General features: G+C 43.1%; 80 protein-coding genes, 3 tRNA genes and 2 pseudogenes (1 of these 85 cut by a window edge). 44 read left to right on the top strand and 41 right to left on the bottom strand.

From position 1 onward, the window contains the following. On the bottom strand, positions 1-2,194 hold the 5' portion of the coding sequence (locus DW173_RS13290) for a TonB-dependent receptor domain-containing protein (RefSeq protein WP_004311593.1). Its footprint begins 1,052 nt before the window's first position; 2,194 of the gene's 3,246 nt are visible here — the first part of the coding sequence; the start codon lies at positions 2,192-2,194; its stop codon lies beyond the left edge, outside the window. Positions 2,195-2,410: 216 nt separating this feature from the next. Then, positions 2,411-4,102 carry an energy-dependent translational throttle protein EttA gene (gene ettA / locus DW173_RS13285; protein WP_004311592.1) on the bottom strand — a complete coding sequence of 564 codons (1,692 nt, stop codon included), beginning with the start codon at positions 4,100-4,102 and terminating at the stop codon, positions 2,411-2,413. A gap of 121 nt (positions 4,103-4,223) precedes the next feature. On the opposite strand from ettA, the gene DW173_RS13280 reads away from it, so the two are divergent. Next, positions 4,224-4,296, top strand: a tRNA-Lys gene (locus DW173_RS13280). Between the two features lie 73 nt (positions 4,297-4,369). Here DW173_RS13280 and DW173_RS13275 read toward each other — a convergent pair. Then, a complete protein-coding gene (locus DW173_RS13275) occupies positions 4,370-6,241 on the bottom strand; it encodes a PAS domain-containing sensor histidine kinase (RefSeq protein WP_120144555.1) in 1,872 nt (623 codons plus the stop codon). Positions 6,242-6,433: 192 nt separating this feature from the next. Continuing rightward, positions 6,434-7,819, bottom strand: a complete 1,386-nt coding sequence (locus DW173_RS13270) for a GDSL-type esterase/lipase family protein (RefSeq protein ID WP_004315933.1) — start codon at positions 7,817-7,819, stop codon at positions 6,434-6,436. A gap of 91 nt (positions 7,820-7,910) precedes the next feature. Here DW173_RS13270 and DW173_RS13265 point away from each other — a divergent pair, with 91 nt between their 5' ends. From DW173_RS13265 to mtgA, 3 genes are all read left to right on the top strand, one after another. Further along, positions 7,911-9,263 (top strand): MATE family efflux transporter, encoded by a 1,353-nt coding sequence (locus tag DW173_RS13265; RefSeq protein ID WP_087321895.1) that lies wholly within the window; start codon positions 7,911-7,913, stop codon positions 9,261-9,263. 162 nt (positions 9,264-9,425) lie between these two features. Further along, on the top strand, positions 9,426-10,142 hold the full coding sequence (locus tag DW173_RS13260) for an OmpA family protein (RefSeq protein ID WP_004306354.1): 717 nt from the start codon (positions 9,426-9,428) through the stop codon (positions 10,140-10,142). Next, positions 10,120-10,863, top strand: a complete 744-nt coding sequence (gene mtgA / locus DW173_RS13255) for a monofunctional biosynthetic peptidoglycan transglycosylase (RefSeq protein ID WP_004326929.1) — start codon at positions 10,120-10,122, stop codon at positions 10,861-10,863. Before DW173_RS13260 ends, mtgA begins: the two co-directional genes overlap by 23 nt. Positions 10,864-11,005: 142 nt before the next feature. Here mtgA and DW173_RS13250 read toward each other — a convergent pair whose 3' ends face one another. Further along, positions 11,006-11,509, bottom strand: a complete 504-nt coding sequence (locus DW173_RS13250; RefSeq protein WP_004300346.1) for an RNA polymerase sigma factor — start codon at positions 11,507-11,509, stop codon at positions 11,006-11,008. Positions 11,510-11,748: 239 nt separating this feature from the next. Here DW173_RS13250 and DW173_RS13245 point away from each other — a divergent pair, with 239 nt between their 5' ends. From DW173_RS13245 to DW173_RS13235, 3 genes are all read left to right on the top strand, one after another. Continuing rightward, entirely contained in the window at positions 11,749-12,309 is a 561-nt protein-coding gene (locus tag DW173_RS13245; protein WP_120144554.1) for a LemA family protein, read from the top strand. Between the two features lie 45 nt (positions 12,310-12,354). After that, positions 12,355-13,317, top strand: coding sequence for a M48 family metallopeptidase (locus tag DW173_RS13240; protein WP_008643886.1), 963 nt, complete (start codon positions 12,355-12,357; stop codon positions 13,315-13,317). Positions 13,318-13,499: 182 nt separating this feature from the next. Next, a complete protein-coding gene (locus DW173_RS13235; RefSeq protein WP_120144553.1) occupies positions 13,500-13,997 on the top strand; it encodes a DUF4251 domain-containing protein in 498 nt (165 codons plus the stop codon). A gap of 207 nt (positions 13,998-14,204) precedes the next feature. Here the strand turns inward: DW173_RS13235 and DW173_RS13230 are convergent, their stop codons facing one another. Next, positions 14,205-14,828, bottom strand: a complete 624-nt coding sequence (locus DW173_RS13230; protein ID WP_004311582.1) for a trimeric intracellular cation channel family protein — start codon at positions 14,826-14,828, stop codon at positions 14,205-14,207. Positions 14,829-14,920: 92 nt separating this feature from the next. On the opposite strand from DW173_RS13230, the gene wecB reads away from it, so the two are divergent. The 4 genes from wecB (at position 14,921) to DW173_RS13205 (ending at position 21,323) form a co-directional block, all read left to right on the top strand. Continuing rightward, positions 14,921-16,006, top strand: a complete 1,086-nt coding sequence (gene wecB / locus DW173_RS13225) for a non-hydrolyzing UDP-N-acetylglucosamine 2-epimerase (protein WP_004311581.1) — start codon at positions 14,921-14,923, stop codon at positions 16,004-16,006. Between the two features lie 366 nt (positions 16,007-16,372). Next, on the top strand, positions 16,373-18,949 hold the full coding sequence (locus tag DW173_RS13215; protein WP_120144551.1) for a DUF5686 and carboxypeptidase-like regulatory domain-containing protein: 2,577 nt from the start codon (positions 16,373-16,375) through the stop codon (positions 18,947-18,949). 6 nt (positions 18,950-18,955) lie between these two features. After that, positions 18,956-20,227: a replication-associated recombination protein A gene (locus tag DW173_RS13210; protein WP_004316871.1), complete on the top strand. Its 1,272-nt coding sequence runs from the start codon at positions 18,956-18,958 to the stop codon at positions 20,225-20,227. A gap of 139 nt (positions 20,228-20,366) precedes the next feature. Beyond that, complete coding sequence (locus DW173_RS13205; RefSeq protein ID WP_008022092.1) at positions 20,367-21,323, top strand: D-2-hydroxyacid dehydrogenase; 957 nt, start codon at positions 20,367-20,369, stop codon at positions 21,321-21,323. Positions 21,324-21,571: 248 nt separating this feature from the next. On the opposite strand, the gene cydB is transcribed toward DW173_RS13205, so the two are convergent. The 3 genes from cydB to DW173_RS13190 are packed head-to-tail and all read right to left on the bottom strand — an operon-like array spanning position 21,572 to position 24,552. Further along, on the bottom strand, positions 21,572-22,714 hold the full coding sequence (gene cydB / locus DW173_RS13200; protein ID WP_087318342.1) for a cytochrome d ubiquinol oxidase subunit II: 1,143 nt from the start codon (positions 22,712-22,714) through the stop codon (positions 21,572-21,574). 33 nt (positions 22,715-22,747) lie between these two features. After that, positions 22,748-24,295 (bottom strand): cytochrome ubiquinol oxidase subunit I, encoded by a 1,548-nt coding sequence (locus DW173_RS13195; RefSeq protein ID WP_004313358.1) that lies wholly within the window; start codon positions 24,293-24,295, stop codon positions 22,748-22,750. 20 nt (positions 24,296-24,315) lie between these two features. Beyond that, complete coding sequence (locus DW173_RS13190; RefSeq protein WP_004313359.1) at positions 24,316-24,552, bottom strand: DUF4492 domain-containing protein; 237 nt, start codon at positions 24,550-24,552, stop codon at positions 24,316-24,318. A gap of 218 nt (positions 24,553-24,770) precedes the next feature. Here DW173_RS13190 and DW173_RS13185 point away from each other — a divergent pair, with 218 nt between their 5' ends. From DW173_RS13185 to DW173_RS13155, 7 genes are all read left to right on the top strand, one after another. Next, positions 24,771-26,168 carry a TolC family protein gene (locus tag DW173_RS13185; protein WP_199722841.1) on the top strand — a complete coding sequence of 466 codons (1,398 nt, stop codon included), beginning with the start codon at positions 24,771-24,773 and terminating at the stop codon, positions 26,166-26,168. 46 nt (positions 26,169-26,214) lie between these two features. Beyond that, positions 26,215-27,435 (top strand): efflux RND transporter periplasmic adaptor subunit, encoded by a 1,221-nt coding sequence (locus tag DW173_RS13180; RefSeq protein ID WP_120144550.1) that lies wholly within the window; start codon positions 26,215-26,217, stop codon positions 27,433-27,435. A 48-nt stretch (positions 27,436-27,483) separates the two neighbouring features. Beyond that, complete coding sequence (locus DW173_RS13175; protein ID WP_004313363.1) at positions 27,484-28,227, top strand: ABC transporter ATP-binding protein; 744 nt, start codon at positions 27,484-27,486, stop codon at positions 28,225-28,227. A gap of 177 nt (positions 28,228-28,404) precedes the next feature. Next, the gene (locus DW173_RS13170) at positions 28,405-29,625 is read left to right on the top strand and encodes an ABC transporter permease (protein ID WP_015531250.1); all 1,221 of its coding nucleotides are present in this window, start codon (positions 28,405-28,407) and stop codon (positions 29,623-29,625) included. Positions 29,626-29,663: 38 nt separating this feature from the next. After that, the gene (locus DW173_RS13165) at positions 29,664-30,725 is read left to right on the top strand and encodes a sensor histidine kinase (RefSeq protein WP_008643898.1); all 1,062 of its coding nucleotides are present in this window, start codon (positions 29,664-29,666) and stop codon (positions 30,723-30,725) included. A gap of 96 nt (positions 30,726-30,821) precedes the next feature. Beyond that, positions 30,822-31,520, top strand: a complete 699-nt coding sequence (locus tag DW173_RS13160) for a LytR/AlgR family response regulator transcription factor (protein WP_004313366.1) — start codon at positions 30,822-30,824, stop codon at positions 31,518-31,520. A gap of 263 nt (positions 31,521-31,783) precedes the next feature. Further along, positions 31,784-31,996 (top strand): hypothetical protein, encoded by a 213-nt coding sequence (locus DW173_RS13155; RefSeq protein WP_004314093.1) that lies wholly within the window; start codon positions 31,784-31,786, stop codon positions 31,994-31,996. Between the two features lie 35 nt (positions 31,997-32,031). On the opposite strand, the gene DW173_RS13150 is transcribed toward DW173_RS13155, so the two are convergent. The 4 genes from DW173_RS13150 to gnd all read right to left on the bottom strand — a co-directional run bounded on the left by DW173_RS13150 (position 32,032) and on the right by gnd (position 37,072). Beyond that, entirely contained in the window at positions 32,032-32,982 is a 951-nt protein-coding gene (locus tag DW173_RS13150; protein ID WP_008022078.1) for a Dyp-type peroxidase, read from the bottom strand. Positions 32,983-33,022: 40 nt separating this feature from the next. Next, positions 33,023-33,754: a 6-phosphogluconolactonase gene (gene pgl, locus DW173_RS13145; RefSeq protein ID WP_004314091.1), complete on the bottom strand. Its 732-nt coding sequence runs from the start codon at positions 33,752-33,754 to the stop codon at positions 33,023-33,025. Next, on the bottom strand, positions 33,751-35,247 hold the full coding sequence (gene zwf / locus DW173_RS13140) for a glucose-6-phosphate dehydrogenase (protein ID WP_004314090.1): 1,497 nt from the start codon (positions 35,245-35,247) through the stop codon (positions 33,751-33,753). Before zwf ends, pgl begins: the two co-directional genes overlap by 4 nt. A gap of 349 nt (positions 35,248-35,596) precedes the next feature. Beyond that, entirely contained in the window at positions 35,597-37,072 is a 1,476-nt protein-coding gene (gene gnd, locus DW173_RS13135) for a decarboxylating NADP(+)-dependent phosphogluconate dehydrogenase (protein ID WP_120144549.1), read from the bottom strand. Positions 37,073-37,181: 109 nt separating this feature from the next. Here gnd and DW173_RS13130 point away from each other — a divergent pair, with 109 nt between their 5' ends. The 5 genes from DW173_RS13130 to DW173_RS13110 all read left to right on the top strand — a co-directional run bounded on the left by DW173_RS13130 (position 37,182) and on the right by DW173_RS13110 (position 43,843). Further along, the gene (locus DW173_RS13130) at positions 37,182-38,351 is read left to right on the top strand and encodes a dicarboxylate/amino acid:cation symporter (RefSeq protein ID WP_004316342.1); all 1,170 of its coding nucleotides are present in this window, start codon (positions 37,182-37,184) and stop codon (positions 38,349-38,351) included. 93 nt (positions 38,352-38,444) lie between these two features. Beyond that, positions 38,445-39,515 (top strand): GDP-mannose 4,6-dehydratase, encoded by a 1,071-nt coding sequence (gmd, locus tag DW173_RS13125; protein ID WP_004316341.1) that lies wholly within the window; start codon positions 38,445-38,447, stop codon positions 39,513-39,515. Between the two features lie 101 nt (positions 39,516-39,616). Beyond that, positions 39,617-40,687, top strand: coding sequence for a GDP-L-fucose synthase family protein (locus DW173_RS13120; protein WP_004316340.1), 1,071 nt, complete (start codon positions 39,617-39,619; stop codon positions 40,685-40,687). A 294-nt stretch (positions 40,688-40,981) separates the two neighbouring features. Further along, positions 40,982-42,640 carry an AMP-binding protein gene (locus DW173_RS13115; RefSeq protein WP_008022073.1) on the top strand — a complete coding sequence of 553 codons (1,659 nt, stop codon included), beginning with the start codon at positions 40,982-40,984 and terminating at the stop codon, positions 42,638-42,640. A gap of 54 nt (positions 42,641-42,694) precedes the next feature. Continuing rightward, complete coding sequence (locus DW173_RS13110) at positions 42,695-43,843, top strand: LA_2272 family surface repeat-containing protein (RefSeq protein WP_120144548.1); 1,149 nt, start codon at positions 42,695-42,697, stop codon at positions 43,841-43,843. A 195-nt stretch (positions 43,844-44,038) separates the two neighbouring features. Here the strand turns inward: DW173_RS13110 and DW173_RS13105 are convergent, their stop codons facing one another. The 3 genes from DW173_RS13105 to DW173_RS13095 form a co-directional block, all read right to left on the bottom strand. After that, on the bottom strand, positions 44,039-46,033 hold the full coding sequence (locus DW173_RS13105; protein WP_004316337.1) for a fructose-bisphosphatase class III: 1,995 nt from the start codon (positions 46,031-46,033) through the stop codon (positions 44,039-44,041). Positions 46,034-46,098: 65 nt separating this feature from the next. Next, positions 46,099-47,763, bottom strand: a complete 1,665-nt coding sequence (locus DW173_RS13100; protein ID WP_008019318.1) for a putative transporter — start codon at positions 47,761-47,763, stop codon at positions 46,099-46,101. A 371-nt stretch (positions 47,764-48,134) separates the two neighbouring features. Then, positions 48,135-48,581, bottom strand: coding sequence for a hypothetical protein (locus DW173_RS13095; RefSeq protein WP_008644218.1), 447 nt, complete (start codon positions 48,579-48,581; stop codon positions 48,135-48,137). Positions 48,582-48,794: 213 nt separating this feature from the next. Here DW173_RS13095 and DW173_RS13090 point away from each other — a divergent pair, with 213 nt between their 5' ends. The 4 genes from DW173_RS13090 to DW173_RS13075 all read left to right on the top strand — a co-directional run bounded on the left by DW173_RS13090 (position 48,795) and on the right by DW173_RS13075 (position 52,426). Beyond that, on the top strand, positions 48,795-50,369 hold the full coding sequence (locus DW173_RS13090) for an AAA family ATPase (protein WP_032842191.1): 1,575 nt from the start codon (positions 48,795-48,797) through the stop codon (positions 50,367-50,369). Beyond that, complete coding sequence (locus DW173_RS13085; RefSeq protein WP_199722840.1) at positions 50,344-51,771, top strand: hypothetical protein; 1,428 nt, start codon at positions 50,344-50,346, stop codon at positions 51,769-51,771. The genes DW173_RS13090 and DW173_RS13085 overlap by 26 nt, the downstream gene beginning before the upstream one ends. Positions 51,772-52,200: 429 nt before the next feature. Then, positions 52,201-52,287 (top strand) — tRNA-Ser (locus DW173_RS13080). A gap of 67 nt (positions 52,288-52,354) precedes the next feature. Next, positions 52,355-52,426, top strand: a tRNA-Glu gene (locus DW173_RS13075). 27 nt (positions 52,427-52,453) lie between these two features. On the opposite strand, the gene DW173_RS13070 is transcribed toward DW173_RS13075, so the two are convergent. After that, positions 52,454-53,275: a DUF3845 domain-containing protein gene (locus tag DW173_RS13070; RefSeq protein ID WP_120144546.1), complete on the bottom strand. Its 822-nt coding sequence runs from the start codon at positions 53,273-53,275 to the stop codon at positions 52,454-52,456. A 15-nt stretch (positions 53,276-53,290) separates the two neighbouring features. Here DW173_RS13070 and DW173_RS13065 point away from each other — a divergent pair, with 15 nt between their 5' ends. Next, positions 53,291-53,875, top strand: coding sequence for a Crp/Fnr family transcriptional regulator (locus DW173_RS13065; protein WP_004316331.1), 585 nt, complete (start codon positions 53,291-53,293; stop codon positions 53,873-53,875). Between the two features lie 2 nt (positions 53,876-53,877). On the opposite strand, the gene DW173_RS13060 is transcribed toward DW173_RS13065, so the two are convergent. The 3 genes from DW173_RS13060 to DW173_RS13050 all read right to left on the bottom strand — a co-directional run bounded on the left by DW173_RS13060 (position 53,878) and on the right by DW173_RS13050 (position 58,549). Continuing rightward, positions 53,878-54,780, bottom strand: a complete 903-nt coding sequence (locus DW173_RS13060) for a helix-turn-helix domain-containing protein (protein ID WP_008022062.1) — start codon at positions 54,778-54,780, stop codon at positions 53,878-53,880. 95 nt (positions 54,781-54,875) lie between these two features. After that, positions 54,876-56,618, bottom strand: coding sequence for a bifunctional metallophosphatase/5'-nucleotidase (locus tag DW173_RS13055; protein ID WP_120144545.1), 1,743 nt, complete (start codon positions 56,616-56,618; stop codon positions 54,876-54,878). Further along, on the bottom strand, positions 56,615-58,549 hold the full coding sequence (locus tag DW173_RS13050; protein WP_049702968.1) for a sensor histidine kinase: 1,935 nt from the start codon (positions 58,547-58,549) through the stop codon (positions 56,615-56,617). Before DW173_RS13050 ends, DW173_RS13055 begins: the two co-directional genes overlap by 4 nt. 118 nt (positions 58,550-58,667) lie before the next feature. Here DW173_RS13050 and DW173_RS13045 point away from each other — a divergent pair, with 118 nt between their 5' ends. Beyond that, entirely contained in the window at positions 58,668-60,800 is a 2,133-nt protein-coding gene (locus DW173_RS13045; RefSeq protein ID WP_074909822.1) for a Tex family protein, read from the top strand. Here DW173_RS13045 and DW173_RS13040 read toward each other — a convergent pair. Further along, the gene (locus DW173_RS13040; RefSeq protein ID WP_008022056.1) at positions 60,772-61,668 is read right to left on the bottom strand and encodes a CPBP family intramembrane glutamic endopeptidase; all 897 of its coding nucleotides are present in this window, start codon (positions 61,666-61,668) and stop codon (positions 60,772-60,774) included. The genes DW173_RS13045 and DW173_RS13040 overlap by 29 nt on opposite strands. Before the next feature lie 103 nt (positions 61,669-61,771). Here DW173_RS13040 and DW173_RS13035 point away from each other — a divergent pair, with 103 nt between their 5' ends. Then, positions 61,772-62,821, top strand: a complete 1,050-nt coding sequence (locus DW173_RS13035) for a leucine-rich repeat domain-containing protein (protein WP_008770942.1) — start codon at positions 61,772-61,774, stop codon at positions 62,819-62,821. A gap of 89 nt (positions 62,822-62,910) precedes the next feature. Here DW173_RS13035 and DW173_RS23830 read toward each other — a convergent pair whose 3' ends face one another. The 3 genes from DW173_RS23830 to DW173_RS13020 all read right to left on the bottom strand — a co-directional run bounded on the left by DW173_RS23830 (position 62,911) and on the right by DW173_RS13020 (position 64,206). Then, on the bottom strand, positions 62,911-63,012 hold the full coding sequence (locus DW173_RS23830) for a smalltalk protein (protein WP_151433306.1): 102 nt from the start codon (positions 63,010-63,012) through the stop codon (positions 62,911-62,913). A gap of 187 nt (positions 63,013-63,199) precedes the next feature. Continuing rightward, entirely contained in the window at positions 63,200-63,643 is a 444-nt protein-coding gene (locus tag DW173_RS13025) for an N-acetylmuramoyl-L-alanine amidase (RefSeq protein WP_120144544.1), read from the bottom strand. A gap of 50 nt (positions 63,644-63,693) precedes the next feature. Continuing rightward, the gene (locus DW173_RS13020) at positions 63,694-64,206 is read right to left on the bottom strand and encodes an HU family DNA-binding protein (protein WP_008022053.1); all 513 of its coding nucleotides are present in this window, start codon (positions 64,204-64,206) and stop codon (positions 63,694-63,696) included. A 295-nt stretch (positions 64,207-64,501) separates the two neighbouring features. Between DW173_RS13020 and DW173_RS13015 the strand changes: the two genes are divergently transcribed. Continuing rightward, positions 64,502-64,747: a DUF4248 domain-containing protein gene (locus DW173_RS13015; RefSeq protein WP_004297879.1), complete on the top strand. Its 246-nt coding sequence runs from the start codon at positions 64,502-64,504 to the stop codon at positions 64,745-64,747. Positions 64,748-65,232: 485 nt separating this feature from the next. On the opposite strand, the gene DW173_RS13005 is transcribed toward DW173_RS13015, so the two are convergent. Beyond that, the gene (locus tag DW173_RS13005) at positions 65,233-65,457 is read right to left on the bottom strand and encodes a hypothetical protein (RefSeq protein ID WP_120068281.1); all 225 of its coding nucleotides are present in this window, start codon (positions 65,455-65,457) and stop codon (positions 65,233-65,235) included. 283 nt (positions 65,458-65,740) lie between these two features. Between DW173_RS13005 and DW173_RS13000 the strand changes: the two genes are divergently transcribed. After that, a complete protein-coding gene (locus tag DW173_RS13000) occupies positions 65,741-67,933 on the top strand; it encodes a VapE domain-containing protein (RefSeq protein ID WP_120144543.1) in 2,193 nt (730 codons plus the stop codon). Between the two features lie 189 nt (positions 67,934-68,122). After that, positions 68,123-69,874, top strand: a complete 1,752-nt coding sequence (locus DW173_RS12995) for an ATP-binding protein (protein WP_118196557.1) — start codon at positions 68,123-68,125, stop codon at positions 69,872-69,874. Positions 69,875-70,096: 222 nt separating this feature from the next. On the opposite strand, the gene DW173_RS12990 is transcribed toward DW173_RS12995, so the two are convergent. Further along, complete coding sequence (locus DW173_RS12990; protein WP_004315798.1) at positions 70,097-71,716, bottom strand: ABC-F family ATP-binding cassette domain-containing protein; 1,620 nt, start codon at positions 71,714-71,716, stop codon at positions 70,097-70,099. Positions 71,717-72,069: 353 nt separating this feature from the next. Here DW173_RS12990 and DW173_RS12985 point away from each other — a divergent pair, with 353 nt between their 5' ends. From DW173_RS12985 to DW173_RS12975, 3 genes are all read left to right on the top strand, one after another. Next, the gene (locus DW173_RS12985; RefSeq protein ID WP_120144542.1) at positions 72,070-72,651 is read left to right on the top strand and encodes a nucleotide exchange factor GrpE; all 582 of its coding nucleotides are present in this window, start codon (positions 72,070-72,072) and stop codon (positions 72,649-72,651) included. Between the two features lie 129 nt (positions 72,652-72,780). Beyond that, positions 72,781-73,968, top strand: a complete 1,188-nt coding sequence (gene dnaJ, locus DW173_RS12980) for a molecular chaperone DnaJ (protein ID WP_074909866.1) — start codon at positions 72,781-72,783, stop codon at positions 73,966-73,968. 312 nt (positions 73,969-74,280) lie between these two features. Then, positions 74,281-75,420 (top strand): DNA alkylation repair protein, encoded by a 1,140-nt coding sequence (locus tag DW173_RS12975; RefSeq protein WP_118408704.1) that lies wholly within the window; start codon positions 74,281-74,283, stop codon positions 75,418-75,420. 9 nt (positions 75,421-75,429) lie between these two features. On the opposite strand, the gene DW173_RS12970 is transcribed toward DW173_RS12975, so the two are convergent. From DW173_RS12970 to DW173_RS12945, 6 genes are all read right to left on the bottom strand, one after another. Then, entirely contained in the window at positions 75,430-77,247 is a 1,818-nt protein-coding gene (locus tag DW173_RS12970) for a RagB/SusD family nutrient uptake outer membrane protein (protein WP_120144541.1), read from the bottom strand. After that, entirely contained in the window at positions 77,247-79,991 is a 2,745-nt protein-coding gene (locus DW173_RS12965) for a SusC/RagA family TonB-linked outer membrane protein (RefSeq protein ID WP_008022044.1), read from the bottom strand. Before DW173_RS12965 ends, DW173_RS12970 begins: the two co-directional genes overlap by 1 nt. Positions 79,992-80,186: 195 nt before the next feature. Next, complete coding sequence (locus tag DW173_RS12960) at positions 80,187-82,262, bottom strand: family 20 glycosylhydrolase (protein ID WP_120144540.1); 2,076 nt, start codon at positions 82,260-82,262, stop codon at positions 80,187-80,189. Further along, positions 82,262-84,586: a glycoside hydrolase family 20 protein gene (locus tag DW173_RS12955; RefSeq protein WP_120144539.1), complete on the bottom strand. Its 2,325-nt coding sequence runs from the start codon at positions 84,584-84,586 to the stop codon at positions 82,262-82,264. Before DW173_RS12955 ends, DW173_RS12960 begins: the two co-directional genes overlap by 1 nt. A 34-nt stretch (positions 84,587-84,620) precedes the next feature. After that, complete coding sequence (locus DW173_RS12950) at positions 84,621-87,233, bottom strand: beta-mannosidase (RefSeq protein WP_120144538.1); 2,613 nt, start codon at positions 87,231-87,233, stop codon at positions 84,621-84,623. 288 nt (positions 87,234-87,521) lie between these two features. Next, positions 87,522-89,153: a sialidase family protein gene (locus DW173_RS12945; protein ID WP_120144537.1), complete on the bottom strand. Its 1,632-nt coding sequence runs from the start codon at positions 89,151-89,153 to the stop codon at positions 87,522-87,524. A gap of 80 nt (positions 89,154-89,233) precedes the next feature. Here DW173_RS12945 and DW173_RS12940 point away from each other — a divergent pair. From DW173_RS12940 to DW173_RS12905, 8 genes and pseudogenes are all read left to right on the top strand, one after another. Continuing rightward, a pseudogene (locus DW173_RS12940) lies at positions 89,234-89,731 on the top strand (MFS transporter); the annotation flags it as partial. A gap of 140 nt (positions 89,732-89,871) precedes the next feature. Next, complete coding sequence (locus tag DW173_RS12935) at positions 89,872-91,047, top strand: AGE family epimerase/isomerase (RefSeq protein WP_049702978.1); 1,176 nt, start codon at positions 89,872-89,874, stop codon at positions 91,045-91,047. 19 nt (positions 91,048-91,066) lie between these two features. Further along, complete coding sequence (locus DW173_RS12930) at positions 91,067-92,461, top strand: DUF4434 domain-containing protein (RefSeq protein ID WP_053095317.1); 1,395 nt, start codon at positions 91,067-91,069, stop codon at positions 92,459-92,461. Positions 92,462-92,487: 26 nt separating this feature from the next. After that, positions 92,488-93,675, top strand: a complete 1,188-nt coding sequence (locus tag DW173_RS12925) for a discoidin domain-containing protein (RefSeq protein WP_049702980.1) — start codon at positions 92,488-92,490, stop codon at positions 93,673-93,675. Positions 93,676-93,693: 18 nt separating this feature from the next. Next, on the top strand, positions 93,694-94,878 hold the full coding sequence (locus DW173_RS12920; protein WP_232313617.1) for a hypothetical protein: 1,185 nt from the start codon (positions 93,694-93,696) through the stop codon (positions 94,876-94,878). A 74-nt stretch (positions 94,879-94,952) separates the two neighbouring features. Further along, positions 94,953-98,051, top strand: a complete 3,099-nt coding sequence (locus DW173_RS12915) for a SusC/RagA family TonB-linked outer membrane protein (RefSeq protein ID WP_233562164.1) — start codon at positions 94,953-94,955, stop codon at positions 98,049-98,051. A gap of 96 nt (positions 98,052-98,147) precedes the next feature. Further along, the gene (locus tag DW173_RS12910) at positions 98,148-99,650 is read left to right on the top strand and encodes a RagB/SusD family nutrient uptake outer membrane protein (RefSeq protein WP_232313626.1); all 1,503 of its coding nucleotides are present in this window, start codon (positions 98,148-98,150) and stop codon (positions 99,648-99,650) included. A 191-nt stretch (positions 99,651-99,841) separates the two neighbouring features. After that, a pseudogene (locus DW173_RS12905) lies at positions 99,842-100,350 on the top strand (SGNH/GDSL hydrolase family protein); the annotation flags it as partial. A 770-nt stretch (positions 100,351-101,120) separates the two neighbouring features. On the opposite strand, the gene DW173_RS12900 reads toward DW173_RS12905, so the two are convergent. The 9 genes from DW173_RS12900 to DW173_RS24150 form a co-directional block, all read right to left on the bottom strand. Beyond that, a complete protein-coding gene (locus DW173_RS12900) occupies positions 101,121-103,784 on the bottom strand; it encodes an alpha-L-rhamnosidase (protein WP_118408887.1) in 2,664 nt (887 codons plus the stop codon). Between the two features lie 3 nt (positions 103,785-103,787). Further along, entirely contained in the window at positions 103,788-104,912 is a 1,125-nt protein-coding gene (locus DW173_RS12895; protein WP_147396447.1) for a DUF4434 domain-containing protein, read from the bottom strand. A gap of 102 nt (positions 104,913-105,014) precedes the next feature. Continuing rightward, entirely contained in the window at positions 105,015-105,956 is a 942-nt protein-coding gene (locus tag DW173_RS12890; protein ID WP_118408883.1) for a fimbrillin family protein, read from the bottom strand. Between the two features lie 65 nt (positions 105,957-106,021). Continuing rightward, positions 106,022-107,575 (bottom strand): fimbrillin family protein, encoded by a 1,554-nt coding sequence (locus DW173_RS12885; protein WP_118408881.1) that lies wholly within the window; start codon positions 107,573-107,575, stop codon positions 106,022-106,024. 14 nt (positions 107,576-107,589) lie between these two features. Continuing rightward, the gene (locus tag DW173_RS12880) at positions 107,590-108,711 is read right to left on the bottom strand and encodes a DUF4434 domain-containing protein (protein ID WP_118408879.1); all 1,122 of its coding nucleotides are present in this window, start codon (positions 108,709-108,711) and stop codon (positions 107,590-107,592) included. Between the two features lie 52 nt (positions 108,712-108,763). After that, positions 108,764-110,653 (bottom strand): RagB/SusD family nutrient uptake outer membrane protein, encoded by a 1,890-nt coding sequence (locus tag DW173_RS12875; RefSeq protein ID WP_118408877.1) that lies wholly within the window; start codon positions 110,651-110,653, stop codon positions 108,764-108,766. A gap of 17 nt (positions 110,654-110,670) precedes the next feature. Beyond that, complete coding sequence (locus DW173_RS12870; protein WP_233562161.1) at positions 110,671-113,754, bottom strand: SusC/RagA family TonB-linked outer membrane protein; 3,084 nt, start codon at positions 113,752-113,754, stop codon at positions 110,671-110,673. 8 nt (positions 113,755-113,762) lie between these two features. Next, positions 113,763-115,001 (bottom strand): AGE family epimerase/isomerase, encoded by a 1,239-nt coding sequence (locus DW173_RS12865; RefSeq protein WP_233562159.1) that lies wholly within the window; start codon positions 114,999-115,001, stop codon positions 113,763-113,765. Between the two features lie 132 nt (positions 115,002-115,133). Then, the coding region (locus DW173_RS24150; RefSeq protein WP_231940540.1) for an MFS transporter at positions 115,134-115,343 on the bottom strand (210 nt) is incomplete at its 5' end.

Below are 115,343 nucleotides of genomic sequence, written 5' to 3'. Positions count from 1 at the left end.
CATTTACATTACTACGCCAAACTTGAGGCATTTTAAAATTCGGATCCACATAAGCTATAGCACCGGGGACCTCATTTCCCGGAGTTGATGGAAACATATCCGGATTTTGGGTAAGAGTTTCTTTATAATTTGGATTAAAAGCAAAGTTTGCCGGTAATTCCGAAGTCTCAAATTCGACCATATTTTGCATCTGACCTGCATTTGTCGGTTGGTTAGTGAACCATACAAATGGTAATAACCCTGTAAACAAGCCTGTACCTCCAGTCAAAACAATAGAACGGTCACCTTTTATATCCCAATTAAATCCTAAACGAGGAGATATTAACAATTTACTTTTCGGCCATTCGGATACGTCAACATTCGTTCCATTAAATGACTGTTCTTTGATAGCCGCATTCCCTAACAAATCATCAAAATATAACGGTAAATCAAAGCGTAATCCATATGTCAATTTTAAATTAGGTGTAATAGAATATTCATCTTGTGCATAAGCTCCCAACATACCAAATGTCAGTTCAGCTCCCGGAGCGTCTTTTCCATTATATCCATAAGTAATGCCATACAGCATCGGTTTTTCTCCCGTCATAAAATCGTCCATTGAAGCATAACGATAATATCCATAAGGAGCACGTAAATATGAATTCATGAAATACTGTCTTTCAAATGTTGCACCGGCAGTTATCAAATGGTTTCCTTTATTAATAGTTACATTGTCAGTAACACTAAATACATTATTCTCGACATCATTAAAAGGAGTAAACAATTCTGTACCCAATGTCATATACTGCTTACCGTCCTTGTAAATATCAACCATTGGAAACGCATCTCCCTTAGTTGTACGAGAATCTCGGATATGGGTATAAGTCACTAATAATTTGTTTTGTACTGAAGAAGAAAAATTGCTATTCAACTCACCGGAAAGAGACGTTACAATATTTCTAAAACCATAGTTGGAATTTCCAAATGCAAATGCATCAACCCCATAACGGTTTGAATTAGCTTTAGTGATTACCGAAGAAGTTGAACTAATACTAGCATCATTTTCTGATTTCACTGTGTTAAAACGTAATGACAGTTTATGACTTTTATTAATATTCCAATCCAAACGAGCCATAAGCTTCCAATTTTTACTCTCGAAATCATCAAATTTATCATAACTTCCCGGATCATATCCATATTTATCCTTTACAAAATCACTTATTGTCTTCAAATCCTTTATCCAAGTTCTAGAAATATGATTTTGATTATCCCCACTTCCACCTTCTTCTTGACTAGGAGTCCACAAAATACCAGGGCTAGTACTATTTTCTAATTCTCCATTTACAAAAAAGAATAGTTTATTTTTTATTATCGGAGCTCCTAATGTAAAGCCATACAAACTGGATTTATAACTTTCCACATTAGGAACGTCAACATCGTTAATAGATTTTCCTATAAAATTCTTTGGTTTCTGATATGTATAAACTGTTCCCTTTAATTCGTTTGTACCACTCTTGGTTACAGCATTAATAGAAGCTCCCGTAAAATTGGAATACGTAACACTATAAGGAGAAACATTAACGCTAATTTCATCAATTGCATCAAGTGAAATAGGCTGCGCATCTCCACCCGGCAAATTATTAGTACTCAAACCAAAATTATTGTTCAAAGCTGCACCATCCACAGTTATTGTATTATAACGTCCATCACGTCCGGCAAAAGAATTACTGCCACCCGCATAAGGAGAAAGTTTAGTAAAGTCAGTAATACTACGATTAATAGTAGGCAATGTCGTTAACTGACGCTCACTCACATTCGTTACAGTCCCCATCTTCTCTACTGTTTTCTGTGCTGTTACTATAACTTCATCCAATAATTCAGAACTTTCCTTTAAAACTACATTTAAAGTGTATACTTCTCCTAACGATAAATTTACACCTTTATAAATAGCAGTCTGATAACCAACATAAGAAACTTCAACTTTGTAAGGACCACCGGTACGCATACCTTGCAAATTAAATTGACCACTGATATTAGTCACTGTACCATAACGTGTACCTGACGGCTCGTGGATTGCAACCACAGTCGCTCCAATGATAGGTTCATCTTGTGCTGTAACCTTACCACTCATACTAGAAGTGGTAACCTGCGCACTAACGGTAGCAATGACCATGAGCATCGCCGCTACTAAAAAAGATCGCATTCTCTTTAACATAAATGTAGTTGATTAGTTAATATAAATTGTTTGCTTTTAAAAACTGTGCACAAATATAATTAATAATATTTAGAACTACATTACGATTATACTACAATTTTTTAAGAGAGATAAACGTTTTCCCTTGTTATAAAACGATAAAGGCTCTACAATATTTGCAGAGCCTTTTATTTTGAAACAGAAAGCATTATAAATGCTTCAATCTATTACTTTATACTAGTCAGTCATTAACTTTCTATAACGAACGCGTTTTGGTTCTTCATTTCCCAAACGTTTCATTTTGTTTTCTTCATATTCTGAATATGAACCTTCGAAGTAGAATACATTGGAGTCTCCTTCAAAAGCAAGGATATGTGTACAGATACGGTCGAGGAACCAACGGTCGTGCGAGATAACTACTGCACAGCCGGCGAAATCTTCCAAACCTTCTTCCAAAGCACGCAGAGTGTTTACGTCGATATCATTGGTAGGCTCATCGAGCAACAGTACATTACCTTCTTCTTTCAAAGCCATCGCCAAGTGTAAACGGTTTCTTTCACCACCGGACAGTACGCCGCAGAGTTTTTCCTGATCGCCTCCGGAGAAATTGAAACGGGAAAGATATGCACGCGCATTCACGTCACGTCCACCCATGCGGATCAACTCATTACCACCGGAAATTACCTGATATACGCTCTTATTCGGATCAATATCTCTGTGTTGCTGGTCTACATACGCCACCTTTACAGTCTCTCCTACTTCAAATTCTCCTTTATCCACTGTTTCCAATCCCATAATCAGGCGGAACAATGTCGTCTTTCCCGCACCATTAGGACCAATCACACCGACAATACCATTAGGAGGAAGCATAAAGTTCAAATCGTCAAACAACAATTTATCACCGTATGCTTTAGCCACATGTTTGGCTTCAATGACCTTATTACCCAGACGGGGACCATTCGGAATAAAGATTTCAAGTTTCTCTTCTTTCTCCTTCACGTCCTCATTCAGCAATTTGTCATAAGAGTTAAGACGTGCCTTACCTTTCGCCTGACGGGCTTTCGGAGCCATGCGTACCCATTCCAACTCACGTTCCAGTGTTTTACGACGTTTGCTGGCGGTCTTTTCTTCCATTTCCATACGTTTGGTCTTCTGTTCCAGCCAGGAAGAGTAGTTACCTTTCCAGGGGATACCTTCACCACGATCCAATTCAAGAATCCATCCGGCAACGTGATCGAGGAAGTAACGGTCGTGCGTCACAGCAATAACCGTACCTTCATATTGTTGTAGATGTTGTTCCAACCAGTCGATAGACTCTGCATCCAAGTGGTTGGTAGGTTCGTCCAGCAAAAGCACATCCGGTTTCTGCAGCAACAAACGGCAAAGAGCTACCCGGCGACGTTCACCTCCGGAGAGATTTTCTACCGGCTGATCTTCAGGCGGACAACGGAGAGCATCCATCGCACGCTCCAACTTGCTATCCAGATTCCATGCATCAGTTGCATCAATGATATCTTGCAATTCACCCTGGCGAGCGAAAAGAGCATCCATCTTATCCTGATCCTCATAATACTCCGGCAAACCGAATTTCTGATTGATTTCTTCGTATTCTGTCAGTGCGTCAACAATGGGTTGCACACCTTCCATCACTACTTCTTTTACTGTCTTTGTGTTGTCTAAATAAGGTTCCTGTGCCAAATACCCCACGGAATATCCCGGAGAAAACACGACTTCTCCCTGAAAGGATTTCTCCAAACCGGCGATGATCTTCAATAACGTTGATTTACCAGAACCGTTCAAACCGATAATACCGATTTTCGCTCCATAGAAAAACGACAGGTAAATGTCTTTCAGCACATTCTTATTAGGAGTGAATGCTTTGCTCACTCCTACCATTGAGAAGATAATTTTTTTATCGTCAGCAGCCATAATGTATGATTATATATTGTTGATAATGGCACAAAGATAAGAAAAATGTTTGAATTATTTTGGAGTTATAAAAAAATGTTCTACCTTTGCACCCGCATTCGAAAGAAAGCACTGTAGGACTGATTCGCTAGCTCAGCAGGTAGAGCACAACACTTTTAATGTTGGGGTCCTGGGTTCGAGCCCCAGGCGGATCACAAAACACAAAATTAATCCCTTGATAATCAGTCGTTATCAAGGGATTTTTCTTTTAATAGTCTTCGCATATACTTATTCAACAAGCATAGAGCGACACGGCAATTCGATTATAAAAGTAGTACCTATCCCCAGTTGGGAATCGACTAATATCCACCCGTTCATCTTCTCGACGATCAGTTTGCAGATAGGTAAGCCCAGACCGGCCCCTTGAGCAAAGGAATCCAATTTCTCAAACCTTTCGAATATCTTTTCAAGCATATTCTGCGGGATGCCCCGACCGGTATCTTTAACACCGATTCTGACAGATTGGTGGTCTACCTCATAGAAGACTTCCACATGTCCGGTGGTAGTGTTCTTTAAGGCATTCGAAAGGAAATTACTCAAGATCTGTTTGATACGCAATTTGTCCAGTTCTACCAGAGAATCATGTGCCGGATAGTTAGTCAGAAGTTCAACGCCGGATGGTACTTGATGAACATACTCCGCTACACTCTCGTCAAGAAGCTCGGTAAGGTTAACCCAGTCCGGACGCAATTCCAGATAACCGGATTCTATTTTAGAAAGATCAATTACATCATTAATCAGATTTAATAATAGTTTGTTGTTATGTCCAATCAGAGAATTATATAGTTCCTTTTCCGCTGCATTTTCCGTACTAGTCAACAGGCTTGAAAAGCCGACAATAGCATTTAAAGGAGTACGGATTTCATGACTCATATTAGCCAGGAAAGCAGACTTTAACCGATCGGACGCTTCAGCTTTATCACGTGCCTTGACAAGCATTTCTTCTGTCCTTTTCAGTTCTGTGATATCATAATTGATGCTGATAATTTCGATAATCCGGTCCTGCGGGGCATATTTCTTTACTAACAGATTGACATGCGTCCATGTGTATGTGCCATCCTCCCTAAGAACACGCATCTCTTTGCTAAGTTTGGTAGTAAGTCCCTTTCGTGCGTCGTCCAAAAACCGAATCAACAAGGCACGGTCATCAGGGTGGAAATGCCGGTATGTGCCAAAGATGTCGGACAACGGAGTTTCATCCGCTTCACCCACATTTCTGTACCAGCTTTTTTGGGCATAGCCGTGTCCACTCAAAATATTGAAATGAGCATAACCGACCTTGGCATAATCACCGACCAATTCAAAAAACTCCTCAAACTCCTGAATCTTATTATAGGCTACCGTTGTTTCTGTCTTATCCGCATTAATCAATAGATAGTTTATTGGCTGATGCTCACTATTATATAATGTAGTCACTTTAGTCATCAGATCAATCGTACCCTGTTTTTGGGTATTCTGATAATACGATCCGACCTTCGAGAAGTCATAACGGAAAGTAAAGTCGGCGTCTTCATTTTTCTTCAGCCGTTCTTTCATTTCTTTCGGAAAAATAGGATTATCAAAAATATTGATACCCAATACGTCTTCTTTCTTCTCTATATGAAACATTTCTAATTCCTTATCGTTCAGATCCACCAATACCCCATCCATATCGTATAATTCGATACCAATAGGCAAATACTTGAAAATGTTAGATAAGAGACGCTCACTGTATTGCAAAGCTTGGTAAGCAGATGCCATATCAGGACCATCTTGCACTTCAGATATACCATAGACGATTTCGTTTCCGTCTTCATCCGTTTCTTGAAAGCATACCTTGCTACGTACCCAAACAGATCCTTTCACCGTATCAAGCAAATACACCACCTCCGGCCGTTGATACACACCATAAGAATGAACAGTTGTAGAAAGTTGTTCCTCTTTCTGAATACGTTTATTGAAATCTTCAAAACTAATAACTCCGGTCTGATCCAGACCTAATAACTCTACTATAAAGTCAGAACATTCATAATTCGCAGTTGATAAATTGGCTTTCCACCATCCCATATTAGCGTTAGCCATCAACTGCGAGAAAAAGGTAAAATCTTGTAGTCTATTCATAACGCTATTTATCATTTTATTATTTTTCGGGCGCAAAAATATAGATTAGCGACAAATCTAACTTTCAGAAAGACACTTTTTTAGCATATTATAAGAAGATTATTTGTGATTAAACTAAAAAATTTCCGGTTGAAACTTTCTCTAAAAGAGATTATTTCAACCGGAAATTTTACAATCGTCAAGTTCCTTATTTTACTTTTTCAAGGACTGATAAACAGCTTTTGCCATCACTTTAGCCCCTTCTTCATTCGGATGGATCTTATCCGGAAACAATTGGGGCATTCCGTCCATTGCTGCGTGAAGATCGATGACAGACAAGTTATTTTTCTTGGCAACCTTCTTTATCATCGGAATGATTTGTTTAGAGATGATATCATCGTTGATATTATCACCGGTCTGATAGGCTTTAGAAGGATAACAAAGATAAATCTTCGGTTGAGCTGGCAGCGCTTTGAAAGCATCGACCATTGTTTGCAGATCTTTCGTGAAGTCGGCCTTATATTTCCAGTTGAATGATTTACTGTCATTCGTACCCAACTTGATAACAACGATATTAGGATTGAAAGCCAGCGCATCCTGATAAGCTTTTTCATTCATATAAGGATGATCGCCCTTGTTCAGCAGAGTGCGGGCACTGACTCCGAAATTCTTTACCCAATAAGCCTCTCCCAACATACGGCTCAACACGGCCGGATAACTGTCACGATCACGATTCTTGATACGTGCTCCATACGTAATACTATTTCCAATGCAAGCTACACGGATAGCATCTTTATGAGGAACTTTGAAACTACGGAGCCAAGACGTCAGTTCGTCCAACATTTCATTCTTATAGAGGAAACCCTCGCGAATTCCCCATCCATGTCCGCCGGAAGGGTAAATATGAAGTACCGAAGGAACATTGTTCTTGTTCAGCGCCAAATAATAATTAACTCCGTTAGCAGGCGGAACGACTTTATCATCATCACTATATACGATAAAAGCACGCGGTGTATCTTTCGTCACTTGCTTTTCATTAGAATATTCAAGTTCCAATTCAGCAGAAGCATCTTTTCCCAAAAGGTTGTCGTGAGAGCCCCTATGGGTATAAGATTTATCCATCGTAATCACAGGATAAAAAAGAATCTGAAAGTTCGGACGAAGTTCGGGCTTAGCATGAGTGGCAATGGTAGAAGCCAGATGTCCACCGGCAGAAGAGCCCATGATACCAATGTCATTCGGGTTCAAATTCCAGACATTGGCACTGTCACGCACCAATTTCATTGCTGCTTCAGCATCCGAAATGGGTAATGTACGATCACCGTTCGGCATCCGGTATTTTAGCACAATCAATGCAATACCTTGTTTATTGAAATAGGGCGCCCAATCACAGCCTTCGTGTTCGAATGCCAAATGTGAATATCCACCTCCCGGACACGCAACCACAGCACGTCCTGTAGCCAGTTCCGGCGCAGGAAGAAATACGCGAAGTGAAGGTTGTTCAATATCAAAAGGTTTCGGAGCATTTTGCGCTACCACTCGTGAACCAGCAAAAAAGAGAAGCAGCAAGATAAAAATAGTAGAGAATTTCTGTTTCATAGTATCTATGTACTTTGATTAATGAATAATTAGATGCGCGAAGATAGTAATTTTGCGTATCTTTGCAGCTCATTTTGATTAGAAAAATTATATGCAAGGAATAAAGAATCTGACACAAGGTCCTATCAATCGTCAACTATTTAATCTGGCAATGCCGATCATGGCAACGTCGTTTATCCAAATGGCATATAGCCTCACTGATATGGCGTGGGTAGGAAGACTGGGAAGTGAAGCCGTAGCCGCCATCGGTTCTGTCGGAATCCTGACCTGGATGTCCGGTTCTATCTCCTTATTAAATAAGGTGGGATCTGAAGTGAGTGTCGGACAATCCATCGGTGCGCAAAGCCAGGAAGATGCCCGCAGTTTCGCGTCTCATAACATCACGATTGCTTTGATTATTTCCATCTGTTGGGGCACACTCCTTTTTATATTTGCAGAACCTATCATACGCATCTATGAACTCGAGGATCATATTACGGCCAATGCCATCCAATATCTGCGGATTGTTTCTACCGGATTACCTTTTGTCTTCCTCTCCGCCGCCTTCACCGGAATTTATAATGCGGCAGGGCGCAGTAAAGTCCCGTTCTTTATCAGCGGCACAGGATTGATACTGAACATCATTCTGGACCCACTCTTCATTTTCGGTTTCGGGCTGGGAACCAATGGTGCGGCATACGCTACCTGGATTGCGGAAGCAAGTGTTTTCCTGATTTTCGTCTATCAGTTGCGTTGCCGGGATGCCCTACTTGGCGGCTTCCCTTTCTTCACGCAGCTAAAGAAAAAATATACACGGAGAATCTTTAAACTGGGATTGCCCGTGGCTACTTTGAATACGCTATTTGCTTTCGTCAATATGTTCCTTTGCCGCACCGCCTCGGAACAGGGAGGACACATCGGACTAATGACTTTCACCACCGGAGGGCAAATTGAAGCAATCACCTGGAATACCTCACAGGGATTCTCCACCGCACTAAGTGCCTTCATCGCCCAAAACTACGCCGCCGGACGAGTGGAACGGGTACTTAGAGCCTGGTATACGACTTTATGGATGACGGGAATCTTCGGAACATTCTGTACATTGCTATTCGTGTTCTTCGGGAATGAAGTTTTTGCCATATTCGTCCCCGAACAGGCGGCCTACGAAGCCGGAGGTGTGTTCCTCCGTATCGACGGATATTCGCAGCTTTTTATGATGCTCGAAATCACCATGCAGGGAGTATTCTACGGCATCGGACGCACCATCCCTCCTGCCATTATCAGCATCAGTTGCAACTATATGCGTATTCCGCTTGCCATCCTGTTTGTACGGATGGGCATGGGAGTGGAAGGAATCTGGTGGGCAGTCTGCATCACTACGGTTGCCAAAGGGTTAATTCTTTTGAGTTGGTTCATTATTATTAAAAAGAAGTGTTTGAGTATTCCTTCAACGATAAAAGGATAATTATCATTTCCCTTTATTAACAAACAAAGGGGCTCTTCCGAGTTATTTTAACTTAAAAAGTACACGCTTGCCAAATAATATGTATCTTTGCATTGTTATTAATAATGCGAAGTGATTCGTATAAAAACATTTTTTATAAACCAATTAAAAAACATCAACATTATGAACAAGATGAAATTTATGGTTCTCTTCATGAGTATTGCCATGATATTTGGTAGCTGTGGAAGTATGAACAACACTGGTAAAGGTGCTGCTATCGGTGGTGGTTCGGGTGCTGCACTAGGTGCGATCCTGGGAGGTGTTATCGGTAAAGGTAAAGGTGCTGCTATCGGTGCTGCTATTGGTACGGCAGTAGGTGCAGGTACAGGTGCTCTTATCGGTAAGAAGATGGACAAAGCAGCAGCAGAAGCAAAACAAATTGAAGGCGCACAAGTAGAACAGATAACAGACAACAACGGATTGCAAGCCGTGAAAGTAACATTCGACTCGGGTATTCTTTTCACTACCGGTAATGCAAATCTAAGTGCTGCTGCTAAATCTGCTTTAAGCAAGTTTGCCAACAATGTGCTCAACCAGAACCGGGATATGGACGTGTCTATCTACGGATATACCGACAACCAGGGCTGGAAGAACAGTACTGCTGCACAAAGCCAGCAAAAGAACCTGAACTTATCACAAGAACGTGCACAGAGTGTATCCAGTTACTTGTTGAGTTGCGGTGTTTCCACCAATCAGATCAAGAGTGTACAGGGAATGGGTGAAAGCGATCCCGTTGCAAGCAATGACACTGCTGCCGGTCGCGAACAAAACCGTCGTGTAGAAGTATACATGTACGCAAGTGAGCAAATGATTAAAGATGCACAAGCAGCCGCTAATTAAAAAATTACTGCGCTATACGCGCAACCTGCTGATTTTCTTCTTTGCATCAACACTACTGGCAGTGATTATTTATCGTTTTATGCCGGTTTATGTAACTCCGTTGATGGTTATCCGAAGCGTTCAGCAAGTTTTTTCAGGAGATAAACCCACGTGGAAGCACACGTGGGTTTCTTTTGATAAGATATCTCCCAACCTGCCGATGGCGGTCATAGCCTCCGAAGACAACCGTTTTGCCGAACACAACGGGTTCGACCTCGTAGAAATCAAGAAAGCGATGAAAGAAAACGAAACACGCAAACGGAAACGGGGAGCAAGCACCATCAGTCAGCAGACAGCCAAGAATGTGTTCTTATGGCCGCAATCGTCGTGGGTACGCAAAGGGCTCGAAGTCTACTTTACGTTTCTCATCGAACTCTTCTGGTCGAAAGAGCGAATCATGGAAGTCTATCTCAACTCTATAGAAATGGGAAATGGCATCTACGGCGCACAAGCAACCGCAAAAAATAAGTTCGGAACAACAGCCGACAAACTGACCCGGGGACAATGTGCACTCATCGCCGCCACCCTCCCCAACCCGATACGATTTAACTCGGCGAAACCTTCGTCATACATACTAAAACGACAAAGTCAGATATTACGGCTAATGAATCTAGTTCCTAAATTCCCACCGGAAGAGAAGGCCGTTGAAAAGAAAAAAAGCAAAAAAAAGAAAAGCAAATAACAAGAAAGAATTTATAACCTAGTTTAATTTACGATTAGACGAATAGGTGATTTACGATTAAGTTATAAAAAAGGAAGGAGCAATGAGAATCTATCTTTTTGCTCCTTCTGCTAATAAGCTTGTTTGTATGCGTTATCCTCATTTATACAAAATCTTTCAATTCCTGTTGTAAACGTTGACGTGTGAAGAATATGCGGCTCTTCACTGTGCCTAATGGTAATCCTAGTTTCTCTGCGATTTCGCGGTATTTAAAACCAGATACGTGCATAGAGAAAGGAATCTTATACTCCCGGGGGAGTGCGTTGACGATGCGGTGCATTTCTTTCAGGTCGTAAGCACCTTCCGTACTTTCAAATCCTGAATCTTGTGGCAGATTTAAGTGATAATAATTATCGGTTGTGTCAACAAAAGTTTGATCGCGTACTATTTTACGGTAGTTATTTATAAAGATGTTACGCATGATAGTGTACATCCATCCTTTGAAATTTGTATCCGGAACATATTTCTCCTCATTGTCTAATGCTTTTAAAGATGTTTCCTGCAATAAGTCATTTGCTTCTTCACGGTTGGCCGTCAATTTATAAGCAAAACGAAGCAACTCTTCCTGTACTCCAATTAAATCTTTTCTGAAACTTAAACTTTTCATACTTTAATGGTTTTATGGTTAATATTCGTTTTTCTCGATGTTTGCAAGTTTAAAGGTATTTTGCTTATCAAGCAGGGTAGAATCCGTTATTTTTTAGGGGGACATTCTATCAAATGACAGATTTCAGGTGCTTTCTGATAGTTTTTAGGTGGTATTTGCGAAATTTATCCCCTACTGCTTGGTTAAAAGAACCAAATAGATTACTTTTGATTTTATATTATTAAATAAAACAAAAAGCTATGACCATACTTATTATTGTAGGGATTATTGTATTGCTGGGCATCATTTTTGCTTCCATGTACAACTCATTAGTGAAATTGAGAAACAATCGTGAAAACGCGTTCGCCGACATCGATGTACAATTGAAACAACGCCATGATCTCATTCCCCAACTGGTAGACACCGTGAAAGGATATGCCGCACACGAAAAGGAAACGCTCGAACGGGTGATTCAGGCACGTAACGGTGCAGTGGGCGCAAAAACGATTGATGATAAGATAGCTGCCGAAAACCAGTTAAGCTCTGCTCTTGCAGGATTGAAAATCACTCTCGAGGCTTATCCCGATTTGAAAGCTAATCAGAATTTCCTGCAATTACAGGAAGAAATTGCTGATGTAGAGAATAAACTGGCTGCTGTCCGCCGTTACTTCAACTCGGCAACTAAAGAATATAATAACGCCGTACAGACATTCCCATCGAATATAGTAGCAGGAATGACCGGATTCCAAAGAGAAATCATGTTCGACCTGGGGAAGAATGAACGTGCGAATCTGGATCAGGCACCTAAAATAAGTTTCTAAACTCTTTATTCACACCGTCCACTCAATTACAAAAGTTGAACACGCATGCAATACGTCGGAATCCAAACACAGCAGAGCCGGAATAATCTGCGCTCTGCGTTTCTACTGTTCCTGTTTCCCTGTCTCGTGGCAGCACTCCTCTATTTATCCTGCTATCTGTTGGTTCTTTTTGGATACGGAAAGAGTATGGAAATAGAAATAATGCCAATGGTCAATCATTTCTTTCTCTCTTCGTTGCCATACACCATGGGAATCGTAATCATCTGGTTTCTGATTGCCTACTGGGCCAACACAAGCATTATCAATTCTGCCACCGGTTCCAAACCGCTGGATCGTATAGAGAATAAGCGCGTTTACAACCTGGTAGAAAACCTATGCATGTCGCAAGGCATGAAGATGCCGAAAATCAATATCATCTATGACAGTTCTCTGAATGCATTTGCAAGCGGCATCAATGAACGTACATACACTGTTACCCTCTCGGAAGGTATCATCAAAAAACTGAATGATGAAGAACTGGAAGCAGTGATTGCGCATGAGCTAAGTCATATCCGCAACCGTGACGTGCGCTTGCTGATAATATCCATCGTCTTTGTCGGTATCTTCTCCATGCTGACAGAAATCACATTATATACCATCACGCACATACGTGTACGCAGCAACAGCAAAGGTAGTGGCGGTATTTTTCTTTTCATTCTACTCGCTTTAGTGATAGCCGCCATCGGTTATCTTTTCTCAAGTCTGATGCGTTTTGCCATTTCACGCAAACGCGAATACATGGCAGACGCGGGATCGGCAGAAATGACAAAGAATCCGTTGGCACTGGCCAGCGCTCTCCGCAAAATATCGGCAGATCCTGCCATCGAGGCAGTAGAAAGGAAAGACGTGGCGCAATTATTTATACAGAATCCTAAAAAGAAATCGAAAAGTATATTCAGCGGAATCAACGGATTGTTTGCCACTCATCCTCCCATTGAAAAACGAATTGAAATACTGGAACAGTTCTAAAAGCCTGTTCTAATTTTCTTCCCAAGCGTTTTTATTCAAAAGTTGATTATGCCCTTAATTGGTCTAAACTTATAAATAACAGGGATTTCTGTTTAATTTTCATTAAAGGAAACAGAACTATCCCTGTCTTTTTCTTATATTTGGTTGTTATACATATATACATCAACCTAAATACAACTGATATGAGAACGAAGAAACAAATCTTTATGCTATTACTAGCTTTGCTAGTGGGCATCCCTACCCTTTCGGCTCAAAGTAAAAAGGAAAAGAAAGAACAGAAGAAAGAAGCCGTAAAGAAGCTGGTTGAATCTGAAAACTACAAGATAGATGTCAACACCGCCATGCCAATGCGCGGACGCTCCATCCCTTTGACATCTTCCTACTCACTGGAAATCAGAAACGATTCGGTCATTTCTTATCTGCCTTATTATGGACGGGCTTACAGCATCCCCTATGGCGGAGGCGACGGGCTAAATTTTAAAGCTGTGCTCAAAGAATACAGTATGGAAATGGATAAGAAAGGAAATGCCGTCATCGAGTTTATCGCACGCAATCCCGAAGACAGGTATGAATACAGAGTCAAAGTATTCCCCAATGGTTCGGCAAGCATTGATGTCAATATGCAAAACCGTCAGTCCATTAGTTTTCAGGGGGAGCTGTATATAAAGGAAGAGAAGTAAGAAACAAAAACAAGTAAGAGAAACGGGCTAAATAATTTTGTATTATTAGGCGTGGATTGCACGGATTACACGGTTGTTAGAATGATGATTACCATACAGCGACCGTGTAATCCGTGCCTAATTTTATAATATAAACTATTAAGATAATATACTTATTAGCTATCCGATAGAAACAAGATGAATACATTCACTCGGGCAGTATCTTTTTTATTCTTCCGGCTCTTCCCCACCTTTTAATATAGGCAGGCAAATGTGATATTTTACAGCTAAGATGCGAGTCAGAAATACGGCTGATCCGCCAATCAACTGACAAGCGTAGGACTCCATACCTGCGAGATCGCAAATCCAATATGCAATACCGCCTACGACGCAAGCCATTGCGTAAATCTCCTTTCGGAAGATAAGAGGTATTTCATTGATAAATACGTCACGAATCACCCCACCGGCTGCTCCCGTAATGCTACCCATGATAATCGCCACCCAAAAAGGATACCCCAGAGCAATGCTCTTGCCTACACCTACCACGGTAAACAGTGCCAGACCGATGGTATCAAAAATGAAGAAAGTATTATTGAGCCGGATGAGCCAGCGTCCGAAACAGATGACCCATAACAAAGCCAGTCCTGTACAAATCAGATAGATAGGGTCAGTCATCCATCCCGGTGTCACGTCGAGCAGTACATCACGGATGGTACCGCCGCCGATAGCCGTAGCAAGTCCTACCACATAAGCGCCGAACCAGTCGAAACGTTTCGCCGAAGCTAGTCGGATACCACTAATAGCAAAGGCAAATGTGCCTATAAAATCAAGAATTTGAACGAATGTGGGCATATATTTGTTATTTTGTATGCAAAGTAACGAATAAATTCCGTAAGAAAATGTACTTTTGCTTCACGAATTAAACCGAATTAGGTAGAAACAATATGAAAATAACAATTGTTGCGGGGGCACGCCCCAATTTTATGAAGATAGCTCCCATTACACGCGCTATTGAAGCCGCACGGGCGCTGGGTAAAAGTATCTCTTACCGACTGGTTTATACCGGGAGGAAAGACGATACGAGTCTGGATGCTTCTCTCTTTTCGGATCTCGACATGAAAGCTCCTGATGTATATCTGGGAGTGGAAAGCAGTAATCCAACGAGTTTGACAGCCGGAATCATGGTAGCCTTTGAACAAGAACTGACGGAGAATCCGGCACACGTAGTCCTTGTGGTAGACGACTTGACCGCAACCATGAGTTGTGCCATCGTTGCCAAGAAACAAGGTATCAAGGTAGCACATCTCGTAGCCGGAACCCGTTCTTTCGATATGAAAATGCCGAAAGAAGTCAACCGTATGATTACAGACGGACTATCCGACTATCTGTTCACAGCCGGCATGGTTGCCAACCGCAACCTGAACCAGACGGGAACGGAAAGCGAAAACGTATACTATGTAGGTAACATTCTGATTGATGCCATCCGCTATAACCGGAACCGCTTGCTCAAACCGATATGGTTCTCCGTCTTGGGACTGCAAGAAGGAAATTATCTCCTATTTACTCTCAACCGTCGTGTATTACTCGGCAATAAGGAGAATCTGCGTCAGTTGATGAAAACAATCATCGACAAGTCCGCCGGTATGCCTATCGTTGCACCGCTACATACCTACGTACGTAATGCCATTAAAGAGTTGGACATCGAAGCTCCGAATCTCCATATCATGCCGCCGCAAAACTACCTGTTCTTCGGTTATCTGATAAACAAGGCGAAAGGAATCATAACAGATTCGGGAAACGTAGCCGAAGAAGCGACCTTCCTGGGTATTCCTTGTATCACACTCAACACGTATGCCGAACATCCGGAAACGTGGCGCATGGGAACCAACGAACTTGTCGGAGAAGATCCTGCCCTGCTTGCCAAAACCATGGATACACTGATGCACGGTGAATGGAAACGTGGCGAACTTCCCGAACGTTGGGACGGACGTACCGCAGAGCGTATTGTACAGATACTTACGAGCAAATAACATTTACCCGGCATGTTCCATTCCGTTTCCCGGCATGGGACTGTTAGTTTCACGCCTTGAAACTAATAGTTTCACACCGAGAAACAAAGTGTTTCACACCGAGAAACCAACAGTTTCATGCCGGGAAACAAAAAGTTTCAAGGGTCGAAACAAAAAGTACCCTACAACGGGAGCAAAGGTTTCAAATACCGAAACCGGGAGAACGAAATGCGGAAACGGCCTTATCAAAAGGATTAACAGCGGGATGTTCCTTGAATTATCGGACGATATATGCTTGTAAACAACAAAAAACGATGGGTAAAAAAAGTTATATATTCTGTTATCCTTAGAGTTATTTGTTAACTTTGCAGCCCTACTACGAACGTTATGATACAACGATATAACAAAATACTTATACTGTTCTTACTCGTATTGGTAGCTTCCAATGCTTTTGCGCAGCAAATTAAAGGGGTAGTCACTGATTCGATTACCCACGAGCCATTGATGTATATCTCTGTTTACTACCAGGAAAAGAGAGATATGGGTACCATCACCAATATTGACGGAGAATACAGTCTTGAAACCCGCAGAAACGGAGGAACACTGGTGTTCTCCGCTGTAGGTTATATCAGTAAAACGGTTCGGGTTGGTTCCAACAATCAGACAGTGAACGTTAAGTTAGCTCCGGATAATGTGCTCCTGAACGAGGTTGTCGTGAAACCTCAAAAGGAGAAATATTCCCGCAAAAACAATCCGGCAGTGGAATTCATGAAGAAGGTAATCGAACACAAAAAGGCACAAGTCCTCGAAGTGAACGAGTACTATCAGTACGACAAGTACGAGAAGATGAAAATGTCTATCAACGACCTCACACCGGAAAAACTTGAAAAAGGTATCTACAAAAAATATTCATTCTTAAGAGACCAAGTGGAAGTGTCGGAAACAACCAATAAGTTGATTCTCCCTATTTCCGTACAGGAAACGTCCTCGCAAACCATCTACCGCAAAAATCCCGAAAACAAGAAAACGATTATCAAAGGAAAGAACTCCAATGGTATAGAAGAATTTTTCTCTACGGGAGATATGCTCGGCACCGTACTGAAAGACGTATTTGCCGACATCAATATCTACGATGATGATATCCGGTTGCTTCAGCAGCGTTTCGTCAGTCCGATCGGTAACAATGCCATCTCATTTTATAAATATTATCTGATGGACACATTGATGGTAAACAAACGCGAATGTGTCCACCTCACTTTTGTTCCGCAAAACTCACAGGACTTCGGATTCACCGGCCATCTGTATGTATTGAATGATTCTACATACGCCGTTCAGAAATGCACGATGAACCTGCCTAAAAAAACCGGAGTCAACTTTGTCAACCGCATGGACATCACGCAACAGTATGAGCAACTGCCCAACGGCAACTGGGTGTTGGCGGATGATGACATGACCGTAGACCTTTCCTGGAATTCCAATAAAACAGCAGGTGGGTTGCAGGTGGAACGAACCACGAAATATAGTAACTATAAATTCGATCCTATTGAACAACGACTGTTCCGGTTGAAAGGCAGCGTAATAAAAGAAGCGGATATGCTCTCGAAAAGCGATGAGTACTGGGCGAGTGTCCGTCAAGTACCATTGACAAAGAAAGAAAGTTCGATGGACGTATTCGTCAACCGTCTCGAACAGATTCCGGGATTCAAATACATCATCTTCGGAGCGAAAGCACTGATTGAGAACTTTGTAGAGACAGGAAGCAAAGAGCATCCGAGCAAAGTGGACATCGGCCCTATCAACACCATGATTTCGAGCAATTACATTGATGGTACCCGTTTCCGGTTGAGCGGTATGACTACGGCTCATTTCGACAAGCACTGGTTCTTGAGCGGATACGGAGCGTACGGTCTGAAAGACGAACGCTGGAAATATAGCGGAACGGTGACTTATTCATTCAACAAACGCGATTATGTGGTTTGGGAGTTCCCGAAACATTATCTTTCGGCAACGTACAGTTATGATGTAATGTCTCCGATGGACAAATTCCTGTTTACGGATAAAGATAATATCTTCTTGTCAGTCAAGACAACGACAGTAGACCAAATGTCGTATATGCGCGACGCCACCATTAATTATGAACTCGAAACGCTGACCGGATTCGGAGTGAAAGCCATGTTGCGCCACCGTAACGACGAGCCTACCGGCAAACTGGAATACCTGCGTAATGATGCCGCACAAACCCGTGTGCACGATGTCACGACTTCCGAAGCAAGTCTGACGCTGCGCTATGCGCCGGGCGAATCATTTGTCAATTCCAAGCAACGCCGCGTGCCTGTGTCGCTGGACGCTCCTATCTTTACGCTCACTCATGCCATGGGTTTCAAAGGCGTATTGGGTGGGGATTACAACTTTAACCGTACGGAAGCAAGTGTGTGGAAACGTTTCTGGCTCCCGGCTTCCTGGGGAAAGATTGATTGCAGCGTGAAAGCAGGTGCAGAATGGAACACAGTTCCTTTCCCGTTGTTAATCCTGCCGGAAGCCAACTTGTCCTACATCACCCAGCGCGAAACGTTCAACTTGATTAATAACATGGAATTCCTGAACGACCGTTATGCTTCCATGTCATTATCCTACGACATGAATGGAAAACTCTTCAACCGTATTCCTCTTATCAAGAACCTGAAATGGAGGGAAATGTTCCGTGTACGTGCTTTGTGGGGAACATTGACGGACAAGAACAATCCATTCAAGAGCAACAATCCCGATTTGTTCCGTTTCCCGACACGCGACGGTAAGTTCACCAGTTTCGTGATGGACCCGAAAGTGCCGTATGTCGAAGCAAGTGTAGGTATCTACAACATTTTCAAGTTGCTGCACGTTGAGTATGTACATCGTTTCACTTATCGTGATAATCCGGGTATCAACAAAAACGGTATCCGCTTCATGGTATTAATGGTATTCTAAAAAATTATGCAACCACTAGCAGAACGGTTACGGCCAAAGACTTTGGATGATTATATCGGTCAGAAACATTTAGTTGGACCGGGGGCTATCTTGCGGAAAATGATTGACGCAGGACGCATCTCTTCGTTTATTCTCTGGGGACCTCCCGGAGTGGGTAAAACAACCCTTGCGCAAATCATTGCCAACAAACTGGAAACACCTTTCTATACGTTAAGTGCCGTGACTTCCGGTGTGAAGGATGTGCGCGAAGTGATAGAACGTGCCAAGAGCAACCGCTTCTTTTCACAGTCCAGCCCGATTCTGTTTATCGATGAAATCCATCGGTTCAGCAAGTCGCAGCAGGATTCTCTGTTGGGAGCGGTAGAGAACGGAACAGTCACGCTGATTGGCGCAACAACGGAGAATCCGTCGTTTGAGGTCATCCGCCCTCTCCTGTCCCGCTGCCAGCTTTATGTGCTCAAATCTTTGGAGAAAGAAGATTTATTGGAACTTCTGCAACGTGCCATCACCACGGATGCCGTATTGAAAGAGCGCAAAATTGAATTGAAAGAAACAACCGCCATGTTGCGTTTTTCCGGTGGAGACGCCCGCAAGCTGCTTAATATATTGGAACTCGTTGTGCAATCGGAAACGGAAGAGACTGTCGTCATCACCGATGAAATGGTGACCGAACGGTTGCAACAAAATCCGCTGGCATACGACAAGGATGGGGAAATGCATTATGACATTATCTCCGCTTTCATCAAGTCTATTCGTGGCAGTGATCCCGACGGAGCGATCTACTGGCTGGCCCGTATGGTGGAAGGAGGCGAAGATCCTGCTTTCATTGCCCGCCGACTGGTGATTTCGGCCGCCGAGGACATTGGTTTGGCAAACCCGAACGCACTGCTTCTCGCTAACGCCTGCTTTGAAACATTGATGAAAATCGGCTGGCCCGAAGGACGGATTCCTTTAGCTGAAACAACGATTTATCTGGCTACCAGTCCGAAGAGTAATTCGGCATACAGCGCGATCAATGACGCACTGGAGTTAGTCCGTTCAACCGGCAATCTGCCTGTCCCCTTGCATCTGCGCAATGCTCCGACCAAACTGATGAAGCAACTGGGCTACGGACAGGAATATAAATATGCACACAGCTATGAAGGTAACTTTGTCAAACAGCAATTCCTCCCGGACGAACTGAAAGACAAACGGATATGGCAACCGCAAAACAATCCGGCAGAGCAGAAGCATGCCGAACGGATGATACAGTTGTGGGGAGACAAATTCAAAAAATGATATTTTTCAGACACGGATTACGCAGATGCTTTATGCAAAGCATATTTTTAGAAAACGTGAAATCCGTATAATCCGTGCCTATAATATCAATATGTTGTTAAGAAAACACGTATAACTTATTATTAATATTGAAATTGAAATGAAGATTGTAGTTTTAGACGGCTATGCCGCCAATCCCGGAGATTTATCCTGGGAAGGTATGAAAGTTCTTGGAGAATGTACAATTTATGATCGTACAGCTCCGGAAGAGGTATTAGAACGTGCAGCCGGTGCAGAAGCAATTCTGACTAACAAGGTAATCATCAATGCAGACCACATGGCTGCACTGCCCGAACTGAAATATATCGGTGTATTGGCCACCGGATACAACGTGGTAGACACAGCTGCTGCCAAAGAACGGGGAATCATCGTTACTAATATTCCTTCATACAGCACCGCTTCCGTTGCTCAAATGGTATTTTCGCATATCCTGAACATCACTCAACAAGTGCAACACCACTCCGAAGAAGTGCACAAAGGCCGTTGGACAAACAACAAGGATTTCTGTTTTTGGGACACTCCGTTGATGGAACTGCGCGAGAAGAAAATCGGTCTGGTAGGACTGGGAAACACCGGATATACCACAGCGCGTGTTGCTATCGGTTTCGGTATGCAAGTGTACGCATTGACTTCTAAATCTCACTTCCAATTGCCACCGGAAATCAAGAAGATGGATTTGGATCAATTGTTCAGCGAATGCGATATTATCAGTTTGCACTGCCCGCTTACACCGGATACACGCGAAATGGTGAATGCACGCCGTCTTGCCATGATGAAGCCGACAGCCATCTTAATCAATACCGGTCGCGGACCGCTTATCAACGAACAAGATCTTGCAGATGCTTTGAACAGCGGTAAGATTTATGCAGCCGGCGTAGACGTGCTTTCTACCGAACCGCCTTGTGCCGATAATCCATTGCTGACAGCAAAGAACTGCTACATCACTCCGCACATTGCCTGGGCAACCATAGAGGCTCGCGAACGTCTGATGAATATTGCAATCAGCAATCTTCAGGCTTACATTTCTGGCAAACCGGAGAATGTAGTCAATAAATAATTAGCATTAGTGTAATTCATAACGAGGGTGTCATAATGCCCGAAGTGTTTAGGCACACACGTTAAGTATAAAATATATAAAAAGCTCCCCTTATTTTATCTCTCTACCATGACTTAGAGTGATGTTAAATAAGGGGAGTTTATTTGTTCCGACTAGAATCTCTATTTCGAAATTCTATATGGACAAAGTATGAGTGTATGGACAAAGTTATTAGTACACAGACAAAAGACTAATATACAAATGATATATTAGTATGAGTGTCCTCCTTCATCCATTTCTTTCTCGGTAATCTTATGCCGGTCGATACTACGCCAAGCGTAGAAAATATAAGCAATCACAAACGGAACAAGAATGGAAACATAAGCCATTGTCTTCAGTGTAAATTCACTGGAGCAGCTATTGGCTAATGTCAATGAGCTTTGCAGGTCGGTGTATGACGGATAATAGGCAGTGTTGTTGTACCCTGTTACCAGTAGCAAAGATAAAACAGTCAGCACCGTACCGATTCCTGCAAACCAGATACCTTTATCAAAAGTCTTTTTAAGCAATGTCTTTCCGATACCGAAAAGAACCAATACCACCCCAATCAGGAATAAAGCCAGCACTACCGGCATCTCGATAAAGTTTGTGAGATACTTGTATGGCTGCATATAAATCTCCTGTGTTTCCGGGTTAACGGCAAAGCCTTCGGATACCAGTGTACGAATGACAAACGACAAAAAGAATACAAGGAACAAGACTGTGTTATTGCGTACTGCACGACGACATTTGTCGGTCAGTTCTTTGTCATCAATATTATTAATGAAATAGAGTGCTCCCAATACACGAGCAAGGAAGAAGACAGCCAATCCGAGAATTACATTCCAGATATTCGTCAACGCATCCAATCCGTGCCAGCCATTTCCCCAATGACTGATTACCGGCATAATAGTGTCTGTCATATTGGCCTTATTAATATAGAAATCAGAACCGGTGAAGAAAGTAGCCACCGCCCCGCCAAGTAACACAGGACCCACTACCCCATTAATCACCAAGAAAGTCTGATATGTCTTTTTACCTAACAGATTTCCTGCCTTACTCTGAAACTCATAACTGACAGCCTGCAATACAAAACTGAAAAGTATAATCATCCAAAGCCAATAAGCACCACCGAAACTGGTACTGTAGAACAACGGGAAAGAAGCAAAGAAAGCTCCTCCAAACGTCACCAACGTAGTAAACGTAAACTCCCACTTACGCCCGGTAGAATTCACCATCATCTTACGATGCTCTTCGGTTTTACCCAGACAGAACAATAATGAATTACCTCCCTGCACAAACAATAAGAACACGAGTATGGCCCCCAGCAAGGAAACGACAAGCCACCAATATTGTTGCAAAAATATATACATAAGTTTCAAGTATTAAGTAATAAGTATTAAGTATTATGCGTCCGGTCCTTTCTTGATAGCTTTCACCATAATTCCGACACCTGCAATCAGCATCACTGTAAACAGGAGCAGGAAGATAAAGAACGTAGTTTGCACGGAGCTTACATCCAGTTTGGAGATAGCAGCCATCGTAGGCAACATATCGCGGATAGCCCACGGCTGACGACCACATTCGGCAACCACCCATCCGGCTTGTCCGGCGATGTAACCCAAAGGAATTGTCAGCAGAGCAATCCAGTGCATCCAGCGCATCTTACTCAAATCCTTTTTATAGATAAAGAAAAGAACGACTATAAAGAACAGGATGAAATATCCGCCCAAGATTACCATTATACGGAATGCGTAGAAGTTGAGAGGAACATTCGGAACCAGTTGGTTCACGTCTTTGATATATCCGTAGCCAAAATAGGGAATATTTTCCTGCAATACATTATATGCAATCTTCGCATCTTCCTCGTGTCCGGCACTCTTTGCTGCACGATAGGCGGCCAATGCGCCGATAGCCGTTTTACCACGTTCGATCTTCTCGGCAGCAGAGAGAGCCTTCGATCCGTCTTTCAACTGATACCCACCTTCGATGATATTCGTAATGCCCGGAACATAGCCGTCCACATTACGCTCGGCAAGGAAAGAAAGCATACTTGGGATTTCAAAACGGAAGAGGAAAGGATCTTTTCCATCGTTGTAAGTCTTCTTTTCAGGATTCAATACTCCTATTCCGACCAGACCGACATTCGTTCCGCCTTCATACAGACCTTCCACTGCTGCCAGTTTCATCGGTTGTGTCTGGGCAATCTGATAACCGGAACCATCACCCGTCCAAACAGAAAGCAACGATGCTACCAATCCGAAGATTGCACCAATCTTGATGCTGGCCAGCGCAAACTCACGATTACGTTTCTTCAGCAAGTACCAACAACTGATACCGACCACAAAAATAGCACCCAACACCCAGCCGGATAATACCGTGTGGAAGAACTTATTGACTGCTACAGGCGAGGTAGCCACCGCCCAAAAATCAACCATCTCATTACGGACAGTGTCAGGATTGAATTCCATGCCTACCGGATGCTGCATCCATGCGTTGGCAACGAGAATCCACCAGGCGGAAATCGTAGCTCCCAATCCCGTCAGCCAGGTGGAAGCCAAGTGGAAACGTTTACTTACTTTTCCCCATCCGAAGAACATGACCGCAATAAACGTAGCTTCCATAAAGAATGCCAAAATACCTTCAATAGCCAACGGAGCACCGAAGATATCCCCTACAAACCACGAATAATTGCTCCAGTTCGTACCGAATTCAAACTCCAGAATCAAACCCGTTGCCACACCGATGGCAAAGTTAATACCGAAAAGTTTCATCCAAAACTGGGCAGTCTTTTTCCAAAATTCGTTGCCTGTTTTATAATACAGCGTCTCCATGATTCCCATCACCACTGCCAGTCCGAGTGTGAGGGGAACAAAAATCCAGTGGTACATGGCTGTCATCGCAAATTGGGCTCTCGACCAATCGATCAGCGAGGTGTCAATACTTTCAATCATAATCCTATGTAGTTTAAGAGTTAAAAATCAGTAGATTTATCGGGGATGGCACGTTCTATCAGTTCATTTCCCACGTATGTACCTTTGTCGGCATCCGTTGGGTGGTCGCCGAGGAAATCAGGGAAAAAGAACATTTTGAGGATGAAGAACATGACGAATAATTTCAGCAAAATAATAACCCATAGGGTACGTCCTAAGGTCATACTACGGAAACCCTCCAAATAGAAGTTCCAGATCGTAAGCAGTGTATTCTTCATATGTTGACGTTATAATTTGTAATGAGTACAAATATACATTTTTTATAATTAAAACAAACAAGTAGTCAAAAAAGTTGCAAGATTTGTCGTGTTTTTCTTCAAAAACCTACCTATCGACAGAAAAAAATCATTTAACGGCGAAATAACGTCATCCGTCTATCGTTTTTGCGGCATATATAATATGTACGTACCTTCGCTAACAGTAAATCAATAGAAGTATGAATATGATAAATGTAAGAAGATTGACAGTGATGACATTTCTTGGAGCAGGTATGCTGTCCGGCATATCTGCCCAGGTTTCTCCGCTGCAAGTCGATACGCTGAAAGAAACGAAAATCCCGGATCAATGGGACTTGCAGTCATGCATCGACTATGCAAAGGAACAGAACATTACAATTCGTAAGAACCGGATCACTGCGGTCAGCACGCAGATTGATGTGAAGACAGCTAAAGCTGCCATGTTCCCCAGTCTTTCGTTTTCTACCGGCCAACAGGTGGTGAATCGTCCGTATCAGGAGACAAGTAGCCGGGTGAGCGGTAGCGAGATTATCAGTAGCAACAGCAAAACGAGCTACAACGGTAATTATGGACTGAATGCTTCGTGGACTCTATATAATGGTAATAAACGGTTGAAAACCATCCAACAGGAGAAGTTGAATAATCAGATGGCCGAGCTGGATGTGGCGACTTCCGAAAATAATATTCAGGAGTCTATCACCCAAGTATATATCCAGATTCTTTATGCAGCCGAATCTGTGAAAGTAAACGAAAACACCCTGCAAGTTTCCATTGCACAGCGCGACCGAGGACAGGAACTTCTGAATGCCGGAAGTATTGCCAAAAGTGACCTCGCGCAACTGGAAGCACAGGTGAGCACCGACCGATACCAACTTGTCACCGCGCAAGCCACTCTTGAAGATTACAAATTGCAACTGAAACAACTGCTCGAACTGGATGGGGAGAATGAAATGAACATCTACCTCCCTGCCCTGTCCGACGAAAATGTGCTGGCTCCGCTGCCTACCAAAAGAGATGTGTACATCAGCGCATTGAGCTTTCGTCCGGAGATTGAAGCGAGCAAACTGAATGTAGAGGCTTCTGAACTGGGTATCAATATCGCCAAATCAAGCTATTTCCCCACCATCAGCCTTAGCGCAGGAATCGGAACCAACCATACCAGCGGCAGCGACTTTACCTTCGGAGAACAAGTGAAGAACGGATGGAACAACTCTATCGGATTGTCTGTCAGTGTGCCTATCTTCAATAACCGTCAAACGAAAAGTGCCGTACAAAAAGCTAAATTGCAGTACGAAACGAGCATGTTATCCTTGCTTGACGAACAAAAGGCACTGTACAAAACCATTGAAAGCCTTTGGCTGGATGCCAACAGCGCGCAACAGCGTTATGCTGCCGCAAACGAAAAGTTGAAAAGTACACAAATCAGCTATGAGTTGATTAGCGAACAGTTTAATCTGGGAATGAAGAATACCGTAGAACTCCTTACTGAAAAGAATAATTTGCTGCAAGCACAACAGGAACAGCTTCAGGCTAAATATATGGCTATACTGAATACACAGTTGCTGAAATTCTATCAGGGAGATCAATTAGCTTTATAAAGAGTATAAAATCAGCATTATAAATAAGTAAAAGCATAATAAACGAATGAAAACGAAAAAGATTATTCTAATCGCCGTAGTAGTCGTTGTGGTTGTAGGAGCAGGAATATGGCTCTTTGCCGGTTCACCCGCCAAACACAAAGTGACGTACGCCACCGCTACTGTCAGTAAAGGCGATATTTCAAATTCGGTGACTGCTACCGGAACGATCGAACCGGTGACGGAAGTAGAAGTCGGTACGCAGGTGTCCGGTATCATCGACAAAATTTACGTAGACTACAACTCGGAAGTAACCAAAGGACAACTGATTGCTGAGATGGACCGCGTCACATTGCAAAGTGAACTGGCCTCACAGCAGGCAACTTACGATGGTGCGAAAGCTGAATATGAATATCAGAAAAAGAATTATGAACGCAGCAAAGGCTTGCACGAAAAGTCATTGATTAGTGATACGGATTTCGAACAGGCACTCTACAATTATCAGAAAGCGAAAAGCAGCTATGACAGCAGCAAGGCATCGCTCGCGAAAGCGGAACGTAACCTGTCTTACGCTACCATTACTTCACCGATTGACGGAGTAGTCATCAGCCGTGATGTAGAAGCAGGACAAACCGTTGCTTCTGGATTCGAAACTCCGACACTGTTCACCATTGCTGCCGACCTGACACAGATGCAAGTAGTAGCCGACGTAGATGAAGCTGATATAGGTGGTATCATAGAAGGCCAACGTGCCAGCTTCACGGTAGATGCTTATCCGAATGATGTATTCGAAGGGATCGTTACCCAGATTCGTTTGGGCGACGCAAGCAGTACGAGCAGCACAAGCAGCACTTCAACAGTAGTCACTTACGAAGTAGTCATCTCTGCCCCCAACCCCGACTTGAAACTGAAGCCTCGTCTGACAGCTAATGTCACGATCTATATCCTTGACAAAAAAGACGTATTGTCCGTTCCAAACAAAGCCTTACGATTCACACCGGAAAAACCGTTAATCGGCAATAATGACATCGTAAAAGATTGCGAAGGCGAACATAAACTTTGGACGCGCGAAGGAACTACATTCACCGCTCATCCGGTAGAAGTGGGAATCAGCAACGGTATATCCACCGAAATTATCAGTGGTATTCCCGAAGGGACAAAGGTGGTAACCGAAGCTACTATAGGTGTAATGCCCGGTGAAAACATGGGACCTGAAGGAAATATGGAAAATAGCGGAGAAAGAAGTCCGTTCATGCCGGGCCCTCCGGGAAGTAAGAAGAAAAAATAATTATTCAATGTGCCAATAACGAATTGGCGCATTAGCACATTATTGACGATGAAAAAAGTAATTGAAATACAAAATATCAAACGTAACTTTCAGGTAGGCGACGAGACCGTTCACGCATTGCGGGGCGTTTCGTTCAATATCAATGAAGGGGAGTTTGTCACCATCATGGGTACTTCCGGTTCGGGGAAGTCTACGCTGCTTAATATATTAGGCTGCCTGGACACCCCGACAAGCGGAGAGTATCTGCTCGACGATATTCCCGTACGTACGATGAGCAAGCCTCAACGTGCGGTACTAAGAAACCGGAAGATTGGATTCGTGTTCCAAAGCTACAACCTGTTGCCTAAAACAACGGCTGTGGAAAATGTGGAACTACCGCTGATGTATAACTCTGCCGTCAGTGCTTCCGAACGTCGTCGTCGCGCTATCGAGTCTTTACAGGCCGTAGGATTGGGGGATCGTTTGGAACACAAATCCAACCAGATGTCCGGCGGACAGATGCAACGGGTAGCCATTGCACGTGCGTTGGTCAACAACCCGGCAGTGATTCTTGCCGACGAAGCGACCGGAAACCTCGATAGCCGTACCTCTTTTGAGATACTCGTACTGTTTCAGAAACTTCATGCAGAGGGACGTACGATTATCTTTGTGACACATAATCCCGAACTTTCGCAATATAGCAGCCGGAATATCCGTCTGCGTGACGGGCAGGTTATTGAGGATACTGCCAATCCGAAAATTCTGTCTGCCGCCGAAGCACTGGCGGCATTGCCGAAGAATGACGAGGATTAATTAATGTGATAAGGAGTAATGAAGTTATAAGAAGCAATTCATGTGATAAGGAACAATGAAGTTATAAGATGATATGCTTAGAGCATCACGCCAACATTTTACAGTCTCATAACTTTATAACCTTATAATAGCCTTATACCTTCAGAACCCCATTAATAACTCCATAACTTTATAAACATGAATGGAACTAATTTATTTAAGATAGCTCTCCGGGCATTGGCGAACAATAAGCTGCGTGCTTTTCTAACCATGCTCGGTATCATTATCGGTGTTGCTTCCGTCATCACGATGCTGGCTATCGGACAAGGTTCGAAGAAAAGCATCCAGCAGCAGATTTCCGAGATGGGATCGAACATGATTATGATTCATCCGGGAGCCGATATGCGTGGAGGTGTCCGGCAGGACCCGTCTGCGATGCAGACTTTGAAACTTGCCGACTACGAGGCCTTGCGCGATGAGACAAGTTTCCTGTCTGCCATCAGTCCCAATGTTTCGTCATCGGGACAGCTTATTGCCGGTAACAACAACTATCCGGCTTCGGTAAACGGTGTCGGAACAGAATATCTCGATATTCGCCAACTGACTGTTGAGAATGGAGAGATGTTCACAGAAGCCGACATACAGAGTTCAGCCAAAGTGTGCGTGATCGGAAAGACCATAGTAGACAATCTGTTTCCGGACGGAAGTGATCCGGTAGGTAAGATTATCCGTTTCAGCAAGATACCTTTCCGTGTGGTAGGTGTGCTCAAAGCAAAAGGGTACAACTCTATGGGACAAGACCAGGATGCCGTAGTGCTTGCACCATATACCACCGTAATGAAACGTCTGCTTGCCGTTACGTATTTGCAGGGAGTATTTGCCTCTGCCCTCACCGAGGATATGACGGACTATGCAACTGACGAAATCAGTACAATCCTCCGCCGCAACCATAAACTGAAGGCTTCGGATGATGATGACTTCACCATCCGTACCCAACAGGAATTGAGTACAATGCTCAACTCAACCACCGATTTGATGACAACCCTGCTGGCTTGTATCGCAGGTATTTCATTGGTAGTAGGTGGTATCGGGATTATGAATATCATGTATGTATCCGTTACGGAGCGTACCCGTGAAATCGGTCTGCGTATGTCTGTCGGCGCACGCGGGGTCGACATTCTAAGTCAATTCCTCATCGAAGCCATCATGATTAGTATCACGGGAGGTATCATCGGAGTGATTATCGGCTGCGGAGCCAGTTGGATTGTCAAGAGCGTAGCGCATTGGCCTATCTATATCCAGCCGTGGAGCGTATTCCTCTCCTTCGCAGTATGTACAGTTACAGGAGTCTTCTTCGGATGGTATCCGGCTAAGAAAGCAGCAGATTTAGATCCGATAGAAGCCATCAGATACGAATAAAATGGATAATTACCAATAAAAGAATTATCTTTGTCTTTATGAAACAAACCTTTACATCCGCACGTCGTCCCCTGGAAGTACTGATACACATTATCAGCTGGGGGATTATGTTCGGTTTCCCGTTCTTCTTCGTCGAACGTGGAAACGGGAACATCAACTGGATGGCTTATACACGCCACCTTGCCGTACCACTCTCTTTCATGATTGTGTTCTACGTGAATTATTTCATTCTTGTGCCGCGCTATCTTTTCCAGAGTCAGGCCAAAAGATATGTGGTCTACAATATTATCTTTTTATGTGCCATCGGTGTGTTGCTTCATCTCTGGCAAAGTCTGACGTTCGATCCGTCATTCGCTCCCAAATCAAAAAGACCGGGGATGCCTCCGGGATGGTTGTTTTTCCTTAGGGATATGTTGAGTCTCGTATTCACTATCGGACTAAGTGCCGCTATCCGCATGAGTGCCCGATGGACACAGAATGAAGCTGCCCGAAAAGAGGCGGAACGGAACCGTGCGGAAGCGGAACTGAAGAACCTGCGAAACCAACTGAACCCTCACTTTCTGCTGAATACGCTGAATAATATCTATGCACTGATTGCATTTGATTCGGACAAGGCGCAACAGGCAGTTCAGGAGTTGAGCAAACTGCTTCGTTATGTGTTATATGATAACCAGCAGACATACGTTCCTCTCTGTAAGGAGGTCGATTTTATCCGCAATTACATCGAACTGATGCGCATCCGTCTGTCCGCCAACGTGCAGATGATTACTAAATTCGATATTCAGCCCGACAGTCAGACGCTCATTGCCCCGCTTATCTTTATCTCTTTGATAGAGAACGCTTTCAAACATGGCATCTCCCCTACTGAATCGAGTTTCATCAGTATTCATATTTTGGAGAATGATAAGGAAGTGATTTGTGAAATCCGCAATAGTAATCATCCTAAGACAGTGGAGGATAAGAGTGGCTCGGGCGTGGGATTGGAACAAGTCAGCCGTCGGTTGGAGATACTTTATCCCGGAGCTTATACGTGGTTGAAAGGCGTCTCAAAAGACGAAAAGGTATACGAATCGAGATTGAGTATCAAGATTAGAGAGTAGAAAGAAAAACGTTCAGTATAAAACGTTAAGTACAAATGTTTAGTATAAAACGTCAAGTACAAAATTTTGGATATAAAACTTTAGATATAAAACAGTATGATGTTACGTTGCGCAATCGTTGACGATGAGCCTTTAGCTCTTAGCCTGTTAGAGAGTTATGTGAATAAGACTCCGTTCCTGCAACTTGCAGGAAAGTATTCCAGTGCGGTTCAGGCGATGAAAGAATTGCCGGGCGAAGAGGTCGACCTCCTGTTTCTGGACATTCAGATGCCGGAGCTTAACGGTCTGGAGTTCTCGAAGATGGTAGATCCGCATACCCGTATTGTATTTACCACCGCTTTCGGACAGTATGCCATCGACGGTTATCGTGTCAATGCACTCGATTATCTGCTGAAACCAATCTCATACGTTGATTTCCTGCAAGCTGCCAACAAAGCTCTCCAATGGTTCGAACTCGTACAGAAACCGGAAGAGATAGACAGTATCTTTGTGAAAAGTGACTACAAACTGGTACAAGTGGACTTGAAGAAAATCATGTATATAGAAGGACTGAAAGATTACATTAAAATATATACGGAAGACGCTCCCAAACCTATCCTGTCACTGATGAGTATGAAAGCCATGGAAGAGCTCTTGCCATCCAGTCGTTTCATACGTGTGCACCGCTCCTTTATCGTACAGAAAGATAAAATACGTGTGATTGACCGCGGACGTATCGTGTTTGACAAGACATATATTCCTATCAGCGATAGTTACAAGCAAGTTTTTCAGACTTTTCTTGACGAAAGGAGCTGATTATTCATTATTTTATCGGTAAAAAAGTGATTTTTGTCGATTATAGTTTGCCAAAATCCGTTTTATATCTACCTTTGCAAAGAACAGAAAGGGATTGTGAAATTCCAAGAATAGAATAGTTTAGTTAAGTCTAGTTTAGTTTTTGTGTTGATAGCTCCCTCGTCGGCGGACGAACTAGGGAGCTATTTTTATATATTACAGGAATATTATTGCACAAAATATACATATTTTCCATAACTTTGCAGCGATAAAGTCTCACACAAATGGAATATAGCGTAGAAGAACTAAAAAATGCATTAATTGAGAGATGCGAAAAAGAGGGTATTCTATATGCAACGGTGGCAATGGATAGACGTACCAAAGAGATGATTCTTCCTGATACTTTAGAAGGAGCCCTGAAACATCCGGAATACTTTGTATGTACCTGCAGGAGAGTGAAAGATCAATATATAGTGGAGGAGATTACCAAAGTGTAATCCTCCTCCAATCTTTTATTCTTATTTTTCTTTTTTTATTCGCCCAATTCTCCCAGCAAATCGTAGGAAGGAGCAAAGAAAAGTGTTCCTGTTACAGCTGTGCTGAAGTCAAGCAAACGATCGGTATTCCCTACCGGATTGCCGATGAACATACTTTCCAACATCTGCCGGGTCGTACTGAACGTACTTGCATAACCGATGAAGTATGTACCATATTCTCCCTTGGACGTATTGGCAAACGGCATGTTGGCACGCACAATTTTCAGATCATCACCAATATTAGTGACGGCATTATGCGCATTTTGAGGTTTCTCCTCGTCAGAAAGCTCGACATCGTTAAACTTACGACGCCCGATCACTTTCTCCTGTTCTTCCACAGGCAGAGCGTTCCATGCAACCATATCGTGAATGTACTTCTGTACAAAAACATAACTTCCTCCTGCAAAATCAGCATCCTCCTCTCCTACCACCGCAAAATGATAAGGATTCTCATCAACTGCCGGATTCTCTGTTCCGTCTACAAAGCCGATAATAGCCTTGCCGTCCATATATCTGAAACCGTGAGTTTCATCGACAGGTTCAACTACGCCCTGGAGCTTCTCGTCAATGATGGAAGCAAACTCAAAACACAACCCCATCTGTTTTGCACGGATATGAAACAAGATGTCGCCCGGAGTAGAGACTGCCGTGTGCTTTCCGCCTTTGATCTCTTCAAAAGTGTTCAGTTCTTTCGGCTTTCCCTTTTCCGGGAAAAGACGGCTCCAGGCATCGGCGCCAAAGCCCATCGTACAACTGAACATCAGTTCGGGGAAACGATTACGCATGCTGCGAATCATGCCCGAGAAATTAGCGCATACATCTTTTACTTTATCAAGAGTTTCGGGAGTATCTTTTAGAGTATAAACAATAAAAATGACATTTTCACCTTGTTTCCCGGCTACGTCCTGCGGGATATTACCTCCAAATGAATTTTGATAAGGATTCATATTTTTCTTTTTTTCTGTTAGTTTCGTCAACGAAACAGTTCTAATTCATTTTTTTATTACTATCGTCAATATATGCGGCAGCCGCTTTATCCACAAATAGCTCTACATTCTGCGCGTGATGAGCTATATAGGCTGCGGGACCAGTGTCTCCCGAATTACAGATTTCTTCTACTACGTCGACTTTATTTTTTCCGGTAATCAGGAAAATGACATAGCGGGCATTCTGAATGGGGTATCCCGTCATTGCGATGCGCTTCTGCCCGTTACGGGGATGGGCGCTGACTACATAAATAGAGTTTGAAGTCAGCAAATCTTCTTGTCCGGGAAAGATGGAAGACGTGTGTCCGTCGTCTCCGGCCCCCAACAGTACAATATCAAATTCGGGCCAGCCACGCTTCAACGGTACTTGCTGCCGGACTAACTCCGAATAACGGACCGCTTCTTTCGCAGGCTTCGCCTCTCCACGAATACGGAATACATTTTCATACAAAATAGGAGTCAAACCCAAAAGAAGGTTGCGCATCATTCCGTAATTACTGTCCGAATCATCGGGAGGCACACAACGTTCATCCACCCAATAAATCCGCATACGATCCCACGGGGTAATTTCCATGTATTCATTCGCCCATAAATCGAACATCAGAGCAGGTGTGTTGCCACCGCTGACTGCGATATTGAACACTCTGTCCGGCTCTTCATTCATGATTTCCACCAAGCGGAGTATCAATGCTCGTGAAGTTTCAATAGATGAGGGAAAAACTGATAGTTTCATAATTCACAATATTGATCTGTATTCGTCAAATTCTTACAAGGATTCGTCCAGTCGGCCCCATGTTCGTGCATCATCGCTTCGCTTTCCAGAGGTCCCCACGTACCTGCGGGATAACCGTAGAGAGGTGCGTCGGGGTTGTCTTTCCAATAACGGAGTACCGGATCGAAAAATTTCCATGAGGCTTCTACTGCGTCACTTCGAGTAAATAAAGTCGGATCACCCTGGATGCAGTCGTCTATCAGACGGGCATAAGCGTCGCCACTGGGTACGCCGCCCAACTGCGCATAACTGAAATCCATCGTCACCTGGCGCACTTCAAAACCTGCGCCGGGGACTTTCATTCCGATTTTGAGCACTATTCCTTCATTCGGTTGCAAACGAAGAATCAATTTATTAGCCCGCGGACAGTTGCCACCAGCACAATGAAACATCTGATGAGGTGTCTCACGGAAATGAACGACGATTTCCGTTACTTTCGTCGGCATTTGTTTACCTGTACGAATGTAGAACGGAACGCCACTCCAGCGCCAGTTGCTAATGCCCAGTTTCATGGCAATATAAGTATCCGTACGCGAATCGGGAGCCACTCCTTTTTCTTCACGGTAGCCTTTTTTATTGCCGGAGGCTGTATATTGTCCACGAACGATATGTTCGTTCAAATCCACTTCATTCAACGGGGTGAGAGATTCGTAGACCTTCACCACTTCGTTACGGAAATTGTCGGCATTGAAAACAGCGGGCGGTTCCATAGCTGTAAGGGCTACGAGCTGTATCAGGTGATTCTGCACCATATCGCGCAGCGCACCTGCCGTTTCATAGAATCCGCCGCGTTGTTCGATACCCAGATTTTCTACGGCTGTGATTTCTACGTAGTCGATATAGTTACGGTTCCAGAGAGGTTCGAAGATGCCGTTGGCAAAACGGAAAGCCAGTACATTCTGGGCTGTTTCCTTACCGAGAAAATGGTCGATACGGTAAATCTGATGCTCATTGAATACAGAGGCATACGTTTTATTCAGTTCACGTGCCGATTCGAGATCATAACCGAAAGGTTTCTCGACGATGATACGTGAATGGGGGGTGTTGAGTCCGGCAGCTTTCAGGTACAAGGGCACTACTCCGTACAATGACGGCGGAGTGGCTAGGTAGAACAGCAGGTTGTCCGGGTCTACCTCACCGGTCAAGTCGACCAGACGTTGGCGAAGTTGCGGGTAACCTTCTTCTTTTGCCGGGTCCATCGGTAGATAGTAGAGATGGGAGACAAACGAAGCCATCAGAGCTGTGTCCTGTTCTTCGGACTTTACGAACTGTTGCAGTTCTTCTAATATATAGGAACGGTAGTTATCGTCAGAGTAGACCGTACGCCCGATACCCAATATAGAATACTCTCCGGTCAACCGCTTTTCACGGTAGAGGGAGTAAAGAGCGGGCATCAGCTTACGCTTGGTCAGATCACCCGACGCACCGAAAATTATCATTGCAAATTTATCCATTTTTCAAGAGTTGTTTTAATTTCTGTTTTGAGATGGTAAATGATAATTTTGCGGAGTGCCCTGAAAGGGCTTAATTATATAGCGTAGGGCAAAGCCCTACGTAAAAACGACAATCTGAATTTGCGCCCTGAAAGGGCATAATTGTATACAGTTCCGCCCTTTCAGGGCTTGTGGCTGGTGTGTTTTTTTCGTAGGGGGTTGCCCTACGCTTTTTAATTAAGCCCTTTCAGGGCACCCCAATAAATATATAATTGTAAGGCTTTCAGCTTAACCGCTAAAATCTCATTCAACCGCTAAATTCTCATTTAACCGCTAAATTCCCATTTATCATTTCAAAACTGTTTTCTATTTAAACATTATATGTACCCGATTTCGTATCTCCTCCGTGACCTGTCCAGTTCTCGTGGAAGAACTGTCCACGCAACTCGTCTTTGCGCTCGAAAGTGTGCGCACCGAAATAATCGCGTTGTGCCTGCACAAGATTGGCGGGCAGATCGGCAGATGTGAGCGAATAGAAATAGTTCAGCGCAGAAGAGAAAGCAGGAACAGGAAGTTCTTCTTTCATGGCTTCCGCCACCAGGTTTTTCCATCCGGGAAGCAGCGTTTTCATTTCTTCTTTAAAATAAGGAGCCAACAACAAGTGTTTAGGCTTGTCGGTGGCTTCGAAGGCGGCAGCAATGTCGTTCAGGAATATACTGCGGATGATGCATCCCCCACGCCACATGCGGGCAATGGAAGCCAGGTCGAGATGCCAGTCGAAAGCGTCGGAAGCACGTTGCAACACGGCGAATCCCTGGGCATAAGAGACGAGTTTGGAAGCATAAAGAGCAGAAAATATATTCTTTACGAGTTCCACCTTATTATATATAGGTTGTGTATGTTGACACTGATATTGTCTGGAAGCCTGATGACGCAAGTCTTTTTGTGCAGAAAGGCTTCGTTCGAATACCGCCGTGGCGATCAATCCCAACGGCATGCCGAGTTCCATAGCGTTGATGACCGACCATTTGCCGGTTCCTTTCTGTCCGGCCGCATCCAAGATTTTATCAATCAGATACCCTCCGGATTTGTCTTTATGCCGCAGGATGTTGGCGGTGATTTCGATCAGGTAGCTGCGCAGTTTGCCTTCGTTCCAACGGGCAAAGACATCAGCCATTTCCTCATTGGTCAGATCCAGCAACTTTTTCATCACCCAATAGGCTTCAGCAATCAACTGCATATCACCATATTCGATACCGTTGTGAATCATCTTCACAAAATGACCCGATCCGGCAGGGCCTACCCATTGGCAACAGGGAGTGCCGTCCGATGCTTTTGCCGCAATGCTTTGAAGGATCGGTTTCACTTCCGGCCATGCTTTCTCCGAACCGCCAGGCATGATAGAAGCTCCATTCAAGGCTCCTTCTTCACCGCCGGACACTCCGCTACCAACAAAGAGAAATCCTTTCGACTCCGCCAGTTTGACGCGGCGGTTGGTATCTTCGTAATTGGAGTTACCGCCATCAATAAGAATGTCTCCCGGTGAAAGCAACGGGAACAGCTGATCCATCAGTTCGTCAACCGGACTTCCGGCACGAACCATCATCATTATCTTACGGGGAATAGCTATCGAATCTACAAATGCTTTTATATCTGTGAATCCTTCGATGTTTTTACCTTTTGCACGACCATTCATAAAGCGATCTACCACTCCTTCCTCTACTCCGGGAACTGTACGGTTATATACCGATACATGCCACCCCTTACTCTCCATGTTTAAAGCAAGATTCTCGCCCATCACAGCCAAGCCGATAAGTCCGATATCTGTTTTATTCTGATTTGCCATAACTTATATATTTTGAATATTCTTTATCTTAGTAACAGTTGAAATGCACATTTGTTCGCAATATTTTAGATTAAAATATTATTTTTGTGGTCTACAAATAAAATCAAGGATGAAGAAGATCAAAATCGGTTTGTTGGCACGCATCGTAATTGCCATCATTTTGGGTATTGCCATCGGCACTTTTTTCCCGGCTCCGCTAGTGCGAATATTCGTTACTTTCAACGGCATTTTCAGCGAGTTTCTCAATTTCTCTATCCCGCTGATTATCGTCGGACTGGTAACGGTGGCTATTGCCGACATCGGAAAAGGTGCAGGAAAAATGCTGCTCGTGACGGCTCTGATTGCTTATTTCGCCACCCTGTTTTCGGGATTCCTCTCCTACTTCACAGGAGTCACCGTATTTCCGTCACTCATCGAACCAGGAGCGCCGCTTGAAGAAGTGAGTGAAGCACAAGGAATCCTCCCCTACTTCTCCGTCTCCATCCCACCGCTGATGAACGTCATGACGGCCTTGGTATTAGCCTTCACCTTGGGCTTGGGACTGGCGTCACTGAACAGCGACGCATTGAAAAACGTGGCACGTGATTTTCAGGAAATTATCGTACGAATGATTAGCGCAGTCATTCTGCCTTTGCTGCCGCTTTATATCTTTGGCATATTCCTCAACATGACACATTCGGGACAAGTATATTCCATCCTGATGGTGTTTATTAAAATTATCGGAGTCATCTTTGCTCTTCACATCTTCCTGTTAGTTTTTCAGTATTCCATTGCGGCACTGTTTGTACACAAAAACCCGTTTAAATTACTTAATAAAATGCTGCCGGCTTACTTCACGGCATTGGGCACACAATCTTCGGCAGCCACCATCCCTGTAACGCTGGAACAGACCAAAAAGAACGGGGTATCTGCCGAAGTGGCCGGTTTCGTGATTCCGCTCTGCGCCACCATTCATCTGTCGGGCAGCACACTGAAAATCGTAGCCTGCGCACTGGCATTGATGATGATGCAAGGAATACCGTTCGACTTCCCCTTGTTTGCCGGATTTATCTTCATGCTGGGCATCACAATGATAGCCGCTCCGGGAGTTCCGGGCGGAGCTATCATGGCCTCTCTGGGAATTCTTCAATCCATGCTCGGCTTCGACGAATCGGCACAGGCTTTGATGATCGCACTTTACATCGCAATGGACAGTTTCGGCACAGCCTGCAACGTGACGGGTGACGGAGCTATCGCTTTGATTATCGACAAAATAATGGGGAAAAACCGTGCTGAATGACTGTGCTGAAAAATAATTGGGTAGTAGCTTGGCTGGCTCACAAAAAATGCCGACATTTGCACCCACATTTTCAATTATATTAAATAATAGCGTATGAAAAAAGCCCTAATTTCAGGCATCACCGGGCAGGATGGTTCTTATCTTGCCGAATTTCTATTGCAAAAAGGTTACGAAGTACACGGTATACTCCGTCGTTCTTCTTCGTTCAATACAGGACGTATTGAACATTTGTATTTTGACGAGTGGGTGCGCGACATGAAACAGAAACGTACGATCAATCTGCATTATGGGGATATGACAGATTCTAGTTCGTTAATTCGTATTATTCAACAGGTGCAACCGGATGAAATCTACAATCTCGCTGCTCAAAGCCACGTGAAGGTTTCATTCGACGTCCCGGAATACACGGCCGAAGCGGATGCTATCGGTACGTTGCGTATGCTCGAAGCGGTACGCATCCTGGGACTGGAAAAGAAAACCCGCATCTATCAGGCTTCTACTTCCGAATTGTTCGGTAAGGTGCAGGAAGTTCCACAAAAAGAGACAACTCCATTCTATCCCCGTTCTCCGTATGGGGTAGCCAAACAATATGGTTTCTGGATTACTAAAAACTACCGCGAAAGCTATGGTATGTTTGCCGTAAACGGAATCTTGTTCAATCACGAGAGTGAACGCCGTGGCGAGACATTCGTTACCCGTAAAATTTCGCTTGCTGCCGCACGTATCGCACAGGGCGAACAGGACAAACTGTATCTGGGTAATCTGGATGCACGTCGCGACTGGGGATATGCCAAGGATTACATCGAATGTATGTGGCTGATCCTGCAACATGACGTTCCCGAAGATTTCGTAATTGCTACCGGAGAAATGCACACAGTACGCGAATTCGCAACGCTGGCATTCAAGGAAGCAGGCATCGAACTTCGTTGGGAAGGTGAAGGCGTGAATGAAAAAGGTATCGACGTAGCTACCGGAAAGTCTTTGGTAGAGGTTGATCCTAAATATTTCCGTCCGTCAGAGGTGGAACAACTGCTGGGTGACCCGACTAAAGCAAAAACATTGTTAGGATGGGATCCATGCAAAACATCATTCGAAGAACTGGTAAGTATCATGGTTCGCCACGATATGGAAAAAGTGAAGCGGATGATTGCTACCAAACATTAAATGAATTTCATTTCACCACAGAGGACGCAGAGGACACAGAGGATTTTATTTTTTCCTCTGTGCCCTCCGTGTCCTCTGTGGTGAAAATAATAAAAGATAGAATGGAAAAGAATGCAAAGATATATATAGCAGGACACCGCGGACTTGTGGGATCTGCTATCTGGAAGAATTTGCAGGATAAAGGATACACCAATCTGATAGGCCGCACGCACAAAGAGCTTGACCTGCTGGATGGAATGGCTGTCCGTAAATTCTTCGATGAAGAACAGCCGGAATATGTATTCCTTGCCGCTGCCTTTGTGGGTGGTATCATGGCGAACAGTATCTACCGTGCCGATTTTATATACAAGAATCTGCAGATTCAACAGAACATTATCGGAGAGAGTTTCCGTCACAATGTGAAAAAGCTGCTCTTCCTCGGCAGTACGTGTATTTATCCACGCGATGCCGAACAGCCGATGAAGGAAGATGTATTGCTTACTTCACCGTTGGAATATACCAACGAGCCGTATGCAATCGCTAAAATTGCCGGACTGAAAATGTGCGAGAGCTTCAACCTGCAATATGGAACGAACTACATCGCCGTGATGCCGACAAACCTTTACGGACCGAATGATAATTTCGATTTGGAACGCAGCCATGTATTGCCTGCCATGATTCGCAAGATTCATTTGGCACACTGTCTGAAAGAAGGAAACTGGGAAGCTGTACGCAAGGATATGAACCAGCGTCCGGTGGAAGGTGTCAATGGCGACAGCTCGAAAGAGGACATTCTGGCTATTCTGAAAAAATACGGAATCAGCGAAACAGAGGTCACTCTCTGGGGTACGGGTACTCCTCTCCGCGAATTCCTCTGGAGCGAAGAAATGGCGGATGCCAGTGTCTTCGTTATGGAGCATGTGGACTTTAAAGATACCTATAAAGAAGGTAGCAAAGATATCCGCAACTGCCATATCAACATCGGAACCGGTAAGGAAATCACCATCCGCCAACTGGCCGAACGGATCGTTGAAACAGTAGGTTATCAAGGTAAACTGACCTTCGACAGCAGCAAACCGGACGGCACAATGCGCAAGCTAACCGATCCTTCAAAACTGCATGCACTGGGCTGGCACCACAAAATTGAAATCGAGGAAGGCGTACAAAGAATGTACGAATGGTACTTGAAATAAGAAATGAAGTTACTGTAAATATGCTATTAGCTGAATGTTTTTTTGCTAATAGCATATTTTTTTTAGCTATAATGATAATTAAATTAGCTATAATGATAATCAGTTTTGCTATAATGATAATCCAATTAGCTATAAGCATAATCTGTTAAGCTATGAGCATAATCTTTTTTTATACTACAAGCCAATCTCCCCCACTACTCTCTCCCCCATTTCCAAAAATTCTTCACTCTTAATTCTTCATTCTTAATATAATTGCTATATTTGCACAATTTAATACCAAATGTGCAAAAAACAATGGAACAAAGTTTTATAGCCTATATTGAGAATAGTATCAAGAATAATTGGGACCTGGATGCCCTGACCGATTATAAAGGTGCAACTTTACAGTATAAAGACGTAGCTCGTAAAATCGAGAAACTCCATATCATCTTTGAAGAAAGCGGAATCCGCAAAGGAGACAAGATTGCCGTTTGTGGAAGAAACAGCTCTCACTGGGGAGTTACTTTCCTTGCCACACTGACCTATGGAGCCGTTATTGTACCTATTCTCCATGAATTTAAAGCAGATAACGTGCATAATATCGTCAACCACTCCGAAGCTAAATTACTGCTTGTAGGAGATATGGTATGGGAAAACCTGAACGAGTCGGCAATGCCGCTATTGGAAGGTATCCTGATGATGAATGACTTCACCCTATTAGTGTCACGCAGCGAACGGCTCACGTATGCACGCGAACATCTGAACGAAATGTTCGGCAAAAAATATCCGAAGAATTTCCGTAAAGAGCATGTCGCTTATCACAAAGACGAACCGGAAGAACTGGCAGTTATCAATTATACTTCGGGAACAACGAGTTATTCCAAAGGAGTCATGCTCCCCTACCGCAGTCTGTGGTCGAATACCAAATTTGCTTTTGAAGTGTTGGAACTGGAAGCCGGAGATAAAATCGTTTCCATGCTTCCTATGGCACACATGTACGGATTGGCTTTTGAATTCCTTTATGAGTTCTCCGTAGGTTGCCACATCTACTTCCTCACCCGTATGCCAAGCCCTAAGATTATCTTCCAGGCTTTTGAAGAAGTGAAACCCAGTCTGATTGTTGCCGTACCACTCATCATCGAAAAGATAATCAAAAAAAGCGTACTTCCGAAGTTGGAAACTCCGGCGATGAAGATATTGCTGAAAGTGCCTATTATCAATGACAAGATAAAGGCAACAGTGCGCGAAGAGATGATTAAGGCATTCGGCGGAAACTTCAAGGCAGTCATCGTAGGAGGTGCAGCGTTCAATCAAGAAGTGGAACAGTTCTTGAAAATGATTGATTTCCCTTATACGGTTGGATATGGAATGACGGAATGTGGCCCGATTATCTGCTACGAAGATTGGAGAAAGTTCAAACCGGGTTCTTGCGGAAAGGCTGTGCCACGGATGGATGTACGGGTATTGTCATCTGATCCCGAAAATATCGTTGGTGAAATCGTATGTAAGGGCCCGAATGTGATGCTGGGCTATTACAAAAACGAAGAAGCCACTCAAGAAGTCATCGACAAGGACGGTTGGTTGCATACCGGCGACTTGGCTTTGATGGATGAAGAAGGTAATGTTACAATCAAAGGACGCAGCAAGAACCTGTTATTGAGCTCCAGCGGACAGAATATCTATCCGGAAGAAATTGAAGATAAATTGAACAACCTGCCATACGTGGCTGAAAGCATTATCGTTCAGCAAAACGAGAAACTTGTCGGACTTGTTTATCCCGACTTCGACGATGCGTTCGCTCACGGCCTGAAGACTGAAGACATCGAACAAGTAATGGAAGAAAACCGCGTGACACTGAACACTATGTTACCGGCATACAGCCAAATATCCAAGATGAAAATCTATCCGGAAGAATTTGAAAAGACACCGAAGAAGAGCATCAAGCGTTATTTGTATCAGGAAGCAAAAGGCTGATAGATTGTCAGCTGCATAGAGAAAGATATAACTTAAACCGAAAAAGAGAAAGGAATGAAGATAAAGAAAACAATACTTACGGCAGCTATACTAATGGCTGCCGTTTCTTTACCGGCACAGAACAAGAGTGCAGGGATCAATATATCCATCTGGAAAGATATATGCACGCAACCGCATGACAGTACACAGACGACCTATGTAAACATCGGCCTCCTGTCTACCATGAACCGTCTGAACGGCGTGGGTATCAATGCGTTGGGAAGCGTGGTTCATGGTGACATGAACGGAGTACAAATCACCGGATTAGCCAACTTGGCAGGGGGTACTATGCGGGGCGTTCAGCTGGCTGGTATCAGTAATATCAGCGGCGATAACACCGTAGGGCTTTCTGCTGCCGGATTGGTAAATATCACCGGCGACAGAGCACAGGGAGTAGTCATATCCGGGCTAACGAGCATCGGCGGAGACAACAACTCGGGGTTAATGATTAGTGGTTTCATGAATGTGACGGGCAATATGGCTTCGGGCTTACACTTCTCCGGAGCAGCAAATATCACCGGACAGAGCTTCGGCGGTCTGATGGCTTCGGGACTTTTAAATGTAGTAGGCGAACACATGAACGGTTTGCAGATAGCAGGAATTGCCAATATAACCGCTTCAAAGCTGAATGGAGTGCAAGTAGCATTATGCAACTACGCAACGAAAGCGCGCGGACTTCAAATTGGTCTTGTCAATTACTACAAAGAAGATATGAAAGGTTTCCAACTTGGTTTGGTGAATGCAAATCCTGATACAAAAGTGCAAATGATGGTATACGGTGGAAACGCAACGCCTGCCAATATCGGAGTACGGTTCAAGAACCAGTTGTTTTATACAATATTGGGAGTGGGTTCCATGTATCAGGGATTGAATGATAAGTTTTCGGCCAGCGCATCCTATCGTGCCGGTCTGTCTTTCCCCCTTTACAAGGGGTTATCCATCAGCGGAGACCTCGGATACCAGCACATCGAGGCTTTTGATAACAAAGATGAGGTCATCCCGAAACGCCTGTACGCATTGCAGGCACGTGCAAATCTGGAATATCAATTTACCAAGAAGTTCGGCATCTTTGCAACAGGTGGATATGGGGTAACCAGATTCTATAATAAATCGAGCAATTACGATAAGGGAGCTATTATCGAAGCGGGTATTGTTCTTTTCTAAACTTATTCACCACAGAGGACGCAGAGGACACAGAGGTTTACTATTTTTTATTCACTATAGAGTAACACAGAGTCTCATGTATTTAGAATCGTATTTATCGCTCTGTTTTACTTGCAGAAAAAAACTCTGTGTCCTCTGCGTCCTCTGTGGTGAATAAATTCAGAAACGTGCAACTTTGAGCATACTGATTACTAATTATACCTTTTCTTTTATCAGACCAGTACGATAAGCAACGAGCAATTTCTTCAAATCCTGTATTTGAGTCACCAATTCTTTTCCTTTATCGGTATCTTTCACCATCATCCGTTGCGAATTGAATTCCAAGACAAAGTTGGTAGATTTGATATCAAGCCCCTCTTCAATAGCTTTCTGACGAGACTGGAACGGCTCGTGCTGCACAAGCTGCATACCATGAGAATGATAAACAAGCGTATATCCCGCAATTCCCGTTTCCGGCTGATAAGCTTTTGAGAATCCGCCATCAATAACGAAAAGCTTGCCATTGGCTTTCATTGGCTGTTCTCCCTGAATTGTTTTCACAGGCACATGCCCGTTGATGATATGCGAGTGAGGGCCGGAAGCTCCAAACTCTGCCAAAATCTGATCGCAGACATCTTCCCGGTTACGCAATGTATAATAATAACCTTTCTTCTCTTTATGCAATTCTTTATCTTCTACGAAATAACGCTCAAAAGTTGCCATCTTATCCTTATCGAACAAGGGAGCTTCCGGACCACACCACATATACCAAATGTAATCCATAGCAAATTCCTTATCCTCCTCCCCTTCTTCATCGAAGTACGCAGTACGAATCAGTTGATCGGCTTTATCCAGCAATTTACGCCCCCAATATTCCTTACCACGTATTTTGACATGCTTAAAGCTGCCATCCTCATTCAGAGGGACAGAAGCGTGATAAAGAAGATTCGAATTTGAAACCAGATACATTCCGCCGTATGTAAACAGGCAACGCATGTGTTTCTTCAGCTTTTCACTATTCATAAATGAATAATGAATCTTTTCTACCAATTCGCGTTCTTCTTCCGTCAACCGGTAAGGATCGGCAGGATCTACGGTCGGGAAGTTGGTATCGCGCAAAGCATATTCTTTTCCTTCGTATACAAAGATGCCACGCTCAAAATCAATCTTTTCCAGCAGTTTACGGTTGGTCATCCCAAACTCCGGACGACGGTCGATAATTTCGGCTTCCAGCTTAAACTGGATAATGGTAATGGCTTTATGCATTTGAGTTATCAAGCGCAGAGTCTTCTCATTATAATGAGCGTCGGCAAAATTCATCTTCGGCATGAAGATGGTGCAAGGATCATCGGCATACGTATCCATTGCAAAAGTAGCCAATGGAAGCAGATTGATTCCGTATCCGTCTTCAAGCGTGCCCAGGTTGCCGTAGCGCATGGACATACGTATCACGTTGGCAATACAGCTGTCGTTACCGGAAGCTGCCCCCATCCAGAGAATATCATGATTTCCCCATTGAATATCGAAGTTATGGTAATTGCACAACGTATCCATGATGATATGCGCGCCAGGACCACGGTCGTAAATATCGCCTACGATATGAAGAGAGTCAATAGTCAGACGCTGAATCAGATTGCACATAGCGATAATGAAATCGTCGGCACGCTTGGTAGTGATAATCGTGCTGATAATTACATTGATATAAGCATGCTTGTTCGGCTCGATGGAAGATTCGTGCAATAATTCCTGAATAATATAAGAGAACTCGGCAGGCAGCGATTTACGAACCTTCGAACGGGTATATTTGGAAGATACATTCTGACAGACCTTCACCAGTTGGTTCAGGGTAATCAGATACCAATCATCCAGATCCTTTTCACGGGCTTTCACTAATTGAAGTTTCTCTTCGGGATAGTAAATCAACGTGCAGATTTCTTTCTTTTCAGCCTCGCGGAGAGTGTTGCCGAATATTTCATTTACTTTACGTTTTACCGCACCTGAAGCGTTTTTCAGTACGTGCTGAAAAGCCTCGTATTCTCCATGAATGTCAGTCAGGAAATGCTCTGTCCCTTTAGGTAGATTTAAGATAGCCTCCAGATTGATTATTTCCGTACTAGCATCGGCAATCGTAGGAAAACTTCGGGAAAGCAGTTGCAGGTAACGGAGATCGCCCACAATGCTTTCAGGAGTTATGTTACTTTGAGCAGTCATTTTATTTACTATTTTACTATTTACAATTTACTAGTTACTAATTACGATTCAGCAATGTACCATTCTCAATTTAACAAGAACATCAACAACACTTGGGCGATAATTACCCGCAAGAACATACATAGCGGATAAACAGTCGCATAGGCTACGGATGGGTTGTCGCCGGGGATTGTATCGTTTACATAGTTCAGTGCCATCGGATTTGCCATACTTCCGCACAACATACCGGATACAGAACCGAAATCGATCTTCATCATCTTGAAGGCCACGAATCCAACCAACACTGTTGGAATGATAGTCAATCCGGCTCCCAAACCAATCCATAATAAGCCTTCCGGACGGAATACGGTATCGAAAAAGTGAGCTCCCGCATCCAGTCCCAGACAGGCAAGGTACATGGAAAGTCCCAAGGCACGCAACATCAGGTTCGCGCTACGGGTGGTATAGGTAATCATGTGTATCCGTGGTCCAAAAGTACCCAGAAGGATACCGACAATGATCGGTCCGCCCGCTAATCCCAACTTCACAGGAGTACTGACACCCGGAAAAGAGAAAGGAATAGCCCCCAGTGCCAAACCAAGCACGATACCGATAAATATAACAACCAGATTGGGTTCTTTCAGGCTTTTCACGGCATTTCCCAATACTTTCTCCACATTCTGGATAGCAGCAGCCTCGCCCACCACTGTCAGGCGGTCGCCCAACTGAAGTATCAATCCCGGAGTAGCAAGCAGTTGCACCCCCGACCGGTAAACACGGCTGATGTTAATACCGTAATGGTTTCTCAACCGGAGTGCACCGAGTTTCTTACCATTCAGTTCGGGACGGGTGACAACGATACGCTGCGAGATCAATTCGCTGTCAATCGCATTCCAGTCAATGTCCTCTTTATTCCAATCCGTATTTTCCTGTTCACCAAAAAGCACTGTCAGGGCCAAAGCGTCTTTTTCCGCAGTTACCACCAGCAGACGGTCGCCTTCTTTCAGAATCTTGTCTGAAGTCGGAATACTGACATGTCCGTCACGCCACAAACGGGATATGACAAACTTCGGGTAACTCATACGAGCTATATCCTTGATACTTTTATTGAAAATAGCAGGATTGTGTACTTGAAACGCTGCAATATAAGTTTTGTTCGCATCGTCTTTCTCTTTTATCTCCAAGTCTTCTTTGCGGACCAATACTTTACGGATTAATAAAACAGCAAGAATTACGCCGACTACTCCCATCGGATAGGCCACCGCACATCCTAAAGCAGGCGTACTGCTGTTTATTCCCATCTGTTTCAGAGTTTGTTGCGCAGCTCCCAATGCCGGAGTGTTTGTCGTTGCTCCACAAAGGATGCCCACCATATCAGGAAGAGAGACACCCGTTGCATAACTAGCCACCACCGTCAACAACGTTCCCAGCAGAACGACTCCCAACGCCAACATATTCAGCGTTACCCCGCCTTTACGGAAAGAGCTAAAAAAACCGGGACCGACTTGTAGCCCGAGGGAATAAACGAAAATGACCAGTCCGAAACTTTCTGCGTAGTTTAACATCTGCGGATCGACCGAAAGCCCGAGATGGCCGGCCAGGATACCCGCAAAAAAAACAAAAGTGACTCCCAGGGAAACTCCCCAGAAATGCACTCTTCCCAAGCCCAAACCAATGGCAGAAATCAGTGAAAGTACCACAACAGCCTGTAAGGCAGAATGTTCGATGAATAGACTATATAACCACTCCATGTATATAAAAACTAATAGGGCGCAAAGATAAAAACTATTTAGTCCGGTTCAAAACTTTTAAGCTTTCATTTCGCGCCCCAATTATACCCTGATTCATATATCCTGAAATCTTATTGATTACCCTTTTACACTGTTACCTGTTATTTTGTTCTTAATATCTGTTATATTTCTATCTTAACAATCTTATCCTTTCTCTTTTTACCCGCATCTTGTTATCCTTCCAACGATGCTTTTTTACCTGTTTCTTCCTTTACGCTTACCTATTTCTTTATCTTTTTCTAATTTCTTTATCTCTCCTAATTTCTTAACCTTTTCTTATTTCTTCCTGCTTCACGTTTCTTCCTGCTTTACGCTTCATCTTGCTTTACGTCTCATCTTTTCCCTTGAAACTCCACAAAGTTATTTCGTCCGTCCAGATAACCGCTCAATCTGTTTCCACCGATATATACATCATCCAGGTATGAAACATCATTCGGTCCGTATGACATACGAATGGAAGTCTGTGCATAATTTTCCCAACTCCAACGGAAATTATATTCATATTGATCGACTGTTCCATTAGGATATTCCACCCGTATATAGTCGATTCCGGTACGGTCTAAAAAGAAATCCAGTTCCTGACGGCAATAGTTACCGTCCATGTCGCGGTAGAAACTAACCCAGGTACGGCTACATAAATCAGCCGAACGGTTATAGTACCCTGCACCATTATTATCATCATCATAGAAACTATCTATTTCCACTTCGCAAGAGGTAAAACTTACCATCAATATAGCCATCAACGCCAAACCGAAGTATTTAAATGTGCTCGTTTTCATATTCCTTTATTTTTAATGGTTCTCTAATTATTATATATCATTTATCTTTCGATAGAACAAAAGTAGAGAATGAATTTTCCCCATGAAACTGAAAACTCCTACTTATCAGGAGGAAATTGCCTAAATCTAGGAGTAAATCCCTCCGGCGAAGTCTATTTCAAAGAATTCTTGTATCTTTGCCTCTTGCTAACAACACATGAAATTATCCGTCACATGAAGTCTATCAAATCACATATCACCCAATTATTGAAGTCCCTCAATGAGGGAGTATTCGAAAAAGAGCATACCATCGCACTGTCTCTGCTATCCGCCATGGCAGGGGAAAGTATCTTTCTGCTGGGCCCTCCGGGAGTAGCTAAAAGTTTGGTAGCACGCAGGCTCAAACTGGCATTTAAAGACGCAGATGCTTTTGAGTATCTGATGTCCCGCTTCAGTACACCGGACGAAATATTCGGTCCCGTCTCCATTTCAAAATTGAAGGATGAAGATACGTACGAACGCATCACAAAAGGATACCTGCCGACAGCATCAATCGTCTTTCTGGATGAAATATGGAAAGCCGGCCCTGCTATCCAAAATTCCCTTTTGACGGTAATCAATGAAAAGATATACCGCAACGGACAATTTACAGTGCGTGTACCCCTGAAAGCATTAATTGCCGCTTCCAACGAACTGCCGGCAAAAGGTGAAGGACTGGAAGCTTTATACGACCGTTTCCTGATCCGTCAGTTTGTCGGATGTATCGAACAGGAATATGCGTTCGATCAGATGATTTCTTCTACGCGGGAGATAGAACCTGAAATCCCTGAAAAGCTCCAGGTGAACGATGAATTATACAACCAGATACAAGCTGAAAGCGAAAAAGTAGGCATTCACTATACCATCTTCGAGCTGATTCACAATATCAAACGAGAAATTGAACAATATAACACAGGACGGGATGAAAACACCCCTCCCATCTATGTATCCGACCGCCGCTGGAAGAAAATAGTAGGTCTGCTCCGCACATCAGCCTATCTGAATGAATCTCCGGGAATTCATTTCTCCGACTGCCTGTTGATGAGCGCCTGCCTATGGGATGAAATTTCGCAGCTCCCCATTATCGAAGAGATTGTAGAACAGTCGATAGCACGAGGCATCAACACCTATCTGTTAGGAGAAAAACGGCTGGAACAAAAACTGGACACACTGAAAGAAAACATGAAGTCCGAACACAGCCTGCGTGAACTTAGCGATCCGGGAATTCAGGTAGTAGACACCTTCTATCATCGCATAGAAGGTTATCACATTGCCGGAAACCTACTCATATTTGCTTCCGATTACCAGTCTTTGAAGAAAGACAGCAACCGGCTGTTTTATATCCAGCAGGATAAATTCCGTCCGGTCAACAAAATCCTGAAAGCCTACGATTTTGTAAAGAACAGAAATATCGCGCAAAAGAATATCTATTCCCTCCGAAAAGGAAGACGGTCTGTTTTCGTCAACAATCAGGAATATCCGTTACTATGTTATGACAATTGTGATCCTTTGCCTGCACAACAGGATGGCAACACTCCGTTCGAATTTACATTGCAGGAAGTGATCGACTTGCTGCATCAAATGGAAGTGGAATATAAAACAATCTCCGAACGGGAAACAGCATATACAAAAGAGCATCTCTTCTTAAGCTCATCGCAAAAAAGCAAGATCAAACGAATTTTAGGAGAGACTGCACATATCATAGAGAATTACCGGAACGAACTCCGCATCATCGCTCATGCCCATGAACAAGAGAACAGAGAGTATTAGGCTCAAACACCTGCAAGACATTTATTATGAGAAATTACAGGGAATAGCCTACGATGTGTACGACGAACAACTGCACAACCTGATTATCCGTCCCGAAGAACTGGATGCGGATATTCACCGGTATTTTCGTCACACGCAACCCTCCCTGCAAGATTTCTACTCCCACTACGCGTCGCAATGGGAATACTTTCATGAAATGGATGAAGCATCCGACACCAAGTTTCTCCAATTCCTGAAAAACAGCGCCTACCCGTTCTCGATGAAATATCACCTGGTAGACCTCAACGTAAAATACTACCTCCAGCGTTTTGACGCAATCAGCCCGCGCTCTAAAGAATGGAAAGCGTTGCGGACTCTCTTCTTCGACAAATGGCACACACTGCTCTCGAACAACGAGTTCAACTATCAGATGGAACATATCGAGCGGCTTTGTGATGATTTCTACCGTCTTCAGCTATCACTTGCCAAAAACCTTCCGGTGCGTGGCGGCTCACGCCTCGTCTGGTTACTCCGCAACCATAAACAGATAGCAGAACAGATTTTAGAATACGAAGAAACGATCAAACGAAATCCCGTTATCCGTGAACTGGTAGAAATCTTGGGCAAGAAACACCAAAGCAGCCGGAAACGTTTCAAAATGACTGCCGGTATTCATCGGGAACAAATTATATCTCATGCCACCCGAAGCGATATTACAGGTATTTGCGAAGGAAACGACTTAAACAGCCTTCTTCCCTTGGAATATTGTTATCTGGCCGAAAAAAGTCTGCAACCCATTTTCTTTGAGCGTTTCATTGAGAAGAGATTGCAAGTCATCGACTATCAATCACACGAAAAGCAAACCATCAACGACAAGAAAACAATAGGGAACGAAGTTTCCGAAGAAGCCGAAGGCCCTTTCATTGTTTGTCTGGACACTTCCGGTTCCATGGCAGGCGAACGGGAAAGAATCGCGAAATCCACCCTACTTGCCATTGCCGAACTGACGGAAGTGCAACACCGAAAATGTTACGTCATCCTGTTTTCCGATGATATCGAGTGCATTGAAATCACAGATTTAGGCGGCAGTTTCGATCGCCTGGTCGATTTCTTATGCCAATCCTTTCATGGCGGAACTGATATGGAACCTGTTATCACGCATGCTTTGCGGAAGATCAGCGAAGAAGGATATATGGAAGCGGACATTATCACCGTATCGGACTTTGAGATGCGTCCTGTCGATCAACTACTATCCCGAACCATCGAACACGCGAAAGCGAAACAGACAAAGATGTACGCTATTTCTTTAGGTGGCAAGAGTGCCGAGACCAGCTATCTGAAATTATGTGATAAATATTGGGAATATAGCATTCAAAACGCCGAAAGTCTTAATAAAAATAGAATTGAGGAATCAAATAATTAATCAATGTTATAAAACATCTCTTTTTTCTTGTTTTATTTGCAAAGTTGACAGAAGTCCGTATATTTGTACTGTGTTTTTCATAGTATTAGATTTAAGGTTAACAAAAAGATTGGCTGTCTGGGATAGATAGCCTTTTTTTATGTCCTTTTCTTACGTCAAATATACCGTCACTATCCCATCCGGATGTTTACCCTATCCCATGAAGATACCGTCACTATAATAAGCGGATAGCGTCAATATGTTTCAAGTTCCCATTCCATCGATAAAAATTAAAAGCTTTCGAAAAAAAAATCTTCCGTTTAACATTTGAAACATAGCAGGTTATCTCATTTTACAAAAAACAGGTAAAAAAAATCTTGCTAAAAGATTTGCGTAGTCCAAAAGTTCCCCCTATATTTGCACCGCATTTGAGAGAGAATGCGGGTTCAAGGAAGTTTGGGTGAGTGGCTGAAACCACCAGTTTGCTAAACTGACGTACTCGTAAGGGTACCGGGGGTTCGAATCCCCCAGCTTCCGCAAAAAATCTCAATATAAAAAAGAGCTAAGTTTTAAAGACTTGGCTCTTTTTAATCTATCAAACTCCGGTGGGTTCGTCTAACGGTTAGGACACATGCCTCTCACGCATGTAATACGAGTTCGATTCTCGTACCCACTACAAAGAAAAAGAGGAAATGCAGTTTAACTACATTTCCTCTTTTTCTTTATAGATCTCAAAGTAAGATTCTTTATCTATTCTCAACCGGACTCTTTCTTCCCTCTTCTGCCCAGCCAGGTTTACGAACAAGTTGAAATACAGTTGACTGAAAGAAAGGTTGGAACGATCATAGGTTATATCAAACGTCCAGGTTCTACGGAAAGAATCGAAAGTAGCGAATGGTTGCTCACCTCCTTTACACATAAACACTTCCGGGAAAGACGTAGGCGGATAAGGCTGGAATAAGCCCGCTAATTGGGCATACACATAGTCAATCATCCATTCGTCTCCCGTCAAGGTCAATTCCCCTTTCAAGCGGAGTTTGATTGCATAACTGGCAGTCACGTCAGACGAGGTATAAACAGGGACTTGGCTTTTTGCCGAATAGTTACCGTCTTTATATCCAAGACTCATCGTTAGTTTAGACCGGCCGACGCCATTAAATTCATCTACTTCCTGATCCGCCGACTGATTTTTCAGGTTAATCATAAATGTCAGTTTACCGAGAGTCGGGTCACCCGGATATTGCGCAAGCGTGTCCAACACATAATCTTCGGTATTATAACTTCGGGCTATCAAATCTCCCTTTCCTGCCTCCAAAGCCGGACCGCCTCTTTCCACATCCACATTGCCAACCGGATAATAAATAGCATCATTATCCCTAACGCAACCACTCAAACAAAACAGCAACACTGCCAAGCCTATTATCTTATTCATAATCACCTTACTTCTTGATTTTGCGGACAAAGATACATCTTTTTTATACCACCCTTGATTTATGTCAACCGTTTTTAGTATTTTTGCACACATCAAGACAGAAAAGACATGGATACACTATTAAGAGAGACTGTAAATGCTGTTGTCAATTCCCGCTTTCCGGAGATGAGTATAGAAGGAAGACGGCAGATAGAAAGCATACTGATTCGTGAAGAATTTCCCAAAGGAGCCATAGCGCTCAACGAAGGAGAAGTAGCCCACGAACTTGTTTTTGTAGGAAAAGGCATGCTTAGGCAGTACTATTACAAAAACGGGAAAGACGTGACCGAACATTTCTCATACGAAGGATGTATCGTGATGTGCATTGAAAGTTTTCTGAAACAAGTACCCACCCGGCTAATCGTAGAAACTCTTGAACCTTCCATTATTTACTTATTCCCCCGCGACATGATACAAAAATTAGCGAGGGAGAACTGGGAAATCAACATGTTCTATCAAAAGATATTGGAATACTCTTTAATTGTATCACAGGTTAAAGCAGACTCCTGGCGTTTCGAATCCGCTCGCGAACGTTATAACCTCCTGCTCGAAACACATCCGGAAATCATCAAACGCGCGCCTCTGGCACACATCGCTTCCTATCTTCTGATGACACCGGAGACACTAAGCCGTGTACGCTCCGGTGTTCTATGATTTTAGCGGCTTTTCCGGTATTCTTTTGGAGACATACCGGTGTAATGCTTGAAATATTTCCCAAAGAAAGACTGGTTTGCAAAATTCAGCCGGTCGGCAATCTCCTGTATGTTCATACTTGAAGAATTCAGGAGGGCTTTCGCTTCCAGAATCACCAACTCGTCAATCCACTCCCCTACCGTTTTTCCGCTGACTTCTTTCACTACTCCCGAAAGATGTTTCGGCGTCAGACACAGTTGGTCGGCATAGTATTTTACGCTGCGTTCAGACTGGTAAGACTCCACTAGAGACTCATAAAAGCGTTCGAAGATATACTCTTTCCGGCTTTTGTTCTTCATCGTAGTAGCGTTTGCAGGTGCATGATTAGTAAAAATAGTGCAAAGCTCGAAAAAGAACCCCTGCATCAGTCCCATTACCACTTCCCTACGATATAAAGCTTCCTTATTCCTCAACCGTTTCCTGATAAACGCGTGATACTCCTTCACCACCTCCTGCTCGTGCGGAGTGAGGTCGAAACACGGATAATCTTTCAGATAGAAAAACAAAGAAAGTACATTTCCGATCTTAGGCAACGTTTCCAGCAAGTTCTTCGACACAGCAAAGAAAATGCCTTTAAAATCGTGACTGAAATACCGCTGCTCGATAATCTGATTAGGCAGTGCTATCACCATCAATCCGGGACACAATTGAAATTCACGCAGACTGATCTTAAAAGTACCGGTACCCTCCAGACAAAGCCCCACCGTCAACACTTCCAGTTTGGTAGGCCCGTTATACAACGATATAACGCTCTCCGTATCGAAAAGCGCTATATCATTATCAACAACATCAATGTTGTCGGCATCTATATGTTTAGAATGAACTACCGAAGAAATACCTACTTTCGGAACACTTTGAATATCCATACTCTCTCTTTTTTTGGCGACAAATATACCAGCATTTAATCAGATATACAAGCCAATCGGGAGCATTATCGGACATAATGAACACTTTTAGATACTTATCGAACAGACCGGAACAGATATTCATAATCACGTTTGGCAGCCGGCACCGTCCACTTTTCCGGGACAAACTTCCACTGATTGAGCGCTTTCGGGTCCATCGTTCCTTTCTTCTCAATATAATTCATCAGATAGAAACGGAGGTCCTTATCCGTAGAGAAAATAATGCGGTCTTTCAATTTCTCCTGCGGGATGCCCGACCCTTTCGTCAGCAATTCTCCGCCACCATTGCCACGGTAAGAATTCAAGGCCACCTTATATATCTTATCCATGCGGAAAGGAGAACCATCGGCCATGCTTGTAATCGTTATTTTTTCACCCTGCGGTTTAGTGACATCCACCGTATAAATAATGCCCGAAGCCGAGTCGAAATTAAAACTGTAATTCTGGAAAGACGATCTATCCTCCGCACTTTCACGACGCTTCTCCTTGAACCAGAGCAGATGATCCTCCGGCGATTTCATCCGGTTCGTCCACATATAATAAGACATCTCCAAGAAATCCTTAATCTCCTTTCCGGACAGAGTCATCACATACAGCATGTTCTCATACTTATATAAATTGAACATATCACTCACGAATACATCCCCCTTCTTTATTTCCGAATCAAACGAAAGCGGAGCGGCAAACGAGATGTCGGCACCGGTGATGTCGAGCTGCAAGGTATGTATCAGGTCGATAAAGGCAGAAGGGCCGAAGAAAGCAGGATGAGTGGAGATACTTTCGGTAAAAGTGCCGATCTTCTTCGAAACGAACTTCTGCACCGTTTCATATTGCGGGGCAAAACGCTTCATAAAGTCCTCGCTGATTCCGTAAGCCTCCGTTTCCGTCAAGACACCCTTGATATCCTTGCTCTGCACCTTTCCATCTTTCAGTTTCAAGGTCACATCTACGTTAGACAAAACAATCCCATTGCTGGCCGGATCGATAATCAACACCGAGTCTCCGGCAACATTCATCACCTTCTTACATTCGCGGGAATGATCGTGCCCCATCAATACGATATCGAATCCCGGCACATTCTTCGCTACGTTGAGAGAAGCATTCTCGTTGTACTTGCCCGACATTTTGAAAGCCTCCTGTCCAGCATGGAACAAGCCGACCACCAAATCCGGGTTCTCTTTTTCACGGATAACCTTCATCCATTTGCGTGCCGTCTCTTCCATATCGTCGAAACGCAATCCTTTCCACAGATTTTCGGAGAGCCATGCAGGGATGGCAGGGGTAATCATTCCCAATACCACGATCTTCACGCCATCACGTTCCAACACTTTGTAAGGAACCAGATGGGGCTGTCCCGTAGATGTATCTATGATGTTGGCACCCAACACTGGGAAGTCACAAGTGGTGATCCAACGGTCGAAAACGGCACGTCCCGTTTCCACGTCATGGTTACCCATGTTGCCGGCATCATACTTCATGTAATTCATCATTTCCGAGCAAAGATGGGGAGACACCGTATCTATATAATTATAGTAATAGGCAGTGGGCTGTCCCTGCAAAATATCGCCGTTATCCAGCAATATCAGATTCTCCTTATATTGTTCGCGCTCTTTCTGCACGAAAGAATAAACCCGTGCGAGACTCCCCTTCCATTCGTGGCGGGTTATAAAATTATAAGGATAATAATTGCCATGTACATCACTTGTTTCTACAATCTTCAGTTTCACCACCTTTTCCTGCGCCGCAACAGACAGAGCGAGGCAGAGAAGCAAGCCATAAATTAATACGATTCGTTTCATTCTTTTTCTATATTTAGATTTAACGGATGAGAGAATACAAACCGCGCCCCACCGGTATAGTCAGGGTCGATCCATATACTTCCTTTCCATTTGTGCACAATCAATTTACAGATAGACAATCCCAGTCCGGTACCCTGGGCATATTCATTCAGTTTCTCAAAACGCTCGAACACAAGTCCCTGTTTTTCTTTCGGGATGCCGCATCCGGTGTCCGTCACCGAGAAGACAGCCATTTGCGTTTCCTCATTCACAGAAAAGTCCAATGTGATCTTACCGCATTTCGTAAACTTGTTGGCGTTGGACAGCAGGTTAATCATCACTTGCTGCATACGCTGCACATCCGTCACCATCCGGAAAGATTCGAAAGAAGTGGTAAACAAGAACTGGTTTTCCGACGACTGCCGCGAAAAACTAACAGACGCCACCACCTGGCTGCACAACTGCACCACGTCACATTCCTCCCAAGTCAGCGTCACCCGGTTGGCCTCCAAACGTGAAAGGTCGAGAATATCGTTAATCAGTCGAAGCAACAAATCCGAATTGGTTTTGATAATCTGATAATAAGACTGCTGTTCCTCCTCCGTGCTACCGCCAACGGCCAATACATCCGAGAATCCTACAATCGAATTCAACGGTGTCCGTATCTCATGGCTCATATTGGCAAGGAAAGCACTCTTCAGACGATTAGACTCTTCCGCCCTGTCTTTTGCTACGCGCAAGTCCTTCTCCGATTTCAGCAGCTCATCTTTCAGGCGTTTCGTACGGAAATAATAGAAGAGAGAGATGCACAAGCCGAGCACCAGAATCACAAACAAAGCACAGGCAGACCATATCTGATAAGTATATTGCTGATAGAACGAAACCGGCTGGTTGACAAGCTGCACTTTAAAAGGCAATACCGCCGGGTCCAGCCCCCATTCCTTCACCTTCCGGCTATCCAATACCGCTTTGCAGCCGATTACCGAAAGATGTTTCGCCGTATCCTGCGGGTGCGTATCCATCCGTACAGACTCCATAGCCATCTCTCCACCCACTTTCCGGTAGTCGGGCAACACCCCTCCTATCGCCCAATGACCGAGACTCACCGATGAAGGGGTAAAAGCCGGAATGGTAGGGGTAACTTCCATCATGGCATACGTGGCATTTCTCATGAAATACCCCTCATTCATATCCACCCGCCACGTTCCTACCAGGATCACCGTATTTTCGGGCAGTTGCCTCAACTCCTCAACGATGGTATAAATAGAATGTTTCCGTCCATCCATCAGAATCAAATCCAGATCGGGGAATTTCTTCATTTCTTTTCGTACCAATGCTTGCATGGTTACTCCGCCATACGTGTTGTCCGAAATAAAGGCAATGTGTTTCGTTTTCGGATAGAAGGCTTGAATCATCTGAATATTACCCTCTATATCATATTGGTTGATAAATCCCGATTTGAGTTCGGGGATATTCAGATGGTCGTCGAAAATATCGACAGATTCGGGCATCCAGCTGTCCAGGCTTCCCACGGTATCTTCCGGCAATATCACCACGTTGCTACTGGCCAGACTGCACATCACGGGCACTTTCACCTGCATTTCATCCCGCTGAGACAAATAAGCGGCCCATGCTTCCTGACCTAACAAGATAATCTGCGCCGGATGCTTTTCCCCCTGGTATTTAGCAAGAATCTGTGTCATCATTTTGCTCCATAGCGGAGCTTCCGAGAAGCTTTTACAGTTCATATTCTCGATGATGATGTCGCGCTGTCCTCCCAACTTGCTATATTCATCCATATAATCGGAAATAGTGACCGATGTTTGGTGCGCTGCCGGATTATAAGAACAGATAATCAGAATAGGTTTCTTATCGTTAGAGACAGCCAAGACCTTCGATGACTGCAGGAGCCAAAGAAAACAGATAAAAAAATACCCAAGACGTCCCAGCATAATAATGCAGTTTTGATGTGTTAATTCATTAATTGAGTTGCAAATATAGTAAAACTTGTCGGGTTTAACAGATTTATATGTATTTTTGTCGCTCATTTACTGTCAAAAAATACAAATTATGGAATTATTTCACAAGATGATTTCCGGATTTCTGGGCATACCGGAAAGACAAATAAGCAGCACGCTCCATCTTTTGGGCGAAGGTGCTACGATTCCTTTCATCAGCCGATACCGCAAAGAAGCCACTGGCGGGCTGGATGAGGTGCAGATAGAGCAGATCAAAGAGCAACACGATAAGTTGTGCGACATAGCCAAACGGAAAGAAACGATTCTCGGCACCATCACCGAACAGGGCAAACTGACTGCCGAACTGGAGAAACGCATCAACGACACCTGGAACCCGACGGAACTGGAAGATATATACCTCCCTTACAAACCCAAACGGAAGACACGTGCCGAAGTGGCCCGCCAGAAAGGACTGGAGCCGCTTGCCACTATCCTGCTGTTGCAACGGGAAAACAACCTTAGCGCCAAAGCCGCTTCCTTTGTGAAAGGCGAAGTGAAAGATGTGGAAGATGCGCTGAAAGGTGCGCGTGACATTATCGCGGAGCAGGTGAACGAAGACGAGCGTGCCCGCAACGCGGTACGTAACCAGTTCGGGCGCCAGGCAGAGATTACGGCCAAACTAGTCAAAGGAAAAGAGGAAGAAGCAGCGAAATACCGCGATTATTTCGATTTCTCCGAGCCACTGAAACGTTGCACGTCCCACCGTCTGCTCGCCATCCGCCGGGCAGAGTCGGAAGGATTGCTGAAAGTGTCTATCAATCCTGACGACGAGGCCTGCATCGAACGTTTGGAACGCCAATTCGTACGTGGCAACAACGAATGTAGCCGGCAAGTGGGCGAAGCCACGACGGATGCTTACAAACGTTTGCTCAAGCCTTCCATCGAAACAGAATTTGCCGCCCAATCCAAAGAGAAAGCCGACGATGAAGCAATTCGCGTATTCACCGAAAACCTCCGCCAACTTCTTCTCGCTCCGCCATTGGGACAAAAACGGGTGCTCGCCATCGACCCCGGATTCCGTACCGGATGTAAGGTGGTTTGTCTCGACGCGCAAGGCAATCTGTTGCATAATGAGAATATCTATCCGCATCCTCCGGTCAACAAGACCGGCGAGGCTGCTTCGAAACTTCGCAAGATGATTGAGGCCTACCAGATAGAAGCCATCTCCATCGGCAACGGAACGGCAAGCCGGGAGACGGAAGATTTCATCAACAGTCAGAGTTTCGACCGTCAGATACCCGTGTTTGTAGTCAGCGAGCAGGGGGCTTCCATTTATTCGGCTTCCAAAATTGCTCGTGACGAGTTTCCGGATTACGACGTAACGGTGCGTGGGGCAGTCTCCATCGGACGCCGCCTGATGGATCCGTTGGCAGAGTTGGTGAAGATAGATCCAAAGTCTATCGGCGTGGGTCAATACCAACACGATGTAGACCAGACGAAGCTGAAGAAAGCACTCGATCAGACGGTAGAGAATTGCGTGAACCTGGTCGGGGTAAATCTCAATACGGCAAGCAGTCATCTGCTCACTTATATATCCGGTCTGGGCCCCCAACTGGCACAGAACATTGTCAATTACCGGGCGGAGAACGGAGCTTTCAGTTCGCGGAAAGAACTGATGAAAGTGCCGCGCATGGGCGCCAAAGCCTTCGAGCAATGCGCAGGATTTCTTCGCATCCCCGGAGCTAAAAATCCGTTGGATCATACCGCCGTGCATCCGGAAAGTTACCACATCGTAGAGCAAATGGCCAAAGACCTGAAATGCACCATCGACGAGTTGATAGCCGACAAGGAACTTCGCCGGAAGATCAATATTTCCGACTACATCACTCCTACCGTCGGTCTGCCTACCTTACAGGATATTCTGCAGGAGCTCGACAAGCCGGGACGTGACCCGCGCAAGGCTATCAAAGTCTTCGAGTTCGACAAGAACGTACGCACCATAGCCGATTTGCGCGAAGGGATGATTCTTCCGGGCATTGTAGGCAATATCACTAATTTCGGTGCGTTTGTCGATATAGGAATTAAGGAGAACGGTCTTGTACACCTTTCTCAATTAGCGGAACGGTTCATTTCCGACCCGACAGAAGTGGTGTCCATCCATCAGCACGTCATGGTGAGGGTGATGAATGTAGATTATGACCGGAAACGGATTCAACTTAGCATGATCGGGGTACCGCAAGACTGATTGCTTCTCTTTTCTCTCCCCACCACACGATCAGAATCGTAAATACAATCATAAGTACTGTGCAAATGAGCGAGCCTTCAAAACCGAAGGCTCCGCCATTCAGTACGTTTTCTTCGGGCATACGCAAAGTCAGCATACTGGTGGTGAAGTTGTTTCCGCTTACCTGATAACCGAGGATGGGGCCTTGAATCCAATTCCAGAAAAGATGAAGCGAGATAGGGAAACACAGGTTCCGCGTATATAGATAGGAAGCTCCCAGCAGCATACCTGCCAGCAACAGGTTGAGCATAGGCAGGAAAGCGATTTCGGGATTGAAGATGTGCATAAAGGCGAATAACGCTGCCGAGACGAAAAGCGCCAGGAATTTATTCATGGTGGTATGCAATAGGCGTCCGAGGATATAGCCGCGCATCAGTATTTCTTCGAACAAGGCGACCAGCAGGAAAAACACCCACGAGCCCAGCAGATCCAACGGCTTGAACTGGAAACCGGTGACTTCTATCTCTCCCAAGACGAACGAGATTCCGAAGCCGAACAGATAGAGCAGGATTGCCATCAGGAAGCCATACCACAGTCCCTTGACGTGTCCTTTTAAGGAGAGCCCCAAATCAGAAAACGGACGGCGTTCGAAGCGGAGCATAGGAATGGCGGCGGTCAGAACGGCGAGCAGCATACTGGCTTCGAGGATAATGTATCCCATCACTCCCGGATGGCGGGCTTCCACACCCAACACCAACGACAAACATCCGCGGGCCAGCGTACCATACAATCCAAGAAGGATGAAAAGTATCACAATAAACAGCGGGATACAAGCCCACACAGGAAGTCTTTTGGGTTCTTTGCCCCCAGCAATGTTGTCTGCCTCCATTTTTACAATTTGTTAATCCGGCTACAAAATTAGATATAAAACATAAAAAAACATCATGTATTCTCTATTTTTCCTATATTTGTCAGAACAAATCTACAAAATTATGAAAATTAAACTACTATTGATAAGTTTCTTATTGGCCGCTAATGCGTTAGGAGCAGCCGCCCAAGTGAGTAAAACGTATTATGTGAGTAAGCCCGGCACGCTGATTTCCATGATGACTGAAGAGGAAGCCAACAGTGTCACCCATCTCACACTGACCGGCAAACTGAACGCGGAGGACTTCCGCCATCTCCGTGACGAATTTGATAATCTGAAAGTATTGGATATTTCGAACGCTGAAATCAAGATGTACAGCGGAAAAGCGGGCACTTATCCCAACGGGAAATTCTATATTTATATGCCGAACTTCATTCCTGCATACGCTTTCTCGAACGTGGTGGACGGAGTGACCAAAGGCAAAGCCACGCTGGAGAAAGTGATTCTTTCGGAGAAAACAAAGAATATCGAAGATGCCGCCTTCAAAGGTTGCGAGAACCTGAAAATCTGCCAGATCCGCAAGAAGACAGCTCCCAACCTGTTGCCGGAAGCGTTGGCAGACAGCGTTACCGCTATCTTCGTCCCCCTGGGCAGCAGCGACTCTTACCGCTACAAGGACAGATGGCAGAACTTTGCCTTTATCGAGGGGGAACCGGTAGAGACTACCCTGCAAGTGGGCGCCATGGGCAAACTGGAAGAAGAGATCCTGAAAGCGGGACTGCAACCCAGAGACATCAACTTCCTGACCGTTGAGGGCAAGCTGGATAACGCCGACTTCAAACTGATCCGCGATTATATGCCGAATCTCGTTTCTGTCGATATTTCCAGAACGAACGCAACGGCTATCCCCGACTTCACTTTCGCACAGAAAAAGTATCTGTTGAATATGAAATTACCTCATAATCTGAAATCTATCGGACAGCGTGTATTTAGCAACTGCGGTCGCCTTTGCGGCACGTTGGAGCTGCCAGCCAGTGTGACGGCTATTGAGTTCGGTGCTTTTATGGGATGCGATAATCTCCGCTATGTGTTGGCTACCGGAAATAAGATTACGACGCTGGGTGATAATTTATTCGGGGAGGGAGTTCCGAGTAAGTTGGTTTATAAGAAATAAATATACGATTTATTTTATGAGTAAAAAAATAGAGAGGGTGAAATAGAAAACCTATGCACCCTCTCTCAAATAAACTAATCCTCTGTTTCTTACAGACTCATCGCATTAGCTCCAAATACGCCTGCTACTGCTGACGCCACCGCGATGACTACTTTCAAAATCATATCCCAAAGGGATTTCTTACTTGCCATAACTCTACACACCTCCTTTCCGAACTCTTTAAATGATTCATTACTTCCTATGACCTGCGCACTACTTCCTAAAAAAACGATTCTCACTACATGATGTCGTTATCCGGCTGAACGCATATCAGCGTTGTCTGGTTGGACACATATCGTTGTTGTCCTATTGAGAACTAAGCTTTTACTCATCAGGAGTTCAAAACTCCGCTTTCACCTCAAAACACGGACACGCCTTGATCCATTCTTCCGGTTCAATCTCCCCGTTTCCGTTGCGGTCGGGACTTAAATCCCGGTGACCGCACACCCGGCTACCGGGAAAAGTCTCAAGCAATTGATGTACCAGCAGTTTGAGTGCCGCCCGTTGTTCCGGTGTCCGCGTGTCTGCCGGACAACCGTGGGCATCCAAACCGCCTTCGTAGCAGATACCGACACTGTTCGAGTTGAATCCTTTCACGTGCGCACCGATACGTTCAATCGGTCGGGTGAGGTGCACTGTTCCATCCTTGCGGATGTAGTAGTGATAACCTGTTCCGTTAAATCCACGCCGACGGTGTTGCATCTCCAAGTCATCCGGGGTGAGAGAACGGTCGGCACGGGTGGCGGAACAGTGGATCACGATCAAATTAATCTTTCTCATCATAGTGCCACTATTTTTCTTATCAGTTGTAAACATTATCTGCACTCTACGAATTAAGCTGCCGGATCCGGAGCTTCACCGCTACCGCCTCCACTACCTCCACCGGAGTCTCCGCCACCTTCATCACCGGGATCTTCACCATCGGTTTTCTTTTTCTTGGGCGCGTCGAGATCCAGAAACTCGATTTTCTCACCGGCACGGGTAGACGTCAGGTTAGGACGGACACTGCTCGAAGGACGGAAATTGATGTTCACCGTCTTGATGTTCTTCATCGTACACTCATCTTTCGTGTCCACTCCCCGCGTGGTAGCGGAAAGGCTGAATACACCAAAATCATGGATATTGACGGATTTACCGTCGAACAGCGCTGTACGCATCGCTTCTACGAGATTAGTCAGCACACTCTGAATGTCACCCAACGACAGGGAACTTTTTTCTTTCATCGTGTAAGCAAGTTTATCCAGGTCTACACTCTGTCCCTGCGTCACAAGTTGCGGATGATACTTCACCACCCCATCAACCTTTCTCGGATCTTTACGACCCATTCTTTTAAATGGTATTGCCATGATAAATTAAAAATTGAGAATTAATAATTGAAAAATAAATATTACAGATTGCAGTTGCCGCAATCAATATCGGAAGAGAGGAACGAGCTCTGTTTCTTTTTCTTTCGATACCTCAAAGATAGTGTATTACAGGGGAATGAAATGACGTACTTTGTCTTAGTCTGACGTACTTTGTCTTACTTTCATCCAGAATGTATTTACTTTTATTCAGAATGATTTTATTTTACTTATACACTTGGAGGACCGGGAGATTTTCCGTATATTTGAAATACGATAAAATTAATTTTCCGAAGATATGAAAGCAGAAAAAGAAGAGATAGCAGAGGAGCCGTTTGTCATACGTCCGTATTTGAAATCGGAGCTGGCACATTTATATAATCCGTATGTACCATTGGTGTATGCCATGCGGAAAATGAGGGAGTGGATCAGAAATAACAAAGAATTATATGACGCAATGTATAGCGGCGGCGAAGGAAAAAACGACCACGCTTATAGTGCAAGACAGGTGCGGCTCATCGTGAGGTATCTCGATGAGCCATGAATCTCTTTAGGGCAAGTGCTGATTAGCTATAACGAAAATAAAATTAGCTATAATGAAATCGAGATTAGCTATAATGAAATCAGAATTAGCTATAATGAAATCAAGATTAGCTATAATGAAAACAAAAGCGGTTATGGGGGTATTCTGTCCGATATCTGTTTTATAATGCCAGCCCTGCAACTGTGCCCTGTCGATATTATGATGGGACTCCGTGTAATACATGGTATCTTGAGGACAAACAGACTGTGTGTTTTCTTATTGAATGCTGTTAGTTTTCTTATTTAATAATGTACACGTGCGCAGGCGCGAGAGAATATTCTTTTTATATAGAAAAAGCGTGTAATTGAGGTGGAGGGGTTCCACCTCAATTACACGCTTTTTCCATCAAATAAAATATATAAAGAGAATAAAAAGTATAAGTAAACGATAGAAACAAAATAAAACGTACCTTTGCGTCTTTTTAGACCAACATTTTTTAACACTAATCAAATAACACTTAAAATCATGAGAAAAAAGACATTTTTTCCGAAGGCTTCGTTTACCAGAACAAACAGGCTGTAACACTCGAAAAGGGAGAATTTCCCCAAGTATCCCAGTTTATCACGCAAATGCTTGGCACTGTCAACAATTTGTATACCAACAGAATAGAGGTAAGTCCAGGCGACCGCAAGAAGTATCTCCTTCCCTTTGTCCATCTCTGTTATGACCATGACTCTGTTTTTAACATTAAAAGCCCCAAATACTTTGCAGAGTTGTTGTTTATGACTGTTGATTTCAAGAAATCGGATGATTCGGACGAATCATTAAGCGTGGAAGAGATTGATTGCGAGATACAAAGAATGAAAAGAACGCTTCTTGAGGATTAACACGAAAGAAGCGACTGTTAAAAAACTGCTTTTTGAGTACCAAAAGCAGTTTTTTTATTCTACATGAAAAGCCGTCCTTTGCAGTGTGTTAATATTGACACGACTTACATTCATATCAATAATTAAAATGGAAAATATCTCAATAACGACATACAGGGGATTATCACTCGTATCAGGAAGTATCAGTATCCGGCAAATGTTCGAATTTATCCGGGGAGATGTCTATCGCGACAGAATCCGAAGACTCCGGGAAGCAATGGATGCAGGAGAAACGGTAAAAGCAGACCACATGAAGAAGCAACTGCCCTACTGCACCATCACGGCTACTTACGCCAAGGAAAGGCTGGCTTACAGTCTGGACAAGTATCAGGACATCATCACGCTCGACTGTGACGATATGCCGGCAGAAAAGATCCCGGAATTCCGCCAACTAGTGAACGATTGCCCCGACACGCTAGGCAGCTTCGTCAGCCCCCGGATGCACGGGCTGAAGATCTTCGTCTACCCCACCAGCAATGAAGCGGAAGCCTTACGCACCGAACTGAACGCATTGGGAACCGTAGACTTCCTCACCCTCGAACGCTACCACCACCGCATATACGCCCTGGCAAGCAGCCAATATGAAAAGCTGCTCAATACCAAAGTGGACACCAGCGGAAGCGACCCGGGACGCGGATTCTTCGTGTCGCACGATCCGGACGCTTTCCTCTCTACCGAACGACTGGAAAACGTGAAGCCGCTGACCGTAAAAGTGACACTACCCACTGAAGAAGAATGTAAAAACAAGAAGCGCAAGAATCCGGGAAAACGATCCCCGCTCCTCCCCGTGCAGGAGAATGCGTCGCCCATCGACCTGCAAGTGCAACTCGACTTCCGCAAAGCGCTGGAGTACACCAAACGCAAAGAACGTCTCGAGATAGGCAACCGGGACAATTTCTTCTATTGTCTCGGCAATCAGTGTTACCACCGCCATATCACGGAAGAGGAAGCCGTCAGTCTGGCACACAGTCATTTCGGCGACCTACCCGACTTCGACCTCGAACTGCCCTTGCACAATGCCTACCAATACACCTCAAAGACCGATCAGGCGGAAGAAGAAAGCCAACAACCGAGAATATGCCAGGTCATCAAATTTATGGACGAACACTACGAAATCAGGAGAAACGTGGTGAAAGAGCAAATCGAGTTCCGGAAAATAATACCTGATCTCCCTAAAACAGAGCAGCCGTCTTTCAGTACACTGCGCACAAAGGATGTCAACACATTCTATATCAACGCACAGATGAAAAAGATATACAGTTCGCAAGCTAATTTGAAAGCACTGGTAGACTCGGACTATGCAAAGCCGTTCAACCCGTTTATTCATTATTTCACCTCACTCCAGACATGGGACGGGAAAACAGACCACATCGGCCAACTGACAAAAACAGTGAAAGCGGCAGACCAGGCTTTTTTTGAAGACAGCTTCCGCCGCTGGCTGGTGGGAATGGTGGCATGTGCCATCGACGACGAAGCGCAAAACCACCAGTTGATGCTGCTCCACGGCGCACAGGGAAAAGGCAAGAGTACTTTTGTCCGCCATCTCCTCCCACCGGAGCTGAAGGATTATTATCGCAACGGCATGATTAGTCCCGACAACAAAGACCATCTCCTGCAAATGTCGTCCTGCCTGCTCATCAATCTGGATGAGTTTGATACGCTCTCTCCCGCACGCATGCAGGAGCTGAAAAGTCTCATCACGCAAGATGTAATGAACGAACGGAAGGTTTACGACATCCAAAATTATACGTTCATCCGCCGCGCATCATTCATCGCCAGCACCAACAACCCGCACTGTCTGCCGGACATCGGCGAGAACAGGCGCATCCTGTTCAATACGTTGCTGGAAATAGATTATCACACGCCTGTCAACCATCAGGGGATATATGCACAAGCATACGCACTCTACCGGCAGGGGTTTCAATATTGGTATGAGAACCAGGAGATTACGTTTCTCAACAACCGCAATGAGGCGTTCCGCCAAAAAGATCCGTTAGAGGAGAATCTTTTCTTCTATTTCCGGCCAGCCAGACCAAACGATATACAAGCAAAATGGTATCCTGCCTCCCAGCTGCTGTCAATATTGAGCATGAACGGGCGCACACAAGCCAACGCACAGATGAAACAAATGCTGGTCACGGTATTGGAAAACAACCATTTCCACTCACGGAAGACCTCCAACAACATCACGGAATATTGGGTGGTGGAGTATTCGGCCGAAGAGCGCAAAGAAAATTCAATACGCCCGCAACTCCCGGTGCAGACGGGGTTGGAGTTGTAGTTTTCCCGCGAAATGGCAGTTTTCCCACGGATAGTCGTTTTTCCACAAAATAGCTTTTTTGCTCCGGATAGTCGTTTTTGCACGAAATAACAGATAAACGGATAAATTAGTGGCATTAAACGTGTCACATTCATCCGTTTTCCGTATATTTGCTCGATATGAATGATGAATAAAGAAAGGAATCGCAATATGATGAAGCAAATACCATACGGATTGACGGATTTCGGTCGCATCCAAAAAGAAAACTATTATTATGTAGATAAGACGATGTTTATCGAAAAGATAGAAATGCAACCGTCTTATCTGTTCCTGATCCGTCCCCGGCGCTTCGGGAAAAGTCTGACGCTGGCGATGCTGGAGGCTTATTATGACGTTCGGTATGCCGACCAGTTCGACGAATTGTTCGGCCATCTGTATATCGGGCAGCATCCTACGCCGATACATAACCAGTTTCTCATCATGAGATTCAATTTCTCGGAGGTGAGCTCGAATATCAATGAGGTGGAGGAATCTTTCCGGTTGCATTGTTGCGGGAAACTAAGACATTTTCTGCAAAAGTACGAACATATTTTGGGAAAGGAAATCTGGAACGTGCTGAACGAAGAAACGCTCGAAGAACCGGGAGCACTGCTATCCGCCATCAATTCGTATGCCACCCTCAAGGGAGACATCAAAATCTATCTCCTGATTGATGAATACGATAATTTCACGAATACCATTCTTTCTACTTACGGCACGGACTTATATCGAAAAGCGACGCATGGCGAAGGGTATATCCGCAGGTTTTTCAATGTAATCAAAGCCGCCACGACGGGAATGGGTTCTGCCGTCAACCGTTTGTTCATCACAGGAGTAAGCCCGGTGACGATGGACGACGTGACAAGCGGATTCAACATCGGAACGAATATCACCACCGACCCGTGGTTTAACGACCTTGTAGGTTTCAGCGAGAAGGAATTGCGCGAGATGCTGACGTATTATAAGGAACAAGGCGCTCTCCCGATGTCGGTAGACGATGCAGTGACAATGATGAAGCCTAACTATGACAATTATTGCTTCAGTAAAAATAAATTAGCAGATTGTATGTTCAACTCGGACATGGTGCTCTACTGCATGAAGTCATTGATATTGCACGGAGTAAAACCGGACGAGATTGTAGATCCCAATATCCGTACGGACTTTAACAAGCTTGCCTACCTTGTCCGTCTCGACCATGGACTGGGCGAAAACTTCTCCGTCATCAAGGAGATTGCGGAGCAAGGCGAGATAGTGACTGAAATAGTCACCCATTTCTCCGCACTGGAAATGACGGACGTGGGCAACTTCAAATCTCTGCTGTTCTATTTCGGACTGCTTTCTATCAAAGGGGTGGATATGATGGGGCGTCCCCTCCTGCACATTCCCAATCTGGTGGTTCGCGAACAGCTATTCAATTTCCTGATTCAGGGATATGCCCGTCATGACATCTTCAAGCTCGACGTGAACCGCTTGCGCACTCTGTTTGAGAATATGTCTTTCAAAGGAGACTGGAAACCGTTGTTCGAATTTCTAGCAGAGGCCATTCGGGAGCAGAGCCGGATAAGGGAGTACATAGAAGGGGAAGCTCATATCAAAGGATTCCTCCTCGCCTATCTAAGTATGTTCCGCTATTATCAACTATATCCGGAATATGAGATGAATAAGGGTTTTGCCGATTTCTTCTTTAAGCCCAGTCCGGCGGCACCCGTATCTCCACCGTACACGTATCTATTGGAGGTGAAGTATGCGAAAGCAGGAGCATCGGAGAAAGAGATACGCGCACTTGCCGATGATGCACGGGAACAGTTGATTCGCTATAGCAAGGATGAATGTGTGGCAGAAGCTCGTGAGAAAGGGGGATTGAAACTGGCAACGATCGTATGGCGCAGTTGGGAATTGGTCCTGATGGAAGAGGTATCATAAAGTACTTGTCACATCACAAACACCGATTTAGGTATGCACTCACCTCCACATCTGATATTGGGCTAAATAAATAATCTCATCAGAACAGGTGAATGGAATCCTATCTATAAAAATCAGGCGCGGATTACACGAATTGCACGATTTCTTTAAAATCAGAAACGTGTTATCCGTGTAATTCGCGCCTAAGTTTTATACGATGGTTACGACGTCCAAGACGGGAAATTACTTGTCCCCGTACATCTTCGCTCTCAATTCCTTGATGTGATCGGACGTGATATATTCGTCATACTCCATCATCTTGTCGATGATACCGTTCGGTGTCAGTTCGATGATGCGGTTGGCAACCGTCTGGATAAACTCGTGGTCATGAGAAGAGAAAAGGATGTTTCCCCTGTACGTCTTCAGGTTGTTGTTGAATGCCTGGATAGATTCCAAATCCAAGTGGTTGGTCGGAGTGTCCAGAATCAGACAGTTCGCATTGCGGAGCTGCATACGGGCAATCATACAACGCATCTTCTCACCTCCGGAGAGTACGCTTACTTTCTTCAACACCTCTTCGCCGGAGAAAAGCATACGGCCGAGGAAACCTTTCATATACACTTCGTTTCCTTCGCCAAACTGGCTCAACCAGTCCACCAGGTTGAGGTCGGTATTGAAGAAATCGGTATTATCCAGCGGCAGGTAAGCAGTGGTGATGGTTACCCCCCAGTTGAAGGTACCGGCATCCGGCTTCATGTTTCCGTTGATGATTTCGAAGAACGCAGTCATCGCACGCGGGTTGCGCGACAGGAATACCACTTTGTCACCTTTCTCTACGTTGAAGTTGACGTCGTTGAAAAGCACTACGCCTTCTTCCGTCTTCTTGCTCAATCCGGAAACTTCCAGAATCTGGTTGCCCGGCTCACGTTCGGGAGTGAAGATAATGCCCGGATACTTACGTGAAGAAGGTTTGATTTCCTCTACGTTCAGTTTCTCCAACATCTTCTTACGGCTCGTGGTCTGCTTGCTCTTCGCTACGTTGGCGCTGAAACGGCGGATAAATTCTTCCAACTCTTTCTTCTTCTCTTCAGCCTTCGCCTTCTGGTTCTGCTGCTGACGAAGAGCCAACTGGCTGGATTCGTACCAGAAACTATAGTTACCGGCAAACATATTGATTTTTCCGTAGTCGATGTCTACGGTGTGCGTACATACAGAATCGAGGAAGTGACGGTCGTGGCTCACTACCAATACGGTATGCTCGAAGTTGGAGAGATACTCTTCCAACCAAGTCACTGTCTCCATATCCAAGTCATTGGTAGGCTCATCGAGCAAGAGGTTGTCCGGATTTCCGTACAATGCCTGCGCCAGCATGACACGCACTTTTTCCTTACCGCTCAACTCACCCATCAATACATAATGCTTATCTTCTTTCACGCCCAGTCCGCTCAACAGCATGGCTGCGTCGCTTTCCGCATTCCATCCGTCCAACTCGGCAAATTTCTCTTCCAACTCGGATACTTTCAGTCCGTCTTCATCTGTGAAATCTTCTTTCGCATACAATTCTTCGCGTTGCTTCATGATGTCCCACAACACAGTATGCCCCATCATCACAGTATCCATAACGGTATAAGAGTCCCACTTAAAGTGGTCCTGGCTCAACACCGAAAGGCGTTCGCCCGGTCCGAGCGCAATGGTACCCGTTGTCGGGTCCAAATCTCCGTAAATCGTACGAAGGAAGGTAGATTTTCCCGCACCGTTAGCACCAATAATACCATAACAATTACCACTCGTAAACTTCAAGTTTACGTCATTAAACAACACTCTTTTACCAAACTGTACCGAAACGTTCGAAACTGTAATCATCTTCTTTATTTACTATTTTACTAGTTACTATTTTACTATTTTGCTAGCTACTATTTTACTATTCCGTTAGCTACTATTTTACTATTTCGTTAGTTACTATTTTAGTATTAACTATTTTAGCGTGCAAAGTTAGACATTTAAAATGAATTATGAGCTATCTGATATGTGCCAATCTGACATAAAAGTGTTACCTTTGCTGCGTTTTTTGGCAAAACAGCCAACTTGGCAAAGTTTTTGCAGACAAAATCAATGACATCCGGTCAGCCCGGTATGTTTATTGGCGTTATTTTACCAAGTAAGATAACGTGTGTGTTAAATAGTAAATAGTAACTAGTAAAATAGTAAATACCAAGATGGATCCGAAAGAAAAAAAAGTGAAGGAAGAAGAACTGAACGTTGAAGAAACTCAAAACCATGCGGAAGAACAACCGCAAAACGAACAAGCGGAGGACGCCGCTCCCCTGACTCATGAAGAAGAGTTGGAAAAAGAACTGGAAAAGGCCCAAGAGGAGATTGAAGAGCAGAAAGATAAATACCTGCGCTTGTCTGCCGAATTTGACAACTACCGGAAACGCACCATGAAGGAGAAGGCCGAACTGATTCTGAACGGTGGCGAAAAGAGCCTTAGCAGTATTCTTCCGGTGGTGGACGACTTCGAACGTGCCATCAAAACAATGGAAACGGCAACAGATGTCAATGCCGTAAAAGAAGGAGTAGAACTGATTTACAATAAATTTATGGCTGTCCTGGCACAAAACGGTGTGAAAGTCATCGAAACAAAAGACCAACCACTGGACACTGATTACCATGAAGCCATCGCGGTAATCCCCGCACCGTCGGAAGCACAGAAAGGTAAGATTCTGGACTGTGTGCAAACGGGATATACACTGAACGACAAAGTGCTCCGCCACGCTAAAGTGGTAGTAGGAGAATGAGGAGATTTATGAATTATGATTTATGAATTATGATTTATGGCTGCGCTATTGGTCTGCAGAGTAAATCATAAATCATAAATCAGAATTCATAAATCATAAATCTTTTCAATCATAAATCAATAAATGGGCATGGCAGAAAAAAGAGACTATTACGAAATATTGGAGGTGACGAAGACAGCCACAGTAGAAGAAATAAAGAAAGCATACCGTAAGAAAGCAATTCAGTATCACCCCGACAAGAATCCGGGCGACAAGGAGGCTGAAGAGAAATTTAAGGAGGCGGCCGAGGCATACGACGTGTTGAGCAATCCAGAGAAGCGTTCGCGTTACGATCAGTTCGGTCATGCGGGAGTGAGCGGTGCGGCAGGCAATGGCGGTCCGTTCGGTGGTTTCGGTGGCGAGGGAATGTCGATGGATGACATCTTCTCTATGTTTGGCGACATCTTCGGTGGCCGCGGCGGCGGTTTCGGGGGAGGCTTCGGAGGATTCAGCGGATTTGGCGGCGGTGGCGGTTCACAGCAACGCCGGTATCGCGGCAGTGACCTCCGTGTGAAAGTGAAGCTGACGTTGAAGGAAATCTCTACCGGAGTAGAAAAGAAATTTAAACTCAAAAAATATGTACCGTGCGACCAGTGTCATGGCACGGGTGCCGAGGGTGACGGCGGATCGGAGACTTGTCCTACTTGTAAGGGCAGCGGCTCGGTGATCCGTAACCAGCAGACTATTCTGGGCACGATGCAGACTCGCGTCACTTGTTCTACGTGTGGCGGCGAGGGAAAGATTATCAAGAATAAATGTAAGAAGTGTGGTGGCGACGGAATCATTTACGGTGAGGAAGTGGTATCGGTGAATATCCCTGCCGGAGTGGCAGAGGGGATGCAGCTCTCTATGGGCGGCAAAGGAAATGCCGGCAAGCACAACGGTGTGGCAGGCGACTTATTGATCCTCGTTGAGGAAGAACCGCATCAGGACTTGATTCGCGACGAAAATGATTTGATTTATAATCTGTTGCTTAGTTTCCCGACGGCTGCACTGGGCGGTGCTGTGGAAATTCCGACAATCGACGGCAAAGTGAAAGTGAAGATTGATTCGGGTACTCAACCGGGCAAAGTGCTTCGTTTGCGTGGCAAAGGATTGCCGAATGTAAATGGGTACGGTACGGGAGATTTGCTGGTCAATATCAGTATCTATGTGCCGGAAGCTCTCAACAAGGAGGAAAAGAACACGCTCGAAAAGATGGAAGCTTCAGACAATTTCAAACCTAACACGTCAGTAAAAGAGAAGATTTTCAAGAAATTCAAGAGTTTCTTCGATTAGTCTTTTTGCTATCATATTATCATATATAAGGTATAAGTGGGCTGCAATCTTTTTGTGGCCCACTTTTTTTATGATATTCTCTAAATAGCCCCCCTCTCGCACAATCTTTTCATATAGTTTACCTAAATAAGGCGCAATATAGGGCTATCCTAAAAAAAATGGCATATATTTGTATAACAAACAAATAGATCGGCATAAAATAATTATCAACACTTTAAAATTCAAATTATAAAAACGAATTTATCAAAGAAACATTATTTAGTCGCTCCATAAAAAAACAATAACTGTTTAACTAAACTATATATTTAAAGAATGGCAGAACCTTTTAAAAACATGTTTAACGAGCAATTTTTCGATCTGTTTACGAAAGATTTGAAACTTGTTATCGACGATTTTGATGCTCGCGAGTTTGTATCTCAAGTGATGGACGATGAATGGGAAGGCAGGGAACTTAAACAACGCTGCATGCACATCACAACGGTGCTAAGAAAGTTTTTACCGGCAGATTACAAAGAGGCGATCGCTAAGATACTTGAATTGTTGGATCATATAAAAAAGACACGGCCTGATTTCTCGGTGATAGACGACACGAAGTTTGGCTTGACTTTAGAGTATGGGGGGATTCTGGATAATTATGTCGAACAATATGGACTGGACGATTACGAAACTTCTGTCAAGGCGATAGAGAAAATCACGCAGTTCACAAGTTGCGAGTTTGTGACTCATTCTTTTATTATCAAATATCCGGATCAGATGATGAAACAGATGTTGGTTTGGTCGAAACACGAACATTGGGGAGTCAGGCGGCTTGCGTCAGAAGGTTGTCGTCCGCGTCTTCCCTGGGCGATGGCGTTGCCGAACCTGAAAAAGAATCCTGCGCCTATCATTCCTATTCTGGAAAATCTAAAAAATGATCCGGCAAGATTTGTGCGATTGAGCGTTGCCAATAATTTGAATGATATCGCGAAAGATAATCCCGAAATCGTCATTGATTTAGTGAAGAAATGGAAGGGAGAATCGAAAGAGGTGGATTGGATTATTAAACACGGTTGCCGGACGCTCTTAAAACAAGGCAATCCGGAGGTGATGGAGTTGTTTGGCTTCAACTCTACTATCAGCAATATCTGTGTGGAGGATTTCCAAATTTCAAGCCCGGAAGTGAAAGTCGGGGATTCGTTGGAGGTTAGTTTTAAACTGTTGAACAAAAACGATCAAACAACCAAGATACGACTCGAATATGGAATCTATTACCAAAAAGCGAATGGAACGTTGACGAAAAAAGTGCATAAAATCAGCGAGAAAGAATATGCCGGGAACTCGACCACGCGAATCACCCGAAAACATTCTTTCCGGGTGGTTACAACGAGGAAGCTCCATCTCGGACTTCATCAAATTGCTATGATTATCAACGGGAATGAATTTGAAAAATATAGTTTTGAGTTGATTGAATAATAACTGCTGTTAATACCCCGGATTCTGCTTCAACTTCGTATTCATCACCCGTATTTTCTCCGGTATAGGGAACACGGTAGTATATCCGTTTCCCTCATCCGGCAATTGCGGACGGCTACTGTAAGCTCTTGTAAACTTCCCGAAGCGAACCAAATCTTGACGTCTCCAACCTTCCCAAGCCAGTTCCAGTTGACGTTCGGCAAGGATATTCTCTAAAGTGGCAGTGCGAGAGGAGGCATTGACGCGGCTACGGACTTCATTCAGTTCTTCATCTCCACTGGCTCCATTGCGCACTTTCGCTTCACTCTTCATCAACAGAGCATCCGCGTAGCGGAACAGTACAATGTCATTCTCCATCAACTTACCGTCTTTTGTGGCAGTGGGGTCGACTTCGTACTTCTTCATACGGGCTCCTGCTGTTTGTTCATACGGGGTATCTGTAATATCGAGAGCTACTTTCCAAGGCAGATACTCCAATACGGTGCCATCATCCAGCTTGATGATGTTTCCTTTCAGATCGTGCACCACTCCCGCAAAATAGCAAATATCAAAGCGGGGATCTTGTTCGGCTGTTTCATAACCGAAGGTTTCGAGGGCTTCAATGGTTGCACTGGGGCCGTTCTCACCGCTTAGGCCGTACGCCTTGGCATGGTTGTAGTGGCGGGAGCGGAACAGATATTGCATTTGATTGGTGTACAAGGTTTTATTCATCGGAATGGTAAAAATATTCTCTATCGATGATTCATTAAAAATGGAGAAATTGGTTTCGTATTTTGGTTCCAATTCGTTGTAGCCCAGCGTCTTTAGCTGGTCACAGTAGTAGATGACTGTTTCCCAGGCATTGAGTTCGTTGCCGTTCACTGAAAACTTTATGTTTTTTCCGTCCGGACGTTGTCCGTCTGTCCAATCATTGTCCGTATAGACTTCGGAATTCAGAGCCAGTTTAGCCAATAGGAAAGTGACTACCGGACGGGTGATACGGCCATAATAAGGACCGGACTGGTTACTGTGCGCATCGCTCAACAGAGGAGCCGCTTCCTGCAATTCCTTGAATACAAACTCAAAAACCGTTTTCCGTTCACTCTGGACAACATCTTTCATTGCCACTGAAGAGGATTGAACCAACGGGATGCGTCCGAACAAATCCATCAGATAATAATAATACATGGCTCGCATGGCCTGCACTTCCGCCCGGTATGCCGGAAGTACAGCATCGGAATGGGTTTCGGCAAACTTGTCTATCCGTTCGAGCGATTTGTTGCTTAGCATGACGACTTTGTAAAGATATTCCCATGTAGCTTGGATAGCGTCATTCTCTACTCCCCAATCGTGCAGGTAAAGTCCTTGCCAAAAGCCGCCATCGTACCAGTCGCCTCCACGGGTGGGGATAATGGCTTCGTCGGAAGTGAAAGTGTTCAGGTCGTAGACTCCCCTACCCGTTCCCTGCAATCCCTGACTGTCGCTATAACCGCCTACGTAGGTATAAAGCGAAGCTACCGCATTGAGATATACTTCCGAGATCGTATTGTAGACATCCTCTTCCGGTAGTTTGTCTTTCGGATTTTCCTGTAAGAACTTATCACAAGAAAATAAGGTTAGACTCGTCACCAGAAAAAATAATAATATTCTTGAAGGGTAGATTATTTGCTTTGAGAGTCGTTCTACTCTCCTTAAAATCGGCTCTGTATTTTGTACTAATTCTGTTTTACTCTGCAAAAGAGATTCTGACTTTTGCGACAACTGTTGACGACTTTGTATAAACAGTTCAACCTTCTGCAAAAACTGATTTCTATTTTTCATATATCGTTTCATCCTCTCCTCCTCCATTAAAAGTTAATACTCAATCCTAAGGTGTACGTCCGTGCCAACGGATACCCCCGTTTATCGTCCACGCCCAACGTTGAGTTCACCGTGGAACTGTTAATCATGGGCGAAAGTCCCGAATAACCGGAGATGGTTGCCAGATTGTTGACAGTAAATGCTAAGCGCAGGGAACGGACGTATTTCTTTAGTTTCTGCACCTTCTCAATCGGCACGTTCCAGCCCAGCGTCACATAGTCGAAGTTGACGTAATCTCCCTTTTCCAGCCAATAGTCGGTGGCAGTCTGATCCTTGATGTTCTGTTGCGGAGCTTTCTTCATTACATTGTAGTCGGGGAAGATATTCATGTTCATATAGGTCAGGGAAGTTCCGTTGTAGATTTTATGTCCGAAAGCTCCGTTTATCTGCAAAGACAGGTCGAAACGCTTGTAACGGAAACTGATGTTAGATCCCAGAATCGTTTTGGGTACGGCTTGTCCTGCCACGTAGCGGTCTTCACCATCTTCCAGACTGACGCCTCCGCCATTCAGGTCGGCGATGCCATAGGTATATCCACCGTTTCCGTCGGACTCCAATCCGGTGCTGTGAGGAAGATAGAACACGCCCAACGGTTGCCCCACCATCTGATAAACGATGTGGTTGTAGCCGCCGTGAAAGCCGGCTCCATCAAGGCTGGCAAGACTTTTATATTCGGAAGCGGAAAGCATTTCGCCGTTATACATACCGCTCAATGAAAGCAGTTTGTTGCGCTGAAAGGTGATGTTGGCATTGATATTCAGTTCCATGTCCTTCGTTTTCAAAGGGGTGATACCGATGGCGATTTCCGTACCCCAGTTGCGCATGGAGCCGATATTGGCAAGCAAGGTGTTATAGGTGAAAGGGGGCACGCTTACGTTGTAAAGGTAAAGCATATCCGTGGTGCGGGAGTTGTAATAGTTGGCGGAAAGCAACAGGCGGTTGCCGAATAAAGCGATGTCGAAACCGGTATTAAAGGTATGTTTCACTTCCCATTTCAGATCGGGATTCGTATTCCGGAGATCTCCCAAAGATACAATGGCGGAGTTTCCGACGGGGACGACACCGTTCGGCTTGACAAGATTCAGTGTTGTGTATGAGTCAATCCCGCTTTGGTTACCTGCCAGACCGTAACCGATACGGAATTTCAGATTGTCTATCACGGGGAATTGCTTCATAAATTCTTCTTCACTAATCACCCATGCCGCGGATGCAGAGGGGAAAAAGCCCCATTTATGGTTGGCTCCGAATTTGGAGGAAGCATCTGTACGGGCGTTCAACGTCAGTACGTAGCGGTCGGCGTATGTATAATTGAAGCGTCCCATGAAAGATGCCAGGCGCGGTTGCTCGTAGTAGGAATTAGTGCCTTCCCACAAACGGAGCGCTCCTGCCTGAAGGTTATTATACCCGAACTTATCGGTGCTGAAATTGCTGACTGTGGTATAATAGCCGGTATAAGTCTCTTTCTGAAGTTCGGCAAGTGCGAGTACGTCAAAGAAATGCTTTTTCCAGTTTTTCTTATAGGTCAGCATCATGTTTCCCAATAAGGATTCGCGCTTTTTGGTTCCTTTGTATGCCTGACCGTTCGCCCAGACGGAAGTGGGGAGGTATTGCGAATTTTCTACGATATTGTAAGTATAAGCTCCGAACAGGCTTAGTTTCAGTCCTTCCATCAGGTTGAAAGTGAGACGGGCGTGCGTACTGATGTGCGAAGTGGCATCATCGTCCTGCACTTCCATCCATGCCAATGGATTGGTGATTTGGCTGGCGGTCGTTATTCCGTCCCACGAATTGGTGACGGGGTCTTTATGATTGGGATAGGTAGGATTGAACGTAGCTGCCGAATAAAACGTTTTCTGATAATCTACCAGGTTATGATTCTTCTGAATGGAGCCGAACATTCCCAGTTCGCAGTTCAGGAAGCCGTCGAACATTTTCTGATTCATGTTCATATTTGAAGTGAAGTTCTTCATGTCTTCATTCAGAATCACTCCCTGACGATCCATAAAACCGAGGGAAACACGATAACTGGACTCACTGGAACCGCCATAAAAGGCGATGTGATGATTCTGTTGCAGTCCTGTCTGCTCAATCTCTTTCTGGAAATCGGTATTGTTCCCTTTGTCCAGAATGGAAATGCCTCGTTCCGATGCTACGCGGCGGAATTCATCACCGGACAGCATTTTCAAATTCTTGTAGACGGTGGAAATCCCGAAGCTACCGTTGTAAGCTACCTGTGTCCTGCCACTCATCCCTTTTTTGGTGGTGACTTCTATCACACCGGATGCACCTCGCGAACCGTACTGTGCGGTTTCGGAAGCGTCTTTCAGAATGGTAAAACTCTCAATATCCGTAGGGTAAATGGAGGTAAGCATACTCAAGTCGCCAAATACTCCGTCGACGATAATCAAAGGGTCGTTGCCGCTGGTCAGTGAGGTAGTTCCCCGCAGGCGCACCGCATCCAGAGCCGCCGGTCCGTTGGAGCCCCGCTGGATGGTCAATCCCGGCACACGTCCACGGATTGCTTCCAAAGGGTTCGTTATCTGGTCTTTGTTCATCTGTGTCTCCGTGATTTTCTCTACGGAACCGGACAGGGTTTTCAAACTTCCGGTGGCATATCCTACGGTAATCAATGAGTCTATGGGCGCGACGGGAATCTTCTGTGCCAACGTGCCCTCGCACGGGATTACCAAAAGAAGAAGGCTGTAGAAAATGAGTCTAGCGTGTTGTACCATATTCTTAGTTTTTAAGGTAATAATACAAATATAACAAAAAAAGAGGGAATCTGGTTGAGTAGATTCCCTCTTTTATTTAAATGATATTGACAGGTTGAAATCAGCAAGTCCGGATGATACGTATTACACGGTTGCTTTAGGCCGGAATAATCCTAAAAAAGTGCATCATACGTATTATCCTTATGCCTGCAATATTTATTTCACAATAATCTCATCCGTAAATATCCAGCCTCCGAATTCACTTCCGGCCTGTGCCTGATAGCGTACGTATCTTCCTTTGGCTTCGCCCTGCCATGAAATATCCGTAAAGCGGATGGGTGTTTCTTTGCTCACTTCAAAGTGTTGGTTTCGCAACTCGGTGAAATGGGTTCCGTCATCGGAAATGGAAATCACCACAGTCTCCGGCAGGAATACTTCCGCGCCTACCACCTGCATAAAGGCGGCAGTGACGGAATGGATGGAGGTTTCTTTTTCCATATCAATCGTCACATCGAGGCGGTTGTCCGAGATGAATCCTTGCCACGAGCCATCACCATAGGTCCAATCGCCGCGTATGCCGTCCGTCAGAGCGGTGTTTCCTTGTGCCAGATAATGGGAGCTGTAAGGTGAATTATAAATCACCTTTTTACCCAATGCCAAATGGCTGACCGGTTGAAGCGACTCGGGACGGCTGCCGATTTCTTTTTTCAAATCGAAAGGATGGTATCCTTTTGCCTGCAAATCGGCCACTGCCGACAATGCACGGGTATGGAAATCCGGCCATGACTTACGTTCCGGAGCCGACCAGGCTGTTTCCGCCAATGCCAGGATTCGGGGGTAAATCATATACTCCACGTGTTCGGGAGTGGGAATGTATTCCACCCATAGGTTGCCTTGCACACCGTAGACCAACTTCGCCTGTTCCGCAGTTAAAGAAGCGGGAACGGGATTGTAAGAATATACTTTCTTCAACGGCAGGTATCCACCGATGGCTTCCGGCTGCGAATATGGGGCATCCTGATAACTGTCCAGATAGCAGTAGGCACCCGGCGTCATGATGGCACGATGGCCGGAGGTTACGGCAGCGATGCCACCCTCTTCTCCACGCCATGACATGACGGTTGCGTTGGGGGCAATGCCTCCTTGCAGAATCTCGTCCCACCCCAGCAGATGACGTCCATGATTATTCAGGAACTTCTCAATGCGGTGTATCAGGTAACTTTGCAGCTCGTCTACATTGGCAAGATGCTCGTCTTTCATTCTCTTCTGACATTTCGGGCAGGTCTTCCAAGCCGACTTGCCGGCCTCATCGCCACCGATATGAATGTATTCGGAAGGGAAAAGTTCCATGACTTCCGTCAACACATTTTCCAGAAACGTGAAGGTTTCTTCATTGCCGACACAGAAATCGGAGTTCTTGTAAGGTTCGCCCGAACAGGATAACTGCGGGTAGGCTGCCAGCACTTCTTCCGAATGGGAGGGCATCTCAATCTCGGGAATCACCGTGATATAATGCTGACGGGCATATTCCAAGATTTCACGAATATCATCCTGGGTGTAATAACCGCCGTAAGCTCCGGGAGCATCGAAACGGACATATTTACGTCCGCCGTTCCACCATTGCTTCCAGGTGGGATCTGTACGCCAGGCTGCAAATTCGGTCAGCAAAGGGTATTTCTTGATTTCTAACCGCCAGCCTGCCGCATCGGTCAGATGCAGGTGCAGACGGTTGATTTTGTAATACGCCAGTGCGTCTATCTGTTTCTTTATAAACTCTTTGGTAGAAAAGTGGCGGGACACGTCCAGCATCAGTCCACGGTAAGCAAAACGGGGAGTGTCTTCTATCTCGACAGAGGCTATGGAATAGCTGCCTGCCCCCGAAGGTTGTGCCAACTGCAACAGGGTTTGCATACCATAGAATAATCCGGCTCCCGAAGTGGCGCGTATCAGGATTTGTTGCGGAGTAACGGAAAGAGTATAGCTTTCCGGCGATGGCAACTGGTGATTCTTGGGGGTTATCAATAAAAGAAGCATCTGTTTCCTGTCTTTCTTTCTCGCTTCCTTTAATTGAACGGGTAATGCCTTCAGGTAATTCTCCCAGAGCTTCGCTTCTCCACCTTGTAGGTTTGTATAAAGTCTTGTCTTTTCTGACAGTAAAAAAGAGCCCGTCCCCTTCTCCATTTTTAATGGGACAGGTATGACGGACTGTGCCAGAATGGGATGTGCATGAAAGCACATCCCCAGTATACATAAGAAAAGACAAACTTTAGTGTATTCTTTTCTTATATTCATTAATCAATTTTGATTTCGTCTACAAATAAAAATGCGTTTTTGCCTTTTCCACCATGCCATTCCGGAAGCGTTTTCTCCGGTGAAGCAATGACTCTCACGTATTGGGTAGTCACAGGAGCAAATGTAAGTTGATGGTCAACAACTCCGTCTTTGTCCGTCTCTTTCATTGCCGGATATTCTTCGGAAGCAATCTTTTTGAAAGTCTTTCCGTCATCTGAAACTTCTATGGACAGGTTTCTGGCGTCAAACACCCAGTCGCCCTTTGCTACATTGACAGAGATGGCCACACTCGAAATTTCAGTAGGTTGCTGAAGGTCGATCGTCATGTCCATGTCGTTTCCGTTGAAGGCGATCCAGCGGCCTGACCGATAACTGCTATTTCCTTTCAAACCATCGTTTAACGTGGAAGCTCCTTTGAAGAGGTATTGTTCATTGATTGGTTGATTGGCTACAATCGGCTTCATGCTGGATTTGCTGAAGTCAATCTTCTCTGTCAATGTCTGGCTCTCGCCGGTAGGACGAATGGCTTTGGCGGACAGAGTGGCATTTTCTTTAATTTTCAACACTCCTTCGTAAACGGGAGAAGCAGTAATGGGTTCTGTGCCGTCCAAAGTGTAGTGGACAGGGGCATTGTCGATAGTAGACAAAGTAACGTCCATCGTTCCTTCTGCCGGATTCGGTTCAAACTCGGCTTGTACGCCGAACGCGTGTTTAGCGTAGTTGTATCCTTCGGCATCATACCACTTAATCAGTTGAGGAAGACGAGACAGGAAGTCGGCATAGTTTTTCTTTTCAGGGCTGGACCACTGAATTTCACACAATGCAGCCCAACGAGGCAATACCATGTACTGCGCGTGAGGGAAAGTAGCGATGTATTCTGTCCAGAGGTTGGCTTGCACACCCTTGATATATTTCTGTTCTTCCGGAGTCAGAGAAGCCGGCATCGGTTCGTAGCTGTACACTCTTTCCAACGGCAGGTAACCACCGATACCAAATGGTTCGTTATCTACGTCTTTAGCTTGGTAATAGTCGAAATACAGGTATGTGTTCGGTGTCATGATGACATCGTGTTTCTGCTTGGCTGCTTCGATACCGCCCTTTTCACCACGCCATGACATAACAGTAGCGTTCGGAGCAAGTCCGCCTTCGAGGATTTCGTCCCAACCGATGATCTGACGTCCGTGGTCGTTGAGGAATTTTTCGATATGATTGATAACAAAGCTCTGCAAACGTTCTTCTTTGCTATGTTTATCATCCGACTTCAAGCCCAGCGCCTTGATACGTGCCTGGCATTTCGGGCATTTTTCCCATCTTACTTTCGGACATTCGTCACCACCGACATGGATATATTCTGAAGGGAAGATTTCAATCAGTTCGCTATATACATCTTCGAGGAATTTCAAGACTTGATCGTTTCCGGCACAAAGCACATCTTCAGATACTCCCCATTGTCTCCATACTTCGTACGGGCCACCGGTACATCCCAATTCGGGGTAAGCGGCAAGGGCAGCTTGCATGTGTCCCGGAAGGTCGATTTCGGGAATAACTGTGATATAACGTTCGGCAGCATACGCTACTATTTCTTTCGCCTGCTCCTGGGTATAGAAGCCACCGTAAGGTTTGCCGTCGTATTCACCGGAGTTACGTCCGATGACTGTTTCTGTCCTCTTGGAACCGATTTCTGTCAGCTTCGGATATTTCTTGATTTCCAGACGCCAGCCCTGGTCTTCGGTAATATGCCAGTGAAAACGGTTCATATTGTGCAAAGCCATCATATCGATATATGTCTTCACTTCATCTACGGTAAAGAAATGGCGGCTGGTGTCGAAGTGGGCGCCACGATAGCCAAAGCGGGGAGCGTCATTGATTTCTACAGCGGGCATGGAAATGTCTGCACCGACAGCCACAGGCAATGATTTGCGCAGGGACTGGATGCCATAGAATACGCCGGCCTCGGTAGGACCAGTAATCGTGATTCCGTCACCGGTTACTTTCAACTGATAGGATTCCGGATTTTCGTTTGCCGTGCCCAATGTCAGTACGATTGCATTCTTACCTTCCGTTCCGGCTTCGATAGCGAAATCTTTTCCGGTAGCGGTTTTCAGATAGTCGGCCAGGAATTGTGCGTTGCGTTGCATCTTCTCGTTTCCTTCCGGATAAAGGATTTTCACACCGCTCTTCAGAATGAAGGGATTTCCTTGAGCTGTTACAATTTCTTGTGGCATGGGGATGATCTGGTAGTTGGCGTCCTGTTGCGCCGATTGGCAAGAGGCAAAAAGTCCTGCTAGTGCCAGACATCCGGTTAACTTTAAGAGTTGTTTCATAAACTAAAAAATTAAGTGTTAAGTTATTAATAAATTAATTATAGGTTTCACGAATATGTTTGATTGTCAAAGGCAACTCCTCTCCTTTCTTTATTTGGGGAGAAGTGATGACAACTGTCTTACGCTCTCCGGGAAGGAGGTCGAAAAAGTTGTCACTGAAACGGGCTCCCTGCAAAGGGATTTCAATAAAGACGTCTTTGGCAAGACAGGGAGAAAGCAGGGTCAATTCGCACACGCCGTCTTTCTGTTTTATCTTGCAGGAAACGGTTGTCTTGGGCAGAAGCAGGTCTTTCGTCTTTCTAAAGAAGTAGACTGTTTCGGCTACCGTATGCCCGGACTTGTCTTTCAAGGTCAGTTGCATGAAGCAATGGCGCAGGTCATCCGCAAGCGGGCGCTTTGCAGGAAAAAACAAAGTGGTAAGCGAAGTGCGATATACACATTGGGAAGTGTTGGCCGGAAGAGTCAAAGAAGGAAGGACAACCGTTCTTCCGGCTTTCTTTCCTGCAAAATTCGTCAGTCTCATTTCCAGCGTCAGTTTCTCCCGGGTGTCAAGATGATCGGAAAGCAGGTAAACACACAGGTTGTCACCTTCCAGCAAAGGGTTGATATGAACGGGGGCAAATGCACGCTTTGCCTGATAATGCAAGGCTTTCCAGTTACCGTAGTAATCAATACCCGACCATGACACTACCGGCCAACTGTCATTCAATTGCCAATATAATGTACCCATACAATAGGGACGGTTGCGGCGGTGCGCTTCCAGACCGTGACGTATGCCATGTCCCTGCAATACTAGTCCGACATAGACAAAGTCTTCAAATTTTTCGGGAATGATATAGTCACGTTCCATATAGGTGCGAATCAGGGCATTGCCGATGCTGCTTTTCTGATGGGCATTCATCACCTCCGATTCGATTTGATAATCTTCAGGAGCCGCAAAGGTGGCAATAGTCTTCATCTCCGGGAAGGACTGGAAACCGAATTCGCTCATGAAACGAGGAAGATCTGTATCTAGTGATTCGAAAGTTTTTTGTCCATACCATACTCCCCAGTTGTGGCTGTCTCCTATCCCCCATGATTCGGGGCGTCCCCAATTGGCTAAATACGGGGAGCTGTGTATATAAAAACGGTCGGCATCCAGCTCTTTTACCTTGGTAGGAAGGAGTTGGTGGAACAGTTTGTCATAGCCTTGGAACATTTCCTGATAGATTTCCGGCGTGAATTTCTTGTCGAATCCCCAATATTTCAAGGCTTCCAGTATTTCATTATTGCCACACCACATCGCCAGGGAAGCATGATTGCGAAGACGGCGAATGTTGTAGCAGGCTTCTGCTTCTACTCTTTTCAGGAAGGTTGGATCGGACGGATAGGGAGTGCAGGCAAACATAAAGTCCTGCCATATCAGTATTCCGTTTTCATCTGCCAGGTCATAGAAACGGTCGTCTTCGTAGGTTCCGCCTCCCCACACACGAATGACATTCATGTTGGCTTCTTTGATGTCCCTAAATAAGGTTTGGTAGCGTTCGGTAGTGACGTTAGTCAATAGGGCATCCTGGGGAATATAGTTGGCTCCTTTAGCAAACATCGGAACGCCGTTTACTTCAAAATAGAAGGATTCTCCGTCCTGATCTTTTTCATTGACGAGGCGAACGGTACGCAGTCCTATCCGGTGGGATTGTTGGGCTACGACTTTATCTTCTACGATTATTTGAGCAGAGAAATCATACAAGGCGGGCTTTCCCCAGCCATTCGGCATCCAACGTACCGGCGACAGCACTTCGGAAGGAATAGATATATGATTGATTCCGGGCTGTAGGGTGATTGCCTGGCTAATGCCTTTTTCTGTGTTTCCTTCGAAGGAGGTATTGATTCTCACCTCTGCTTGAAGTGCTCGAGGAAGGATATTATTTATTTCTAATTCATTGGATAGTTTTGCCTGCTGGTCGGTCAGTGAGAGTTGCTTTACGTGGTAGTCGCTGATAGAGGCTGCGTCGTAAAAACGGATGGTCACCGGACGCCAGATACCACTGGTCACCATGCGGATTCCCCAGTCCCAGCCATAACTGTAAGGGGCTTTACGGGAGAATACGCTTACATGTTTTTCGTGATGGTCGTTGTCTGCCGGATAGTTGAATCCGTTAGAGTTATATTGAGGCATTGTCTGCCGGATGGGTGAATGAAAATAGATGTGAAGAAGGTTTTCTCCGAGACGGAGTTGCGACTTGACGGGTATCGTATAACCGACGAACATGTTATCGGCTTTCAACAACAGTGCTCCGTTGAGATATACATCGGCGTATGTGTCAAGACCTTCAAAAACTAATTGGGCGTCGTCCCGTTTCAGTTGCTCGGGGGTAACTGTAAAAGCAGTCCGGTACTCCCAGTCTTCATTTTCCACCCACTGAATCTTCTGTTCATTGATACCGTAAAAAGGATCGGGAATTTGTTTATGATAGATAAGATCCTGATGAACGGTGCCGGGAACCTGTGCCGGTCGCCATAGCTCCGTACCTGCCTGGGAAAATTCCCAACCTGCATTTAAAACCACAATTTCGGAATTGTCATTACTCTGCGCATATGCCATACTGCAACAGCATAGTAGTCCACATGCTATTTGAGTCTTTTTTCCGATCAAATCAATCATCATAGTGGGGGCATTAGATATTAACGGTTTCAAAGATATTACTTTTTCAGCAAATTTCACGGATAATTTAACAAAATATGTTGTTTTAGCATGAGCTGTCCAGAAAGCCTCAATTAAATCGGCTAAAATTTCAGTTTATAATTAGTTAAATAAAGAGTAGTATTCTGCCCTCAAATGTAAGCTGAAATGGCGTTTTTTATTATAATAATATTCTTTTTCATTATAACTAAATCTTGCTACCTATAAATCGTAAGCATAGATTTAAATCTTCGGACTTTCGGGACAGACTCTTTATTCCTTTATTATATCTGTCAATTTTATCGCTTGAAAGGTTATATGTGCGACGCTACTCTCATATAGTATACCAATTGTCTCTTTATCAATCATTGTCAGACAACTATACCCCCATCCTTCTGCCTCGTCGAGCATTAATTGATGTTCCGGCAACCAGGTAAGTCCTTTGTCCAGACTTGCTTTTATTGTTATATGATTACGTCCTTTGGTCGTATTCGGGTTCGAAAACAGCAGGATATCTTTATTTAATATGTTGTCTTTGGCATCTACATGAATCAGACTAGCCATGCATACCGGTTCCTGAAGTGCTTGGCGGGAAGATGGGTGTTCTGTCCATGTTTCTCCCAAATCTTTCGTTATGGCAATAGCCCGGCTTCCTCCTCTATTATCACGCATATTCAGCATCAATACTCCCGGTTCTATTTCCGCCACTTGCGCTTCCGTTGTATTGGTTCGTGCCATATTGTGCATTTTCCATGTTTTCCCCCGGTCTTTACTATACATGATTCCTGCATTCGGAACACGGGTAGAGTCTATAAATTGCGTTGGAAATACCAATGTGCCATCACTCATCGTTATTCCACGTCCGGGACCTTGAAGCAGGAAGTACCAGGAAGGATCTTTCACCTGCTCTGTTATATTGATAGGCTTCGACCAGGTTTTACCATCGTCTGTGCTTTTAGCCAATACTAACTGTGCCGTATGATTCAGATCCATTCCCGGATGGGAACTCCACCAGGCGCGTTGATTACCCATACCATGTGTCCATGCGGCAACCACCCAGACGGTATTCGTCTTAGTATCTACTAAAATAGAAGGGTCTCCTACCCCATTCTGTGCTTTAGGCAGACCACCATACTCGCCAAATGAAAGCGGAAGACGCATCTTCTCCCAATTCTTTCCTCCATCGATGCTACGGCTCAAACCCACGTCAACATATTCCTGTAAATCGACACTACTGTTGTATCGAACATCATACACGCCTAATAAGGTTCCTTTATTGGTAGTCACCAACCCGGGAATACGGAAAGAAGCAGAACTGTCATCACCGGCATGACGAACTCCAACTGCCATCCGGTGAACAATATTCTTTGGAGAAATAGATTTACAACATAGTTCTTTCCCATCTACTTTAACGGCACACAATTCAGAGAGTATCTTAGTCTGCAAAGAGGCATCTTTTTTCATCTGCAAACTAATCCAAAAATAGTTTACACCCGGAAATAAATTGTAATTACCTTTTAATACAACTTTTTCTGATGATCCCACCTCTGCACATTTGATCGAATAGGAAGGAATAGCCGCCAATGTCCCACCCGGACGGTGGCTGGATATGTACTCTACTGGAGCAAAGCGATTTTTGTCTTTGTCCTGCAACGCCTCTGTTCCTCCATAATAGAGTTTGATTGCCTGAATATCAGTCAGATTCGTACTTTTACTAAAATCTAAAATGATTTCATCGAGCTTCTTACTTTCTTTTGCATCCAAACGAAGATAGAACAGAACATTGTCTTGCCGCTCTATCAAAACCGGGATTTGTGTTTCATGGATAAATACTGTGTCTGAAGCTTTTACGTCAAAAGAATATCCTAAAAGGATAAGGAAAAGTAAATAATAAATTCTTCTCATAATGGGGGTATTAGTTAGTTTAACGCGATAAAGATAAAACTTTTCTACTATAATATTACTATGCAAACAGTAAACTTTGATTTTACCAAGTTCTGGTAGGACTAGTCAATACTTTGACCACGGTTCTGGCTCTTGTCATCATCGATAAGGTGGGCCGCAAGAAGCTGGTATATTACGGAGTTTCGGGCATGGTGCTCTCTCTGGTCCTTATCGGTCTTTACTTCCTCTTCGGAGATTCCCTGGGAGTATCCAGCCTCTTCCTGCTTGTTTTCTTCCTGTTCTATGTATTCTGCTGTGCCGTATCCATCTGTGCCGTGGTGTTTGTACTCCTCTCGGAGATGTATCCCACCAAGGTTCGCGGACTGGCCATGTCGATAGCAGGATTCGCTCTGTGGATCGGAACGTACCTGATCGGACAGTTGACCCCCTGGATGCTCCAGAACCTTACCCCCGCCGGAACATTCTTCCTGTTTGCCGTTATGTGCGTACCGTATATGCTGATTGTCTGGAAACTCGTGCCGGAGACTACCGGGAAGTCACTGGAGGAGATTGAAAGATACTGGACCCGTTCGGAATAAATATAAAACAGACCTTGATTATTTTAATGTACTAACAAGTGGGATTGTAGAAATGGCAGAAGATGTTTTTTTGTATGGCCATTCAATAAACGTTTATCATCTGAATAGCTGTCGATACAATCCAGATAATAGATTATATTATGGATTTTAAGAATTTAGCAAATCAATATAAGGATGAATTGTTACACAATGTTCTTCCTTTCTGGCTCCAAAACTCTCAGGATAAAGAGTTTGGTGGCTACTTCACCTGTATGGATCGTGAAGGCAAAGTCTTTGATACAGATAAGTTTGTTTGGTTGCAAGGGCGTGAAGTATGGATGTTCTCTATGCTCTACAATAAAGTGGAGAAACGTCAGGAATGGTTGGATTGTGCCGTTCAAGGTGGCGAATTTCTAAAAAAATATGGACATAACGGAGAATATAATTGGTATTTTTCCCTTGACCGATTGGGTAGACCATTGGTAGAACCATATAACATTTTCTCCTATACTTTTGCAACGATGGCTTTCGGACAATTGAGTCTAGCAACTGGTAATCAGGAGTATGCCGACATTGCCAGAAAAACATTTGATATTATCCTTTCCAAAGTTGATAACCCTAAAGGAAAATGGAATAAGCTTCATCCTGATACACGCAATCTAAAGAATTTTGCCCTTCCGATGATTCTCTGCAATCTTGCTATGGAAATAGAGCATATTTTAGGAACAGATTATTTGGAACAGGCGATAGATGCTTGTATCCATGAAGTAATGGACGTCTTTTATCGTCCCGAACTTGGTGGAATCATAGTTGAGAATGTAGATGTAAGCGGTAATCTTGTGGATTGTTTTGAAGGTCGTCAGGTAACTCCGGGACATGCCATTGAAGCCATGTGGTTTATCATGGACCTGGGTAAACGTCTGAATCGTCCGGAATTGATAGAGAAAGCGAAAAAAACTACTCTTACCATGCTTGAATATGGTTGGGATAAAGAGTACGGTGGTATTTATTACTTTATGGATCGCAATGGTTGCCCTCCACAACAGTTGGAATGGGATCAAAAACTTTGGTGGGTACATATTGAGACACTTATTTCTTTATTAAAAGGATATCAATTTACAGGTGACCGTAAATGTTTGGAGTGGTTTGAAAAAGTACACGATTATACGTGGGCACACTTTAAGGATCCCGAATATCCTGAATGGTTTGGATATCTGAACCGAAGAGGAGAAGTGTTGTTGCCACTCAAAGGAGGAAAATGGAAAGGATGCTTTCATGTGCCAAGAGGATTATTTCAATGCTGGAAGGTATTACAAAATTTGAGTGAAATAAAATAATTAATGAAAAATGTCACATATGAAAAGGATATTTATAATAGCATGTATTATTTTGACCACTGCTTCTACAGCTTTTGCTGAAGAATGCAGAGTTGGGCTAACCCTGATTCCTCCAGGCACAATTACGAATAAAGTAGATTTGGACATACGTGCAGGTATTGTCAATAAAGGGAATACTCAACAGGAATTTTATGTCTCTATTTATTTGAATGACGTAAGTCAAGATTCATTAATTCATTTTTCTCGTATAACATTGGCACAGGGGAGTGCTCGGGAAATAAAGTTCTCTTTAAAAACAACTGACAAAATTGGTAGGAATCGCATCATCCTTAAAGTCAAAGAGAAAAATGAAGAATTTACAATTTCTAAAGACTTTGAAGTTATTAATTCAGAAATTCGATCTACGCGTCTGATAGACGGAGCATGGGCAGGCCTTTATCATTGGAGCGAGACAGAAGGAAAGCATTGGAATCCTGATATAAAAAAGATGACTGATGATCAATGGCGTGAGTTAGTGCGTTCTATGCATAGTATAGGGATGGATGTTATAGTTCTTCAAGAAGTTTTTCGCAATCAGGACTATGTAGGAAAACATGATTTGAATATAAACAACTACCAAGGAAAAGCATTTTATCCTTCCACTCTTTATTCAGGAAGGATGCCTATTTCTGCGAAAGACCCAATAGGAGCTATTCTTTCTGAAGCAGACAAACTAGGAATGTCAGTTATGATGGGAGTAGGAATGTTCGCTTGGTTTGATTTTACTGTAGAGTCTCTTGAATGGCATAAGCAAGTTGCCAAAGAATTATGGGATATGTATGGAGATCATCCTTCTTTCTATGGCTTTTACGTATCCGAAGAATGTGCCGGTAATCTGTATAATTCAGAATCGACCAATGAAGGACAGATGATACGTAAGAAAGAGATTGTGAATTTCTTTCGTGAGTTTAAGAAATACACCTCCCAATTTGCTCCGGAAAAGCCCGTAATGCTTGCTACCAATAGTATGGAAGTACTAAAAGGTGCAGACACTTATCCCGCTTTATTACAAAATCTCGATATATTATGTCCATTTGGTTTTGCACGTATGCCAAAAGGAGACCTTACAGGAAAAGAAGCAGCCGATATTTTGCAAAAATTCTGTGATGATGCCGGTGCGCACTTATGGTTTGATCTTGAAGCTTTTTTATTCAATCCGGATAATTCTCTTTATCCTCGTCCGATAGATGAGATCATCTGTGATTTGAACTTGCTTGACAATTTTGAGAAAGTACTATGCTATCAATATCCAGGAGTCTTTAATAATCCAAAGATGTCGATACGTATAGGAGAAGAACGTACAATTGATCTGTATAATGCCTATAAGACTTACATGAAGAAAATAAAAGCAGATCGTTATAACAAAATCAAATAACCTTTTCACTTAATAAATTCATTATTATGAAAACTATCGCACAATCTATTTTTATTATTTTGTGTTTATCAGGTAAGATATTCACTTCATGTGCTGATGGTGATTTCGGAGCCAATCCGTATGATCCGAATACCCCAATTACGGTATCACAGCTACCTAAAGTACTTTCTTTCACTCCTACAGAGGGAAAGGAGGGTGATGTAATTACTATTACAGGAGTAAATTTTACAACTGCCACTAATGTCGCTTTCGGTGGGAAAGGTGCGTCTAGTTTTGAAATTATTGATGATGCTACTATTGAGGCCATTGTTAGTTCGTATGGAGGTACAGGTGCGGTAGCAGTTACAAATCATAAAGGTACACGTTCATTGGAAGGTTTTCTATTTATCAAAGAAATTGACCCAACAGAGAACCCGAATCTGGCATTGAATGGCTACGCAACAGGTTCGGCTGCTATTAGCGGAAGTATCTCGAACATCAATGACGATAATGATAAATCCTGGTGGCAAGCTGCAGGTAACGACAATGAATGGGTGAAAATAGACCTCGGGAAAATGTATAGCATTAACACCGTAGTGATGACATGGGATATGAACGCAGCAGGTACTGATTGTGACCTTATGATTTCGGAAGACGATGTTAATTACACAACTATCTATTCTATCAAAAATTGGGATGCTGTCTCTAATGATGGAATTAACAAAGTCAGCTTTGACAATGCCAATGCCCGCTATGTCAAATTAGCAAATATGAAGAATTCTGCTACTCCATATAATATGACATTGTTTGAGGTTGAAATATATAATACTCCACCGGCAGAAAATTTGGCATTACAGAAGATTGCATCCGCTTCTTCTAATAATGCGGCGGCTTTCAATGCAGTCTATGGAAATACTTCATTTATGTGGCAAGCAGAAGGTAATGATGACGAGTGGTTCAAGGTAGATCTAGGAAAGACATATACTATTAATAATGTTGTAATACAATGGGATGCGGGTGCTTATGCCGCTGATTGTGAAATCCTCATTTCTCAAGACGATGTAGAATATACTTCGGTTTATTCTATTACAGGATGGGACTCTGCTACAACAGAAGGTGTTCAGGATATGAGCTTCGATAATGTGGATGCTCGTTATGTCAAGGCTTTACTCAAGAATGGAGCTACACCTTGGCGAATGACAATCAAGGAATTTGAGGTATATAAACAGTGGTAATATTTATAATTTAATAATATGGAAAAAATAATATCAATTCTGTCAATATTAATAGTGCTTCCTATACTTACACTTTCATCCTGTGATACAAGCACTGCTCCGCCTCCTACCAATGAGGAGAACTTGACAGAACAGACTATGGATGTAGTATATGATAATGTGATGACTTATCAGCTCTCTTATATCCGTTCTTTGCAGCTTTCCAGTGGAGCTATAAAAGATACAGATGCTTCGAACAGTAAGATTACTCCTTATTTTGCTCATTTTGCAGTTCTGGCTTTGCTAAAAGATCCTACAAGCCCCAATATAGATGCAGTAAAGAAATACATTAAATGGTATCTTGGCAAACTGAATGGCATTACGAATCCTTATAAAGGAGGCGCAGAAATAGAAGGTTCTATCTATGACTATTTTGGTGATTCGGAAACTACTCAAGGAACGTATGACTCTGTAGATTCTTATGCAGCTACTTTTTTGGAAATCATCATGGAATTTGCTCAAACATCTGGAGAAAATAAAAGCTGGCTTGAACAGTATAAGAGCAAAATCTCTTTGGTAGCAAGCGCAATGGTGAAAACGATCGATACCGATTTTAACCAGTTACCAGGCACTATCACAGAAGATGAAAATGATGGTCTTAGTGTTGCTTCGTATGTTTACGATGTAAAATACCTGATGGACAATTGCGAAGTAAACATAGGACTTAAGGCTGCCAAGTGGCTCAAAGATAACAGTCTGATCGATAATGATTATGATTTTGCGGGCCTATTGGCAAAAAATACGGAAGGTATAGGTGCATTATGGAATGGAACTACTTATGATTGGTGGAAAAGTAGCTCTGTAACCACCGACTGGAAACAATTCTATCCTGACGCAACAGCTCAACTTTATCCAGGCATGTTTAATGTGATTGAACCGAATAGTCAGACTGCTAATAAATTGTATACTCAATTTAATAAAACATATACTAGTTGGGCCAACGGGGTAACTTACTCATCTTTCCCTTGGACAATTATTGCATATGCAGCAGCCACTATTAATGATACAGTACGAGTGAATACCTACTTGAAGCATATTAATTCCTTAAATATTAAAGGACAGCAAAAAACGAATTGGTATAGTATGGAAGCAGGCTGTATTGTTCTGGCTATCGATAGGATAAGGAATCCGGTTATTGACAGTGAGTATACGCCTATAAATTAATACTATAAAATAGATTACATATGAAAAACTATTATAATGAAAATAAGAGCCAAAGCTTGATATTAACATTATGCATGATAATATTTCTGCTTTCACCATCTGTCTTATTCGCACAGAAACAGAATATAACGGGTAAGGTGATTGATGTTCAGGGGCAGCCGGTTATAGGTGCTACTGTTTTATTGCAAAACACTACTACAGGTGTGATAACAAATATGGACGGAGAGTTTGTACTAGTCAGTCCCGCTAAAGAAAACACGATCACTGTTAGCATGATAGGATATAATTCTGTCACTGTCAAAGCGGTAGCCGGTCAACGGGTTTCTATTACTCTGATAGAGAAAATGTATGAGCTGGATGGTTTAGTCGTGATTGGATATGGTTCTATTGCTAAGAAAGATATTACGGGAGCTGTTGGAGTTGTCAGTGGAAAAGAGCTAAAAGATATGCCTGTAAGTAGCATTAATAATGTTCTTCAGGGTAAAGTTCCCGGTCTGACTGTTACTTCCAGCAGTGGTACTCCGGGTGCGGGAAGTGTTACCCATATCCGTGGTATTGGTTCTATTACAGGTTCTACAACCCCTCTGTATGTAGTAGATGGTCTTCCGCAAACCGGTATTGATTATCTGAATCCGAATGATATTGAGTCAATAGCCGTTCATAAGGATGCTTCGGTAGCTGCTATTTATGGTTCTCGTGGAGCAAACGGAATTATTATCATTACAACTAAATCAGGTAGCCTTGAAAACAAAGCGCAAGTTAGTTATGATGGATATATCGGTTGGCAAACACCTTGGAAACGTCCGCATATGCTTAATGCCGCAGATTACATCACTTATAAAAATCTGGCAGCTGACAATGCCGGTCAGGAGCGTGTTGCCGCTTTTGCTACCCAAGAAAATATTGACGCAGTTCTCAACTTCGTTAATAAAAATTCAGGTCCCAATGGAACTGACTGGTGGAAAGAGATTATCAATGATGGTGCATTTATGCATAATCACAATATTAGCGTCAATGGCGGAACCAAAAATATAGGAATACTTTCCAGCCTAGCTTACACAGACCAAGATGGTATAGTTAAAGGTTCGAACTATAAACGTATTTCTTGGAGAAATAACTTCAATATGAAGATTTCAAAACGCGTCTCTTTAACTGCTAACGTCGGTATCATCGATGAAAAACGTCAATTGATTGACGAGAATAACCCTGCTACCGGTACTGTATTCAGTGCAATGGGAGCAGATCCTATCACACCTGTATTCCGTAATAATTTGGTTGACGTACCTATTTTTCTAAGTCAGATTTACAATGGGTATGAACCGAATAATCTCTATTCGCAGTATTCTGGGATCTTATTCTCCAATAAACGCAATCCAGTGGGACAGATTCAAAGAATGAGACAGAGTACTTATGAATATCTTTATGTAAAAGCAGGAGCAAATCTGGAGATTAAATTATTTGATTTTCTGAAGTTCAATTCGCGCTTCGGCATGGATATTAGTAGAAGCCTAACTGATGGATTTCAACCTAAATACACCCTCAATGCCAATGATTACGCCAATGAGAATACAGTGATACAGGATAATTCCAGAAGCAACTATTTTGTATGGGAACAGACTCTTTCTTACGATCAAAGCTTCGGGAAGTTTAAGATAGGAGCATTACTCGGTACTTCAGCTGAAGAAACAAGCGTTTCGAGTGTCAATGCTTCTATACAAGGGGTGATAAATAATGATAAGGATATGGCTATTCTTAATGCAGGCACAACAAACCCGGCAGTATCCGGCTATCCTTATGACAACTCGATGTTATCATTCTTCGGACGTGTCAGTCTGGATTATGACAGCAAATATCTTATTGCTGCCAATCTACGTCGTGATGGTTCCTCTAAATTTGCCGACGGACATAAATGGGGAACATTCCCATCCGTATCGGCTGCATGGCGCTTCTCCAGCGAATCGTTCATGGAATCTACTCACAATTGGTTGAGTGACGCAAAGCTGCGTATCAGCTATGGTTTGATTGGTAATCAAAATATTAGCGGAGGCGGATATGCTTCTACGTATGGAAGTACAATCTATGATCGTTACTCTTTCGGCTCCCCAAATACGGCGTCCATTGGTGCTGGCATTATTACCGTTGGAAATCCTGTTCTGAAATGGGAAACCTCTAAACAATTTGACATAGGTCTTGATTTAAGTCTCTTCAATAATAGTATTGAGATTGTAGCGGACTATTTCCGCAAGAATATAGACGATATGTTGATGCAAGAGCCTCAACCTACTACATTAGGGTTCCCGAACTTTCCTTATGCAAATGTAGGATCTATGCGCAATGTAGGATGGGAATTAGGCGTTACTTATCGCAAAACATGGGGAGATCTCAACTTTACAGCTTCCGCCAATATTTCTACTTATAAAAATGAAGTGACCTCTTTGGGTAATGGCGATGCAATTTATGGTTCAGCATACAATAATAATACCATTACTAAGACAGAAGTGGGGCAACCGGTAGGATATTTCTATGGATATGTGACCAATGGTATTTTCCAGAACGCAGAGCAAGTGGAGGGTAGTGCGCAAAGAGAAACGGCAAAGCCTGGTGATATTCGTTATAAAGATTTGAATAATGACGATGTACTCGATGATAATGACCGTGCCAAGATTGGAGATCCCTGGCCTGACTTTGTTTACGGTCTGTCACTTGGAGCATCATGGAAAGGTTTTGATTTCAATATGTTTCTTCAGGGATCACAAGGAAATGATGTGATGAATATGACTCTTTACGATTTTGAATCAGGAACGGGTTACATGAATGCTCATTCAGATTTTCTCAAACGTGCATGGAATGGTGAAGGTTCAACAGACAAGTTTCATAGAATATCTGCCGATCAAGGTCAGAATCAGCTTATTTCCGATTATTTTATCGAAGACGGTTCATACTTTAGAATCAAGAATTTGCAGATCGGTTATAATTTCTGTGATCGTTTATTGAAGTTCAAGGGAATCAGTTACCTGCGCTTATATGTTAGTGTGCAAAATCTGCTGACTCTCACGAAATATTCAGGACTTGATCCGGAGATAGGTTCCTCTAACGCTACTCTCAATGGTATAGATCAGGGCTTTTATCCTCAAGCGAGAACTTGGACGATTGGTTTAAACGTTAAATTTTAAAGTAACATGAAAAATATAAAATACTTATTCGTGTCTCTATCATTAATATCACTCTTTTCGTGTGCTGATTTTTTAGACAGAGACCCTAAAGGTGTGATGGATCAAGATAGATTTTTTCTTTCGCCTGATGCTGGTTATAGTGCTGTCGTTAAGTGCTATAAAACTCTTAATGATGTAGCTGGATATGAAGCACCACGTATGGATTTATATAATATATCCACTGATGATTCGGAGAAAGGAGGGTCTGATGCAGGTGATCGCACTTTTGCGGGAGACCTTAGTTTCGGTCGAGCTTTGGCTTCCAATACTGATTTGGTTAACCTTTGGTCGAATATGTACAATGGGATAGCACGATGTAATATTTGCCTGGAGAATATACCCAATAAGCCTTTGGTGGATGCGGATGGCTATCCTCTGTCGAATGACGTAAAAGCCAGATATATAGGGGAAGTGAAGTTTCTCCGTGCTTTCTTTTACTTTGAACTCTGCAAGATCTTCGGCGGAGTACCTTTAGTTGATCGTACGCTGACAGTTGATGATAGTAAGAAGTTAGTCAGAGCTACAGAAGCAGAGACGGCTGATTTTATAATGAAAGATCTGTCAGAGGCCGCTTTAGAAAGTAATATACCTGATAAGGTTTCTTTACCGACTACAGAATTGGGACGTGTTACCAAAGAGGCTGTATGGGCTATGCAAGCACGTGTATATATGTATTTTGCAAAAGATAATCCATCCTATTATGCAGATGCACGTGATGCAGCAAAGAAAGTTATTGATTCGAAGAGCTGCGAATTAGCTCCCAATTTCCAATCACTTTACTTGAGTGACAACTACATGTTAAGTGAATCTATCTTCCCCAATATACGTGGTGATGTTCCAAACGATCACATTTATGGTTCTTTTACCCCCGTATATTCTAATCCAAGGTCTTGTGGAGCATACGGTTTTGACCAACCGACACAGAATCTTGTCGACGAATTTGAAGAAGGAGATCCTCGTTTATTGTACACGATTATAGAACCAGGTGATAAATTTCCTAAAGAGAAAGGGTCGGAAACACTGGATTTCTCAACATATCCTAATACAGGATACCACAGTCGTAAAGCTTTTCTTGTTGTTTCAAGAAGAGGTAATGGTTGGGGAGATGATGCTTGGACATTCCATATCATACGTTATGCAGATGTATTATTGTTATATGCTGAAGCTTTAATACAGACTAATGGAGATAAGGATGAAATTGTGAAATACATAAATATGGTCCGAGACCGTGCTAATGATTCCCGTTCGGGAGATATCGAAGCCACTTCACGTGTATTGATAATTCCTAATATTAAATTGAAACCTGTAACTGTTAATGATGATTTGCTGACAGCAGTCAAGCATGAACGCCGTGTTGAATTAGCAATGGAATACAATCGTTTGTATGATCTTAAACGTTGGAATTGTTATGTAGAAACAATGAATACTTTTTCCACCTATCCTTATGCCAAAGGACGTGGAGCTGCCTTTAAAAAAGGGATAAATGAATTATTCCCTATTCCGCAGATTGAGATAGACCGCTCTGGAGGTTCAATTAAACAAAATCCCGGATATAATTAAACTTTCAGTAAATGCTGACGTTGGTTTGGGACAGTTGAATCTGTCCCAAATGACGAAGGTAAAGGAGAGAGAAAAGAACGAGCAAATGAACAAACAAAATGAGAACATAAATATTTATTAATGAACAAAATTCTTCTTTTTGTAGCAGCTTTTAATTATTTATTTCTCGATGTTTCTATTGATATAAAATCATAGGAGTAGATTCGTTAGCCACCATCGATCAGCCTTTAATTGATTATTCGATCCGCAAAAAGCCAGTTGTATTTTATAGAACTGGTATCCTTCAAGGAGATTGTGCTTCACGTCCCGAAATGGCATATACCAATATCATATCGAGAAGATTGAACCGTGAATGTATCAACTTGGGGTTTAGCGGAAACGCACTTTTAGACTTGGAAGTGGCCAAAGTGATAGCCGAAGTAGATGCCAGCGTTTTTGTTTTAGACTTTGTGCCTAATGCTTCTGCAGAACAGATGAAAGAACGAATGGAAGCATTCTATCATATCATTCGTAGTAAACATTTGGATACACCAGTCTATTCAACTGGCTAAAGAAGGAAAATGAAAAGAATATCATTTTTATCTCTTCAAAAAATATACTGGGAGAAAATGGGGAAGCTACTATAGACGGTATTCATTTCACTGATTTAGGTATGATGAGATATGCTGATTTAGTTTATCCAATCATTATAATAAAATAATGACGCTATCGGCTCGGTATAGCATCATTATATGAAGCTTATAGCAACGCTATCTTGTTGACATAGCGTCACTATTTTAAATACTTTTGATAGGTGATTTTTTGTACGTTATATCAATAGAAACAAATCTTCAAGTATCAAAATGGTAAAATATCATTTTGGTATTTGAATGATGCTATAATTGAATTTATTCAGGCGAGCAGTCAGATACGGAAAAGAATCGCATAGATTAGCCATTAGTATTATTCAGAAATTCCTGAAATCCTTCCCTTAGAGAGCACAATCATTATTATTTGATATCATGCATTGCATAGTGAATGTATTTTTTAATCTATTTATGCATTTTGTTTAATAAAGTAAGTTCATAAAAGCACTTCTAATAAATCAAAAAATCCTATTTTTATGAGTCAAAATAGCTTTCTTTTAAACGTACGTGGCGTTTCTTATAAACCAACCGTGTATTTCTTTAAAACGAACCGTACGTTTCATTACAATCAACCATGTGTTTATCAAAAATAATGCGGTATTTATATGCGAATAACAGCTCTTTTTATTCATGATTATGCATATAAATACCACATTTTATCTGTTTCTCTTTCTACTACTATCAGTTTATAAAAAATAGTGGATAGCAAAATTGACTATAATCTGTCATCAAACTATTAACTTTAATATAAAATAATCATATTGATATTTATTCTTTTTATAATTCATATAAATTTATGCTTTCAAAATATTCTACTTATTGTTAATATATTATTTATTCAAACTTAACTCTTATCAAACAGCTTGTTGTTAGCAAATGTCAACATATGATTACCTGCATTTAGTTCTTTACTTATGCTTCCTATCTTAATTGTAGCTGTCGTATTTACGGGAACTATTACATTTAAAGTAATTTCATTGCCATTACGTTTCCAAGACGATTTTATTAGTCCATTTATTGAATTATATTCAGCATCCACCCAATCCAAACCGTTGACAAAGTGCGGTTGGATAAAAAAGTGTTTGAATCCAGGATGCTGTTCATCATAATTAATACCTGCCAGTATATTATACATCCAGGCACTGATGTCACCCATAAATATATGGTTGAGGGATTGATCTTTCGATGAATTAAATATCTTCCATTTTTCAGATAAAGTGGTAAGTCCTTGTTTCATCCAATATCCCCATGAAGGCATATCCTCGTTTATAGCTAACTCATAAGCCTGATTTGCATGACCATATTTAGCAAGCATACGTAGTACGGTTTTACTACCCAACATGCCAAAATCAAGTGTATTGTTATTTTGTGCCAATATTCGGCTCAATTTGTCTGCTACTTTTTGCGTATATTCTTCGGGGACAATATCTAAATATAAAGGAATACTTTGCGCAGCTTGAGTACCATTTGCATATATGCAACTATCTTTATTAAAATATTTCGCATTAATCAAACTTTTCAGCTTTTCTGCCTTCAAATTATAGATCGTCCCGTCTTTACCTATTAAGTCTGCAAATTTTGCCATATATTCATTTTCCATATAATAGTAACAGGTAGTAGTAAAGTCTGTTTGAGTTTGTGCTTCATAAAAACACCAGTCTCCAATACCAAAAGTTACCGTCCCCTCGTCATTTTCGCGACTTGATAAATAATGTAAATATTTTTGGCAGGTATTCCAAACCATTTCAATGCCTTTTTTATCACCATAATATCTGTATAAATTCATTGGTACAATGAATAATGCTGCATCCCATACAGGACCAATCCAATCTTCATATCCCCAACCTGATGATGGAATAATTCCTGATATTCTTCCGTCTTCAGTTTGGTTGTCGATTATGTCATTTATCCATTTTTCATAAAACGTAATTCCATCAAAGTTGAGCAATCCCAAATCCATGCTAACATGCGCATCAGCTGTCCACCCATTTTTTTCCCGTTGCGGACAATCTGTAGGAATACTCATCAAGTTACACAAATATGACTGGTTCGTCGCTTCCCATAAATCATTCAACAAACTATTCGAACAGCTGAATTTTCCTACAGGTTTTACTGCCGTATGAAAGAATAATCCTTTCAGGCTTTCTTTAGTAAGATGCACAGGACGGTCGGCTTTTACTTCAACATACTGAAAACCATGATAATTAAACGCCGGCACAAGTACATTGTCTTTACCATCCAGAATATAAAGATCTGTTTGAAAATCGATATCAGGACGTTTCGAGAAATAAATATCTATATTTCCCGTTTCCAAACGACCATCCGGTTTTAACAGCTCACCATGACGTACCGCCACTTTTGTACCACTTTCTCCCTTGATTGAAAGTTGGCAATAGCCCGCCATATTGATTCCCATGTCATATACGTAAACACTGTCACCATAGTTCTTCATAGATATGGGCAAAACCTCTCGGTCTATTTCTATAGCAGGCATAATCTGGGCACTCATAACAGAAGATGGTCCAGACACACATACCGCTTGTTTCCATGACGCATCATCGAAATCTTCTTTTTCCCAACCGACAATCTCCCGCTGTTTGTCATAAGTATCTCCTCCACATATATTATTCTGCAAATAGGGGCCTGTAGAGGTTTTCCAAGAAGAATCCGAATCGACTACTTGCCGGACACCATCCGCATATAATATATGCAATTCGCATATCATCCTTGCCCGATTGCGCCATCTTGCCTTTTCGAACTCCCATACACCCAAAGGAAAAATTTCATTATAAAATCCGTTGCCTAATACCGCAGATATCACATTATTTCCAGGTTTCAGCAAACCACTGACATCGCAAACACTATATAAGTTCCTTTTATCATAATGAGTAAATCCGGGGTTAAGAACAGCCGATGAGGCCGGTTCTCCATTAATATTCATTTTGCAATAAGCAGCAGCACTCACATACAAACGTGCTTTTTGAATGCTGGCATCTCTTGTCTGAAACACCTTTCTTAACATCGGCGACGGAAGATAATCCTTATCGTAGCTATCAGTAATCCATTCTCCTGTCCACTTCTCCGGATAAATTTTAGCAGTTTCAAAACTGTCTATCGGTGACTCTATCATGTTTGCTCCGTTCTTATCTGTGGCAACTACTTTCCAATAGTATTTCGTGCAAGATTCCAATTTTTTCATCCCTGTATACTTGCTTGCCGACAGGTCAGATTCTACAACACCGGAACTCCAAACAAGAGAATCGCCGGCTATTTTTCGAGAAGGAAGATAGAGACAGTCTTTGTCTGTCGAAAGATACAGGCAATAGCTACCTTGCTTAAAGTCAACATTATCGGAATGATAATTCCAATGGAACCGGGGCTGAGGAGAATCCACACAGATAGGATGGCTCGTATATTCGCATTTCATATCGGAAATTTCCACATTCCCAGCTTTACATGCACAGAGTATAAACAGCCCCAAAACACCAGAATAAATATATCCTTTCATAATTTATTTTTCTTTTTCCGCTGTGAAATAATAAGATGTACTACAAATCCACAGATACGTAAAGCCTAAGTTTCGTTGATTGGTTATTTCCTCCCGCAATTCTTTTTCCAAGGTAGCCATATCTTTATTTTCCATACCCGCCTCCAAGAACCACAAAGTACCTTGCAATTTAGGTTGAACCAATAATCCATCGGGAATATTGTCTGTCAGTGATTCAATATAGTTTTTATAGGCTTCATAGTTTGCTTTCCGATTATCAGCATTGACTTTTTGTCCATCCACTTCCGCTTCATATTCATCTTTAGGATTCATAAAAGGATAATACCCCCAATTAATAATACCTGTGCCATATTTTGCGGCAAGAAGCAACTTTTGTTTCAGCCAGTCTATCTGAGTAAATGCCCATTCCCGACTATGATTATGCTCCATTTCCAATGCTTCCGCCCAGTTGTCAGCTTCCACCTGTCCGGTTTCCACATTGACCCAAAATTCCTTTCCGGCTCTCTGGCAGGCTTTGGCTGCCGCAGCAAGGAAAGGCTCTCTTTCATCAAGAGTAAAGAAACTTAAATGTTCGGCTCCGGAATCCTGCAACATCAGAACGTCAATATCAGATTCTTTCATTGTATTAAACCACCAAGCCTCATACTCGGCAGGCGATTGATATCTGAATCCGCGGAACTCTTCTTTATCCAACAAAAAGAAAGGTGATATTGTCACTTTGCTGCCCGGAGCAATAGCATGGCATTTATTAGCTACAGACTTCCACAACTGTCTCCAGAAATTGGCCTGCTTATAATCCAGACTGTCCATGGGATTTATTTCATTATTCAAATACCAGCCCCAAAAGGAAGGATGATTGCCATACATCTCATGGTATGCAACAATGTGCTTATTACTTTTCTTTTTCAACACAGTAAGTATACTGTCATGATTTTCGTCCGGATGATATAATCCTCCACCGATTATATTTATGTCGCACATCACTTTCATACCTAATTCATCTGCGACAGAATAAATAATCTCCAAGACATTTTCTTTACATGGTATTTCGTTCCCTTTCGGTTTAGAAGAGCAACCTCCCATAATAAGACAAAAACAAGTAATGAAATATATACAGTTTTTTTTCATATCTTCTACCAATATTTACAGTTTTAATTAAAGGAAAAAGTGGCTAAAAAGACAGATAAGAAAGAGGCCCGCTCTTCAACCACCTTGATTAAAAATAATGTTTTAATTCTCCGGTCTTATAAACCCTTCATAATTTCCGTTATTTTCCCAGTCATAAATTGAAACATTGGAAACAACAAGTTTACCAGGACGAAATTCCACATCAATCACATAAATTTTTCCCATTGCGAAAGCTACATTTTCTACAATATCAATGGAATTTTCAGCCTGACCAATCTGGAAAGAAAGAGTCATGTCAACTTTCTCGTTAATATTGGGAACTGCCGTTATCATTTCAGTTGTAGTCTCCTCCGGATTTGTCGTAATCGACGTAAACGTTTCTTCAAAATTCAAAGCTGCATTCAAATTTTCAATGTTCGAGATAGTCCCCTTCAAAGCATTTAAGACAGCTTTTTTACCCAGCGCTTTTGAAGAAACACGAATATTTGAAATCGATTCATCCCCTGCATAATTTTCTGTTTTGCTGAATCGCACCATGATACCAGCCATTGCATGACGCATCACTAAACAGGCTTGCGGTTTGTCTCTATTGACATGGGCAACTGAACCATACATATAATCAACGCAATCTTTATTATCAATGGGAATTGCAGTAAAATCGTTGTTTTTCTCAGAATACGGATAGCAAGCAACTGCATAACCTGATCGAGAAGATACTTTTACATCAGCTGCGCTCTTCCAGACTTGGTTTGTCCCGATACCCACAGAGGTGTATTTCTGATTCTTGTTGCCCTCTCCATAGTCTTCGCCATTCACATACATCATGGACACCCCAATAGAGGTATTATCCTTAAAGCCGCTTTCTGTAATAAACGAACGTGTCAGCTCGGCTATTGAAACAGAAATCTGCAATGGTACCGGTTCCACCACTTCTTCATCAGGAATGACAATTTCATCCGAGATAGTATCTTCATCATTACTACACGCTGTAAAAAAGAGACCTGTAGATAAAACTAAAAATGTTGTTACATATAATATTTTCATATTTGTAATATTTTACACATTAAAATTGCAAAATCAGTTCTCAATAAAAATTAAAAGACGAATGATTATTCAACATCGCGAACCAAATTTGGATTGCGTGTCCAACTCTCATCGATTTGCATACGAGTTCCACATATACCACAATCAAAATATACAACCCATGCGCTACCACCGCCATTGGTCGTACTAGACCAATTAAGAGCATATCCTTCACTGATGACATCATTAACATCGCCACCGGCAGCTTTAATACGATGCAATTCCGCATTCAATTGGTTCCTATATTTATAAATCACAGCCAATTGCCCTAATGAAGGTATATACCACCCCTCTTTTAAAGCGGCAGCATTTGCCTTTATAATAGGATACTCATCTCCTTCATAACCACCATTTGCCTTTATCATAGCAGCTGTATTACTTTTACCATCGAAATCATTTAAAGCACCTTTGCTACCTAACCATGAACCATCAGATATATGTGGAAAATCTGTACTTGTTCCATCGAATATTACAACGTATGAATTACTTCCATCGGAAGTAGAAAAATACGGGATATCGACAAATGGGTCATTTGTGGTACGCCATTTCACCGGATCGGAGTTGAATGTAGTACGCACTATCATTTTATGATTGCCCGGCAAATATTCTTTATCAGTAATCATGATTCCTGTAATATTTTTCACGTTATATTCTTGCTTTCCTTTATCATTGACGAATGTAAGATTTTCTGTCTCAGAAATGAATGTGTCTTCGGTGATACCTGTCACCTTACACTTATACAAAGCATTTTGCTTGAATGTCACAGTTCTCTTTGTGTCAAGCTTATAAGTCGTATCATTCATTTTCACTTTGATACTTATCTTCCCGGCATCTAATCCTGACGGTTCTCCGTTCTCCAACTGATTGGGCACAAGCAGTATATATTTTTTCAACGCTTTTGTATTATCAGCCTCTACTTCATCAACCGTCGGCACATATTCATCATTATAAGTAACAACTACTTCCTGATCGGAGTTAGTAGGGGTAACTATTCCCGTCGTTACATCCAACACACTTGTTGTGCCAACACCTGATCCACTGATAGAAATGGATTTCAATTTAGAATCAGTCACATTCGTATTGCGTGCAATCTCAACTTCCAATATAGCTAAGACGTGATGAAAAGAGAGGGACACTCGCGAGTTTACGCTACTGACAACAATAGGTGCGGCATACAGATAGTCAATCTGACTATCATCAACAACAATCGGCAGTTGTTTGATGTTACTTATTGTTTCATTATATGGATAATATGCAAAAAGATGTCCTTCGCTATTGCTTATCATCAATTCTTCGTCGGTTGAAATCCATTCGTCTCCATTTCTCTGATAAGGCATGTTATTGTAGTCCTTACCATCATAATAACCTCCGTCTTTCCCTTGCAGTGATAGACCAAAATATCCTTTTAATCCCTCTTTGTTAAAATTCATTTCTTCTCCTTCAATGATAGAGGGAGCTTGCATAGTGAATGTCAAAGGAGAATCTTCACTTGCATAAAAGTTGTCCTGAACAAGTTCCTTGTCGTTAGAACAGGCTATCAATAAAACTGTTGATAATAGAATATAAATTATATTTTTCATGTTGTTTCATTTTATTATTTTACAACAAAGTGATTACAAGCATTAACCAGCCAAATGTATTCAAATCCTATTTTTTTCTGATTGGTGATTTCTTTACGGAGGGCAGTCTCAAGTTCTTTTCCGTCCAGACTGCCCAAATCGGTCGGGAACCACCATAGGGTTCCTTTAATTTTGGGTTGAGCTTTCATTCCTGCCGGTATTGTTGAAGGAACTCTCTTCTGATATTCCAGATAAGCATTATAATTAGCTTGTCGAGTCGTATTATCCATACCCGATCCATGTACAACTAACGGGCTGTTATCAGTAGAAGGATCCATATAAGGATAATATCCCCAGCTGACAATACCTGTTGCATATTGAGCAGCTAGTTCTATTTTCTCCTGAAGCCAGTCTATCGGAGTAAAACGCCACACCTGAGTTCCGTTTCTTTCCATCTCCAAAGCATGTTCCCAGTCTCTAGCCAATATTTCAGCTGTCTCGATATTGCCCCAAAGTTCTTTGCCGGTTCTCCGGCAAGCATTATAAAAAGCTTTATAAAAGGCTTCTCTTTCGGCAAGAGTAAAGAACGACAAATGTTCTGCACCTGAATCTTGCAGCATGACAATATCAATTCCGCTTGCTTTCAATGTATTATACCACCATGTTTCGGTTTCTTCCGGCGTTATAAACTTGAATCCCCGATGAGTGCCTTGATCTAGGATGAAAAAAGGAGAAATCGTCACTTTTGTTCCTGGAGCAACACTATGACAACTCTCTGCCACTCCTTTCCAAAGTTCTCTCCAAAACAACGACTTTGATTTTTGCATTTCAGTCAAAGGATTGATCTCGGTATTAATATACCATCCCCAAAATGATGCATGATGTCCATAGCAATTATGATATAACTTAATATAATTATCACATTTGTTGACCAAGTCTCTTGCAGCATATTTACCGTAATAACTACCACCGGATAAATTAACATCACAAATGACTTTCATGTCCAATTCGTCTGCAATAGAATATATCATTTCTAATTCACCTTTTTTCTGATCCACCTCTTTCACATCTGTTACATCATTATCATCAGACGAACAGGAACTACAAGGTATCAAAGCCCAAAGAAACAATATAATTAAAAATATGTTTTTTCTCATAATCTAATTGAATTATATTAGGATGTTTGTTTTTAATAATAAATTTCATACATTAATATCCCGGATTTTCCACCAAATTAGAATTGGCTCCGATTCTTGCCTGAGTAATCGGGAAATAGTAATTAGATTCCGGAAATTGAGGCTGGTTAGCTCCGTCAACATGATCTAAAAATTCGATCCAATATTTACGTGTTTCATAATCCAAGACATAACGCACACCTGTATACCATTGTGTAAGAGCTTCTTCAGCATCACGCCATCTACGCAAATCCCAATATCTGTGGTTTTCAAAAGCCAGCTCCACTTTCCTTTCATGTTTAATTTTGTCTAAATCAATAGAAGTGAGTTTGTTAATGCCGGCTCTTTTACGGATCTGATTCACAAATTCAAGAGCTTCTCCGTCTTTTCCCAACTCATAAGCAGCCTCAGCCATATTCAATAGAATTTCGCCATAGCGGAAAATCATATAATCAGTACGTGATTCACACAGCCAAATCATATTGTTAGCAGAAGGGTCTACATATTTCATAATGCCAAATCCGGTATTTGTCACTCCGGAAAGAACATGATGCTGGCTTTGATATCCTACAGCCTTTACGCCATTATAACTGTCGTTAGCGTTATACGAAGTTGTGCCGTCTGGTTTTCTCAAGCCTATATGAAAATCTATCTTTCCATTTCCATATTCTTCGCCTGCACATTTTTCCCATTCATCTCCATTGGTATAGATAGATGCTTTAAACCGAGGATCCTTATTAGCCCAGAGTTCCTCCATCGTCCATAAACGACTTTTTACATAGTCTCTATCAAGTTTGCCGGATGTACCATCGATATATTCAAATTCTTCTACCATTTCAAGGTATGGACCATTTTCATTTCCACAGTTCCACACATTAGGATTGGGAGCTTGCATCATATCCCACGACCATGTACAAAGTCCGCCGCCGCTATTAAATCCTGTTCCATAATGCTGTTTGACCATAATAGCCTCACAGTTTTTCTTGGTCAGAAACAAATCCTTAAAATTCTGCACTTTATCACTATTCTCATCGTACAGTTTAAATCCTCCCTTCGTTATTATTTCTTGACAGGCATTATAAGATTTCTGAAAATAGTTATCAGCTTCACTGGAAGAAATGCCTAATAATCCGTCTAATTGCACCTTGCCATATTTGGCAATACTTCCGGCATAGAGTGCAGCACGGGATTCGAGAGCCAAAGCAGCCCACTTGCTTGCACGTCCCCACTCTGTCTGACCGGCTAAATCCTCCTTGATATCTTCACATTCAGATATGATAAAATCGTACACATCCTTTTCTGATGTTCTTATAGGATAGAGCACTTCATCAGGAGAATCTACATTAGGCACAACTGTCAGCATGGGAAACGCACCATATCGCTTAACCATTGAATAGAAAATATAGGCACGTAGGAAACGGCATTCCGCCAATCTAAGCTTTATCAGCTCTGCATCAAGAGGAGAATCAGGCAAATTAGCAATGGCGTTATTCAGATTACGTAAAGTATAATATGCATTTTCCCAATATTCGGAACAACCTCCATTTGAAGGAATCCCTGAAATCTTATAAGCAGCCAAGTTATCCCATGAATCAGAGTTGTATTTAGTTTCATCTGTAATATCCATTATCAACCGAGGACCAAACGCTTGCGAACTGTTTCCAAAAAAATAATTCATATCAGTCGAACGCGGATCTTGATTCATCGGACTTCCTGTCCAACTATTAAACAATGTAGTTGCATCACCCACCATTACCGGAGTGTACATATATTGCGATGCTATAAAATTATCCAAAAGAGTAGCGTTAGACCAAACATCATTATCCGTATATATATTAAGCGGTCTTTTGTCTAATACATCGTAGCATGAAATGCATGATAACACAGCCACAATGAATGAAATGTTTATACATATCTTTCTCATATAATTCTTTTTTTATATTAGAACTCTAAATTGACTCCAAAACTAAATGTCCTCTGCTGGGGATAATAGTAAACTGTAGAAACGCCATCAGCAACCTCCGGATCGACGCCATATTTGCTTAATGTGCTTAGTGTAAACAAGTTGGTACCGGCTAAATAGAATCTCAATTTTTGAATGCCAACCCTATTCATCCATCTTCTCGGAACTTCATATCCTATAGATGCATATTTCATACGTAGATAAGCTGTATTATGTAAACGATAATCAGAAAACAAGCTATTAGTTGAAGCCCCACCATAACGTGGCACCAAGGCGTTAGAATCGAAATTGTCTATGGTCCAACGATGTTCATACGTAAAATTAGTCGGAACACTTTGCAAATCGACATTAGTAGAATACCCCCAAGCTCCTTGTAACAAGAATGTCACATCGAACCCTTTCCATTTGAACGTACCGTTAAGACCTGCTATCCAATTCGGTGTTGACCCCTTACCAATCTCAATCTGGTCTCTCCAATCCAACACATTGTCTCCGTTTAAATCTTTATAAATCACATCGCCCGGACGCAATGAAGAATTATTACCGAGATCAGAATAGACATACGGCAAATTGTCTATTTGTTCTTGAGATTGGAACAGGCCGTCTGACACATATCCAAACTGACGATTAGTCCATCTCCCTGTTTTCCTATTCAATCTATCCTGATCTTCATCTTCATAATCGGGTTCATCGTATTTATCCCATTTTGAGCGTGCCCAAGTAAGATTAGTGGTAATATCCATCGAGAAATCTCCCAATTTCCAATAAGTACCCAATAATAGCTCAAAACCACGAGTATTGATAGCATTTAAGTTTACCGTAGGCAGCGTGGCACCAAAACTTGAAGGAACAGAATTTACTCTTGTGCCAGGAATGCCGGAGCGAAGACGATAAAATGCATCAACAGAACCATACAACTTCCTACTCAGGAAACTGAAATCCACTCCTCCATTGTAAATCTTCATCTTTTCCCAAGTTAATGCCGGATTTGCTAATCCAGTGACATACAATCCTGAATATGTTACATCTCCTAATCTATATTGACCATCAAATCCATAACCTGATAAATAAGGAAATTCATTCGCTGCATTTAAACCTACTGCATCATCACCTGATTCACCATAGCTTGCTCTCAATTTTAAGTTATCAATGAATGACAAACGATTCATAAATGATTCTTCAGACATTACCCATCCCAAGGATACACTGGGGAAATATCCCCATCGATGGTGCTTTGGAAATCTGGCAGATGCATCTGCACGAAAAATTGTCTCCAACAGGTATCTATTCTTATAGGAATAATTCAAACGGCCAATCCAACTGGCACGTCCCATTTCGCTTGCAGTTCCATCGGCTATTGAAGTGGTGTTGTCACCGGCAATTATCTGTTCGATGGCTGTATTTGTGTAATTGGAACGGCTCCCCATCAAATAATCACCTCTATAATCGGTACTTTCAAACACCCCCATAACTGAAATTTTATGTTCTTGAGCAAACGTATTTTCATAATTCAGAGAGTATTGTTGAATGAACTGTTTATTATATATATAAGACTCGGTAGACTTAGTCGGGTCACTACCTCTATTAAGGGTGTATTGGTCAGTGTCAATGTCATAACTATAAAATAGATTTTGCCTTCTGAATTCTTTCATTTTATCAGAAGTCTCCTGCATACTGATAAATGCTTTCAGGCTAAGTCCGGGTATTTGCAGAACATCATATTTGGCAGTTGCGTTAATACGGTTTGTCCTATACCTGTTCTTTTGATAACCATTAAGTTCCGTACTTCCGGCTGCAATAATGTTACCTTCAGCAATACCTCCATAGGCAAGTTTCGATTTATCAGGTAGTTCTGCCGGATACTTAGCATCCGTACTATATAATCTTAGCCAGAAATTCGCTCCTCCGTTCAACCCCATATACGAAAAGCACTTATCTTCATAGATGGAATTTGCATCCATTGACAGTGAAAAGTTTTTAGTAATTTTCGCATCAACATTCAATTGGAAATTATAACGTGAATAGTCGCCACCATCATGACGAATGATAGTTTCTTGTTTGTTATATCCAAAGTAGGTATAAAATTTAATATTTTCATTTCCACCGGAAATACTTATATTATGATTTTGTTGGGGAGCATATTTTCTCATAGCAAGACCAAACCAATCAGTATTGGGGTAGTGCGGGTCTGTACCTTGAAAATATTTTTCTATCTGTTCCGGAGTATATGGAGCAGCTTCGTCAGGTTTTTCTTGATTTTGATAAAGTTCCAAGGCCAATTGTGCACTTTGACCGGCATTTTGCGGTTTGTTGATATGCGTTGAACCTTGCAAAGTAAATGAAGAATTAACGGTAACAGTCGGTTTTTGATTAGTACCACGTTTCGTTGTAATAAGAATTACACCATTACCGGCTCTGGCTCCATAAATGGAAGCAGCTCCATCCTTCAATACCGAAATAGAAGCGATTTGGTTAGCATCAATATTGTTCAATGAAGATTCTACTCCATCTACAATAATTAAAGGAATACCAAAGCCACGAATATTTAATGACGAAGAATCACTGCCGGGAAGTCCTCCCTCCTGTTTGGCTATAACACCGGGAAGTTGTCCTCCCAACATATTGGTTACATTGGCAATAGGAGCAGTAGTTAATTTCTCATTTTTTACATTTGAAATAGAACCGGTTAACATTCCTTTCTTTTGTGTACCGTAACCAACAACAACAACCTCGTCTAATAATTTTGTGTCTTCAGACATTGTGATATTAAAAAATCTTTTCTCTTTCACCGTTACGGATTGTTGTTGCATTCCTACGTAATCAATTTTTAAAACAGATGTAGTTGAAACTCCATTCAACGTAAAATTTCCATTGATATCAGTCGTCGTACCATTTGTACTACCTACTACTACGATTGTAGCTCCAATAAGAGGTTCTCCCTGAATATCTTTAACAACCCCTCGTATAGATATTTCTTGGGCACATATACATGAGCATATTATACACATCAATATCAATACAATGCTCTTCAATAAATTAAATCTAAAGTTTCTTTGTTTCATATTTACAACTATAAAAGATTATCACTATTTACATAATTTCCTTGGGATATATGCATTACATTAAGTCGATTAATTTTCTCTAATTCTAGTTGTTCTAGTATGTTCCAGCATTGAAATAATCCCCTTGGCACATGAAAGCATCCTTTCCATTTTCCTCCTTTGAGTGGCAACAACACTTCTCCTCTTCGGTTTAAGTATCCATACCATTCGGGGTGTTCTTTATCCTTAAAGTGTGTCCAAGTGTAGTCATGTACCTTTTCAAACCATTTTAGGCATTTTTGATCTCCCGTTAGTTGATAACCTTTTAGTAGAGATATCAAGGTCTCAATGTGCACCCACCAGAGTTTCTGATCCCACTCCAATTGTTGAGGTGGACAACCATTACGATCCATAAAGTAATAAATGCCGCCGTACTCTTTATCCCAACCATAATTGAGCATTGTAAGGGTGGTATCTTTGGCTTTCTCTATCAATTCAGGACGATTCAGGCGTTTACCTAGATCCATGATAAACCACATCGCTTCGATGGCATGGCCGGGGGTCAGCTGACGGCCTTCAAAACAGTCAACCAGACTACCGTCGACATCTACATTTTCAAGAATGATACCTCCGAGTTCAGGACGGTAAAAAATTTCCATTACTTCGTAGATGCAAGTTTCCATCGTTTCTTTTAGATAATTTTCATCTAAAAGATGTTCTATCTCCTGAGCCAGATTACAGAGTATCATCGGCAGGGCAAAGTTCTTCAGATTACGGGTCCCCGGATGAAGTTTGTTCCATTTGCCTTTCGGATTATCCACTTTAGACAGGATAATATCGAAGGTTTTTTTGGCAATGTCTGCATATTCCTGATTGCCTGTGGCCAGACTTAGCTGACCGAAAGCCATGGTGGCGAATGTATACGAAAATATATTGTACGGTTCTACCAATGGTCTACCCGAACGATCGAGAGAAAAATACCAGTTATAGTTTCCGTCATGTCCATATTTTTTTAAGAATTCTCCACCTTGAATAGCACAATCCAGCCATTCCTGACGTTTTTCTATTTTATTGTAGAGCATAGAGAACATCCATACTTCTCTACCTTGCAACCAAACGAATTTATCCGTATCGAAAACTTTTCCTTCACGATCAAGACATGTGAAATAACCACCATATTCATGATCCTGCGAGTTTTTGAGCCAAAAAGGAAGGACATTGTCCAAAAGTTCATCCTTGTACTGATTTGCTAATTTCTTAAAATCCATAATATTATCTATTATATGACAGCATGGATAAGTAATCGATGATAACGTTTATTGAATGGCCATACAAAAAACATCTCTAACTATTCCTACTGTCTAGTTGTAAATTTATTAATTATAAGGTCTGTTTTATATTTATTCCGAACGGGTCCAGTATCTTTCAATCTCCTCCAGCGACTTCCCAGTGGTCTCCGGCACGAGTTTCCAGACAATCAGCATATACGGCACGCACATGAGGGCGAACAGGAAGAATGTTCCGGCGGGGGTAAGGTTCTGGAGCATCCAGGGGGTTAACTGTCCGATCAGGTACGTTCCGATCCACAGAGCGAATCCTGCTATCGACAT

The organism is Bacteroides sp. AM16-13, from assembly GCF_003602705.1.
Lineage (GTDB): Bacteria > Bacteroidota > Bacteroidia > Bacteroidales > Bacteroidaceae > Bacteroides > Bacteroides xylanisolvens.
This window is presented reverse-complemented; position numbering and strand designations above follow the sequence as displayed.

What these genes read in the sequence shown, in the direction of transcription:
- ettA (WP_004311592.1), bottom strand. Translation starts at nt 4,102, where the DNA reads ATGGCTGCTGACGATAAAAAAATTATCTTCTCAATGGTAGGAGTGAGC.
- DW173_RS13275 (WP_120144555.1), bottom strand. Translation starts at nt 6,241, where the DNA reads ATGAATAGACTACAAGATTTTACCTTTTTCTCGCAGTTGATGGCTAAC.
- DW173_RS13270 (WP_004315933.1), bottom strand. Translation starts at nt 7,819, where the DNA reads ATGAAACAGAAATTCTCTACTATTTTTATCTTGCTGCTTCTCTTTTTT.
- DW173_RS13265 (WP_087321895.1), top strand. Translation starts at nt 7,911, where the DNA reads ATGCAAGGAATAAAGAATCTGACACAAGGTCCTATCAATCGTCAACTA.
- DW173_RS13260 (WP_004306354.1), top strand. Translation starts at nt 9,426, where the DNA reads ATGAACAAGATGAAATTTATGGTTCTCTTCATGAGTATTGCCATGATA.
- mtgA (WP_004326929.1), top strand. Translation starts at nt 10,120, where the DNA reads ATGCACAAGCAGCCGCTAATTAAAAAATTACTGCGCTATACGCGCAAC.
- DW173_RS13250 (WP_004300346.1), bottom strand. Translation starts at nt 11,509, where the DNA reads ATGAAAAGTTTAAGTTTCAGAAAAGATTTAATTGGAGTACAGGAAGAG.
- DW173_RS13245 (WP_120144554.1), top strand. Translation starts at nt 11,749, where the DNA reads ATGACCATACTTATTATTGTAGGGATTATTGTATTGCTGGGCATCATT.
- DW173_RS13240 (WP_008643886.1), top strand. Translation starts at nt 12,355, where the DNA reads ATGCAATACGTCGGAATCCAAACACAGCAGAGCCGGAATAATCTGCGC.
- DW173_RS13235 (WP_120144553.1), top strand. Translation starts at nt 13,500, where the DNA reads ATGAGAACGAAGAAACAAATCTTTATGCTATTACTAGCTTTGCTAGTG.
- DW173_RS13230 (WP_004311582.1), bottom strand. Translation starts at nt 14,828, where the DNA reads ATGCCCACATTCGTTCAAATTCTTGATTTTATAGGCACATTTGCCTTT.
- wecB (WP_004311581.1), top strand. Translation starts at nt 14,921, where the DNA reads ATGAAAATAACAATTGTTGCGGGGGCACGCCCCAATTTTATGAAGATA.
- DW173_RS13215 (WP_120144551.1), top strand. Translation starts at nt 16,373, where the DNA reads ATGATACAACGATATAACAAAATACTTATACTGTTCTTACTCGTATTG.
- DW173_RS13210 (WP_004316871.1), top strand. Translation starts at nt 18,956, where the DNA reads ATGCAACCACTAGCAGAACGGTTACGGCCAAAGACTTTGGATGATTAT.
- DW173_RS13205 (WP_008022092.1), top strand. Translation starts at nt 20,367, where the DNA reads ATGAAGATTGTAGTTTTAGACGGCTATGCCGCCAATCCCGGAGATTTA.
- cydB (WP_087318342.1), bottom strand. Translation starts at nt 22,714, where the DNA reads ATGTATATATTTTTGCAACAATATTGGTGGCTTGTCGTTTCCTTGCTG.
- DW173_RS13195 (WP_004313358.1), bottom strand. Translation starts at nt 24,295, where the DNA reads ATGATTGAAAGTATTGACACCTCGCTGATCGATTGGTCGAGAGCCCAA.
- DW173_RS13190 (WP_004313359.1), bottom strand. Translation starts at nt 24,552, where the DNA reads ATGAAGAATACACTGCTTACGATCTGGAACTTCTATTTGGAGGGTTTC.
- DW173_RS13185 (WP_199722841.1), top strand. Translation starts at nt 24,771, where the DNA reads ATGAATATGATAAATGTAAGAAGATTGACAGTGATGACATTTCTTGGA.
- DW173_RS13180 (WP_120144550.1), top strand. Translation starts at nt 26,215, where the DNA reads ATGAAAACGAAAAAGATTATTCTAATCGCCGTAGTAGTCGTTGTGGTT.
- DW173_RS13175 (WP_004313363.1), top strand. Translation starts at nt 27,484, where the DNA reads ATGAAAAAAGTAATTGAAATACAAAATATCAAACGTAACTTTCAGGTA.
- DW173_RS13170 (WP_015531250.1), top strand. Translation starts at nt 28,405, where the DNA reads ATGAATGGAACTAATTTATTTAAGATAGCTCTCCGGGCATTGGCGAAC.
- DW173_RS13165 (WP_008643898.1), top strand. Translation starts at nt 29,664, where the DNA reads ATGAAACAAACCTTTACATCCGCACGTCGTCCCCTGGAAGTACTGATA.
- DW173_RS13160 (WP_004313366.1), top strand. Translation starts at nt 30,822, where the DNA reads ATGATGTTACGTTGCGCAATCGTTGACGATGAGCCTTTAGCTCTTAGC.
- DW173_RS13155 (WP_004314093.1), top strand. Translation starts at nt 31,784, where the DNA reads ATGGAATATAGCGTAGAAGAACTAAAAAATGCATTAATTGAGAGATGC.
- DW173_RS13150 (WP_008022078.1), bottom strand. Translation starts at nt 32,982, where the DNA reads ATGAATCCTTATCAAAATTCATTTGGAGGTAATATCCCGCAGGACGTA.
- pgl (WP_004314091.1), bottom strand. Translation starts at nt 33,754, where the DNA reads ATGAAACTATCAGTTTTTCCCTCATCTATTGAAACTTCACGAGCATTG.
- zwf (WP_004314090.1), bottom strand. Translation starts at nt 35,247, where the DNA reads ATGGATAAATTTGCAATGATAATTTTCGGTGCGTCGGGTGATCTGACC.
- gnd (WP_120144549.1), bottom strand. Translation starts at nt 37,072, where the DNA reads ATGGCAAATCAGAATAAAACAGATATCGGACTTATCGGCTTGGCTGTG.
- DW173_RS13130 (WP_004316342.1), top strand. Translation starts at nt 37,182, where the DNA reads ATGAAGAAGATCAAAATCGGTTTGTTGGCACGCATCGTAATTGCCATC.
- gmd (WP_004316341.1), top strand. Translation starts at nt 38,445, where the DNA reads ATGAAAAAAGCCCTAATTTCAGGCATCACCGGGCAGGATGGTTCTTAT.
- DW173_RS13120 (WP_004316340.1), top strand. Translation starts at nt 39,617, where the DNA reads ATGGAAAAGAATGCAAAGATATATATAGCAGGACACCGCGGACTTGTG.
- DW173_RS13115 (WP_008022073.1), top strand. Translation starts at nt 40,982, where the DNA reads ATGGAACAAAGTTTTATAGCCTATATTGAGAATAGTATCAAGAATAAT.
- DW173_RS13110 (WP_120144548.1), top strand. Translation starts at nt 42,695, where the DNA reads ATGAAGATAAAGAAAACAATACTTACGGCAGCTATACTAATGGCTGCC.
- DW173_RS13105 (WP_004316337.1), bottom strand. Translation starts at nt 46,033, where the DNA reads ATGACTGCTCAAAGTAACATAACTCCTGAAAGCATTGTGGGCGATCTC.
- DW173_RS13100 (WP_008019318.1), bottom strand. Translation starts at nt 47,763, where the DNA reads ATGGAGTGGTTATATAGTCTATTCATCGAACATTCTGCCTTACAGGCT.
- DW173_RS13095 (WP_008644218.1), bottom strand. Translation starts at nt 48,581, where the DNA reads ATGAAAACGAGCACATTTAAATACTTCGGTTTGGCGTTGATGGCTATA.
- DW173_RS13090 (WP_032842191.1), top strand. Translation starts at nt 48,795, where the DNA reads ATGAAGTCTATCAAATCACATATCACCCAATTATTGAAGTCCCTCAAT.
- DW173_RS13085 (WP_199722840.1), top strand. Translation starts at nt 50,344, where the DNA reads ATGAACAAGAGAACAGAGAGTATTAGGCTCAAACACCTGCAAGACATT.
- DW173_RS13070 (WP_120144546.1), bottom strand. Translation starts at nt 53,275, where the DNA reads ATGTGTGCAAAAATACTAAAAACGGTTGACATAAATCAAGGGTGGTAT.
- DW173_RS13065 (WP_004316331.1), top strand. Translation starts at nt 53,291, where the DNA reads ATGGATACACTATTAAGAGAGACTGTAAATGCTGTTGTCAATTCCCGC.
- DW173_RS13060 (WP_008022062.1), bottom strand. Translation starts at nt 54,780, where the DNA reads ATGGATATTCAAAGTGTTCCGAAAGTAGGTATTTCTTCGGTAGTTCAT.
- DW173_RS13055 (WP_120144545.1), bottom strand. Translation starts at nt 56,618, where the DNA reads ATGAAACGAATCGTATTAATTTATGGCTTGCTTCTCTGCCTCGCTCTG.
- DW173_RS13050 (WP_049702968.1), bottom strand. Translation starts at nt 58,549, where the DNA reads ATGCTGGGACGTCTTGGGTATTTTTTTATCTGTTTTCTTTGGCTCCTG.
- DW173_RS13045 (WP_074909822.1), top strand. Translation starts at nt 58,668, where the DNA reads ATGGAATTATTTCACAAGATGATTTCCGGATTTCTGGGCATACCGGAA.
- DW173_RS13040 (WP_008022056.1), bottom strand. Translation starts at nt 61,668, where the DNA reads ATGGAGGCAGACAACATTGCTGGGGGCAAAGAACCCAAAAGACTTCCT.
- DW173_RS13035 (WP_008770942.1), top strand. Translation starts at nt 61,772, where the DNA reads ATGAAAATTAAACTACTATTGATAAGTTTCTTATTGGCCGCTAATGCG.
- DW173_RS23830 (WP_151433306.1), bottom strand. Translation starts at nt 63,012, where the DNA reads ATGGCAAGTAAGAAATCCCTTTGGGATATGATTTTGAAAGTAGTCATC.
- DW173_RS13025 (WP_120144544.1), bottom strand. Translation starts at nt 63,643, where the DNA reads ATGATGAGAAAGATTAATTTGATCGTGATCCACTGTTCCGCCACCCGT.
- DW173_RS13020 (WP_008022053.1), bottom strand. Translation starts at nt 64,206, where the DNA reads ATGGCAATACCATTTAAAAGAATGGGTCGTAAAGATCCGAGAAAGGTT.
- DW173_RS13015 (WP_004297879.1), top strand. Translation starts at nt 64,502, where the DNA reads ATGAAAGCAGAAAAAGAAGAGATAGCAGAGGAGCCGTTTGTCATACGT.
- DW173_RS13005 (WP_120068281.1), bottom strand. Translation starts at nt 65,457, where the DNA reads ATGGTCATAACAGAGATGGACAAAGGGAAGGAGATACTTCTTGCGGTC.
- DW173_RS13000 (WP_120144543.1), top strand. Translation starts at nt 65,741, where the DNA reads ATGGAAAATATCTCAATAACGACATACAGGGGATTATCACTCGTATCA.
- DW173_RS12995 (WP_118196557.1), top strand. Translation starts at nt 68,123, where the DNA reads ATGATGAAGCAAATACCATACGGATTGACGGATTTCGGTCGCATCCAA.
- DW173_RS12990 (WP_004315798.1), bottom strand. Translation starts at nt 71,716, where the DNA reads ATGATTACAGTTTCGAACGTTTCGGTACAGTTTGGTAAAAGAGTGTTG.
- DW173_RS12985 (WP_120144542.1), top strand. Translation starts at nt 72,070, where the DNA reads ATGGATCCGAAAGAAAAAAAAGTGAAGGAAGAAGAACTGAACGTTGAA.
- dnaJ (WP_074909866.1), top strand. Translation starts at nt 72,781, where the DNA reads ATGGCAGAAAAAAGAGACTATTACGAAATATTGGAGGTGACGAAGACA.
- DW173_RS12975 (WP_118408704.1), top strand. Translation starts at nt 74,281, where the DNA reads ATGGCAGAACCTTTTAAAAACATGTTTAACGAGCAATTTTTCGATCTG.
- DW173_RS12970 (WP_120144541.1), bottom strand. Translation starts at nt 77,247, where the DNA reads ATGGAGGAGGAGAGGATGAAACGATATATGAAAAATAGAAATCAGTTT.
- DW173_RS12965 (WP_008022044.1), bottom strand. Translation starts at nt 79,991, where the DNA reads ATGGTACAACACGCTAGACTCATTTTCTACAGCCTTCTTCTTTTGGTA.
- DW173_RS12960 (WP_120144540.1), bottom strand. Translation starts at nt 82,262, where the DNA reads ATGAATATAAGAAAAGAATACACTAAAGTTTGTCTTTTCTTATGTATA.
- DW173_RS12955 (WP_120144539.1), bottom strand. Translation starts at nt 84,586, where the DNA reads ATGAAACAACTCTTAAAGTTAACCGGATGTCTGGCACTAGCAGGACTT.
- DW173_RS12950 (WP_120144538.1), bottom strand. Translation starts at nt 87,233, where the DNA reads ATGATGATTGATTTGATCGGAAAAAAGACTCAAATAGCATGTGGACTA.
- DW173_RS12945 (WP_120144537.1), bottom strand. Translation starts at nt 89,153, where the DNA reads ATGAGAAGAATTTATTATTTACTTTTCCTTATCCTTTTAGGATATTCT.
- DW173_RS12935 (WP_049702978.1), top strand. Translation starts at nt 89,872, where the DNA reads ATGGATTTTAAGAATTTAGCAAATCAATATAAGGATGAATTGTTACAC.
- DW173_RS12930 (WP_053095317.1), top strand. Translation starts at nt 91,067, where the DNA reads ATGAAAAGGATATTTATAATAGCATGTATTATTTTGACCACTGCTTCT.
- DW173_RS12925 (WP_049702980.1), top strand. Translation starts at nt 92,488, where the DNA reads ATGAAAACTATCGCACAATCTATTTTTATTATTTTGTGTTTATCAGGT.
- DW173_RS12920 (WP_232313617.1), top strand. Translation starts at nt 93,694, where the DNA reads ATGGAAAAAATAATATCAATTCTGTCAATATTAATAGTGCTTCCTATA.
- DW173_RS12915 (WP_233562164.1), top strand. Translation starts at nt 94,953, where the DNA reads ATGATAATATTTCTGCTTTCACCATCTGTCTTATTCGCACAGAAACAG.
- DW173_RS12910 (WP_232313626.1), top strand. Translation starts at nt 98,148, where the DNA reads ATGGATCAAGATAGATTTTTTCTTTCGCCTGATGCTGGTTATAGTGCT.
- DW173_RS12900 (WP_118408887.1), bottom strand. Translation starts at nt 103,784, where the DNA reads ATGAAAGGATATATTTATTCTGGTGTTTTGGGGCTGTTTATACTCTGT.
- DW173_RS12895 (WP_147396447.1), bottom strand. Translation starts at nt 104,912, where the DNA reads ATGAAAAAAAACTGTATATATTTCATTACTTGTTTTTGTCTTATTATG.
- DW173_RS12890 (WP_118408883.1), bottom strand. Translation starts at nt 105,956, where the DNA reads ATGAAAATATTATATGTAACAACATTTTTAGTTTTATCTACAGGTCTC.
- DW173_RS12885 (WP_118408881.1), bottom strand. Translation starts at nt 107,575, where the DNA reads ATGAAAAATATAATTTATATTCTATTATCAACAGTTTTATTGATAGCC.
- DW173_RS12880 (WP_118408879.1), bottom strand. Translation starts at nt 108,711, where the DNA reads ATGAGAAAAAACATATTTTTAATTATATTGTTTCTTTGGGCTTTGATA.
- DW173_RS12875 (WP_118408877.1), bottom strand. Translation starts at nt 110,653, where the DNA reads ATGAGAAAGATATGTATAAACATTTCATTCATTGTGGCTGTGTTATCA.
- DW173_RS12870 (WP_233562161.1), bottom strand. Translation starts at nt 113,754, where the DNA reads ATGAAACAAAGAAACTTTAGATTTAATTTATTGAAGAGCATTGTATTG.
- DW173_RS12865 (WP_233562159.1), bottom strand. Translation starts at nt 115,001, where the DNA reads ATGGATTTTAAGAAATTAGCAAATCAGTACAAGGATGAACTTTTGGAC.